The organism is Rahnella sp. AN3-3W3 (assembly GCF_003263545.1).
Taxonomy (GTDB): domain Bacteria; phylum Pseudomonadota; class Gammaproteobacteria; order Enterobacterales; family Enterobacteriaceae; genus Rahnella; species Rahnella variigena.
The window spans coordinates 1-80,834 of the sequence record NZ_JYDG01000006.1 but is presented as its reverse complement, the minus strand read 5'-3'; the positions used below and the strand labels follow the sequence as shown (position 1 = coordinate 80,834).

Genomic DNA, 80,834 nt, shown 5'->3' with positions numbered 1-80,834 from the left:
TTGCTATGTGGAATTTGGGGTTTTTTGTTCGATGTTTGTCCGAAAATCGTAATTGTTTACTCATTTAACGCCTGTTTCTTATCGCGACCTTCGCCTCATTTCCCGTTCTTTATAACCAGATCCTCTAAATTAATAACTGAAGCTGAAACATTTTCACTTACCACTTGCAAGCTCGACATCTTAAACAAAACCCGTTATCTTCGGCTATCTAGAAGTCTAAACGTATAAATGGATGCATTGAGGAAGTTGTTATGCCGATCCGGGTTCCAGATGAACTACCAGCCGTGAATTTCCTGCGCAGTGAGAACGTCTTTGTCATGACGTCATCACGTGCGAAAACCCAGGAGATCCGTCCTCTTAAGGTGCTGGTTCTCAACCTGATGCCGAAGAAAATTGAGACCGAAAATCAGTTTTTACGGCTGCTTTCAAACTCGCCTCTTCAGATTGATGTACAGCTGCTGCGCATCGATAGCCGTGAGTCTAAAAACACCCCCGCAGAGCATCTGAACAACTTCTATTGCGACTTTGAAGACATTCAACATGACAACTATGACGGTCTGATCGTCACCGGTGCGCCTCTGGGATTGGTCGACTTTTGCGATGTGGCCTACTGGCCGGAAATTGAGCGTGTCATTCACTGGGCGAAAGAGCATGTAACATCGACGCTGTTTGTCTGCTGGGCGGTTCAGGCTGCACTGAATGTACTTTACGGTCTGCCTAAAATGACGCGTAAAGCCAAGCTCTCAGGGGTGTACCCTCATCAGACGCTGCAACCTCTGGCGTTATTAACCCGCGGTTTTGATGAAAGCTTCCTCGCTCCGCATTCTCGTTATGCAGATTTCCCCGCTGATGTGCTTCGCCAGCATACGGATCTGGATATATTCGCGGAATCTGAAGAGGCGGGGGCGTATCTCTTTGCGACGAAAGATAAGCGTATGGCCTTCGTGACGGGACATCCTGAATATGATGCAGGAACGCTGGCCGGAGAGTATCTGCGCGACGTCTCAGCCGGCTTATCTCCGGAAATGCCTTACAACTACTTCCCGCAGGATAACGCCGAGTTGTCACCGAAGGCGACCTGGCGGAGTCACGGTCACCTGTTGTTCACTAACTGGTTGAATTATTACGTTTATCAGATCACGCCGTTTGATCTGCGCCAGATGAATCCAACCCTCGAGTAATCCCCTTTTCACGTTTTCAGCAGACGATCTTGCCGGTCGTCTGTTCATCCTCTTTTTATCCCTGTGACCCTTTTCTCAGATCTCCTTCTGTTCTTCGTACTCTTATCTCGTTCGAAATTCATTACCATTTTATGAAAAAATTATTTAAGCATATCTCATTGATTAAAAATAAGTCTTTTTATATTTGAAAATAAAATGGAAATCGTTTTTGATTTTATGAAATTCATGATTACGCTTAAATCTATCGGGCAATAAATGACCAGAGGAAAATTGCCTCAGAAATATGAGTGCATCTCCGGTGTATTTTCAACCGTAACAGTGTCTGTTCAGTGAAGCGGTCTGGCAGATTAAGCAGATAAATCAGGAGAAAAGCGATGTCAGAGCAAATTACACGCAGTCAGCTTGGCTTTACGCGTCGTTTTGGCGAGAACGAAGCGCAAATTCTGACCGAAGAGGCCGTGGAGTTTTTGTCCGAGCTGGTCGTGCATTTTACCCCACAGCGTAACCGCTTACTGGCTGACCGTATTGCCGTGCAGCAGAACATAGATCAAGGTACATTGCCTGATTTTATTTCGGAAACTACTTCCATTAAAAATTCAGACTGGAGAATACTCGGGATCCCGGCTGATTTGCTGGACCGCCGCGTAGAGATCACCGGTCCTGTTGAACGCAAGATGGTAATCAATGCGCTCAATGCCAATGTGAAAGTTTTTATGGCGGATTTTGAGGATTCTCTGGCTCCGGACTGGCAGAAAGTCATCGAAGGGCAAATCAACTTACGCGACGCGGTGAACGGGACGATCAGCTACACCAATGAATCCGGGAAAATTTATCAGCTCAAGCCCGATCCGGCCATTCTGATTTGCCGTGTCCGTGGGCTGCATTTACCCGAAAAGCATGTGACCTGGCAGGGCGAAGCTATTCCCGGTTCGCTGTTCGATTTTGCTTTGTATTTCTTCCACAACTACCGCGCTTTGCTGGCAAAAGGCAGTGGCCCTTATTTCTATCTGCCAAAAATGCAGTCTTATCATGAAGCTGAATGGTGGAGCGAGGTCTTCAGTTTTGCCGAAGACTATGCCGGATTATCTCGCGGTACGATTAAAGCGACGGTACTGATTGAAACCCTGCCTGCTGTTTTCCAGATGGATGAAATCCTTTATCACCTGCGGGATCATATCGTCGGCCTGAACTGTGGTCGCTGGGATTACATCTTCAGCTATATCAAAACACTGAAGAATCATGCTGACCGCGTATTACCCGATCGTCAGTCCGTGACCATGACTCAACCTTTCCTCAGTGCGTACTCGCGCCTGCTGATTAAAACTTGTCACCGCCGTGGCGCATTTGCGATGGGTGGCATGGCGGCCTTTATTCCCAGCAAAGACGTTAAGCGCAATGAATGGGTGCTGAACAAAGTCCGGACAGATAAAGAGCTGGAAGCGAATAACGGACATGATGGTACCTGGATCGCACACCCCGGGCTGGCTGACACCGTGCTTGAAGTATTTGACAAAGCGCTGGACAACCGTTCAAACCAGCTGGATGTCTTGCGGGAAGAAGATGATGAAATTAACGCCGGACAATTGCTCGAACCTTGTTACGGCGAACGCACCGAAGAAGGTATGCGCGCCAATATCCGCGTCGCAGTGCAATACATTGAGGCCTGGATTTCCGGTAATGGCTGCGTGCCGATTTACGGGTTGATGGAAGATGCAGCCACCGCTGAAATCTCCCGGACATCGATCTGGCAGTGGATCCACCATGGCAAGTCGTTAAATGACGGTCAACCCGTCACGAAACCGCTGTTCCGCCGCATGCTCAATGAGGAAATGCTGGTCATTCAGCAGGAGTTGGGCGAACAGCGTTTCAGCGCAGGTCGCTTCACACAAGCCGCGGCACTGATGGAAAAAATCACCACACAGGATGAGTTAATCGACTTCCTGACCCTGCCGGGCTATCAGCTGCTGGCCTGACTCTTCTTACCCTACACATAAAAAAGACCGGAGCATTTGCCATGAAAACGACTCGTACTCAGCAAATTCAGCAGCTTGAAGAAACCTGGAACCAGCCGCGCTGGAAAAATATCACGCGACCTTACACGGCGGCAGAGGTGATCAGCCTGCGTGGCTCAGTAAACCCTGAATGTACATTGGCTCAGCACGGTGCGGCACGTCTGTGGAATTTACTGCATGGCGCTTCGCGTAAAGGCTATGTGAATTGCCTCGGTGCTCTGACCGGCGGGCAGGCATTACAGCAGGCGAAAGCGGGGATTGAAGCCATTTATCTGTCCGGGTGGCAGGTGGCTGCCGATGCTAATACGGCTTCCAGTATGTATCCGGATCAGTCGTTGTATCCGGTGAATTCGGTGCCTGAAGTGGTGGCGCGGATTAACAATACTTTCCGCCGTGCGGATCAGATCCAGTGGGCGAATAACATTGAACCCGGTCAGCCCGGTTATACCGACTATTTTCTGCCGATTGTGGCCGATGCTGAAGCCGGTTTTGGTGGCGTACTCAATGCGTTTGAACTGATGAAATCCATGGTTGAATCCGGTGCTGCAGCCGTTCATTTTGAAGATCAGCTCGCTGCTGTTAAAAAGTGCGGGCATATGGGCGGAAAAGTTCTGGTGCCAACACAGGAAGCGGTACAGAAACTGGTTTCCGCGCGTCTTGCCGCCGATGTTCTCGGAGTGCCAACGTTGCTGGTGGCGCGCACCGATGCAGATGCCGCAGATTTACTGACATCCGATTGTGACCCGTATGACAGCCAGTTTATTACCGGTGAAAGAACGCATGAAGGTTTCTACAGAACGCATGCGGGTATTGAACAGGCTATCAGCCGGGGGCTGGCTTATGCGCCATACGCTGACGTGGTGTGGTGTGAAACATCTACGCCAGATTTGAAACTGGCTCAGCGTTTTGCCGAGGCCATTCATGCCAAATTCCCGGGCAAACTGCTGGCCTACAACTGTTCGCCATCGTTTAACTGGAAGAAGAATCTCGACGATAAAACCATCGCCAGTTTCCAGGATCAGCTGGCCGCGATGGGCTATCAGTACCAGTTCATCACGCTGGCGGGCATTCACAGCATGTGGTTCAACATGTTCGATCTGGCTCATGCCTACGCACAGGGCGAAGGGATGAAGCATTATGTCGACAAAGTGCAGGAACCTGAATTCGCTGCCATCAGCCGTGGCTATACTTTCGCTTCCCATCAGCAGGAAGTCGGAACGGGCTATTTCGACAAGGTCACCACCATCATTCAGGGCGGGCGCTCCTCGGTGACCGCGCTGACCGGTTCTACCGAAGAACAGCAATTTTCATCCACATCGCACTGACTCTCTTCCTGGCCCGGCGAAATCCGGGCCTTTTTCTCTTTTGGAGCTGCCACTATGCGTATAGAACTGTTGATTGCACAGACTATTTTGCAGGGATTCGACGCACAGTACGGCCGCTTTCTGGAGGTGACATCGGGGGCGCAGCAACGTTTTGAAAATGCCAACTGGCCAGCGGTACAGGCGGCGATGAAGCAACGTATTCATTTGTATGATCACCATGTCGGACTGGTGGTTGCCCAGCTTAAATGCATCACCGGTCAGCACTTTTATGATGCCGCATTCCTGATCCGCATAAAGGAATGTTACTCCGAATTACTGCCTGATTATCCCCGGGCTGAAATCGCCGAAAGCTTTTTTAATTCAGTTTATTGCCGGATCTTCAAACATCGTGATCTGACGGCAGATAAGCTTTTTATTTTCAGCGAGCAGCCTGTCAGAAAACCACAAAATTGTTCCCGTCCCTTGTCACGTGAGTATCCGGTGCAGGGCAATCTGATAGCCGCATTATCAAAGGTGCTTGATGACCTGCCGGTACGTTTACCGTGGGAAGAGGCGAACCGCGATGTTGATTATATTGCTACGGCATTGCAGCAACGCTTTTCCGCTGAGTGGCTGGCGGATGCTGATATTGAGATCGCCACAGAGCTTTTTTATCGCAATAAGGCCGCGTGGATTATCGGGAAAATCAGGGCAGGGTCGCAGATATTCCCGCTGCTGTTGCCGGTACATCTCAATCATCAGAATCAGTTGTTTGTGGATACCTGTCTTACTGAAGGTAATGATGCCAGCATCGTTTTCGGTTTTGCGCGCTCTTATTTCATGGTGTACGCCCCACAACCCGGCGCGCTGGTTGAATGGTTGCGTGAGATATTACCGGCGAAAACCACTGCTGAACTTTACAGCGCCATCGGCTGCCAGAAGCATGCAAAAACTGAGTGTTACCGCGAGCACTTACGCTTTATGGCGCAGACCGACGAGTCTTTTATTATTGCGCCGGGTGTCAAAGGTATGGTTATGCTGGTCTTTACTTTGCCCGGCAGTGACAGGGTATTCAAAGTCATTAAAGACAATTTTGCACCACAGAAAGAAGTGACCGAAGCACAGGTCATGGCCTGCTATCAGTTAGTGAAAGAGCATGACCGCGTAGGGCGGATGGCCGATACGCAGGAGTTCGAGCATTTTGTTCTGCCGAAGAAAAATATTAGTCCTGAGCTGATGACTGAATTACAGCGAGAAGTGCCGGCTAAAATTGAAGATCTGGGTGACAGCATTGCGCTTCATCATCTGTATATAGAACGGCGTATGACGCCGCTGAATTTATATCTGGAGCAGGCCAGTGATGCGCAGCTTCATGATGTAATAGAGGAATATGGCAATGCAATCAAGCAGCTGGCCGCGGCGAATATCTTTCCCGGTGATATGTTGTTTAAGAATTTTGGCGTGACCCGTCATGGTCGTGTGGTGTTTTATGACTACGACGAAATCTGCTACATGACTGAAGTGAATTTCCGCGACATTCCAGCAGCACGCTATCCTGAAGATGAACTGGCCAGCGAACCCTGGTACAGCATTGCGCCCGGTGATGTTTTCCCGGAAGAATTCCGGCATTTCCTGTGCAGTGACAAGCGTCTTGGCCAGATTTTTGAGTCGCTGCACGACGACCTGTTCAGCGCCGGTTACTGGCGCGGTTTACAGCAGCGTATCAGCGAAGGGCATGTGGAAGATGTGTTTGCTTATCGCTGTTCTCAGCGCTTTAGCCGCCGCTAAAGCGCGTAATCGTCCCGCCATATTTCGGCGGGATTTCAGTGCCCTTTCAGTGTTTCCCGCCGCCGTACGCCTGCGTAATTTCTTTCGCCGCATGGATCACCAGAGCACCCAGCTCCGTCACCCGGTCATCAGTGATGCGCGAAATCGGGCCAGAGATGGAAATCGCCGCATACGCATCATTATGTTCGTCGTAAATGCAGGTCGCCACACAGCGCAGGCCAAGTGCATGCTCTTCATCATCAAAGGCATAGCCGCGTTTACGTGTGTCCGCCAGCTCCTGCTTCAGGTTCGCCGGAGAGGTTTTTGTCAGCGGCGTATAGCTGTGCAGGCCAATCTTATGCAGCAGTTTTGCCAGGCGTTCTTCCGGTAATGTCGAAAGAAAGGCTTTACCGGCACCTGACGCATGCATTGGTAATTTTCCGCCAATCGGCGCGGACATTCTCATCAGCGCATTGCATTGCACCTGATCGATAATGATCGCCTGATAATCACTGTGATCCAGTACCGCCAGATTCACCGTTTCGCCGGATTCCTCCATCAGGCGACGCAACATCGGGTGGACCATCGCCAGTAAATTCCGGCTTTGCAGGAAACTGCTTCCCACAACAAAAGCGTGCGAGCCTATGGTCCACAAACCCAGATCGCCGACCTGACGGACAAAACCTTGTTGCTGCATCGTGGTCAGCAGGCGATGGGTGGTGGAATTCGGCAATCCTGCCTGCTGAGCAAGATCTGTCAGCGCTACGCTGCCTTGCGCTTCAGCGATATATTCCAGCAACTTAAGGCCACGTGTCAGGGACTGAACCTGCCCGGTCGCGGCGCTGCTTGTTGCAGTCGCGGCTTTGGTTTTCTTAGCACGTTTGGCCGGAGCCGATACGGACGTTGCCATGAGCCTGTTCCTTGTAAGATGCGCCAAATGCTGGCGAAGAAAAATCACTTTTGGAATTGGTTTTCGTTTTTACAGTATGGATCGCAACCAGCCTTTGCGCTCATCCGATGTGTTGCACTGCATTTGCGGGATGCCTTCCTGAATTGAAAAAGTCTCACGTCGGCGCGGGCTTTTGGTCGGGGAAGGTATGCTAGGATGTTGACCATAATTTCCGGCGCATGAATGCACAATTTGCCGGGTGTGAGTGACGGGTGATGAGGTGAAAGTGACTAATCGAGTTGAGGCGCTACATAAGCAACTGGCACAGCGCATTTTGGTTCTGGACGGCGGCATGGGCACCATGATCCAAAGCTACCGTCTGGAAGAAGAAGATTACCGTGGCGAACGTTTTGCTGACTGGGAAAGCGATCTTAAAGGCAATAACGATCTTCTGGTCTTGTCTAAACCTGAAGTGATCGTCGAGATCCATAACGGTTATCTGGCTGCTGGCGCCGATATTCTCGAAACCAACACTTTTAACTCCACCACGATTGCGATGGCTGACTACCATATGGAATCGCTGTCGGCTGAAATTAACTATGAAGCAGCCCGACTGGCGCGTCAGTGCGCCGATGAGTGGACCGCCCGCACACCGGATAAACCACGTTACGTCGCCGGTGTGTTAGGCCCGACTAACCGTACGGCGTCGATTTCCCCGGACGTCAACGATCCCGCTTTCCGTAATGTGTCTTTCGATCAACTGGTCCAGGCCTATCGCGAATCGACCCGTGCGCTGATTGAAGGCGGCGCAGATCTGATCATGATCGAAACCATTTTTGACACACTCAACGCCAAAGCCGCCACATTCGCGGTTGAAAGCGAGTTCGAAGCGATGGGCATTGTATTGCCTGTGATGGTTTCCGGCACTATCACTGACGCTTCCGGCCGTACGCTATCAGGCCAGACGACAGAAGCTTTTTACAACTCACTGCGCCACGTTAAACCACTCACATTCGGTCTGAACTGCGCTCTGGGGCCAGATGAGTTACGTCAGTATGTTGCTGAACTATCACGCATTGCAGAATGTTATGTCACGGCTCACCCGAACGCCGGTTTGCCGAACGCTTTCGGTGAATACGATCTGGAAGCCAAAGAGATGGCTGAGCACATTGCCGAATGGGCGCGCTCGGGCTTCCTGAACATCGTCGGTGGCTGCTGTGGTACCACGCCTGCACATATTGCGGCGATGGTGAAAGCTGTCGAGGGCGTACCGCCACGTGCGTTGCCGGTTATCCCGGTTGCCTGCCGTCTTGCAGGGCTGGAACCACTGACTATTGATCCGCAGACGCTGTTTGTGAACGTCGGTGAACGCACCAACGTCACCGGTTCCGCCAGATTTAAACGGCTGATAAAAGAAGAAAAGTATTCGGAAGCGCTGGCCGTGGCTCGTCAGCAGGTGGAAAGTGGCGCCCAAATTATCGACATTAACATGGATGAAGGGATGCTCGACGCCGAAGCGGCGATGGTGCGTTTCCTCAATCTGATTGCCGGTGAACCGGATATTGCACGCGTGCCGATCATGATCGACTCGTCCAAATGGGACGTCATTGAAAAAGGCCTGAAATGCATTCAGGGCAAAGGGATTGTTAACTCCATTTCCATGAAAGAGGGTGAAGAAGCCTTCCTGCATCACGCCCGCATGGTGCGCCGCTATGGTGCCGCCGTAGTTGTTATGGCCTTTGATGAAACCGGACAGGCGGATACCCGCGCCCGTAAAATTGAAATCTGCCGCCGCGCCTACAAATTACTGACTGAAAAAGTCGGTTTCCCGCCGGAAGACATCATTTTTGACCCGAACATTTTCGCGGTCGCCACCGGCATTGAAGAGCACAACAACTACGCTGTCGATTTCATCGAAGCCTGTGCCGATATCAAAACACAATTGCCGCACGCACTGATTTCCGGCGGTGTTTCCAACGTTTCTTTCTCGTTCCGGGGTAATGAACCGGTGCGCGAAGCTATTCACGCCGTTTTCCTGTATCACGCTATCCGCAACGGTATGGATATGGGCATCGTCAACGCCGGGCAGCTGGCGATTTATGATGATTTACCTGCTGAATTGCGCGACGCCGTTGAAGACGTGATCCTCAACCGCCGCGACGATGGTACTGAGCGACTGCTTGAACTTGCCGAAAAATACCGTGGCAGCAAGGACGATGGCGAAGCCAACAAACAGCAGGCGGAATGGCGCAGCTGGGAAGTCAAAAAACGCCTTGAATACTCGCTGGTGAAAGGCATTACCGAATTTATCGAACTGGATACCGAAGAGTGTCGCCAGCTCGCTGCGCGGCCTATTGAAGTGATCGAAGGTCCGCTGATGGACGGCATGAACGTTGTCGGTGACCTGTTTGGTGCCGGTAAAATGTTCCTGCCGCAGGTGGTGAAGTCTGCACGCGTAATGAAGCAGGCGGTGGCCTATCTGGAGCCGTACATCGAAGCGAGTAAGGAGAAGGGCCAAACTAACGGCAAAATCCTGCTTGCGACAGTAAAAGGCGACGTACATGACATCGGCAAAAACATCGTTGGCGTGGTACTGCAATGCAATAACTACGAGATTATCGATCTCGGTGTGATGGTGCCCACCGACAAAATCCTGAAAACGGCCATTGAAGAAAATGTCGATATCATCGGGCTTTCGGGGCTGATCACGCCGTCGCTGGATGAAATGGTTAACGTGGCGAAAGAGATGGAGCGCCGCGGTTTCACCATGCCGTTGCTGATTGGCGGCGCGACCACCTCAAAAGCGCACACCGCGGTTAAAATCGAACAAAACTACAGTGGCACGACCTGTTATGTGCAAAATGCCTCGCGTTCTGTCGGCGTGGTGTCGGCCTTGCTGTCAAAAGATCAGCGTGACGCGTTTATCGAACGCACGCGCAAAGAGTACGACACCGTGCGTATCCAGCATGCACGTAAAAAACCCCGTACGCCGCCAGTCAGCCTTGAGGTCGCCCGCGATAACGCGATGACCATCGACTGGGACAATTACACGCCGCCTGTCGCTCACCGGCTGGGCATTCAGAAAGTAGAAGCCAGCATTGAAACGCTGCGTAATTATATCGACTGGACGCCGTTCTTCATGACCTGGTCGCTGGCCGGTAAATACCCGCGCATTCTTGAAGATGAAGTGGTCGGCGAGGAAGCGAAGCGCCTGTTCAAAGATGCTAATGACCTGCTGGATAAACTCTCCACAGAGAAATTGCTTAATCCGCGTGGTGTCGTCGGCTTGTTCCCGGCAAACCGCAAGGGCGATGACATTGAAATCTATAGCGATGAACGTCGTGAAGACGTGCTGGTCGTCAGCCATCATTTACGTCAGCAAACGGAAAAAACCGACTTCGCCAACTACTGTCTGGCGGACTTTGTTGCGCCGAAATCCAGCGGCAAGAAAGATTACATGGGCGCGTTTGCCGTCACCGGCGGGCTGGAAGAAGACGCGCTGGCTGAGGCGTATGACAAGCAGCATGATGATTACAATAAAATCATGATTAAAGCGCTGGCAGACCGTCTGGCAGAAGCGTTCGCAGAATACCTGCATGAAAAAGTGCGCAAGGTTTACTGGGGCTTTGCGCCGACAGAAAATCTGAGCAATGAAGAACTGATCCGCGAGAATTATCAGGGCATCCGTCCGGCTCCGGGTTATCCGGCCTGTCCTGAACACACTGAAAAAGGTCAAATCTGGAAACTGCTGGATGTCGAAGCCAACACCGGTATGCAACTGACCGAATCCTTCGCCATGTGGCCGGGCGCGGCGGTATCTGGCTGGTATTTCAGTCACCCTGACAGCAAATATTTCGCCGTGGCGCAGATTCAGCGTGATCAGGTGGAAGATTATGCGGCGCGTAAAAAAATGCCGATCGCCGAAGTCGAACGCTGGCTGGCGCCTAACTTAGGTTACGACGCCGACTGATCCTGAATACTTCCGCGCTCTGGAGGTGAAAACAGGCAGAAGAGTAAAGCGTCTGCGCCATGGATGGCGCGGTTCGAGCCATCAGGGATGATTTTACGGCGTCTTTACGATCTGCCTCTTTTCACTGATTCTGACATTCATCTTCAGCCCTCGTCCGGTTCCACCTGCTATTTCTCTGTTTCTTTAAATCAGTTCACTTCCACATCAATGTGCAATGCGTCATAGCGCCAGTATTCCAGATCGCAGTCGATAACCCGGTCGTGCTGGTCGCGGTTAATACGCGTAATAAACAGCGCCGGACTGCCGGAAGCAACTTTCAGCGCATGTGACGCTTGTTCAGGCAGCAATGTCGGCACCATGTCGAAACGCACGCGTCCATAGTGGATGTCATAGCGGGATGCGTACAAATCAGTCAGCGATGTCGTGAGATCCGCGTCAAGAATGCCCTGAAAATACAGAGGATTAAGATAGTGCTCGACGTACAAAACCGGGCGTTTATCGATATAACGCAGCCGGCGGATACATATCACCTCACTCTCAGACGGTAACAGTAACTTCTGGCAGACAGTCTCACTGGCAACGCAGTGCTTCGCATCGATCACTTCGGTCTGCGCGCTACGTCCCTGATCTTTCGCCATCGCGTGAAAGTGACTTCTTTGCAACGGGTTGTAAACAATGCGGGGCGGTGACACAAACCAGCCACGGCGCACTTCCCGGTAGATCAGCCCCTGTGCCTCAAGCTGGCTTAATGCTTCCCGTATTGTGATACGGGTTGTGGAAAATTGTTCACTTAACGCCCGCTCAGAAGGCAGCCTTCCCTCGGCAGAAAATGCCCCGGCCGCAATACTTTCGCTCAATGCCTTGCAGATAACGGCAAGGGTGGTCTGCGATTCACTCATCGGTCAGCAAGCCTCATTTCAGTGCATTTTTGCACCAATCCGACTCTTTATCGCGTAAATAATGTGCGCGTGTTAACAGCGATAAGCTTAAGACTGCTGCTTTTTCACGCTGACATATAATTATCACAATTGAGCGTTAGATTGGCTTGGTTCTTGCTGGACTAGACCAGCACTTCACACACTACCATCCGGAGCATCCGTTATGAAACAGTTGTTCGCTTCTGTGTTAACCAGCGCGCTTGTCCTCTCCTCCTCATCGGTATTTGCCGCTGAGCCTCCTGCTGAACTCCTGAAAGCGGCGCAAGCCGAAGGAACCGTAAACAGCGTCGGTATGCCTGATGACTGGGCGAACTGGAAAGCCACCTGGAGTGATCTGAATACCAAATATGGCCTGAAACACAGCGATACCGACATGAGTTCCGCGCAGGAAATTGCGAAATTCCTGGCGGAAAAAGACAATGCCAGCGCTGATATCGGTGATGTGGGGGCGGCCTTTGGTCCGGTTGCTGTTTCAAAAGGCGTGACTCAACCTTATAAACCCACCACCTGGGATCAGGTGCCAGACTGGGCGAAAGATAAAGACGGTATGTGGGCACTTGCTTACACCGGCACCATTGCTTTTATCATTGATAAATCTCAGGTCAAAGATGAGCCTCACAGCTGGGCTGATCTGCTGAACAGCAAATACAAAGTGACCATCGGTGATGTGAGCACGGCAGCGCAGGCCGCGAACGGCGTGCTGGCGGCAACGTACGCGATGGGCGGCAATGAAAAGGATCTGAAACCAGGTCTGGAATATTTCGGCAAACTGGCGAAAGCAGGGCGTCTTAGCCTGACTAACCCGGTCATTGCTTCTCTGGAAAAAGGTGAAGTGCAGGTCGGCGTGGTCTGGGATTTCAATGGTCTGAGCTATCGCGACAAAATCGACAAAACCCGCTTCGACGTGGTGATCCCCTCTGATGGCAGCATCACTTCCGGCTATACCACCATTATCAACAAATTCGCCAGGCACCCGAATGCCGCCAAACTGGCGCGTGAATACATCTTCTCTGATGCAGGTCAGATCAACTTAGCGCAGGGTTATGCCCGTCCAATCCGTGCTGATCACATCACGCTGCCCGACGATGCCAAAGCCAAACTGCTGCCTTCCAGCGAATACAAAAATGCTCACCCGATTGCCGATCCGGCTGCCTGGGACAAGAGTGCCAAAACCTTGCCTCGTCTGTGGCAGGAAAACGTCATGATCAACATGCAGCAGTAATCCATTAAGCAAAAATAAGAAAAACCGGACAGCGAAAGCATTGGTTCAATGACAACACCTGTTTGAAACGAAAGGCATAAGTGTAATGAAGAGCATTCTGGTAGTACTCGACGGCCTGAATTATCAGGTCGGCAAAGACGCAATGGGTTATTTACAGGCTCAGTGTGCCGCAGGACGCGGCCGCTTGTATCAACTGGAATGCGAACTGCCATCGCTGTCCCGGCCGCTTTATGAATGCATCCTCACCGGCATTACGCCGGTGGTGAGTGGGATTGTGCATAACCACGTTGACCGGTTATCCACGCAACGCAGTATTTTCCATTATGCCCGCGACGCCGGTCTGACCACGGCGGCTGCGGCTTATCATTGGGTCAGCGAATTGTATAACCGCACGCCGTTTGACCCGCCGCGTGACCGCCATACCAGCGATGAGTCGCTGCCTATTCAGCATGGTCATTTTTATTACGATGACGGTTACCCCGATTCGCATTTGTTCGATGATGCAGAAAGCCTGCGCCGTCGGCATGACCCCGATTTTATGCTCATCCACCCGATGAATATTGATGATGCCGGCCATAAATTTGGCCTGTCGACGCCGCAATACCGCAATAAAGCACGGACGGCGGACGGCATACTTTCGCGCTATCTGGGCGACTGGCTGGATGCCGGTTATCAGGTGATGGTGACCGCCGATCACGGCATGAACGATGACCGCAGCCACGGTGGTATTTTGCCAGAAGAGCGCCAGGTTCCGCTGTTCGTGTTCGGCAGTGCGTTCAGCTTGAAAGACGCCGCGCCGTTGCAAACTGAGCTGTGCGGCACCGTTTGTCAGATCCTGAATATTGCCCACGACAAGCCACATTGCGCGGCATTACTGGCCTGAATCCTGTCACTTTTAGAGGATAACCGATGAAAGCTAAGTGGATTGCGGCGCTGTTTATGTTGCCATTTCTGGTGTTTTTCATCGCTTTTCAGCTGGCGCCGCTGGCCTGGATTGCGGTGAGCAGTTTTTACAGCGAAACCTATGAAGCCTGGGGGCTGGGCAATTACAGCGATATTCTGACGTCACCTTTTTATCTGCAGGCGATGCGCTTCTCTCTGGATATTTCCATCTGGTCGAGTTTGTACGGCTTACTTATCGCGTTAGTGGGTAGTTACTCACTTCGCCAGTTGGGTCCGACAAAACTTCACGATTTCGTGATGTCATTTACCAATATGACCAGCAACTTCGCGGGTGTACCGCTGGCGTTCGCCTTTGTGATTTTGCTCGGCCTGAACGGCTGCCTGACGCTGCTGCTGAGAAAATATGGCCTGATGGAACACTTCGACCTGTATTCGAAAGACGGGCTGATTGTTCTCTATACCTATTTCCAGATCCCGCTTGGTGTATTGCTGATGTATCCGGCATTCGATGCCCTGCGTGAAGACTGGCGCGAATCTGCAGCGTTGCTGGGTGCGGGGCGCTGGAGTTACTGGCGGTATATCGGCATTCCGGTGCTGTTCCCGGCGCTTCTCGGGACCTTTGTGATTTTGCTCGCCAATGCACTGGGCGCGTATGCCACGGTCTACGCGCTGACCACTGGCAACTTTAACGTGGTGCCTGTGCGTATTGCGGCGCTGGTGTCGGGAGATATTTCGCTCGATCCCAATATGGGCAGTGCGCTGGCGATGTTACTGGTGGTGCTGATGGCGTTTATCACGCTGATCCATCAGTGGTTATTGCGTAAAAGCTATCTCAGTCAGCGCAGCTGATTGCCTGAAAAAGGAACGTAAGATGTCGCGCTCTGAAGCGATTTACCACCGTGTGGTGATCTGGGTTTTACTGATTGTCCTGATGTTGCCGTTGCTGGCGACGCTGGTGTATGCGCTGGTACTGGAATGGGGCGCCACCATTTTGCCTAGCGGCTTTACGCTGAAATGGCTGGTGGAACTGTGGAGTGATCCGCGATTCCTGATTGCGCTCTGGCACTCGCTGCTGGTGTGTTTCGGCACGCTTTTACTGTCGCTGGTACTGATCCTGCCACTGATGTTTGTGATTGCTTACTATTTCCCGAAGCTCGACGCGCTGATGAATATCCTGATCCTGCTGCCGTTTGCCGTGCCGCCGGTGGTGTCTTCAGTGGGGCTGATGCAGCTTTATTCCGCTGAGCCACTGGCGCTGACCGGTACACCGTGGATCCTGATTGGCTGTTACTTCACCATCGCCTTGCCGTTTATCTATCGCGCCATCTCAAACAACATGCAGGCCATCAATCTTCGTGACCTGATGGATGCGGCGCACCTGCTCGGTGCCAGCACCTGGAAAGCCGCGCTGCTGGTGGTTTTACCGAACTTACGCAAGGGCGGAATGATTGCCGTGCTGCTGTCGTTCTCGTTCCTGATCGGGGAATTCGTATTCGCCAACCTGCTGGCGGGCAGCCGTTATGAAACAGTGCAGGTTTATCTCTATAACATGCGCAATGGCAGTGGCCATTTCACCAGCGCATTGGTTATCTCCTATTTCATGGTCGTCCTGATTTTCACCTGGGTGGCGAACATGCTGAACAAAGGAAAGAGCTGATTATGTCGTATTTGCAGGTCACTCAACTCAACAAGTCTTACGGCCCGACACAGATTTTCAACAACATTGATTTCTCGGCAGAAGAGGGCGAATTCGTCACGCTGCTGGGGCCGAGCGGCTGTGGGAAATCCACGCTGTTGCGCTGTCTGGCCGGGCTGACTTCGGTCGACAGCGGAAAGATTCTAATCCAGGGGCAGGATATCGTGCCGTTGCCGCCACAACAGCGCGGGATCGGGATGGTCTTCCAGAGCTACGCGCTTTTCCCAAATATGACGGTGGAAGCCAACGTCGCGTTTGGTCTGAAGATGCAGAAGATACCGGCTTCCGAACTGCATCGCCGCGTGGGAGAAGTGCTGGAACTGGTAGAAATGAACGATTACGCCAAACGTTATCCGCACCAGCTTTCCGGCGGTCAGTGTCAGCGTGTGGCGCTGGCGCGCTCGCTGGTGACTCAGCCGCGTCTGCTTCTGCTCGACGAACCCCTTTCCGCGCTCGATGCCCGTATCCGTAAGCATCTGCGTGAGCAAATCCGCCGCATTCAGCGCGAAATGAACCTGACGGCGATTTTCGTTACTCACGATCAGGAAGAAGCACTGACCATGTCAGACCGGATTGTGCTGATGAACAAAGGACAAATCGTCCAAAATGCCGATGCCGAAACCCTGTATACTGAGCCTGTCGATGCGTTTGCCGCGGGCTTTATCGGCAGCTACAACCTGCTGAGCCCTGAACAGGCGATGGCGCTGACCGGTATTACTTACACGGGCCGCGTTGCCATTCGTCCGGAGTCGGTGACGATATGCGAGCTGATTGAAGGCATTCCGGCTAAAGTTCTCAGCCACAGCCTGCTTGGTAATGTGGTGCGTTATCGTGTTATAGCGCACGGAGTCGAGCTTTCTGTGGATGTGTTAAACCGTTCTGTGGCCTCACTTCGCGCCGATGGCAGCGATATTGGTCTACAGTTAGATCTTGTTACGTTACGGGAAGTTGCATGAAACTGGCGCTGTTTGATCTCGATGAAACCCTGATTAGCGGCGACTGTTCCAGCCTCTGGTCTGCCTACATGGTGGAGAATGGCTGGGTGGCAGATGAGCAGGCTTTCCTGCAACAGGATGCCGCGCTGATGCAACAATATGCCGTGGGTAAGATGGACATGCAGGAGTACATGCGCTGTACTTTGGTGCCACTTACCGGACGCAGCGAAAGTGACGTCGCGGCAATGGTCGCGGGTTATATTCAGGCTGTGATTGCACCGCGCATTTATGCGCAGGCGCGTGAGTGTCTGGCCGCTCACCGCGCACAGGGCGACCGGACGGTGATTATTTCCGCGTCCGGAGAGCATCTGGTGCGTCCGATTGCCCGTTACCTCGGTGTTGAGGAAACGCTGGCGATTGGTGTTGAAATAAAAGACGGGCGCTTTACCGGCGCCACGCAGGGGATGATGACCTATCGCGAAGGTAAAGTGTCGCGTTTGCTTGAACTCATCAATCAGGACGATTCCCTGCTGCAACAAGCCAGTTTCTATTCGGATTCCCATAATGATCTGCCCTTACTGACCCGTGTGGGTCAGCCGGTGGCTGTGAATCCGGACGCCATCCTGCTCCAGCACGCCCGGCAGGCAGGATGGCCGGTCTATGCCTGGCGTTAATGGAGCTGTTCTTTCGTGTTAACCCTTTTGCATCTGTTGTCTGCTATTTCTTTACTCGTATGGGGTACGCACATCGTGCGTACCGGCATCATGCGTGTCTTTGGCGCCAATCTGCGCCGTGTTCTGAGTAACAGTGTCGAGAAAAAACCGCTGGCGTTTGTCGCCGGTATTGGCGTGACCGCACTGGTACAAAGCAGTAATGCGACGGCGCTGCTGGTGACGTCCTTTGTTTCGCAGGGGCTGGTTGCGCTGGCACCGGCGCTGGTGATTATTCTCGGCGCAGATGTCGGGACCGCCGTGATGGCGCGTATCCTGACGTTCGATCTGTCCTGGCTTTCCCCGCTGCTGATTTTCGTCGGTGTCGCTTTCTTCCTCAGCCGCAAGCAAACCCGCGCCGGACAAATGGGGCGTGTCTGTATCGGGCTGGGTCTGATTTTACTGGCGCTGGAACTGATTGTGGGTGCGGCAACGCCGATCATGCAGGCGTCCGGCGTAAAAGTACTGTTCTCATCCCTGACCGGTGATGTGCTGCTCGATGCCCTGACCGGCGCAGTCTTTGCCATCATCAGTTATTCCAGTCTGGCCGCGGTTCTGCTGACGGCAACGCTCGCCGCAACCGGCGTTATCTCACTGAAAGTGTCGTTGTGTCTGGTGATTGGTGCCAACCTCGGCAGCGGGCTGCTGGCGATGATCAATGCCAGCAAAATGAACGCCGCAGGCCGACGTGTCGCGCTGGGCAGTACGCTGTTTAAACTGATTGGTTTAGTGATTGTGCTGCCGTTTGTCGGGCCACTTTCGACGCAGCTGGCGCGACTGGGCATTCCGGACGAAGAGCTGGTGATCTATTTTCACATGTTCTACAACCTGATCCGCTGTCTGGCGATGGTGCCTCTGACCGCGCCGATGGCGAAGATTTGCCAGCTGATGATTGCCGATGTGCCGGAAGATGACCCGCGTTTGCGTCCGCGCCATCTGGACGTCAGCGCGATCGATACCCCGACGCTGGCGCTGGCTAATGCCGCACGTGAAACGTTGCGTATGGGCGACGTGGTCGAACATATGCTGATCCTCAACCGCGAAGTGATGCACGGCAAACTGGCGCAGGATCGCGAAGTCCGCCGTCTCGACGATGATGTGGATGTGCTCTACACCGCCATCAAGCTGTATCTGGCTCAAATCAACAAAGAAGGTCTGGGCGAAGATGATTCACGCCGCTGGGCTGAAATCATTGAAATGGCGCTGAACCTCGAACAGGCAGGTGACATTATCGAGCGCATGACCGGCGATATCACGGCCAAATCTCACGCCACGCGCCGGGCATTTTCGCCGGAAGGGCTGGTGGAGCTGGATGCTTTACATGAAAAATTGCAGGATAACCTGCGTCTGAGTCTGGGTGTTTTTCTGTCGAATGACCTGACCAGTGCGCGCCGTCTGCGCCGCTCTAAACACCGTTTCCGTATTCTTGACCGCCGTTATGCGCACGCTCACGTTGACCGTTTGCATCAGCATAACGTGCAAAGCATTGAAACCAGTTCGCTGCACCTCGGGTTGCTGGGTGATATGAAACGTCTGAATTCGCTGTTTTGTGCGGTGGCGTATAACGTGCTGGATCAGGACGAGCAGGAAGATGAACAGCGCGAACCGAATGACGATATGAAACGGGTTTAACATCATCGTTCATTAAGAAAACAAATGGTTCGTTAAGAAAACAACGGGCGCTGTAAAAAGCGCCCGTTGTTTTATAAGAGGAGAGTTAATCTTTTTTAACTGGTTTACCGGACCAGTAACCGGCGAGCAAAGAACCCGACAGATTGTGCCAGACCGAGAACAGCGCGCCCGGCAATGCGGCCAGCGGGGTGAAGTAGATTTTCCCCAGCGTCGCGGCTAAACCTGAGTTCTGCATCCCGACTTCCATCGCCAGCGTGCGGCAGGTGGTTTCATCGAAGCCAAACAGTTTCCCGCCCCAGTAACCGCTCAGCAAGCCTATGCCGTTGTGCAGGATCACCGCCACAATCACGATAAGGCCGACGGAGCCAATAAAGCCCTGACTGCCCGCGACCACGGCGCTGATAATTGCCACGATGCAAATCATGGAAAAAAGCGGCAACAGCGGTTCGATGCGTTTCACGGTTTTCGTGAACAGATGATGAATAATCAGACCGGCTAAAATCGGGATCACCACGATCTGCAAAATACTCAGCAGCATGCCTTCCACATCCACCTTGATGTGCGTATCAACATACAAACGAGTCAGCAGAGGTGTAGCGAAAACGCCCACCAGCGTGGAGACAGCCGAAATGGTCACGGAAAGCGCAACGTCACCTTTGGCAAGGTAAATCATCACGTTAGAAGCCGTTCCGCTGGCCACGCTGCCGACCAGGATCATGCCCGCCGATAAATCTGCAGGCATATGGAACAATTTCGCCAGCACCCAGGCCGCCAGCGGCATCACCAGATAATGCAGGAACGTTGCCGCGGCAACCGGGCCGGGACGGGAAAGCACGCGTTTGAAATCACCGAATTCGAGAGTAACGCCCATCGCGAACATAATCAGCATCAGCAGTGTGGAAACGTGCGGGCCGATTGGTGTGAATGTGCCGGGCGAATAATAGGCCGCGACGGATAACAGCACGGCCCACAGCGGAAACAGGCGGGTTATTTTGGCTAACATTGAGGATGATCCTTGTCTTTGTTGTTTTGCAAAAGTACAGACAAAAAAAAGACCGGGCACATGGCCCGGTCTTCTCAGATACCGCGCCCGTCGTTATTCGAACAGGTTACGGTGTAGAGTTTTAACGACCTGATCGGCATCATTGCCCGGCACCAGGAAGCACAGGTTGTAACTGCTTGCGCCGTAGCAAATCATGCGGATATTGAACGGATCTAGCACGCCGAATACTTCTTTGCCAACGCCACAGGCCTGCGACAGCTTGTTGCCGATGATGGCGACCAGCGCCAGATTTTCTTCCACTTCCACGCGGCACAGTGAGGATAATTCTGTCAGCAGCGAGGTGGTCAGCAGGCTGGCATCAGAAGAGGTCGAACCGGTGGTATCCAGCGTCAGCGCTACGCTGACTTCGGATGTGGTGATGAGATCCACGGAAATGCTGTGACGCGCCAGAATGCCAAACACTTCGGCGAGGAAACCGCGTGAATGCAACATGCTCAGGCTGTGCAGCGTGACCAGCGTTTGTCTGCGACGCAGGGCAATCGCGCGGAACAGCGGCGGGTTGTCAGTGGTATCACACACTAACGTGCCACCGCCCGACGGATCTTTGCTCGAACCGACAAACACCGGGATCCCGCGACGTACTGCCGGCAGTAATGTGGCAGGATGCAGAACTTTCGCGCCAAATGTCGCCATTTCAGCGGCTTCTTCAAAGGCGATATGATCAATGCGTTTTGCCGCGGGCACCAGACGTGGATCGGTGGTGTAAATCCCCGGTACGTCGGTCCAGATATCGACACGGACGGCGCTCAGCGCTTCGCCCAGCAATGCAGCGGTGTAGTCACTGCCGCCACGGCCAAGTGTCGTGGTGCGGCCTTTGCCTTCAGAACCGATAAAGCCTTGTGTGATAACCAGCGCGTCCTGCAGTCGCGGTTGCAGTTGCTGAACGGTAAGTTCGCTCAATATCTGCGTGTCCGGTTCAGCACGACCGAAACGATCGTTGGTGCGCATTATTTTACGCACGTCGAACCATTCCACCGGCACGTTGCGCTGGCGGATGATTTCTACAAATAACAGGGTGGACATCAGTTCGCCGTGGCTGACCAGTTCGTCGGTCAGTGCCGTTGATGTCGCGAGGCTGGCAGCTTCGGACAACATGGCGATGTTTTCCAGCATGCGGGTCAGCTCTTCGCGGATCACCGTCGGATTGTCCAGACGGTCAATAATGGCATTCTGGATACGGCGAATTTCATCAAGCAGGAATGCCCGGCGCTCGGCTTCTTTGCCTTCGGCCAGCTCGACTAATAAATTGGTGACGCCCGCAGAGGCGGAGAGAACAACCAGACGCACTTCAGGGCGCGACAGAACGATATCTGCACTGCGATTCATGGCGTCGAAATCCGCTACGCTGGTACCGCCGAATTTGGCGACGATAACGTTGCCCAGAGGCTGCGGGTTGGCGTTGCGGGTTGCTGCGTAATTCATGTAAAACCTCGTGTCAGGGTCGTCATACCAGACGGCCATCTATTCCATAAACTTTAAGAATTGGCACAAGGGGAGAGCGGGAAGGGGGCAGACGTAGAAATGCTACGATACACCCAGAAGCGCCCCACCTTGTCAACATCCTCTCGGATGCCCGGTGACAACCCAGGGGATTCAGCCCCTGTAGTCGATCATATGCCTGCCGCGGGCTTCAGACCTCGGCGTCGCTCCCCCTGATGTACCTTCGTAGGATTCGGCTCCTCCGATACACTTCCTGGGCGACGCGCCTCTTCTGGCTCACGCGACACGCGCGCGAGTTAGGTGCTTAGGAATAACGGGTTATGGCGCGTCTGTCAACGGTCTCGCGGCCCATGCGCCACATTTTGAACGATTCTCATCTAATATTGTTCTCTGTCATTGTGATTTAGCAGATCTGACCTATCGCAAGAAAAGGCATCTCTCCCGGAAGTTCAGGATACAATCGGGACAGTTACCTCATATTTATTCTCAGCCTAAGAGCATTGCTATGAAAAATATCAATCCAACTCAGACCGCTGCCTGGCAAGCCCTGCAGCAGCATTTCGACAAGATGAAAGATGTGCAGATTAGCCATCTGTTTGCTGAAGATGGTGATCGTTTCTCCAAATTCTCTGCCACGTTTGAAGACCAGATGCTGGTCGATTTCTCCAAAAACCGAATCACTGCAGAGACGCTGGACAAACTGCAGGCGCTGGCGAAAGAGACCGACCTTCAGGGCGCCATCAAATCGATGTTCTCTGGCGAGAAGATCAACCGCACAGAAGACCGTGCCGTGCTGCACGTTGCCCTGCGTAACCGCAGCAACACGCCAATCGTCGTGGACGGCAAAGATGTGATGCCGGAAGTGAATGCGGTTCTGGCGAAAATCAAAGGTTTCACCGAACGCGTAATCGGCGGCGAGTGGAAAGGTTATACCGGTAAGGCCATCACTGACGTGGTGAACATCGGTATCGGCGGTTCAGACCTCGGTCCATTCATGGTCACCGAAGCGCTGCGTCCGTACAAAAACCACCTGAATATGCATTTCGTCTCCAACGTGGATGGCACGCACATCGCCGAAACGCTGAAAGACTTGTCACCGGAAACCACGCTGTTCCTGGTCGCATCAAAAACCTTCACCACCCAAGAAACCATGACCAACGCCCACAGCGCGCGTGACTGGTTCCTGAAAACCGCGGGCGACAACAAACACGTGGCCAAACACTTCGCGGCGCTGTCCACCAACGGTAAAGCGGTGAGCGAGTTTGGTATCGACACCGACAACATGTTCGAATTCTGGGACTGGGTCGGCGGCCGTTACTCACTGTGGTCTGCAATCGGTCTGTCCATCGCCCTGTCTGTTGGTTTCGATAACTTCGAACAACTGCTGAGCGGTGCTCACGCGATGGATAATCACTTCGCCAATACCCCGGCGGAGAAAAACCTGCCGGTTCTGCTGGCGCTGATCGGTATCTGGTACAACGATTTCTACGGCACTGAAACCGAAGCGATTCTGCCATACGACCAGTACATGCACCGTTTTGCTGCTTACTTCCAGCAAGGCAACATGGAATCTAACGGTAAGTTCGTTGACCGTAACGGCAACCCTGTGGATTACCAGACGGGCCCGATCATCTGGGGCGAACCAGGCACTAACGGCCAGCACGCGTTCTATCAGCTGATCCACCAGGGAACCAAAATCATCCCTTGTGACTTCATCGCGCCGGCCATCAGCCATAACCCGCTGAGCGATCACCACGCGAAACTGCTGTCTAACTTCTTCGCACAGACAGAAGCGCTGGCGTTCGGTAAATCTCTGGATGTCGTCGAGAAAGAATTCGCCGATCAGGGTAAAAAACCGGAAGACGTTAAACACGTTGCACCGTTCAAAGTGTTCGAAGGTAACCGTCCGACCAACTCTATCCTGCTGCGTGAAATCACGCCTTACAGCCTGGGTGCGTTGATCGCGATGTACGAGCACAAAATCTTTACTCAGGGCGTTATCCTGAATATCTACACCTTTGACCAATGGGGCGTAGAGCTGGGCAAACAGCTGGCGAACCGTATCTTGCCAGAGCTGGAAGACGACAAAGATGTTACCGGTCACGACAGCTCGACTAACGGTTTGATTAACCGCTTTAAAAACTGGCGCTAATCCCTCGTTATCCTTCGCGCTGACCCGGCGTTGGCTGCCTTCACGAATCCCGGTCACATACTTGTGTATGCTCCCGGGAGTTCACTCAGTTGCCGCCTGGATGCAGCACGAATGATTTAGAGGGACGGGCCAAAATATTTCTAAATAAAAGGGTTAGCCTTCACCGGCTGACCCTTTTTTAATGCTCGTTTTATGGTGCGGACTCTGTGGTATTCTGCGGGTATTCATAACAAAAGTGGGATGTAGATCACATGGCAGGATCAAAACGCGCAATGATGATATCCGTCATTATGCAGCGAATCTTGAACGTTTTCTTATTGGGACTGGCCGCGATCCTGATGATTTTTATCGGGCGCGAAACGTATCATCTGGCGATGGTGTTGTTCGTGAATAACGATCAGTCTTCGTCGTATTTACTGATAGAGGGGATTGTCATTTACTTCCTCTATTTCGAGTTTATTGCACTGATTATCAAATACTTTTCATCGGGCTATCACTTCCCGTTGCGCTATTTTATTTACATCGGTATCACCGCGATTATCCGTCTGATTATCGTCGACCACAAAAGTCCTTATGACACGCTGGTTTACGCCTGTGCGATCCTCGTGCTGGTCGTGACGCTGTTCCTGGCTAACGGCGAACGTTTGCGCCGCGAATAAAACAGGCCATTACTGACCCGCATTCATGCGCTAGAATGCGGGGCAGATAATTCATTGGAGGTATGAATACCTTCATTACGGAGCCGTTGATGTCTGATTCCCATTCCCCCGAACAATCCCCGATCCACTGGTTTGACGATCCCTCGCAGGTGCCTGCGGATGTCGCCGACTGGCTGATGGAAATGGGATCCATGACCCGCCGGTTTGAAAAGCAGGGTGTTACCGTCACCGTGAAGCCGCAAAACGAATGTTTTGTCAGCCGCGAGGAACTGGGTGAAAGCGAAGCACATCAGTTGCCGGAAAGTGCCCGTTACTGGATCCGCGAAATCGTGCTGTTTGGCGATGCCGAACCCTGGCTTCTGGGCCGCACGGTCATTCCTGAAGAAACGCTGACCGGGCCTGATCTGGCGCTGGTTGATCTGGGCACAGTGCCCCTCGGGCGCTACCTGTTTAGCGGCAACAACCTCACCCGCGATTACATTCACCTGGGGCAATTGCAGAGTGAACAGGGCGATTTATGGGCGCGTCGTTCCCGTCTGCGTCTTTCAGACAAACCGCTGCTGCTGACTGAAATTTTCCTGCCGGACTCACCGGTGCATCGCCCCGAGGGTAAAGTGAGCAAGGCATGAGCCAGACTAATCAACAAGGAGAACAGAGAGTGTCAGGAAGTATGACTCAGGGCACATGGCGTGATTACTGCCGCCTGATGCGTATTGATAAACCTATCGGCTCGCTGTTGCTGCTGTGGCCAACATTATGGGCATTGTGGGTGGCCGGTGGTGGAATGCCATCTGCTAAGATTTTGCTGGTGTTCGTGCTGGGCGTTTTCTTTATGCGTGCAGCCGGTTGCGTGGTGAACGACTACGCAGACCGCAAATTTGACGGTCATGTAAAACGGACCGCGAACCGTCCGCTGCCAAGCGGTGCGATTACTGGCAAGCAGGCGAAAATGCTTTTTGTCGGGCTGGTGCTGGTGTCCTTCCTGCTGGTTCTCCTGCTCAACCGCATGACCATTTTGCTGTCTCTGGCCGGGCTGGCGCTGGCATGGATTTATCCGTTTATGAAGCGGGTCAGCCATCTGCCGCAGGTCGTTTTGGGCGCGGCGTTTGGCTGGGCAATTCCGATGGCGTACGCGGCGGTAAGCGAAAGCGTACCGCTCAGCTGCTGGCTGATGTTTGCCGCCAATATCTGCTGGACGGTGGCTTACGATACGCAATATGCCATGGTGGATCGCGATGATGATTTGAAAATCGGCGTGAAGTCGACAGCGATTTTGTTTGGTCGTTTTGACACGCTGATTATCGGCCTGCTGCAACTTGGCACACTGGTTCTGATGGGATTTGTGGGACATCTTTCACAACTTGGCGCACCGTTCTACTGGTCGCTGCTGCTGGCCGCTGCGCTGTTTATGCATCAGCAAAAGCTGATTGCTAAACGCGAACGCGATGCCTGTTTCCTGGCATTCCGTCAGAACAACTATGTCGGACTGGTGCTGTTCCTCGGCATTCTGATGAGCTTATCAGCGTTCAGTTTCTAAGATTTCCAGACCTTGGATGGCATCCATAAAAAACGCCCGGACTCTGTAAAAAGTCCGGGCGTTTTGTTTTACCGCCCGCTGGCGTGCGCTAATAGCGGTTAATGATCGGTATCGCGCACATCCATCTTCGGCTCAGCCGGTGGCTCTGTCGGTTGCGGCAGCTCAGAAGGCATTCCCGCACTCTCGATCGTCAGCTTGATATCCGGCGTCATCAGATCACTGAGCATGATGTAAATCTCACGCGTTTGTTCCTGAATCGCATCACCGGTGTCACTGATATAACCCTCAGCGCGCAGTGTGCCGACCAGCGTTGAGAACACCGCTTTGTCGAAGAATTCAGGTGCATTGATACCGTGTAATACGGACAAACGCTGCGCCATAATCCGGCTCTCTTTCTCCAGCGCACCGCGGTTGATGCTCGGATTATTGGTGAGCAGCGAGAAAGTAATGGCATAGCGTTGCAGCGTTTCACGCACACCCGCGGCCAGCAGTTGCAGGGTACGGATACGCGCCGGGTTCAGGGTCAGTTCATCGTCTTCCAGATGAATGATTTGCTGACGTGCCAGTTCCAGCGTCAGAACATCCAGCACCTGCGGCAGCTCTGACTTATCATAATGCATAAACAGTTCTGCTTTGAGCATCGGATAAATCAGTTCCACCTGACGCAGTAATTCTGCGCGGGTGACCTGACGGTGATGCATCACGATGCTTGAAATCAGCGACGGCAACACCAGCATATGGTGGATATTGTTGCGGTAATACGTCATCAGAACAGCCTGCTCGCGCGGCAGAACGATGATGTCACCGATGTTGTCTTTCTCGACCTGGAACTTGTTCATGTTCAGCGCGTGATCGAGCAGCTGATCGGCGGTCAGATCAGGCACCGTGGAATCCGCGTTATACGGCACGTTACGCAGCAATTGCAAATAGCAGTCGATTTGTTCGGTCAGCTGTTCACGGGTCAGCGAGCGCTGACGGGATGCCAGCAGCGCGGTACAACACAGGTTCATGGCGTTAGCCGCGGCTGAGTTGTTAATACGCACCATAATCTGCTCTGCCAGATCCTGCACCGTTGGCGTCAGCCAGCTCGGACGCTGCGCTTCGATTGGGTCGATCGCTTCACGCCAGGTAGGTACGTTCTGGTTCAGGTAAGTGGTCAGATGCAGTGGCTCGCCGAAATTCACATAACCCTGACCGAGGTTGCGCAGCTTGCGCAGCCCGTTCAGCATCTGCGTCAGGCTTTCTTTCTCTTTGGTCGCACCGCGTAATTCTTTGGCGTACGTGCCCACTTCCATCACGTGCTCATAACCGATGTAAATCGGCACTAACGTAATCGGACGTGAACCGCCGCGCAGCATGGCCTGAATGGTCATCGCCAGCGTACCGGTTTTCGGTTCCAGCAGACGTCCGGTTCGTGAACGGCCACCTTCCACAAAGTATTCGACCGAATAACCGCGGCTGAACAACTCGCCCAGATATTCGCGGAAAACGGTGGAATAAAGCTTGTTGCCCTTAAAGGTACGACGGATGAAGAACGCACCCAGACGACGGAAAATCGGGCCAGCCGGCCAGAAATTCAGGTTGATACCGGCAGCGATATGCGGCGGCACCAGCCCCTGGTGATAGAGCACGTAAGACAGCAGCAGGTAATCCATATGGCTGCGGTGGCAGGGCACATACACAATTTCCTGACCATCAAGCGCCAGCTGACGGACACGTTCAGCATTGTTGACGTTGATGCCTTTATACAAGCGGTTCCACGTCCAGCTCAGCACGCGGTCTGACAGACGCACGGCCTCATAAGAGAAGTTCGCCGCGATTTCTTCCATCAGCGCGATAGCATTCTGCTGGGCTTTTTCGTGGGAAATTTTCTTGCTGCGGGCTTCGTCTTCGATCGCTTTTTCGATGGCTTTGGAAGCCAGCAATTTATTGAATAAATCCTGACGAGCCGGAAGACGCGGGCCGACCGCTGCCAGACGCTGGCGGGAGAAATGCATACGCGCCACGCGTGCCAGTTTCTGAGCGATGGTTTTGTCGGTGCCGTGCTCTGTCGCCATATAGCGCAGGGAAACGGTATTGGAGAAACGGACAAAACTGTCACGTCCGAGCCACAAGACGGCAAAGAATTTCTGGATGCCATTCAGTACGCGCAGATGCGGCGTATCATCCTGACCTTCACGGCCCGGCGCACGGCCAAACATCACGGAAACCGGCAGCATTTGAATGTCTAAATCCGGATTGTTGCGGTGCAAATCCAGATAGTCGTGGAACAGCTTTACGGATTCCTGCTTCGGCGTGTAATACGAGAACACGCGCGGGCCTTCAGCAATGAAAACATGGCTTGGCAGCAGCGTTCCGTCGATTTCCAGCGGAATAAGGGGATCGGGCAGATTCTCTGCCAGACATTGCGCACGCAACGTCAGCAAGTCTGCTTTGGAGTTGTAAGGCAATACGTACAAAATCGGGCGCGTCGGGTCCAAATGCAACTCGGTAACCGGATCTGAAGGTATGACCTTGCTCTTTACCAGCAATGAGAGTGGTAAATTCAATAATGTGTAATAAAGTCTACGCCAACCTGACATAAAAACGTGAAGCCTCTTGTTAGCCATTTCGCCGCAAGGATACCAGAAAGATCCGTGGAGATCTGTGGTCATATAAAAGCTAAAATACGGCACACTTTTAAGGACAACCCTTCAAGGATCAGTACCCGAAATGGCGAACCAAGTCACTGGATTTACCCGAATTTATAAAGCGGCCGGATATTCCTGGAAAGGATTGAAAGCCGCATGGCAGAACGAAGCGGCTTTTCGCCAGGAAGCCAGCGTGGCTATCCCGTTAATTTTGTTATCTTTCTGGCTCGATGTCAGCACGGTTGAACGCATTTTGCTTGTAAGCTCCGTGATGCTGGTCTGCGTCACCGAGTTGCTCAACAGTGCGGTGGAATGCGCGATTGACCGTATCGGCCCTGAGTTTCACGTGCTCTCAGGGCGGGCAAAAGATATCGGTTCTGCTGCCGTACTTCTGACCATCATATTGGCGATTTTTGTCTGGGTCAGTATCTTTTGGCCGCGATGGTTCTGATCTGGAATCTGTATTCCAGGAATCACCGTTATGCCCTGTTTTTATTCAATCTTAGGTTTTCATTGACCGTTTAGCTGTATATACTCACAGCAAGACTGTATAAACAACCAGGGGGCGGAATGAAAGCTTTAACGACCAGACAACAAGAGGTCTACGACCTTATTCGCGATCATATCTCCACCACCGGTATGCCACCGACTCGCGCAGAGATTGCATCGCGTCTGGGTTTCCGTTCTCCCAATGCGGCGGAAGAACACCTGAAAGCGCTGGCACGTAAAGGCGTTATCGAGATTGTCTCCGGTGCATCTCGTGGTATCCGTCTGCTGATGGAAGAAGAAGAAGGTTTACCGCTGATCGGCCGCGTTGCCGCCGGTGAGCCGCTGCTGGCACAGCAACATATCGAAGGGCATTATCAGGTTGATCCGGCGATGTTCAAGCCGAGCGCCGATTTCCTGCTGCGCGTCAGCGGGATGTCGATGCGTGATATCGGTATCCTCGACGGCGATTTGCTGGCCGTGCATAAAACGCAGGACGTGCGTAACGGCCAGGTTGTCGTGGCGCGTATCGATGATGAAGTCACCGTGAAACGCCTGAAAAAGCAGGGCAGCGTGGTGCAGTTATTGCCTGAGAACAGCGAATTCCAGCCGATCGTGGTGGATTTACGCGAACAGAATTTCAGCATTGAAGGGCTAGCCGTAGGCGTCATCCGTAACGGCAACTGGATCTGACCTTCGTACTTCGAGCTGCAGACGCGTTGGCTGCGTGCGTTTACCCGAATCACTGACTCATGTCAGCTCATCGGGATTCTCTTACTTGCCGCCTTCCTGCAACTCGAATTACTCGCTCAGAAATTGCTGAGTCAGAAATTGCTGTGTCAGATAGAGAAGACTAAAAAACATTGAATATGGATGGCGGCCGCCTCTGGCATCCATGTGAATTCAAAGAGAAATGCGTTTCTCTCATCATCGCCCCTTTCGGGGCGATGTCATTTTAGGCATAACCTGAACCTCCGGCATGAGATTCTCTATGCAACATCATTCCCTGCGACAATCATTCAAAAATACCTTTCTAAGCCCCGCGGATAAAGCACTCTGGACCCTGGCGTTACCGATGATTTTTTCCAATATCACGGTGCCTCTTCTTGGTCTGGTCGATACCGCAGTGATCGGTCATCTCGACAGTGCCGATTATCTCGGTGGTGTGGCGGTTGGTTCGATGGTCACGACTTTCCTCTTCATGATGCTGCTGTTTCTGCGCATGAGCACCACCGGCATGACCGCACAGGCGCTGGGCGCAAAAGACAATCAGTTGCTGGCTCGTGCTTTTGTGCAGCCCTTTTTGCTGGCGGTGCTGGCCGGTGTCATCATCCTGTTATTTCGCCATCCGCTGATGGAGCTGGCGTTTCATGTCGTGGGTGGCAGTCAGTCGGTGCTGGAACAGGCGAGGCTGTTTATCGAAATCCGCTGGTACAGTGCGCCTGCTTCTCTGGCGAATCTGGTGATCCTCGGCTGGTTGCTGGGCATCCAGTATATTCGCGGGCCGGTGATTTTGCTGATCGCGGGAAATCTGCTGAATATTATCCTGGATATCTGGCTGGTAATGGGGCTGGGGCTGAACGTACGTGGTGCGGCGATGGCAACTGCCAGTGCAGAGTATTTCACGTTGTTCATCGGGCTGTATTTTGTCTGGCGTGTCATGAAACGACGCGGTATCACCGGTTCAGAAATCACCAGTGCGTGGCGCGGTAATTTGCGCCGTCTTCTCGGACTTAACCGCGACATCATGCTGCGCTCATTGCTGTTGCAGCTATGCTTTGCCTCACTGACCATACTGGGTGCGCGGCTGGGCAGCCATATTGTGGCGGTCAACGCTGTTCTGATGAACCTGCTGACCTTTACCGCATTTGCACTCGACGGCTTTGCGTATGCCATCGAAGCCCATTCCGGTGAGGCATTCGGTGCGCGCAATCGCGAAAAGCTGCTGAACGTGTGGCATGCCGCGTGCCGTCAGGCCGGACTGGTGGCGCTGGCTTTTGCGCTAATTTATGCCGTAGCCGGCGGGGCGATTATAAATGCGCTCACCTCACTCCCCGAATTGCGTGAGCTGGCGGATCATTACCTCGGCTGGCAAATTGTATTGCCGCTGGTGGCGGTCTGGTGTTATCTGCTCGATGGGATGTTTATCGGTGCCACACGCGGGCGGGATATGCGTAACAGCATGGTGGTTGCAGCGCTCGGATACGGGCTGACGCTTATGACTTTACCGGTAATGGGAAACCATGCGTTATGGCTGGCGCTGACCGTCTTCCTCGGCTTGCGCGGGATTTCACTGGGCTGGATATGGCGTCGTTACTGGCAGCGCGATACCTGGTTTTCTTCTCCCGGACACTGAATTGGCAGTGTTTTATCAAAGATATAAATGTTCTTTTGCCGTTATTTCCTGCTTTGGAATAATCCTAATAATGGTTTTTATCCCTGTTCGGGGAGGATTAATCCAGATTCTCTACTAACCTTAGAAGTGTTAAGGACGAGCTGCCGGAACAAAACGCAGCTCCATAAACCCAAGGTAACAGGAGATATTTTATGAATAAGGACCAAGCCGACGGTAACTGGAAACAGTTCAAAGGGAAAGTGAAAGAAAAATGGGGCAAACTGACCGATGACGACCTGACAGTGGTTGAAGGTAAACGTGATCAGTTGGTTGGTAAGATTCAGGAGCGTTACGGCTATCAGAAAGATCAGGCCGAGAAAGAGCTCAAGGAATGGGAAACCAGCAACAAATATCACTGGTAATACGCGACTCCCCCTCGCGTGTCAGTGACGTATCCTGAGATTTAGCTGCTCCTACCCGGAACGCTTCAGGATACGGGTACACGGATGTACCCAACTTTATATCTTCACTTCTTAGCTTTTGCACATACTCGCTTCAGTAAATGCCCGCACAAACACCAAAATCCCTTAGCGTTTTTTCACCACAATACTGTGGTCATGATCGCAGTGCTCATGGCTGTCACAGGTTTCCACGACCTTACATTCCCCGCACAAACCGTGGGCTTCCACGACAGAATGGCGAAGCTCAAAGCCGGATTCCGTTGCCAGTTTTGCCAGACGTTCTTCAATACCGTCAGTGGTTTTTTCCGTCACCAGCCCGCAGCGGTCGCAGATGAACAGCGCAGACGTGTGGCTCGGCTCTTCGAAATGGTGGCAAAGCACGTAGCTGTTAGCCGACTCAACCCGATGGATAAAGCCTTGTTCAAGCAGAAAATCCAGCGCGCGGTAAACGGTTGGCGGTTTTGCCTGTGGCTCGCTGACACGCAGCAGATCCAGCAAATCGTAGGCGCTGATGGCACCGGGTTGTTGCGCCATCAGGCGCAGTACTTCCAGCCGCTGCGGCGTAAGACGAACATTGCGCTGCTGGCAAAGTTCTTCAGCTTGCGAAAGTAATTTTTCCGGATTATTCAGGGTCATAGCAACGTTCTCTGAGCGCAGATTGGGATCGACAGGCCACATCATGCGACCATTGTTGATTTTATCATGCTTAGGCTAAAACGACGAATTATGCGCCATTCATTAAGATGTATTGCGGCGACGTTATTTCTCTGCACGATGGCGCAGGATGCCGAATCTTTGTTCTGTGGTATAATCACCGATTAACTTCTCTCTGGCGTTGCGTCAGAGAGAGCGCCACGAACCCCTTCAGCGAATGTCAGGCCGATGTCAGAAACTCAACACGCAATGCCCCAGACCACTCCGTTTTCCGCTCAGCGTTTTTCCGTTGCGCCGATGCTCGACTGGACCGATCGCCACTGTCGCCATTTTCACCGGCTGATGACCGGCCAGACGTTGCTGTACACCGAAATGGTGACTACCGGTGCCATTATTCATGGCAAAGGGGATTATCTCGGGTTTGGCGACGCTGAACATCCGGTATCATTGCAGCTTGGCGGCAGCAATCCTGCCGATCTGGCACATTGCGCTAAACTGGCAGAAGAACGCGGTTATGACGAAATTAACCTCAACGTCGGTTGCCCGTCGGATCGCGTGCAGAACGGCATGTTTGGTGCCTGTCTGATGGGGCAGGCGTCGCAGGTAGCGGACTGCATCAAAGCCATGCGCGATGTGGTTTCAATTCCGGTGACGGTCAAAACCCGTATCGGTATTGACGATCAGGACAGCTACGAATTTCTGTGCGATTTCATCCGTCAGGTGTCTGAAAACGGCGGCTGCGATACCTTTATTATCCATGCGCGTAAAGCCTGGCTTTCCGGTCTCAGCCCGAAAGAAAACCGTGAAATCCCGCCGCTCGATTACCCGCGTGTGTATCAGCTTAAGCGTGATTTCCCGCAGCTGACGATGGCGATTAACGGCGGCATTAAAACGCTCGAAGAAGCCAAAACGCATCTGCAATTTATGGATGGCGTGATGGTCGGTCGCGAGGCTTACCAGAATCCGGGCATGTTGCTGAACGTCGATCGCGAGCTGTTTGGCTCCGACGCGCCGCTGAAAACCGGGCCGGATATTATCCGCGCGCTGTATCCGTATATCGACGCGGAACTGAGTAAAGGCACCTATCTGGGCCACATTACCCGCCATATTCTTGGTCTGTTCCAGGGCGTGCCGGGCGCACGTCAGTTCCGTCGTCACCTGAGTGAGAACGCTCATAAAGCCGGCGCGGGCATTGATGTGGTTGAACAGGCATTGCAGATGGTCGCTCAGCAACAGGAAATGGCGGCACAGGCCTGAAAATCAGGTGAGTAAAATCACTATATGTTAGTCAAATTTACTATCTTTTCGCAGGCCATTCGTGCCTGCGAAATATTTTCTTCTTGTAATTCAATCCATTATTTATCCCGTCACACTGGCACGTTTCTTGTAATAGCTAACGTGTGTTCTGACATCACGTCTTATTGCACATGGCTTATTAAGGAGCACCCGATGCTGGAAATTCTCTTCGTGCTTGGTTTTTTCTTTATGCTGATGCTGACCGGCATTTCGCTGCTGGGCATGATCGCTGCGCTGATCGTCGCATTCGCAGTAATGATGTTGGGTGGCTTTCTGGCGATTGTTATAAAAATGTTGCCTTGGCTGATTTTGGCCGTGGTTGCCGTGTGGATTTACCGGGCATTTATCAAACCGGATCAGCCAAAATATCGCCGCCGCCGTTTACCGTAATTTCTACTGTCGATAAGTAGTTTCTGTAACTGCATGAAATACTGGTGATTAGTGGTGGTCTTTTGAGCACAAAAAAATGTAACCGTTGCAGCGATAACTTTTGCTTATGTGCTAGCGATCACAAGCTCGGTCAGAATGTGCGGTCGAAATGCATAAATCATATTTTTTAACATGGGTGACTGTTAGGATGGAATTCATTGGCAGCCGTCAGGCTGTAAACCGAATTCATCAAGTCCGCTGAGGCACACAATAGTCGCTTAAGTGACATCGCCCTGCGGATTTACCCGGCAGTACCCTACAGCAGTACCCGTCTGAAATCAGAGGTCGTCTGAGTCAGACAGTAAGAAAGGCTTCCATATTCTGGAAGCCTTTTTTGCATTGGCTTAGGGAACTGTTATGGGATCAGTAAACTTGAGCCTTGCGTTACGCGGCTTTCCAGCGTTTCGTGCGCGCGTCTGGCTTCGGAGAGCGGGAATTTCTGCGCGTCGCTGACGTCCACTTTTATCGCGCCGCTGGCAATCAGTGAAAACAGCTCGCTGCTCGCGTGTGCCAGTTCTTCGCGGTTGGTCACGTAGCCATTCAGGGAAGGGCGCGTCACGAACAGCGAACCTTTCTGATTGAGGATCGCCAGATCCACGCCTTTCACCGGGCCGGAAGCATTGCCGAAACTGACCAGCAAACCACGGCGTTTCAGGCTGTTCAGCGATTTCTCGAAGGTGTCTTTACCGACAGAATCGTACACCACACCGACTTTTTCGCCGCCAGTCAGCTCCGCCACGCGGGACGCGATATCTTCTTTCTGATAATTAATCGTCGCCCAGGCACCGGCCTGTTTCGCGCGTTCGGCTTTTTCGTCCGAACCCACAGTTCCGATCAGTTTAACGCCCAGCGCTTTCGCCCACTGGCAGGCAATCAGACCGACGCCACCGGCCGCAGCATGGAAAAGGATGGTTTCGCCGGCCTGCACTTCGTGGGTCTGGCGCAGTAAATAGTAAACCGTCAGCCCTTTAAGGAAGGACGCCGCCGCCTGTTCAAAACTGATGGCATCCGGCAGCAAGGCAATTTTATCCTGCGGCACGTTATGGAATTCACTGTAAGCCCCGAGCGCCGATTGCGCGTAGACCACGCGGTCGCCCGGCTTAATACCGGTCACGTCGCTGCCGACTTTACTAACAATCCCTGCCGCTTCAGTCCCTAAACCGGCCGGAAAACTGGCGGGCGCATACAGACCGCTGCGCACGTAAGTATCGATATAGTTGATACCGATGGCCTTATTCTCAACCTGAACTTCGCCAGCCTGCGGATCTTGTGGCTGATAATCAACGTATTGCAGAACGTCTGGAGTGCCTGTTTCAGAAAACTGGATGCGCTTTGCCATGTTTATCCCTCGTGATGGAGTCTGATTTCAACCCTAGGCTAAATGTTCGGGACAATCCAGATTTTCGGCACTAAGGGTTAATACCCTTTTGAAATGGTTTATACTGTCGCGCGAGTCTGGCTCTGATTTTTGGAAACCGGACGCTCATAAAACAGGCGCTTAGAGCAGGAACTATTCCACAGATGGCAGCAAAAAAACCGACCAATCAACAGAACGAAAACCGCGATCGCAGATGGAAGGATTGAAACTTCCGCCGCATTCGCTGGAAGCTGAACAATCCGTTCTGGGCGGGCTGATGCTGGATAACGAACGCTGGGATAACGTCGCCGAGCGTGTGGTCAGTAATGACTTCTTCAGCCGCCCGCATCGCCTGATTTTCACCGAAATGCAGCGTTTGCTGGAGATGAGCAAACCGATCGACCTGATTACGCTTTCTGAATCCCTGGAACAGAAAGGCGAACTGGATTCCGTCGGCGGTTTCGCCTATCTGGCAGAGCTCTCGAAAAATACCCCAAGTGCGGCGAATATCGGCGCTTATGCCGACATCGTGCGTGAACGCGCAGTCGTTCGCGAAATGATTTCCGTCGCCAATGAAATTGCCGATGCGGGTTATGATCCGCAGGGGCGCAGCAGCGAAGACCTGCTGGACTTAGCCGAATCCCGCGTATTCCAGATTGCCGAATCCCGCGCCAGTAAAGACGAAGGCCCGAAAAGCATCGACCGTATTCTGGAAAGCACCGTTTCGCGTATCGAAGAACTGTTCCAGCGCCCGCACGACGGCGTAACCGGTGTGTCCACCGGCTATGCGGATCTCGATAAGAAAACCGCCGGTTTGCAAAAATCGGATCTGATCATCGTGGCGGCACGTCCTTCGATGGGTAAAACCACGTTTGCGATGAACCTCGCCGAAAATGCGGCGATGATGCAGGATAAACCGGTCTTAATCTTCAGTCTTGAGATGCCCGGCGACCAGATCATGATGCGTATGCTGGCGTCGCTTTCCCGCGTCGATCAGACCAAAATCCGTACCGGTCAGCTTGATGACGAAGACTGGGCGCGAATTTCCAGCACCATGGGGATCCTGCTCGAAAAACGTAACATGTATATCGATGACTCGTCCGGCCTGACGCCAACTGAAGTCCGTTCGCGCGCGCGCCGTATCTTCCGTGAACACGGCGGTCTGAGTCTGATCATGATTGACTATCTCCAGCTGATGCGCGTTCCGTCGCTGTCCGATAACCGTACGCTGGAAATCGCCGAAATCTCCCGCTCGCTCAAAGCGCTGGCGAAAGAATTGCAGGTGCCGGTGGTGGCGCTGTCGCAGCTTAACCGAAGCCTGGAGCAACGCGCCGATAAACGCCCGGTCAACTCCGACTTACGTGAATCAGGTTCCATCGAGCAGGACGCCGACTTAATCATGTTCATCTATCGTGACGAGGTTTATCACGATAACAGTGAAGAAAAAGGCATCGCGCAAATCATCCTCGGTAAACAACGTAACGGCCCGATCGGTACCGTCCGCCTGACCTTTAACGGTCAGTGGTCACGATTTGATAATTACGGCGGCCCGCAATACGACGAAGATTAGTGTGGGGCTATTTTGCTTGCCATTTTGTGTCCAGGCAGTGCTCAAAATCCTCGTGTACTACGTGTACACTCCGGTTTTTCCGCGCTGGCCGAACGCAAACTGGCTGCGCCAATAACGCCCCTTTAGGCTGCTAAAACCTCAATAATTTCATGCAAAGGACTTAAAATGAAAGCGGCTACGGCTGTCATTGATCGCCGCGCTCTGCGACACAATCTGCAACGGGTGCGTCATCTGGCGCCACAAAGTCGTCTGGTTGCGGTAGTGAAAGCAAACGCTTATGGGCACGGTCTGTTAGAGACGGTGCATAGCTTGCAGGATGCCGATTATTACGGCGTTTCCCGTCTCAGCGAAGCACTGATGCTGCGCAAAGCCGGTGTCGTTAAACCTGTTCTTCTCCTCGAAGGCTTTTTCTCCGCCAGTGAATTACCGTTGCTGACTGAACATCAGCTGGATACCGCCGTTCACAGCATCGAGCAGCTCGACGCGCTGGAAAGCGCTGACCTCGCGCGTCCGCTGAATGTCTGGCTGAAAATCGATACGGGTATGCACCGTTTGGGCGTTCATCCTGCACAGGCCGACGCGTTTTATCAGCGCCTGAGTGCCTGCAAAAATGTCGTTCAGCCGGTCAATATCATGAGTCATTTCTGCCGTGCCGATGAGCCGGAAAGCGATGCCACAACGAAGCAGCTGAACAGCTTTAATGCGTTTGCTGAAGGCAAGCCGGGGCAGAAATCGATCGCGGCTTCCGGCGGGATTTTGCTGTGGCCGGAATCGCATATGAATCTGGTTCGTCCTGGCATTATTTTGTACGGCGTCTCGCCGATGGAAACCGGAACGGCCAGCGATTTCGGGCTGCAACCGGCTATGACGCTGACGTCCAGCCTGATCGCCGTGCGTGAGCACACTGCCGGTGAACCGGTCGGTTATGGCAGTACGTGGGTCAGCGATCGCGACACTCGTCTGGGCGTCGTGGCGATGGGGTATGGCGACGGGTATCCGCGCAGTGCGCCGAACGGTACGCCGGTGCTGGTCAATGGCCGGGAAGTACCGGTTGCCGGGCGCGTGTCGATGGACATGATCACTGTGGATTTAGGGCCGGAATCGACAGATAACGTTGGTGATGAAGTGATTTTCTGGGGCGAAAAATTACCGGTTGAGCGCATTGCACAGGCAACCGGTATCAGTGCTTATGAGCTGATTACCCAACTCAGCGAGCGCGTTGCCCGCATTTATACTGGCGACTAAACCTTACTTCTTCACGCCCAGCCACTGGCTGACAATCTTCTGATAGTCGCCGGTGGCTTTACTCAGGTGCAGCCACTGGTCGACATACATCTTCCAGCTCACGTCATCACGCGGCAACATGTAGGCTTTCTCGCCATATTGCAGCGGCTTTTTCGGATTCACCGCACACAGTTTCGGATAGTGTTTCTGCTGGAATAGCGCTTCCGACGCATCTGTAATCATCACATCGGCTTTCTTATCCATCAGTTTCTGGAAGATGGTGACGTTATCGCTCAGCGTCAGCGTGGCTTTTGGCAGGTGACTGTGGACAAAGGCTTCGTTGGTGCCGCCCTCCGGTTCAATCAGGCGCACGGATGGCCGGTTCAGCTGTTCAACCGTCTGGTACTGACGCACATTTTCGCAGCGCACCAGCGGGATTTTCCCGTCCTGATCCAACATGTTAGCGAACCAGGCTTTCTGCTGGCGTTTCAGCGTGACGGAAATTCCGCCCATGGCGATGTCACAATGACCGGCGCTCATTTCGTCCGGCAATGATTTCCAGGTGACCGGCACCCAGTTCACTTTTACGTCCAGACTCGCCGCCAGCGATTGCGCCATGGCGATATCAATGCCTTCATATTCCCCGTTTTCTTTCAAAAACGTATACGGCTTATAGTCGCCGGTGGTGCAAACATTCAGCGAACCTTTCTGTAATACGCGTTCAAGATGGGAAGACGTGGTATCCGCCTGTGCGAAAACGGGTAAAGCAGACAGTAAGGCGAGAGAAAAGAGTACTTTTTTCATTATTTTTTTCCTTGCGGTATGAATGTGCGCAAGTATAAGAAAAAACAGCCGATAAGTATTTATAACTCGTTATAGTGGGAATGCTTTTTGCAATAATATTACAACAGGAATGCGAACATAAAAAATTAATACGACAGGAAAGGTGCCATGTACAGCGTTGATGATTATGACCTGAAAATTCTGACCCTATTACAAGCTAACGGAAGACTGACCAACCAGGAATTAAGCGAACTGGTCGGGCTGTCAGCTTCACAATGTTCACGCCGCCGGATTGGTCTGGAACAGGCTCAGTTAATCCTCGGTTATCACGCGCGTCTGGCACCGGAAGCGCTCGGTTTAGGCATGATTGGTCTGATTGAGGTTAGACTTATCAACCATTTACCCGCACAGGTCGAGGCTTTCCACAGCATGCTGGGAGAAGTGGCTGCGATTATTGATGCCTATAAAACGACCGGAGATGCGGATTATTTGCTGAAGGTCGCGGTGAAAGATTTAGCCGGTTTAAGCACGCTGATCAGCCAAATCCTGTCAGTACATAAAAGTGTGGCGCATGTAAAAACATCGGTAGTCCTTAACCGGTTAAAAGAAAACGGCTTATTAACGCTGGGATAAGAATATTAGCCCTCTATTTTGCGCGCACTGTTATGGTGATTTATTTTGGTGCAGCCTCACTTTAATGGTGCATTATTTTGAATTGTTATGCGCACTCTGTGCATGTAAAGAATAATTAACGCGTCATAAAATCTTATTTTCGATTTTTAATGCAAATTCCGTGCGTAAATATTGCCTTAATTCCTCATCTCATTAATTATCTCAAAATCAGTCTTTAGTCTTATTATTTTGGGGTACAGGGAATTATGGCAAGTGTTGACGACATCAAACAGCCAGTTGAGCAGCCGCGCATCGGGCATACGCTGGTGGAAGATGCGCTGGCGATCATTATCGGTACGCTGATGGTTTCTTTTGGCGTGGTGATGTTACGGCAGGTTGGCGCACTGACCGGTGGCACCGCGGGAATGGCATTTCTGGCGCATTACGTGACACAAATTTCGTTCGGCACCGCTTTCTTTATCATCAACTTACCTTTCTATTACCTGTCTTTCCGCCGCATGGGCTTGCAGTTCACGCTGAAAACTTTCGCCGCCGTTGCGCTGGTTTCCGTCTTCTCCGACCTCCATCCGCTGTTTGTGCATTTCGATCATCTTCAGCCGTTCTACGCCACGTTATTTGCCAATGTAATTATGGGCATCGGCTTCATTGTGCTGTTCCGCCATAAAGCCAGCCTCGGCGGCGTGAACATTCTGGCGCTGTTTCTGCAGGACAAATACGGCATCCGCGCCGGCAAACTGCAAATGGGCGTGGACTGCTGCATCGTGCTGGCGTCGTTGTTTGTTGTCAGTTACGAAATGCTGATTGCCTCGGTGCTGGGCGCAGTGATCGTGAATCTGATCATCGCGATGAATCATCGTCCTGGGCGTTACAGCGTCTGAAGAAATTACCGCACAAAAAACGCCCGACAAATGACAACATAGTTGTCATCTTTTTTAACGAACTTTGATAGTCTGTGAAACAGTCGTGATCCGCCCGAAAACCGGGATGGATCGCCGCGCCACTCAACCAAACCAAGGAGATGTATACCGTGTTCCAACATGTCGATGCCTATGCCGGTGACCCCATTTTGTCGCTGATGGAAAGTTTCAAGACCGATCCGAGACAAGATAAGGTAAACCTGAGCATCGGTCTTTATTACGACGAGCAGGGTATTATTCCGCAACTGGCTGCGGTTGAAAATGCAGAGAACCAGCTGAACGCGGGGCCACAGGCTGCGTCAGTGTATCTGCCGATGGAAGGTCTGCCGGCATACCGCGCAGGCGTTCAGGAGTTGCTGTTTGGTGCCGATCATCCGGCGCTGAAACAACAGCGTATCGCAACCATTCAGACCGTCGGCGGTTCCGGCGCGCTGAAAGTGGGTGCGGATTTCCTCAAGTTTTATTTCCCGAATTCAGATGTTTACGTCAGTGATCCGACCTGGGAAAACCACGTGGCTATCTTTGGCGGCGCAGGCTTCAAAGTGCATACTTATCCGTACTTTGATGCAGAAACGCTGGGTGTGAATTTCACCGCGATGATCGAACGCCTGAAAACCTTACCGGCGCAAAGCATTGTATTGCTGCACCCTTGCTGTCATAACCCGACGGGTTCTGACCTGACGCCAGCCCAGTGGGATCAGGTGATTGAAGTCACCAAACAGCGCGAGCTGATCCCGTTCCTGGATATCGCTTATCAGGGCTTTGGCGCAGGCATTGATGACGACGCTTACGCCATCCGCGCGATGGCGGCGGCAGGCGTGAACTGCTTCGTCAGCAACTCTTTCTCGAAAATTTTCTCCCTGTACGGCGAACGCGTCGGCGGATTGTCCGTGGTCTGTGAAGACAGCGAAGCCGCAGGCCGCGTCTTGGGTCAGCTGAAAGCGACCGTGCGTCGTAACTACTCCAGCCCGCCGAATTTCGGTGCGAAAGTAGTGGCGAAAGTCCTGAGTGACAGCGCCCTGAACGCGCAATGGAAAGCCGAAGTCGAGAAAATGCGTACCCGTATTCTCGAAATGCGCCACACGCTGGTCGACAGCCTGAAAACCGCGTTGCCGGGTCGTAATTTTGACTACCTGCTGCAACAGCGCGGGATGTTCAGCTACACCGGATTCAGCGAAGCGCAGGTCGTGCGTCTGCGTGAAGAGTTCGGCGTGTACCTGATCCTCAGCGGTCGTGTCTGCATGGCGGGTTTGAATCACCACAATGTGAAGCAGGTGGCTGAAGCTTTCGCCGCCGTCCAGTAAATCCCCGTCATATTTCGGGCTACGGATGCGTTGGTTGCGTTCACTAAGGCTGACAGAAATGTCGGCCTTTTTCGTATTTGCGATCTGCTACCTTTCTTTTTTGCGATGTTGCTGCACACTAAATAGACGATTCCGGTTCGCGGGGTCGTCAACATCAGACAAGGAGAAAGGCCAAAATGACCAGTGCGGAATTGCTCGACTATTGCATGGGGAAACCCGGAGCAGAACAAAGTACCCAAAATCAGCACGGCGCGAATCAGATAAAAGTGGGCGGAGTCATGTTCGCCATGTTCTGCGATTGTCAGGGACATGAAGCGGTTTCGCTGAAAACCAGCACCGGCATGGCCGGCAAGTTACGCGCCGAACATACCTGTATTCTTCCGGGTAAGAATCTCAACAAAGCGCACTGGAATACCGTGGTTCTGGATGGCACTTTGCCGGATTCTCAATTTTATTCCCTGATCGACAGTTCTTACCAGACGGTCGTTTCCGGTTTAGAAGAGCATCTGCGTCAGGAAATAGGCCACTGATCGCCCGACCAGTGGCCGGTTTTCAGGGTCGCGGGGGAGAAATCGGCTGATGCTGCACGCCACGGTAACGCGGCACGAAAGCGCCATACGCGGGTGATGTCCAGACTCCAGTAGCGTTCCGCGCCTTGCGGGCCGGGAAATACTTCCGGCTGCCAGTGGATCTGCGTATGCCCCTGCAGATGCAAAATATCGCCGTTATCGAAATCCATAAACAGCAACGCTGCACGCGGCTCTGCCAGTAAATTTCCCAGCGTATTCATATAGCGGTTGCCGCGATAATCCGGCACCCACAAACGGTTTCCCACCAGATGTGCGAATCCCGGCTGACCACCGCGATGTGACACATCCGCGCCGCCGTGCGCGTGACTGGCGATGAAAAAAGTGTCCGAACGCGCAATCAGCGCACGCGCATCCGCATCCGGCTCCGTCATGTCCTCTCTCGCGGGCAATGGCAAACTGACCGGCACATCCGTCAGTTTGCGGATCTGGATATACTGCGGACAATTACCAAAACTTTGATCGACCACGATCTCGATCCGATTTTTATCGATGCGCCCGATCCTGCCATTCACGCGATTACGCCGCCGGTTGGAAAAATCGATCCCCAGTCCACCGATCTGTTTTCCGGGCTGTAAGGCCGCCAGCGCCGGATCGTCAGTCCGTCTTGGCGCGTTAATCCGTAAATGCGTGTCATCCGGTGTGCGGATAAAACCGGCTGGTCCGGTCAGCAATGTCGCCACCGGCCAGCCGTTTTCATCCAGCGTTGAGATAAACAAATAGGGCAGCGCGGCGAAAAACAGCCGGTGCTGTTCCGGCATCGCTTCACGGATGCCGTGTGCTTCGACGTCAAACCCTGCCATGTCCTGAGCCAGGATTTCGTCTGCATGGAAAGGGTTCTTCATCGTCTTTATCCCGCAATTTCTGGCAACGGTAACGCCGGAAGCGGCGTAAAGCCGGGCAGACTTTCAATCCGTGCCAGCCAGCGCTGAATGGCCGGATAAACCGTCAGTGAAACGCCGCCTTCCGGTGCAGTCGCCACATAGCTGTAACAGGCCAGATCGGCAATGGTGGCGCGTTCCGTCGCCAGAAACTCATGGTTTTCCAGATGTTGTTCCAGCTGCGGCAGAAATTTCGCCGAAATCTGCAGTGCGCTTTCGTACACTTCCGGCGCAGAAAATTGTTTCACCATACGCGCAGAGGCCGGACCGAAACGCACTTCACCGGCGGCGCGGGATAACCATTTCTGCACCTCAGCGGCCTTCAGCGGATCTTCCGGCAACCAGTGGCTGTCCGGCGCGTAGCGTTTGACCAGATACACCAGGATCGCATTGCTGTCGGTGAGCACGTGCTCGCCGTCGATCAGAACGGGGATCTGACGCAGCGGATTCAGCCGCGCAAAATCCTCCGTCTGGCGCACGCCGGCACCAGCTTCAGTGGCCTCAAACGGCAGGTTGAGCATGTTCAGCAACAGGGTCACGCGGTGGCAGTGGCCGGAAAGTGGCGTGCTGTAAAGTTTGATGGCGGGCATGGGCTGTCTCCTTAAAGTGTCTGAACACAACATTACTCTTGCGCTAAACGATTGGGATCCACGAAGATTGAAATTGAGTGTTTCACTTTGTGGAAGAATCTATGGATCGTTTGGATGAAATGGCGATTTTTGTCGCCGTACTTCAGTATGGCAGCCTGGCGGAAGCCGCCCGTAAACTTCACCGGTCGCCACCCGCGATCACCCGCGCCATTGCCTCACTGGAGCACCGTTTCGGCGCAAGGCTGGTCGAGCGCACCACGCGCAGTCTGGCACCGACAGAAGCGGGCGCACGGCTGGCGGAAAAGGCCCGCCTGCTGCTCAGCCAGTATCAGGACGCAGTGGAAGACACCGCAGAAACTCAGCTCAGCGGCCTGTTGCGTATCACCGCGCCGGTGCAGTTCGGGCGTAAACATGTCGCGCCGCTGGTGATGGAATTTCTGGCGCAACATCCTGATATGCAGATCGAAATGATGCTTAACGACCGCAATCTGGATCTGATCGACGAAGGATTGGATCTGGCGGTGCGTATCGGGCATCAGGAAGATTCAGGCAAAGTGGCGCGTAAGGTCGCCCAAGTGACCCGCGTACTGGTCGCCAGTCCGGCTTATCTGGCGCGGCATGGCGAACCGCAACATCCTTCGGAGCTGGCCGCGCACCAGACGGTGATGGGTACGCTGCGTACGCAAATCCGCGAATGGCGTTTCGGACCGCATGAGGATGATTTGCGTGTCCGGCTGTCACCGCGTCTGCTCTCAAACGACGTGGAATCACAGCTGCTGGCGGTGCGCAGCGGGCAGGGGATTGCGCGTTTGTTATCGTATCAGGTGAGCGACGATGTGCAGGCCGGCCGCATGGTGCGGCTTCTGGCGGAATTCGAACCACTGCCGTTGCCGGTACAACTGGTGGCGCAACAGGTGCAGCAGATGCCGCGCAAGGTCCGTACATTCTGGGATTTCGCCTGTCAGCGGCTGAGCGAACTTCCGCAACTTCATGCGCTGGACGCATCTTCTGAACAGTGACGCCGATCACGCTTGTATGCGGTAAAAATAACCTACTCTGAGAGTTGTGCAAAAACAGTGAGTTACTTCAGGACAGGTTGTCCGTTGCTCACGCCAACCCAGAAGGAAAGGATGATGACCCGTAACCGGCTGAATCTTGCCACGCTTTTGATACTGGCGCTCAGCGCGCCGATCTCCCTGACTGTCTCCGCGCAAAGTTTGCCACAGGATCCTGATGCTTCGGTGCCTGCGAAAAATTACATCACGGCAGTAAATCCTGATTTAACCATCACTTACCGCCTGTATGCACCGGCTGCTGAACACGTTGACGTGGTAACCGGCGCGACGCCGGTGACATACATTCCGCATCAGATGACCAAGGACGATAAAGGCGTCTGGAGCTGGACGTCGGATGCACAAAAACCTGATCTGTATGAATATTTCTTCAATGTCGATGGTTTGCGGATTGCCGACCCGGGCAGTGCGATGCCTAAGCCGCAGCGTCAGGTGAACACCAGCCTGATCCTGGTGCCGGGCAGTATTCTGGATGTGAAAAGCGTTCCGCACGGCGAAGTCCGCACGCTGACCTATCATTCCGCTGCGCTGAATTCTGAGCGTCAGGTTGCGGTATGGACGCCGCCGGGTTACAGCGATGCGTCAAAGCCGTTGCCGGTACTGTATTTCTACCACGGCTTTGGTGACACCGGCCGCTCGGCGCTGGATCAGGGACGCATTCCGCAAATCATGGATAACCTGCTGGCGGAGAAAAAAATCGCGCCGATGTTAGTGGTCATTCCGGATACTGAAACCGACGCCAAAGGCGTGGTGCCGGAAGATTACGTCACCAAAGATCGCCGCAAGGAATTCTATCCCCGAAATGCGGCGGCGGCCGATAAAGAACTGACCGGCGACATTATCCCGCTGATTTCCAAAACCTTCCGCGTACGCGATGATGCCGCCGGACGTGCACTCGCGGGGCTTTCACAAGGCGGTTATCAGACGCTGGTCAGCGGCATGACGCATCTCGACCAGTTCGGCTGGCTGGCGACCTTTAGCGGCGTCAGCACCACGACAGTCCCGAATGCTGACGTCGAAAAACGCTTCGCCGAACCGGAGAAAATCAACGCACAGCTGAAAAACTTCACGTTAGTGGTGGGGGAAAAAGATGTGGTAACAGGCAAGGACATCGCCGGACTGAAGTCTGAACTGGAAGAGAAAAAGATTAAGTTCGATTATCACGAATACCCGAGTCTGGGCCATGAAATGGATGTCTGGCGTCCGGCCTACGCGGAGTTTGTGCAGAAGATATTTAAGTAAAAGATAGACAACGTCACGGAAGTGGCGTTGTTTATACTTATCAAAACCAGATGAGTGAGGTATTCAGGCTGTAATCCATTGCCTTAAAATATTAACCATTACTGGTGAGAATGCCTCAAGATGACCGCCCACGGGTGTTGAGATATCTTCTATTACGGCTCGCAAAAGATCATCGTCCTCCAGCCCTTCCTCCACATCGAGACCATTTTTCAGCATCAAAATGTTGACTAACTGTTTTCGCTTTTCAATCAGGCCGCGATTATTCTGTTCGGTATCGCCTAAGTTAAGAACACGGATTGTTTCTTGAGCCCGGGCGCTTAAGCCTTCTATTCGTCCACTTATTTTGAAACGAAACTCAGTTTCACACTCGTTCATAAAAGGTGTCAGTGGCAGAGGTTGAGAGCCATGTGATTTGTCACATTGATTGAGCCCCGTACAACTGGCTACGATATTTGTGTAATCCAGACTGCGATGAGGAGCTAGCATTCGAGCCTCAACGTGCTCATTCATGCAATCTTCATTCTGGCCAGTGATTGCCTGGCAGCAATACGCACAAATATAAAACTGTTCACGCAAACAGAAAAAGCGAATATCGACTCTTTCTCTATTTGTCAGGCCGGTGTAATTGCCGGCAGGATTTGCGACTTTCCAGTCGCTGAGACTGGGTGGCTCAATTCCTTTATCAACTTTCCTCACGGCGTAACTCCTGTTTACGCAGCAACAATCTTGCCCTGATTAATTCTATATTTGACGCAGGGAGTATGGTCTCAAGTTCGTTGATAATAGATCGGGCCGCGTCGATTTTTTTGTCATTAATCGCATCTAACAGGTCGTTCAAACGGATGTTGATACGACTATTGCGGATATCAGTGTCCATGACATCTAAAAGAACGGAGTTGGCATCCTGTCCATATTGGGTTGAGACTTCTTTGCTTTGGCCATTCTCTAAGGAGTAAACCAATACATCTTTATAATCGCTGATTACCAAAGGGGAGTGCGTTGATAAGATGAACTGACAATTTGGAAACGTTGAAGTTAAGCGCTCAATTAAGCTGCGTTGCCATTGCGGATGAAGGTGCATATCCACTTCATCAATTAAAATAATTCCATCACCCGATAACGGATTGTTTGAATCAGGATTCATTATCGCAAGGCGTCGTGCAATATCGCCAACCAACGCCATCAGGGACTTCTCTCCCTGTGACAGTTGTGAAACGCTTAATGTCTCGCCCTGTTTATCAATGGTCATATGCAGCCGGGGCTTACGCCTTACCCGCATATTTGTAAAACCTGGCATGAAGTGATGGATTGCAATACGTACAGCCGATAATTGCTTGTCTTTGGCTGCATCACGAAGTTCGTTAATTTTCACGATAGATTCATGATCACCACCAAGAATTTTGACCATTGCTTCAACAGATTCTTCAGTAAACCCCTGCTCATTTTCAGAATCTTCGCGTTCGCGAAACCACTCAAAGAATCGTCTGAAATCTACACCCTGACTCAATGAATTGTCGTATCCATCAAGCTGAGTAAAAGAATGTTTTTCTCTGATTTTAAGCGGGATATCTAACACTGCCCGTTCGACAGGGTAGAAAGCAATCAGTGGTAGTGCAGTTTTGTGATTATCTGAAAGCCTGGTCCTGTAGATATCAGTTAATGCGGACAAAGAACTCAAATGTGTCTGAAATACAGCTTTTCGCCCTGCACGGGTTTTAGCTATCGCCCATGTAAAAGATTTTCCAACGTGAGCGTCGAGGACTTCGAGTTCAATGGATGCCGAATTTTGTCCATTAAGGATGACATCTTCCGGAACAGGGCTTCCATTACCCTTTTCCGAACGAATGCGTGATACAAACCAGCTCAACGATGTTGCTATCGATTTAAGTAATGAGGTTTTCCCTGCCCCATTGTTACCAACAAAAACGGTCGTATTGCCAGTGCAATTTTCAGTCGGTGATAGCGCTATTTCCAAATCTTCAAAACGACCAACGTTAATCAGACGAATGTTTTTAATTTCCATAACGCTACCCTTTAACTTTTAAAAATAAATTCGACGCATTATATCTGCTAATTCATGACTTTAAGCGCTTTTCTTCGCCTGCTGGCTGTGGCGTTCCAGCAACGGTTTCAGGAAGCGCGCGGTATGCGATTCTTTGCATTCCGCGACGGTTTCCGGCGTACCGGCGACCAGAATCTGTCCGCCGCCCGCACCGCCTTCCGGCCCGAGATCGACAATCCAGTCCGCCGTTTTAATCACGTCCAGATTGTGTTCAATCACCACGATGGTGTTGCCCTGATCGCGCAGCTGATGCAGTACTTCCAGCAGTTGCTGAATGTCGGCAAAGTGGAGGCCCGTGGTCGGTTCGTCGAGAATATACAACGTCTGACCGGTGCCGCGTTTGGACAGCTCACGCGCCAGTTTCACGCGCTGCGCTTCACCACCGGACAGCGTGGTTGCTGACTGGCCGAGGCTGATGTAGGTCAGACCGACGTCGATCAGCGTCTGCAATTTACGCGCAAGGGCAGGGACGGCATCGAAGAAATCACGCGCTTCTTCAATGGTCATCTCCAGCACTTCGTGGATGCTCTTGCCTTTGTATTTAATTTCCAGCGTTTCGCGGTTATAGCGTTTGCCTTTGCACTGATCGCACGGCACATAAATATCCGGCAGGAAGTGCATTTCGACTTTGATCACGCCGTCGCCCTGACAGGCTTCGCAGCGTCCGCCTTTGACGTTGAAACTGAAACGTCCCGGCGTATAACCGCGTGAACGTGATTCCGGTACACCGGCAAACAGTTCGCGAACCGGCGTGAAAATGCCGGTGTAGGTTGCCGGGTTAGAACGCGGCGTACGACCAATCGGGCTCTGATCGATGTCGATGACTTTATCGAAATGCCCCAGACCTTCGATTTCGCGATACGGTGCGGCTTCGGCAATTGTCGCGCCATTCAGTTCGCGCTGTGCCAGCGGGAACAGCGTGTCGTTAATCAGCGTCGATTTACCGGAACCGGATACGCCGGTGATGCAGGTAAACAGGCCTACCGGCAGCGTCAGCGTGACGTCTTTCAGGTTGTTGCCTTTGGCGCCGGAAAGTTTCAGCACTTTGGTGGCATCTGCCGGAACACGCTGCGCCGGGACGGAGATTTCACGTTTACCGCTGAGGAACTGGCCGGTCAGTGAATTCTCGGTCGCCATAATGTCTTCTGCGGTGCCTTCTGCCACCACTTCGCCACCGTGCACGCCCGCACCCGGACCGATATCAATAATATGGTCAGCGGCGCGGATCGCGTCTTCGTCGTGCTCGACCACAATCACGGTATTACCGAGGTCGCGCAGATGGATCAGGGTTTCCAGCAGACGCTCGTTGTCGCGCTGATGCAGGCCGATAGACGGCTCATCCAGCACGTACATCACGCCCACCAGACCGGCACCAATCTGGCTCGCCAGACGGATACGCTGGGCTTCTCCGCCGGACAGCGTTTCCGCAGAACGGGACAGCGAGAGATAGTTCAGACCAACGTTCACCAGGAATTTCAGGCGATCGCCGATCTCTTTCAGCACTTTTTCCGCAATTTTGGCGCGCTGACCGCTGAGTTTCATATTGCGGAAGAAATCCATCGCATGACCGATGCTGAAATCAGAGATTTCCGGCAACGTCGTTTCTTCCACGAACACGTTACGCGCTTCTTCACGCAGGCGTGTGCCACGGCAGGACGTACACGGACGGTTGCTGATGTATTTCGACAGTTCTTCACGTACCGCGCTGGATTCCGTTTCTTTATAACGGCGTTCCATATTGTGCAGCACACCTTCAAACGGATGGCGGCGGATAGAGGTATCACCGCGATCGTTGATGTATTTGAATTCAATAGTAGTTTTGCCGGAGCCGTGCAGGATGGCGTGCTGCACATCGCTGCTCAGTGCGTTAAACGGCGCTTCCACGTCGAAATCATAATGCTCACCGAGAGAGCGCAACATCTGGAAGTAATAGAAGTTACGGCGATCCCAGCCACGGATTGCACCGCCCGCCAGTGAAAGCTCAGGGTTCTGCACCACGCGATCAGGGTCGAAGAACTGCTGCACGCCCAGACCGTCACAGGTCGGACAGGCACCGGCCGGGTTGTTGAACGAGAACATCCGCGGTTCCAGCTCGCGCATGCTGTAGCCACACACCGGACAGGCGAAGTTGGCAGAGAACAGCATTTCTTCGGCTTTCGGATCATCCATATCGGCGACCACGGCGGTACCGCCGGAAAGCTCGAGCGCGGTTTCAAAGGATTCCGCCAGACGCTGCGCCAGATCATCACGCACTTTAAAGCGGTCAACGACCACTTCAATGGTGTGTTTCTTCTGCAATTCTAATTTTGGCGGATCGGACAGATCACACACTTCGCCATCAATACGTGCACGGATATAGCCCTGCGACGCCAGGTTTTCCAGCGTCTTGGTGTGCTCGCCTTTGCGGTCTTTAACAATGGTCGCCAGCAGCATCAGACGCTGGCCTTCCGGCTGCGCGAGGACATTATCCACCATCTGACTGACGGTTTGGGCTGACAGCGGAATATTATGATCCGGGCAGCGCGGCTCGCCCACGCGGGCAAACAGCAGACGCAGGTAGTCGTGGATTTCGGTGATCGTCCCGACGGTTGAACGCGGGTTGTGCGACGTTGATTTTTGCTCAATCGAAATCGCCGGAGACAGACCTTCAATATGGTCGACGTCCGGTTTTTCCATTAAGGATAAAAATTGGCGTGCATAGGCAGACAGCGACTCGACGTAGCGGCGCTGGCCTTCGGCGTACAGCGTATCGAACGCCAGAGAGGACTTGCCTGAACCGGATAAGCCGGTGACAACAATCAGTTTGTCGCGCGGAATAATCAGGTTGATATTCTTGAGATTATGGGTGCGTGCGCCCCGAACTTCGATCTTATCCATTCATCATTCCCGGATTAACTTGATAGCTCACCGTGCCGGTAACCGCCGTGAAAACCTGTTTCGCGCCAGCCATCGAATCGGGCACAGAGAAGAACGTAACGCGCAATTATGACACAAATCACAATCTGTGCCACCCCAAAACCTGAATGTATATCCAGTACTCGATGTAACGATGGAATGTTTGCTGAACAATCTGGAAAGAATGCCGCATCCTCAGACATCCATGGTACGAAGGTATCGTTTTATGGTTATAATGCTGCAAAGTGTGACCTTCCACACCTCGGATTGTGGTTTCAACCACGACATACATCATCAGGAGAATCCACATGGCCAGCAGAGGCGTAAACAAAGTTATTCTCGTCGGTAATCTGGGACAAGACCCGGAAGTCCGCTACATGCCTAACGGCGGCGCGGTTGCCAACATCACTCTGGCAACGTCTGAGAGCTGGCGTGACAAAGCCACCGGCGAGCAGAAAGAAAAAACGGAATGGCACCGTGTGGTGTTGTTCGGCAAATTAGCAGAAGTCGCAGGCGAATACCTGAAGAAAGGTTCTCAGGTCTACATCGAAGGCGCACTGCAAACCCGTAAATGGACCGATCAGGCTGGCGTTGAAAAATACACCACCGAAGTTGTCGTTAACGTGGGCGGCACCATGCAGATGCTCGGCGGCCGTGCTGGCGGCGGCGCACCAGCAGGTGGCGGTCAGCCATCCGCAGGCGGCCAGCAAGGCGGTTGGGGTCAGCCTCAGCAGCCACAAGGCGGCAACCAGTTCAGCGGCGGCCAGCAGGCTCGTCCGGCTGCGCAAAACAACGCGCCAGCACAGAACAACGAACCACCAATGGATTTCGACGACGATATCCCGTTCTGATTGTTTGCCTTCGGGCATCAACGTTCAGAACAACAAAAAGCCCCGAAAGGGGCTTTTTGCTATCCGGCATTCAGGGATCTCTGATACCTCACACTTTCCCAACAGCTCCAAACACTAATCTGCCCTGATGGAATGTCGCTTTCACCTCCGACACCCGCGCCACCGCTTCGGCGGAGCAGCTGGCGTCGACCAGGATCATTTCGGCGTTATCGTTCACCGCAGGCCACTGGCGTTTGCCGCTGTCGTCGAGCGGCAGGACGTTGCCGGTGGCGATAGCGAGGGAGCGCGTCAGGCCAAATTCGTCGGAGTTGCCGTAGAGCTGGGCGTAGAGGCTGGCTTTTTCCAGCATGCTGCCGGTACCGAACGGCGACCAGTGGTCGATTACACTGTCGGTGCCGGTCATAACAAATACGCCATTCTGGCTGAGCTGCGGCAGCGGCATGTTCAGTTTACCGAGCGGAATGGTGGAGGCGACGGTGAACTGTTGTTCGGCAAGCCCGTTGATTACCTCGTCGAGTTCCGCGCCCTGCATAATCGCCAGTGCGAAACCGTGGCTGAGCGTCACTTTGCCTTTCAGCTGCGGGTTTTTCTCCACGGTCTGAATCATGTATTTCACCGCTGCAATCCCGGCTGGCGTGGTTTCATGCAGATGAATATCCACGCCCTTGTTGGTATCGAGCGCAATCTGGAACATCGCGTCGAGGGATTTTTCCATCGCGCCGTCCACGTTGGTCGGATCCAGCCCGCCGACGTACTGCACGCCCATTTGCATCGCTTCGCGCATCAGGCCATCGACTTTCGAATGCAGTAAACCGTGCTGCGGGAACGCCACAATTTCACAACTGAAATCCTGCTGATGCTTTTCCAGCGCAATCTTCAGATGCTCAAGGCTTTTCAGGCCGCTGACCGGGTCGATATTGCAGTGGCTGCGCGCAACAGTCGTGCCTTTGGAATGCAGCAGGCCAATGATTGCTTCGGCGTGTTCCACCGATGTCGGTAACAGTTGGGGGATCAGCACCTGTTCGCGGGCAATCATGTCCATGATGGTTTTGCCTTTACGCGGGCGGGGTGCTTCCCATTTGCCGCCGTAAAAGGTCTTGTCGAGGTGAATATGCATGTCGCGTGTCGCGGGCAGCAGAAGTAATCCTCTGGCATCAAATGCAGGCAAGGTGCTGGCCGGGGCATCTTTTGCAGGCTGGATCGTCACGATTTTGCCGTTATTGATTTCCAGGTTGTACAGCCCGGTTTGGGTGGCGACAACGATATCGCCTTCGCGCTCAAAACCCTCTTCCAGCCGCACATTGCGCAGCTGGTAATGCGGTGCAGAAATCGCGTTGATCTGGCTGATATCGTCACATTTTTCGTCCATCGCGCCCGCTTTAAACGGCGCGGCTGATGCGATTCCGGAGGACATTCCTGCGGTGAGCAATGCGCCGGTGGCGGTGATTTTGGCGCTATGAGAGAGAAAGTTTCTGCGGCTTTGTTGCTGAGGATTTTGCACGTCGAATTCCTTAATCATGATGCGGGAGGATGCTGTTTCCCTTTCACCCTAAAAGATATCGCCGGTTCCGGCTGCGATTTTTCCCACTGCCTGTCAGTGGGAAACGTAATGGCTAACTGAGCTGACAAAAATCCTTTAGTTTTCCGGCCAGTGCGATTTGTGCCGGCGTCGCATCGGGGCGATAAAACAGCGCCAGTTCGACGTTATCCACCGGCGGCAAGCCGCTCCCGGTGCCTAAAATCCGGTGTTCCGGCAGGCGGCAGCTGGCAGGCAATAAGGTGACGCCCAGTCCGGCGGCACTGGCGGCGACCAGCGCCGCGAGGCTGGCGCTGCTGTAACTGATGCGCCAGCTGCGTCCGAGAGTATCCAGCGCCTGACACAGTTCTTCGCGGTATAACCCGTTGAGCGGAAACAGCACCAGCGGGATCGGATCCCGTTCAAACGCCGGAAACGCGGCGCTGTCGAGCCACAGCATCGGCTCGGGGCGCGAGGCATTGGCTTTCTCGCCGGTCAGCTGTTTCACCAGAATAATATCCAGCATCTCCTGCTGCCAGGCGCGGCGCAGTTCGTGGCTCAGGCCGCTGGTCACATCGAGGCGGATATGCGGATGGGCGCGGCTGAACTGGGCCAGCAACGATGTGGTGGCGGCGGCAAAATCTTCCGGCACGCCAAGACGCACCACGCCGTCCGGCCACTGGTCACTCAGCGCGTCGTGCGCTTCACCGTTCAGCGCGATAATCCGCCGCGCATAACCCAGCAACCGTTCGCCTTCTTCGGTGAGCTGAACCTGATGTGAGGTGCGTTCCAGCAGCGGTTTACCCAGCGCCTCTTCCAGCCGGCGGATTTGCTGGCTGACGGTGGATTGCGAGAGATAAACGCGGTCGGCAGCACGGGTAAAACTGCCGGTTTCGCAGACGGCGACAAAACTAAGCAACTGCTGCGGGCTGAACATCGGATAGCGATTCATTTTATAAATACTTATGTTTTACGTATTCAAAATATCAATACTACCCAGAGTACCAACCTTCGCCCGTGCGCACCAGACCAGGGGCTGAGAACACTTCAGAAGAAAAGGTTTTCTTTCTGTTTTCTTAATTATTCATGTCCGACATTGAAAGTCTTCTTTCTTTATCATTTGAAAAATTTTTATTAATGATGGAATGAAGTGATTTATGAGAATTGATTCAGTCAGACTGATACAAGATTCTAATGGGATATATAATAAATTCAGGCAGGGTGAATATATTAAGAAAAATAAGTGGGATCATTGCGATTCACTAAAACGTAAGGGGGCATGGACCGGGAATGGTTATGACCGTGCAGGACGGGTGGTGGAATATGGTTTTGAAAGCGGTGTGTGTCAGGGGTTGATTGGTGCATACCTGATCTCAGGTCAAAGCTGGTGCCAGTTCAGTTCGTATATCAGCAGTGAGCGGGGTAAGACACTGGTGCGTGGGATTATGAATTTTCAGGAGCACCTGAGCGCCAGCGGAAATATGAAAGAAATGAAAAACATTTTTCATGGCATCCTTAAACCGCATAGCGTTAATTTCATTCGTGAAGAGATCCGGCTGACAGAAAACACGCCAATAAAAATGTCTCAGGCAATATTGAATAATGTCCGTCAGGGCAATGGCTATCATATATCCATTAAAAAATCGTCCGGTGGGCATTCTTTAGGTATAAGGGCTGAGGCAAATCAAATTAAATTTTTCGACCCCAATTATGGGGAAACCGTTTTTCCCTATAACAAGGGCGTTAATGATGAAATGGAAAGATTTCTGACGCATGTTTTTTCACAATACTACAGCCAGTACTTTATGTTAACGGTGGAGCACTACGCCGTTCCCTGAGGGAAAGCGGTGAAAAAGGTCGACGCACCAGACTGGTTCATTTCGTGCTGGTTGCGGCACGTTTGCTCCAAAAGTGCGCCTCGTTTTAGCGCATTCCGTCCACGCTTTGGCAGTGGTTGATTTCACTTAAGATTGACTACAAGGCTTTGGCGGCAAATCGTCTTTCTGGTACAGAAATTGCTTTTCCCTAAAGAGACTCAGGGGAGAAAAATATGAAAGCGATCGTGATTGGTGGCGGTATTGGCGGGGCGTGTGCGGCGATTGCGCTGAAGCGTTTTGGCATCGAAACGGCGGTATACGAGGCAGTGAAAGAGATCAAACCGGTCGGCGCGGCGATCTCCATCTGGCCTAACGGCGTGAAGTGCCTGAATTATCTCGGTATGAAAGATGCGCTGCGCGAACTTGGCGGCAACATGCGTTTTATGGCCTACAAAGAATATCAGCAGGGTCAGACCATGACGCGTTTCAGTATGGATCCGCTGATCCAAAGCGTCGGCGAGCAGCCGTATCCGGTGGCGCGTGCGGAACTTCAGTCGATGCTGCTCGAGACGTATGGTCGCGATCAGGTGCAGTTTGGCAAGCGCGTGACGCATGTTGAAGAATCCGCCGACAGCGTGACCGCCTGGTTTGACGACGGCACGTCTGCGACCGGTGATTTACTGATTGCCGCCGACGGCACCCATTCTGTTATCCGCCAGCATGTTCTGGGCTATGCGACGGAGCGCCGCTACGCCGGTTACGTCAACTGGAACGGCCTGGTGGAAATCGACGAAAGCATCGCGCCTGCCGATCAATGGACGACGTTTGTCGGCGAAGGTAAACGCGTTTCGCTGATGCCGGTGAGCGGCAACCGTTTTTACTTCTTCTTTGATGTGCCGCTGCCGAAAGGTTTGCCGCAGGATCGCACCACCGTGCGCGAGGATTTGCAGGACTACTTTGCGGGCTGGGCGGAACCGGTGCAGAAGCTGATCAGCCAGATCAATCCTGAAACTACTAACCGCGTTGAAATCCACGATATCGAACCCTTTATGCAACTGGTCAAAGGCCGTATTGCGCTGCTCGGCGATTCCGGCCACAGCACCACGCCGGATATCGGGCAGGGCGGTTGTGCGGCGATGGAAGATGCGGTGGTGCTGGCGAACATGCTGCAAACCAATTCATTAGGCATTGAAGATGCACTGCTGCGTTATCAGGAAAAACGCGCATATCGCGTGAAGGATCTGGTACTGAAAGCGCGTAAACGCTGCGATGTCACCCACGGCAAAGAAATGGCCGTGACCGAACAATGGTATGAGGATTTGAAAACTGAAACCGGTGAACGCATTCTTTCCGGAATGTGTGAAACCATTCTGGGCGGCCCGCTGGAATAGCGCGGTGACTGGCAGGAAATAACTTTTTACACATCCTTAAAGTTTCCTGTGTTTTTGCCGAAAATAGCATCAGAAGGATCAAGGTATCCACTGGCGCTTTGACGCAAAAACATAGGGACTCATCAGGATGACAGTTATCTCTGCGACAGGTACTCAGGCGCTTAATACGCTGGTTACGTCAACAAAATCACTGACGGCAGTCACTACTACAGCCAGTCAGCAGCAGGCTTCAACGACACAATCCACCGCAGTGATGATCGGCCAGACGGAATCTGCGTCGCCGGTATACAGCATCACCAAACCGGCACTGGTCTGGGAACGTTCTTCCAGTGATCTGATGTCTTCAAAGCTCGCATCCAATTTCAGCAACGCCGGCAATGCGGCGCGTTTTATCGGACTCGGTGCGGCGCTGCTTGAACGATTTACTACCGACAGCAGCAGTTATTCCCAGTCGGTGATGAAGCAGACTTCCGCTCAGTCAGCCAGTTCTGCGGCCAACGTCGCCGCCCAAACCCAGCTTCATACCAAAGCCGATAACCAGATAAGCCTGAGCATTAAAACCGCCAGCGGCGCGCTGGTGGATATCACGCTGGGCAGCGATGATGACGGTCTCGGCGTGCAGGTGAATGTCAGCAAAGGCACGCTCAGCGATGCGGATCGCAAAGCGCTGGCCGGTCTTGCAGAAGGTTTTCAGAAAGCGATTGATGGCCTGACGGCGCAGCCGCCGAAGCTGGATCTGAGCGGCCTGACAAAATTCGATACCTCGGTGCTGTCGTCGGTGGATTTGCACGCCACGCTGGGCACCACTAATACCCAGACGCTGGATTTTCATGCTGATGCGAATACGCGCTCAGTCAAATCGACCGGTGTGGCTGGCACGGTAGATATCAGCGTGGACATGAGTCAACGCGCACTGCTGGGCACCGATAATCAGCAGAAACAGGCGCTGAACAGTTATCTGAAGCAAATCAACAGCGCAGGCAATCGCGGCAATGCCGATGAATCGCTGATGGCCATGTTCAAAGATGCCTTTACCGCCCTGAACAGCAATTACGGCGATACGGCGACGACATACAAAACCCGTGGCTCAGAGCCGGTGTATTTCTCGCTGACCAAAACCGATAAAAACATGATGACGGGGCTGGCGGATTTCACGGCGTCCATCTCACAGACGCCGGTCGATACCACCAATCCGATGCGCCCGGACGAAACCGATACGTTCTCTTATCAGGTTTCTCAAACCAGCAGCATCACCGGTACGGGTACGCAGGATCGCAATATCACCCAGAAGCAGCAGTCGCATCTGGTCGCCAGTTACCATCAGTCGCTGACGCCGGGTTTACAGCTGAACCTGACCAGCGACCGGAATTCGCAGAATTACCTGTACTATCAGATTGATGACTCGGCAGAAAGCACGACGTCCGTCCAGTATCACAAAGGGGCGTTGGTGAGTGCGTCAATGGCTCAGTCCGCCAGCAACTCAACACATATTCAGAAATATGTGAAAGGCGCACTGGAATCCGACACCACCACGCCGGAAATCACGTCGAAAACCACTGACCTGCTCGGCAAGCTGCAATCCGCCTGGGAAAATAATGCCCCGCGGATGTCGTTCCAGGATTACCTGAATCATCAGACCCTGCCTGATCTCAGCGGGATGGTACTGATGGAATCTGAACCTGCGGTATTGAAAAATAATTAATATTTTGCAGTAACGTTATTAAATAAACGGAAACTATAAGCCTCTCTGAATATTTCAGAGAGGCTTTTTATTTCTGGAAGTGTGATATTTCTTCAGTTAAAAATCATTTTTACCAATATCATATAAATGAAGTTATTTGATGGGTCATGTGAATGTATTTATTATGAATGATATATTTCAATAATAGCTGAGGTCTAAAATGATAGAATGTGGTGGAGGTTCCGTAACTTTCGGCCAGCAGAGTATCAATACCATTGAAGAAATACGTCGAAAGAGAAAATTGGGAACATTACTTCAGGCACTGAATGCAACTAGTGTTCTTTATTCTATTTTCGTTAAAAATAATTCATTAACCAGTAGTTTTTACGTTACACAACAAGATTTCTTTATGTTTTCTCAGGCAGCGAAAGGAACCGGTGACCTTGTCAGGAACTTGATATATAGAGATATCGAAATGCTAATATTAACAACTGGATTGCAAGGTGAGGAACGTGCTTTTTGGATGTGTATGAAGGACAGTCTTCGTTAAACATTTAAGGAATGAATGTGAAGCTTTTACCATTAACCGCACTCTTACTCTTTTTTCCTCTGAGCGTATTTGCCACTCAGAGTATCTCGCCGGAACAATTAAGACTAAAGCAGGCAATGCAATCTGCGATGGACAGCCTGGGCAGACAAACCACGCTGTGTGACAAAAAAGAGCAACAAAAGCCGAAAGTCACCGCAGAAGATCTGAAGCCTTTTGATCGGGAAACGATATCTACTGCGCTTATTTACTTTAAAAATGAATCGCTGAAATCCTGTATTCAACAGCAAGAATATGAATATATGCTGAGTATGATTGCCTATGCGGGCAGTTTTCCTGAAAGCGCACATAGCGGGCAAGATTATCAGACAGTGATCGAATCTTTGATTGTCCTTTCGCCGGGCGCAAATCCCTCAGTGGTAAAAACGGAAAGTCGGTTTTTAGCTTTACCGGCATCTTTACAGGAAGAACTTAAACAGACATTCCAGTCGAAAACTTTCGATCTCGAATTCGTGCTCAATTATTACGACACCCACGGGCAGTGAAAAAGTAAATCCTGAACCAGTGCTAACGTATTAACAGCCCCATCCGGAGCTGTTCTTTTCTCTTTAGTGCTTACCTGGGTATTTCAAACTTCGTCCCTTTCACCACGATTTCATCAAATTGCAGATGATGCATAAATTCGCGCAAAATAAGCAGCGTGGCGGCGAAATCATTACCGTCCGGGATGCCTTCGAAATGGGCAGGACGGCCATTAATCACCAGCGCCAGCCGGTCGAAAGTGCGTTCAACGGCGTCGAGGGATAAGGTCATGACTTCGTTTTCTGCTTCACCGGCAATGCGGGCCAGCGCACGGATATCGTTGTCTGCGCTGAACAGTTTGGCGCCCGGCGGAATGTCATGCCGGATACGAACCACTTCGTCCTCGACCACCATAATGGCGGTTTCCATTTCATCCGGTGTCGGCGGAGAATGGCGGAAATACCCGACGGATGTCAGTTGTGAGCCCAGTGTCAGGAGCAAACTTTTATCTTCGTTATCATCACTACGGACGATAACTTGCGTTTCTTCGCTGCCGATATGCAGCATTACAGCAGGTGTGGTCATCGGCATCTCCCAATCGTTAACGTTGTGACGTCATGCTTTCAGAGCAGAAAAACTATCATGTCAGATGCGGATCGCGCCGCGCAAATTCTTTCACCATCCAGTCGATAAACACCCGCACCCGTGGCGAAAGCTGGCGGTTACGCGGGTAAAGCAGGGAAACCGGTAACGTACCGGCCGGAAAATTAGTCAGAATTTGTACCAGATTCCCCTGCGCGAGATCTTCCAGCAGGCCGTAATGCGGCACCTGAATAATCCCCATTCCGCGCCGTGCCGCTTCTTTCATGCTTTCCGCGCCATTGACCGACAAACTGGTCGGCAGCAGGATTTCACGCGTTTTGCCTTGGTCCTGAAACACCAATGGCAACAGGCCTCCGGTGGCACTGGAACGAAAACCAATCATCCGGTGACCGGCGAGATCGTCCGGGGTTTCCGGTATGCCAAAACGTTGCAGATAGTCCGGGCTGGCGCAGGTAATTTCCGGCAGCGTACCGAGCGGGCGCGCCACCATATCGCTGTCTTTCAGCTCACCGGCGCGGATCACGCAATCAATCCCTTCGCGCACCAGATCCACCAGCCGGTCGCCTTCGCTCATGTAAAACTCAATGTCGGGATACATCGCCAGAAAATCCGGCAGTCCTGGCAGCAGAAAATGTCGCGCCATCGAACCGTGGACATCCACCCGCAATAACCCTTTCGGCTGCGCACCGGCAAAGGCCATTTCGGCATCTTCCACATCCGCCAGAATACGCAGACAGCGCTGGTAATAAGCTTCGCCATCCAGCGTCGGGCTGACGTGACGGGTAGTGCGTTGCAGAAGCCGGATGTTCAGCCGCGTTTCCAGCTGCTTAATCGCGTCGGTCACCGTCGAGCGTTTCAGGTTCAGCGCCTGTGCGGCCTGCGTAAAACTGCGCAGTTCCACCACGCGGGTGAATAACTGCATGCTGTCGAGTTTATCCATGATGATTGTTCGCCTTTTCCGGATAGTGATAACGAATATCGGGTAATTATCCGGCAGCGTCAATCGGCTACTCTTTCTTCATCGACGACGACTCCGAATCACTGAAAAAGGAAACACCTCATGACTTCATCTAAACAGAAAGTCGCGCTGGTCACCGGCGCATCCCGTGGTATTGGCGCGGCGATCGCAGAACGTCTGGCGCACGACGGGTTTACCGTGATCGTGAACTATTCACGCGGTGCGGCTGAAGCTGACGCGGTCGTCAGTAAAATCGAACAGGCAGGCGGCAAGGCCATCAGCGCGCAGGCGGATGTCAGCGATGCTGCGGCGGTCAGCCGGATGTTTGCCAGCGCGGAACAGGCGTTTGGTGGTGTTGATGTGCTGGTGAATAACGCGGGGATCATGACACTTTCCACCATTGCGGATACAGACGATGCAGCATTCGATCGCCTTATCGACATTAACCTGAAAGGCACTTTTAACACACTGCGTGAAGCGGCGAAACATCTGCACGACGGCGGGCGAATCATCAATTTCTCATCGACCGTGGTTGGGTTATATCAGCCGACGTATGGCGTGTATGCCGCGACCAAAGCGGCTGTCGAAGCACTGAGCCGCGTACTCACCAAAGAAATGCGCGGGCGCCAGATAACCGTCAATACCGTGGCGCCCGGCCCGACAGCAACGGATTTATTCCTCAACGGCAAATCGGATCAGCTGGTGGAAACGATCGCCAAAACCTCACCGCTTGAGCGCCTCGGCCAGCCGGAAGATATTGCCTCCGTTGTCGCCTTCCTCGCCGGTGCCGATGGCGCATGGGTTAACGGCCAGACGCTGAAGGCGAATGGCGGGATTATTTAACACTCCCGATTAACGCAGAAAGATAAAAAGCCGGAATGCAGCTCGCAAAAGCCCATATCAGGAATACTGCGACGGGCTTTTGGTTGTATACTCTTTGTAGATACAACGGTGGAGAAATGAACATGCGCACCCGGGCCACATTACAGAAATGGGGTAACAGCATCGCGTTAAGGCTGTCAGGAAATTTGAAGTCAATTCCACAATTTGAGGAAGGCGATGTCGTTGATATCGAGATTTCTGAAGAAGGGCTGCAAATTCGGAAAGCCGATAAGCAAAAGGTCACGGAGGCCAGCTTGTTATCAGGGCTGAGCGCGTATAATGCTCATGCTGATGAATTGGCAGAACCGACTGACAAGGAGCTTGATTACTAATGTATTTACCGAAGCGCGGGGATATTTGCTGGCTGGATTTTGAGCCAACTAAAGGAAAGGAAATAGGCAAATATCGACCGGCGCTGATCCTGTCTCATGAAACCTATAATCAGGTGACCGGTCTGGTGATTTGTATGCCGGTGAGCAGCAGCATCCGCGGTGCCCCGACAGAGGTGCCGGTCAACAATCTGAGTGCACCTTGCGTCGTTGCCACCACGTTGATCCATACGATGGACTGGCGGCACCGGCAGGCTAAGTTTATCGCTGTTGCTGAAGATGGGGTGTTTAACGATGTGCTTGCCCGGATTATTCCGCTGATTGGCGGTGAGAACTTACTGGCCTGAAGTTAATCTTCAGGCCAGGTATCATGCGTATTGCGCTTCGCCGTTGCCGAAGGACCAGTTTTCTTTCGGCACTTCGACCAGGCTGATGAACACATCTTCCAGACGTAATCCGACTTTTTCATGCAGCCCGTAAGCTACGGCGTGATAGAACGCCTTTTTCATTTCCAGTGTACGGCCGGCGTTGAGCGTTACCTGAATCACGATGCAGTTCGGACTGCGCTGGATATCCAGATAGTCCGGTGAAATCATCATTTCTGCCGGAGAGTGTTCGGAGATGACGATAAACTTGTCATTTTCCGGCACATTCAGCGTGGTGCGCATGGCGTCGTAGACCACATCGCCAACGGTTTTGCGGTAGGTTTCGGGTTTTCCTTCGACCATATCAATACGTACAAAAGGCATTTTATTCTCCTCATTATTTTCTGTAGGGCACGCATCTTCGGGGATGCGGCCTTTCAGGTATGCAACACGAAGAGCCAGTGTGTCGAGCGATTTTTTGTAGAAATAGATTACTGGAATAAATACATTACGGATTATTTTACTTTCTTATAAATATATCATCCCATAACATGCTTACCTTGCAAGCTCTTACCTGAGTAGTTTGGTGAGGAGTTTTCTAATTAAAAACTCTTATAAAGACATTTCACAATTCACAGTGAATGATATTTATCAAATCATTCATAGGTGGTTTTTGATAAGTTAGCTGACCATTTCTGAAATGGATTATTTTCAGAACTTACAAAAGTCAGTTAAGTAAGTCAGGGCATTTTGCTTTGGCTTATTTAGCGTTTTTAAGGGATTAAAATGCTGTCGCAACTATTTGAATCACTTCTCAGTTCATGGAGTTCCTCAACAATTACGGATATCTTCATTGGTTTTGTTGTAATAGTTTTTTTCACCGCAATTTTTGCCAGATACCGCAATAAATCCCCCCGATTTCTTCAATATGCCCCAACACTGATGACGGCGTTAGGGATCCTGGGAACCTTTGTCGGTGTCGTTATCGGGCTTCTTCATTTTGATACTACAAATATAGAAGAGAGCATTCCTGTCTTACTGGGTGGGCTAAAGACGGCTTTCATTACCAGTATTGTCGGTATGCTTGGAGCATTAGTTTATAACGTTGTTGATATGTTATTTTTCTCGGAAAAGACAAATCAAAATCAGCAGGCACAACCCGAGTCTGTCACACCAGACCACATCCATCAGGTACTTCTGGCTCAGCATAAGGTTTTGGAAAGAATCGCTTTTGGTTTAGATGGGAATGATGAGGTTTCTTTAGTCGGACAGCTTAAGTTATTGCGTACTGACATGAATGATATGTCAAAAGTGCAAAATAAACATCGTGAAGAGTTTAGCCAAAAGTTATGGTCTGAACTGACCCATTTTGGGGAATTGATGGCGAAAGGCGCCACTGAACAGATTATTGATGCATTGAGAAAAGTGATTGCTGATTTTAATAATAATCTGACAGAGCAGTTTGGTGAAAATTTCAAAGCACTCGATAGTTCCGTTAAAAAGTTGGTTGAATGGCAGCGTAGTTATAAAGAGCAAGTTGACGTAATGGGAGAGCAATATAAACAAAGCGTAGACTCTCTTATGGCAACTAAGCAATCAGTCGCGGGTATTTGGGAAGAATGTAAGGAGATCCCACTCGCAATGGCTGAACTTCGCGACGTTCTCAGCGTCAATCAGCATCAGATCAAAGAGCTTTCAAAGCATCTGGAGGCATTTGCGACCTTACGGGATAAGGCGCTTGAGGCTGTTCCGGGTATACAGATAGCAATGGATGAAGTGGGCGAGCAATTAAAAGCAGGTGCATTAAGCGTTAGCCTATCCCTTGAGCAAACGGGCGGACAGCTTGTGAGTAGCGCCAATTCTATGCGGGTTGCTCTCGAAGAAGGAACGGAAGGTTTCAGGAATTCAGTTATGCAAACTCAGCACTCTTTCGCTTCAATGGCGCATGATGTTGCAAATTCCTCTGAAAAACTGACATCAACGTTGGGCGAAACCGTTCAGGAAATGAAATCCAGTGCGCTTGAACTGCTCAACGCGATGCATCGTTCTGTTACCGAAATGGGTGGGAAGCTACAGGAACATTCTCTGGGGCTTTCAGGAATGATGAAAACGCAATCAGAAGATTTAGCCAATGTCCTGAAAACACATTCGGGCAGTATGTTGGATACGTTGCAGAGTGCGTTCGAAAAAGCCAATTCCGGACTTACCACTAATGTTGGGGAAGCAATCGGCCGATTTGGTGAGGCAATCAACAGCCAGCTTAAAGCATTTGGTGAAGCGACCGACCAGGAAATGAACCGGGAATTACAAATTCTGGGAAATTCTCTTATTTCCATCAGCAAGGGATTTGTTAATAACTACGAAACTCTGGCTAAGGAATATGCAGTCGTTATGGGACAACTGCAGTCAGTAATTAATCAGACTACAGGTAAGTAAGATGCAGCGGATTTTAGGGAAAGCGACAAAATATAATAAGCAAGATAATGAACATTGGATCTCCATGTCTGATCTCATGGCTGGATTGATGATGGTATTTCTCTTTATTTCTGTTGCCTATATGCACTATGTACAAGTCGAAAAGAATAAAATTAAAGAAGTTGCTGTTGCTTATCAAAATGCGCAGACAGAACTTTATAATGCACTTGAGGTAGAGTTTGCTAAGGATTTACCTGACTGGGATGCGGAAATAGATAAGCAGACCTTAGAATTTAGGTTTAAGTCTCCTGATGTTTTATTCAATACGGGAAGCACAGATTTACAGTTAGGTTTTAAATCTACACTGGATAGTTTTTTTCCACGCTACCTTACTGTTCTTGATAAATTTAAAGAACACATCACGGAGGTGAGAATTGAAGGCCATACCAGCAGCGACTGGACGGGGACGTCAAACCCCGATGTCGCTTATTTTAATAATATGGAGCTTTCTCAGGGCAGAACCCGGGTTGTTCTGGAATATATTTATGAAATGGATGAAATAGCGAGTCAGAGAGCATGGATTAAGTCGCATTTCTCTGCGGTAGGCTATTCATCGTCGCACCCGGTGCTCTCTGCCACCGGACAGGAAGATTCTCAGCGCTCAAGACGTGTAACATTCAAAGTGGTCACTAACGCTGAATTACAAATCAGACGGATTATTCAGGAGTAATGGAGTGAAACTTAATCTTGATTTCTCTGAGCTAGTCCGGCTAGCGAAGAGGATGCTACCAGAAGGTGGAGATTTCATCCTGTCAGAAAATATTTTTACTTTTGATGAAATTGATGTTGGGCTTAAAGATGGGATCGAAATTAATATCGGAGATCTTGATTCAGGTACAAGTTTAATATCCTATCAAGGTCGTCAGGTTCTTCTTTACATTCGTGACCATGGAACAATGTATGATATTGCCGTCGCAGACCCTTCAAAGGGGAAAAGATTTCATATTGCCTGGTGCCGTACATTAGAAGATATGCGAACTAAAAATCGTTTTGAGCGCTATCATGTGACTAATAGCCTTGATGGTCTTTTCGAAATCGATGATGCCAATGGGCGTCATCAGGAAGTGAAGTTACGGGTTTGTAAGAATTGTTTGGAACGACTCAATTATCGTAATAGTTCGGACAGAGTCATCAAGATGAAGGTATTTAATACCTTTGTTATGAAAGACTTCTTTGCTCATTACAGTACTTGTTTTCGTCATATGCCCCAAGGATTATTTAAGGCTAAAAATAGCGGGTATGTTGAAGGCTGGAAAGAAATTTCAAGCAAAGTAAGAGGCAGGGAAGGGTATATATGCAGTGATTGCGGAGTCGATATGAGTTTGCATAGAAACCTATGTGATGTTCACCATAAGGACGGCGTAAAATATCATAATACTACTGATAACTTAGAAGTGGTTTGCAGAGATTGCCATCGTAAAAAACCTCAGCATGGCGGCATGTATCTTTCAGCGGCTGAAATGAAAATAATTCAGACCTGCCGATTAAAACAGGGAATTAATATTGTTACTTGCTGGGATGATGTTTATTCTCTTACCGATACATCGCTCCATGGTGATATAAAAACACTTGAAACTAAAGGTTATCCTCTCCCGAAAATATGTTTCCAAATAGATAATAATTTGGCTTCATCTAATTTTATTCTGGATGCTGCGTGGCCTGCTGAAAAAATAGCGATCAACCTCGAAAGGACAACTATTGCCGGCTGGAGTATTTTAACTGTAGGCGAAGTCGTCGCATATTTTAACAAAATATAAGATTGCCTCGGACGGCAACCTTATATTTGAGAACGAAAAATCTAAACTACAATCGTCCTCCTGAACACCCCCAGCCAGGCCGGGCGGCAGAACATCACCAGATTGCCCAGCAGGATCAGCGCCAGTCCGATAACTGCATTGGCGTGCCACTGATAACCTTCATAAAACGTGGACACGGTCAGCGCGACCAGCGGGAACAGCAGGGTGCTGTAGGCCGCCTGACTGGCACCGATGCGCCCGACCAGCGTGAAGTAAATGCCGAAGGCCAGCACTGAGCCAAACACCGAAAGATAGACCAGCGAGCCGAGATAGTGCGGTGTCAGGTCGATGGCGAATGACGCGCCTTGTATCAGACTCAGTACGCCCATCACCGCGGTGCCGTAAAACATCGCGTAAGTATTGGTGGAAAGTACGTCCAGCCCGTGGCGCTGATGGCGGGAGCTGATCATGTTGCCGAGTGAAAATCCGTAGGTGCCGAGCAGGCTGAGGCCGATGCCTTTGAGCAGTTCCGGCGCGATGTGCGCGGCGCTGAGATCATGCCAGAACAGCGTGATAATGCCCGCCAGTCCGAGAATGCAGGCCGGAATCACTGCCGGTGCCAGCTTCTGGCGGAAAAACAGCATGCCGTTGAAGGCATTAAATAACACGGCCATTGAGAAGATCACCGACTCCAGCCCGCTGGTGATGTAAGCCGCTGCGTGATAGAAGCAGTAAAAATTGAAGCAAAAAACACAGCAGCCCTGAATCATGCAGAACAGATGATCTTTCAGCGCCAGACGTCGTAACCGGCGCGTTGCCAGCAAAGCCACCAGCATGATCACCGCGGCCAGCAGGAAACGGTAGAAAATCGACACCGTCACTGGCACGTCGCCTTGTTGCAGATAGATGGCAAACCAGGTGGTGCCCCAGATAATTATCACCAGAATATAAAGCAAAGCGTTCATGGGTTTCTCTCACTCAAAAAGGTAATGGCTGAGAGAAGTCTGCCGGAACGGGAGATTGCAGGCTTTCAGCGACCTGCGCTGAGTTGCATATTCTTGCGCATTTTTTGCGGCGGCGGCCTGCAAAATGTGGCTCTGTGACGGTGAAAAACCGTAAACTGAACCTCTTCTTCCCTCCACACGGACATGCCATGACGAAGGTTTATCAGGCTTTTGAAACGCTGCGTCAGCACAAAGCGGTTCTGCATGACAATGTGGAGCTGGGTTCCGGCATTCAGCTGGCGGCGTGGTCGAACAAAAATGACATCGTGAATCAGGAAAGCGCCGATCACCACACGCTGAGCCTGTACGTTGCCGACGGTTACGAGTGCTATCACAAAACCCGTGGTGGCTGGCGTAACGGCGGCGGGCCGGATCGCTTTTGTCTGATGCCAAAAGGCAGCATGTCGAGCTGGGACGTGCGCGACGACTTGTCGTTTGTACATCTGTACTGCTCCGACGACCATCTGCGGTATCTGGTCGAGCAAACATGGGATCGCAGCCCGGTGGCAATTGATCTCGAAGAGCGCACGTTCGAAGAAGATCCGCAGATTACGCTGTTGTATCGCCACTTTTTGCTCAGCAGTCAGTGGCAGGAAAACAGCAATCAGCTGATGCTGAGCAGCGCCGCCAATCTGCTGCTGGCGCATCTGGTCAAAAATTATACCCATCTGCAATGGGCGCTGCCGACGGTGCGCGGCGGGCTGGCACCGCATATTCTCAATCGCGTGAAAGATTACATTCACACCCATCTGGCTGAGCCTTTATTGCTGCCGGAACTGGCTGCGCTGGCACAACTCAGCGAATTCCATTTTGCACGTATGTTCAGGCAAAGCATGGGGCTGGCGCCTCATCAGTACGTAATGAACGCCCGGCTGATCCACGCGGAAAATCTGCTGAAAACCAGCCAGATGAACATCACGGCTATCGCGCTTGAGTGCGGATTCAGTTCCACCAGTCATTTTAGTAACCGCTTTAAATCTGTCCGCGGCATCACGCCGTCGGCGCTGCGCGGCGGCATTATCGTCTGATTTCATTCCGCGTTAAAACCCTTCTTCCGGTCTGTCTGATTCCAGTGCTAATTTAATGGAAATTTACTTTATTCAGGGAAAACCATGCTGACCCAGGCACCTGTTATCGAAACCGAACGTCTGATTTTACGCGCCCATCACGTTGATGATTTTGAACATATTGCCGCGCAATGGGCTGATCCTGCGGTGGTGAAATATATCGGCGGCACACCGTCGGGTCGCGAAACCAGCTGGAGCCGCCTGCTGCGTTATCCCGGCCACTGGCAGATGCTCGGTTTCGGCTACTGGATTGTGTTTGAAAAAACCGATGGTGCAGAAGGCGCGTTTATCGGCGAAATTGGTCTGGCAGATTATCAGCGTGACATTACTCCCTCGCTCAGCGGCATGGCGGAAATGGGCTGGGTAGTTTCTCCGGCGTTTCACGGCAAAGGTTACGCGTTTGAAGCGGCGCAGGCGGTGATCCGCTGGGCTGAAACAAATCTGGATCGTCAGCTATGCTGCATTATTGCGCCGGAGCATCAGGCTTCAATTCGGCTGGCGGAAAAATGTGGTTTCGTGGCGAAAACCGACACCACTTATCACGGCTCTGCCACGCGGATTTTTGTTCGTCCGTCGTGACCGGCCATTTGCGTTCCACCTGACAGGGGAAATCATGCTGAAGATTCTGGGTAAATCACCGTCGATCAATGTGCGTAAAGTGTTGTGGGCCTGCCATGAACTGGGGCTGGATTACGAGCAGGAGCAGTTTGGTTCAGGTTTTCAGTCCACGCAGACAGCGGAATTTAAAGCGCTGAATCCGAATGCGATGGTGCCGGTGGTGCTCGACGGCGAGTTCGTGCTGTGGGAATCCAACGTGATTTGCCGGTATCTGGCGGCGCGGGAAGGGCGTGAAGATTTGCTGTCCTCTGACCCGAAACGTCGTGCGCTGACGGAACAGTGGATGGACTGGCAGGCCGGTGAGCTGAATAACGCCTGGCGCTATGCGTTTCCGGCGCTGGCGCGCAACAGTGCGCAACATCAGGATCCGGCGCTGATTGATGCCGGTGTCAGCGAATGGAACCGTCACATGCAGATGCTGGAAGAACAACTTCAGCGCAGCGGCGATTACGTGCTGGGAGATAATTTTACGCTGGCGGATATTCCGCTCGGGCTGGCGGTGAACCGCTGGTCGATGACGCCGATGCCACGTCCGGCGTTACCGGCAGTGACGGCGTATTACGACAGGCTGAATCAGCGCGAAGGTTTCAGGCTGTATGGCCGAAACGGCCTGGTATAATCCCCGTCATCCTTCACGCTGCGTGGCTGCGTTACTCGGCCCATCCATGGACCTCGCTCCTGAAGGCGCCGCTGCAAGCAGCGTCCCAGTCTGCTCCCTGCAGATTGGTCATTCACCCCGGTCACTTACTTATGTAAGCTCCCGGGGATTCATTCCGTTGCCGCCTTGATGCAACGAGAATGATTGAGGGGAGTGTTTAATATTTAACAGACATCGTGTTTATTTAAAATCCACCCGCATCAGTTCGCTGATAGATTGCCCACGGGTAGAGGAAACACATTTATCAATATAACTTTTAAAGGCAGCAGGTTTAGGAATACCCATATTCAATAAGCGTGAGTTATCAAATTTCACGTTCAATTGGGCAAAGCCGCCGTAAAGTTTAATGGCGCGTAAAATGATTTTGTCATTACACGGGCCAAGCACATCTTTAAATTGCTTACGGATACCGGTGAACTCCTGATAACTGATTTGCTCATATTCGCTGATAATACGTGGCGCATTATTTGCTTCCGCCACAGAGGTATCAATTTCATGGAAGGGTGTACACATCTCTTCGCCGGAAGAAATATGATAAAAATTATGGCTGAGTTCGGTCGCCAGACATAATTTTGCCAGCACCATCGCACAATAATCTACCGGGATCACATCCACCTGGTCGTCGAGCGTACAGGTAAATTTCTTCAGTTTGATCGCCATCATAAAGACCCAGAAAATGCTGCTCGAAGGCTGGCAACCGTACTGGGTATGACCGACGATAATCGACGGACGTGCGACGACAAACGGCAGCGACGGACATTCTTCCCGCACCAGATTCTCGATGGCGCGCTTGGACGCGGTATATTGCACCAGGTCTTCGTTCTGCTCGTTGTCCGGCATCCCTTCATAGAATACGCTGTCTTTATCAGGCATTGAGGCCATCGCCGTGCCGACATGCACAAATCTTTGCAACCCTTTGACCTGCGCCATGCGTTTGGCAAACACCAGTGAGCCTTCAACATTCACCCGCCACATGGCCGGATTATTACCGAATGACGCAATGGCGGCACAGTTAATGACATGCGTGACATTATCTAAACGCGGGTCATGAATAAAACTTTCCGGCTCAGCTAAGTCACCGGTTAATATTGACTTTTCGCTCAGTGAAGAAAGCTGTTCATCACTGAGTTCAAATTTCTTTAAGTTATCGATAATTCTGGCGAGTCCCGTCGTATTATCGTCAGCCCTGACTAAAAGTAATAGTTTATTTCTGGTGGTTAATTGCTGACGCAGAAAATATTCAACAACAGCTCCGCCAACGAAACCAGTGGCACCGGTAATTAATAGCGTGTTCATAATAGACAACCTGCAACGGGAAATTACCGGCACAGTACCACCAAAATTCTAAACGGAGCGTATACCATTTCATGCCGTTATTAAACCTCAGCTAAACAGCACGAAAAGCTCAAGTCAGAGGAAAAGTTCCGGCGATATGAAAATATAATAACTGGCAGGACTTATTTACAGTAAGAAATAATTATCAGGCCTGAAGTCATCATTTAAGTCAAATTCCCGGCGATGATGATCAGAGGGAAAACACCCACAATGTCCGTGTGCTTTTTTACGCAGAATGACAATAACTTGTGCGCAGAAAGTATCCACTCCATCGCCACTACGTTAAACTGTACTCCTGAAGGCAGTAAGCGATAAGGATCAAGAAAGGATGACGCGAACGGCGTGTCTGGTGTGTAATGAAGGGAATATTGCGCAGGTCATTCCCTCATGCGCTGAAATAAGGTACAAGGCTGCATGAAAATCCCAAATAGAATCCAACCTCTGGTGGATGACGGCCTGATTGATGATGTGGTCCGTCGACTGAAAAGTGGCAAAGAGGCCGACGTGTACACCGTTTTATGCGGTGAAGAGATCCGTTGTGCCAAGGTTTATAAAGAAGCGACACAGCGTAGCTTCAAACAGGCCGTACAGTATCAGGAAGGCCGTAAAGTCCGTAACAGCCGCAACGCGCGTGCGATGCAAAAGGGCACTAAGTTCGGACGCAAACAGCAGGAAGAGTCCTGGCAGACGGCGGAAGTCGATGCGCTGTTCCGTCTGGCGAATGCCGGTGTGCGCGTGCCGCAGCCTTACATTTGTCTCGATGGCGTGTTGCTGATGGAGCTAATCACCGACGCTGACGGTGTGGTCGCGCCGCGCCTCAGTGATGTCATCCTCAGCGAAGAAGAAGCGGTGGCTGATTTCGAAACCATGATCCGTAATATCGTGCGCATGTTGTGTGCCGGTATCGTGCATGGCGATTTATCAGAGTTTAACGTGCTAATGGATGCCGACGGGCCGGTGATTATCGACCTGCCGCAGGCCGTGGATGCCGCCGCCAATAACCATGCCGAATCGATGTTTGAGCGCGATGTGAATAACATGACCGAGTATTACGGTCAGTTCGCGCCGAAGTTGCTGGAAACGCGCTATGCCAAAGAGATCTGGGCATTGTACGAAGACGGCAAACTGACGCCGGAATCGCCGCTGACCGGCCTGTTTGCCGAAGATACGCATAAAGCCGATGTGGATTCCCTGCTGGATGAAATCATTGCCGCCGAAGATGAGTATTACGATCGTCAGCGGGCAATGAAGGAACGCGATTTAGATCATTAGTCTTTATTCCGGCATCACTGAATGCTTTCCGCAAAAACCGGCGTTCTGCAAAATATGCTGGCCGGTTTCTGAAAGAATAAATTCCGCCAGCGGTTTGCCTTTTTCGGTGCAGGTAGCCAGCGCGTAGATGGCGCGGACATTGTAATCGGCTGGCACGTTGAACACCTCCAGCCCGTCATTTTCACGCAGCAGCGTGGCATAACTGGTATAGCCGATAAATACATCGGCTTGCCCGCTGCAAATCAGCCATTCCGCAGCCAGTTTTCCTTCCGGCACTTTTGCTGAATTTTCACCGCCCACCAGCCGTAAGGCTTTATTTCGCAGGGTTTCTCCCGCGCCCGGATGGCGACGCTCAATATTTTCAAACATCTGCCAGGTATAGTCGCCGGAAGGATCACTTTTTGGCGTGGAAGTCGCCAGCCGGAAACGCGAATCGAGCAGCACTTTCAGCCAGTTAAGTGTGTCCAGTTCTGGTACTTTACGCGCCGTCACGCACAGGCTGTTGCCGCAAAAACTGTCCACTGACAGCGCTTTACCATGCTGCTGTAAGGCCAGCGGGTGAGAAGTATTGGCGGAAGCAAACAGATCGACTTTCTCACCCTGTTCGATGCGTTCACGTAACAGCCCGGCAGGACCGAATTCCGCAATTACTTTGGTGCCTGTTTTTTCCGTAAACGCTTCACACAACGGCTGCCATGCCCGGCGCAGGCTACCTGCGGCCAGCACTTTGATTGAATTTGTCATCAGGTCTCCTTGTCACATTGCCTCAACAATAAACGCCGGGGACGAGGTTATTTCCCCGCGCGCGCCGCCTCTGCCGCGGATTTAAAATCCGTCCGGTAGAAGCGCTGGTAATAAGCGTCTGCCTGTTTTTGCATATCGATATCGGCGAATTTTTGTGGATACAGTTTTTTCGCCATCCACAGTTCACCAATCGCCAGCGCTTCGGGCATCGGGTAGCCCCAGGCTTTGGCGTATTCCGGCATCAGATACACCCGATGATGTTTAACGGCATCAATACTTTGCCATTTCGGATCACTGTTGATCTGCCCGACCACTTCCGGATATCTGTCCTGCACGAAGATCACCTGCGGATCCCAGGCAATCACCTGTTCCATCGCCACTTGTTTAAACCCTTTCACGGTCGCGGCGGCCACATTCATCGCGCCGGCATGGGACATCATCAGGCCGGTATATTTACCGGAACCGTAAGTGGTCAGGTCGGGATTTGCCATATACGTGCGGATCCGTTGTTCAGGCGGAATGCTTTTCAGACGTTCGGCGGTGAGCTTGCGCTCTGAAAAAGTATAGTCGATCAATGCCTGAGCCTGTTTCTGGTGATTAACAACTTCGCCAATCAGCGCGATGCCTTTCTTCAGCCCTTCTGTGTACGCCTTATCTTCATCAGGCAGCACCGGATTCATTTTATGTTCTTCGCCTTTCGGATCGTCACGCAGTGAAATCGCCACCACCGCGATGCCGGTCTGGCTGATCTGGTCGATCATTTCCTGCGGCGCATAGTTGGTGACGAAAACCACCTGCGGATGCAGCGCGACCACGCTTTCCAGATTCACACTGGTCAGGTCACCCACTTCCGGCGTTTTCAGAAGCTCTGGCGCAAGGCGCGCATAACCGCTGCCCAGTTGTTTCTGCCAGTTATTCAGCACGCCAACAATGTCTTTGGTGGCATCCAGCTGAACCAGCAGATTCAGGGTCTGATGTTGCAGAACAACCACGCGATCCACGTTATCGGGGATCGTGACCTGACGGCCTAACTGGTCAGTAATCTGGCGTGCAGCCAGAGCGGAAGGGGAAGCAAAACTCAGGGCCAGCCCGAGCAGGGCGAGTGAAGGTAAAAAGCGGGATGATAATGCGCGCACGGATAAATCCTCTGGTTACGTTATACAGAGGATTATATAGCGTTATGTCATAGCTGAATATGACCCGTGATAAAGGACCGGTTGTCATTTTTTATTCATCGATTCCGGTGCATTCTATGGAAATGATTTTCTCCTTCAGACTGAATATTCAGGATTTATGATGACCAACACGACGATGTCTCCCCGTCTGGCGATGGCCAGTCAGATCGCGGCGCAGGCGGCTGAACTGGCGCTGGGCTTTTTTAACCGCCGGGACACCATTGAAGTCAGCAGCAAACGCACGCAGGATTTCGTCTCTGAGGCGGATGTGGCGGTCGAGCAGTTTATCCGTCGTCAGCTTGCAGAGCATTTCCCGCAGGATGCCATCATCGGTGAGGAACTGGGCGGCGTGCTGACAGACGCGCCTTGCTGGGTGATCGACCCGATTGACGGTACCTCGAATTTCCTGCGCGGTTCGCCGCTATGGGGCGTGTCGCTCGGCCTGGTCGAGAACAAAAAGCCAGTGGTGGGCATTGTGGCGTTGCCGGTATTAAACGACCTGTTTGCCGCAGAATCCGGAAAGGGGATTTTCCTGAACGGAAAGCCATTCCGTCGCGATGACCGTTTTGGCGACGTGCAGATTGTATCGCTGGGCGACAGCTCGGACGACAAACTGGACGAAGCTTCAGCATTTTATCAGGGGCTTCGCGCCGCAGACTGGTCGGTGCATTGTTATCGCTGCACGACCATCGGCATGGTGTTTGCCGCAAAGGGCATTATCGACGGCCATCTGCAACGGCGCACGACGCTGTGGGACATTGCAGGAGGCGCCGTGCTGTGTCAGGAAGCCGGACTGCACACGGTGGTGAAATTCGCGAAAACGCCGGATGGTACCGACAACTACCGGCATATGGCAGTGGCAGCCGGAACCCCGAATCTGATGTCTGACATCGCGCCGTTATGGCCGGATTTTGAACCACGGTAAGCGGGAACAAAGCGTCGAACTGCGCAACGCTGTGCGATTTTTCCGCACAGCGACCGCGTGATGTACGACGCCCTGGGTTAGTCAGGTTTATGATTGATGGAGAGCTGCGGTTCCCAGTCGGTATCGGGATGCTGGGCAATCTGTTGCGGTGTCATCGGACGTCCCAGCAGATAGCCCTGCAACGTGTCGCAACCCAGCTGCGTCAGGAAATCCTGCTGCTGGGTGGTCTCCACGCCTTCGGCCACCACTTTCAGATTAAGGGTCTGGCCCAGAGCGATAATCGCCGCCACAATGCTGGCGTCTTCGCTGCCGGCGATCAGGTCATTGATAAAGGCCCCGTCGATTTTCAGTTCGCTGGCCGGCAGACGTTTCAGATACAGCAGGCTGGAATAGCCGGTGCCGAAATCGTCAATGGAGGCCTTCACACCGTACTGGGTCAGGCGTTCGAGAATTGCCACGCTGACGTCCGGATTGCGCATTGCAGTGGTTTCGGTGACTTCCAGCGTCAGCATTTCCGGTGGGATCTGATGACGTTCAATCGTCTCAATCACCATTTCGACCAGATTCGACTGCTCAAATTGCAGCGTGGACAGATTGACCGCCACCGTCCAGGTGGTGTGTCCTTGCAGATGCCATTCGCGCAGCTGGCGGCAGGCTTCATTCAGCACCCATTCGCCAATCGGAATGATCAGACCGGTTTTCTCTGCCAGTGGCAGGAACACATCCGGGCTCAGCGTTTTGCCGTCACGCTCCCAGCGCAGCAGCGCCTCGAACCCGCTGACCGGCCCGTAAGGCGCGATAAATTTCGGCTGATAGTGCAACCGCAGTTCATGGTGCTCGATAGCCAGACGCAAATCATTGAGCATCTGCAGCTGGTTTTGCGCATTGGCATTCATCGAAGGCTGAAAGAAACTGTGCCCGTTGCGGCCAGAATTTTTGGTGTGATACATCGCTGCGTCAGCATTGAGCATCAGCTCGCGTTCATTTTCACCGTCGCCCGGATACACCGCGATACCGACACTGGCGGACACCAGCAGTTCGTAGCGGGACACGTAAAACGGACGGGCAATCAGATGCACCAGTTTATCGGCTAACTGAGAAGCGTCTGTCGGTTCAGCGATTTCCACCAGCAGGACAAATTCATCACCGCCGAGACGTGCCAGCGTGTCTGTCGCGCGCAGCTGGGATTTCAGCCGTTCAGTGACAGAAATTAACAGCTGATCGCCGATGTGATGGCCAAAAGCATCGTTAACGGCTTTGAACCCGTCGAGATCTATAAACAGCACCGCAAACTGAGATTCTCCCCGCGAGGCTTTCTGAAAAGCCTGACTGAGGCGGTCTTCCAGTAACAGGCGGTTCGGTAAACGGGTGAGATTGTCGTGCAGCGCCAGCTGAGTCAGCTCGCGGTTAGCCTGCGCCAGCGACGACGCCAGAATCGACGTGCGTGCCTGCATCCGGCCATCAAGAATAGAAATAATCAGGGTGATCGCCAGAATAGCCAGCGTCACTACAATCACCAGCAGCGCCAGCCAGTTATTATCCACGCCGCTGAAGGCCGCCATGCTGTGGCTGTCCATGGGGAATTGCGCAGCGGCCATACCGATATAGTGCATACCGACAATCGCCGTGCCCATCACCACGGCGGCACTGATGCGCAACAGGCGCACATTCGGCGACTGCTGGCGCAGATGGAACGCCATCCACAGTGCTGCGCCGGAGGCAACAATGGCGACCACGACGGATAATGTGACCCAGCGGAAGTCATAAACAATCGGCGGCATCATCAGCATCGCTGACATTCCGGTGTAATGCATGGCCGCAATGCCGCCACCCATCAGTAACGCGCCGGCCAGCAATCGCCGCAGCGGCAACTCTTGCAGGCATACCAGCCAGAGCGCAAACGCCGAGGAAATAATCGCAATCAGCATGGAAAGCAATGTAATGACCGGGTCGTAACCCATTGGCATAGAGGAATTAAAAGCCAGCATGCCGATGAAATGCATGGACCAGATACCGATGCCCATTGCAATGGCGCCACCAATTAACCAAAGTCGGGAAGCCCTTCCCTCCGTGGTGGCAACCCGGCCAGCCATATCAAGCGCGGTATAAGAGGCAAGCATTGCAACAATGAACGAAAACATGACAAGCACATTGTTGTAATTACTGGAAAACATGTAAGGCTCCACAAACATAGAGTCGAAAGCGACGGGCTGATTTTTTTATCCGGCGATAATGGCATTAAGAATTATTAAAGGCGAATGAAGTTACGATAATTTTTTTCGTGTAATTAAGATTAATCCGTAAGTAATTTTAATCAAATAAAAAGATTTTTTGCGGTATTAATCCGGATGAAAGAAAGGGTTTTTAAACGAATGTGATACGGCCTGCGAAACCGTTGTCTATAGTTAACAGATAATTAAATACGACAGGGCAAAAGACGTTTATGTTAACAGTTCATCATTTGGATAATTCCCGATCACAGCGAATCTTATGGATGCTCGAAGAACTGAGCGTACCTTACGAAATCAAACAGTATCAACGTGATAAGAAATCCATGCTGGCACCGGAATCGCTGAAAAAAGTGCATCCTCTCGGCAAATCACCGGTACTCGAAGATAACGGCATGATCCTCGCGGAATCTGGCGCTATTATTGAGTATCTGCAGGAAGTGTACGATGAGGCAGGCACGCTGAAACCGACGGCGTTCGCGGAGCGCCAGCAGTATCGCTACTGGATGCATTATGCCGAAGGTTCGCTGATGCCGCTGCTGGTCATGAAGCTGATTTTCAGCCGTCTGGGCAAGCCGCCAATGCCGTGGCTGATCCGCCCGATTGCCGGTGCGATCGGACAGGGTGTGCAGAAAAACTATCTGGATAAACAGATTTATACCCACATGGATTATCTGGAACAACATCTGACCACGCATCCTTATTTCGCGGGTTATCAGTTCAGCGCAGCGGACATTCAGATGAGTTTCCCGGTAGAAGCCATAAACGTCCGCACCGGTCTGGGAAAATACCCACATTTAAATGCATGGCTTTCCAATGTGACAGCCCGACCGGCTTATCAGCGGGCTCTGGAAACCGGTGGCCCTTTGAATATCCTGCGTTAATGGTTTTTAAGTCCTCAAAAATTTAAAGGGGGGAGCGTTTTGGTTTTTTATCGCCGGAACGTATTCCCTTTTTATATTTCACAGCGGGCTCTTTGCGGGTGTGGAATTTGCCCAATGAACGCCATCAGAAAATAAACCTTAATAAACGTCCTGTTATTTTTATCTCCGGTCTTTTACCTCCCGGCATAGCCTATTCATCCTGATTTGCTGTCTCTCTTTCTCATCGCCACGAAGCGCGTGCGCAACCGTTACCGCACAGCAAATCGCCAGGCGGACAGATTTGCACCACAACCGCGTTTTTATTGACCAGACAACGGTAAATTGTCGTCATTCGCAGTTGATGTGTGGTAATTAAAAACGAGATAATCGTTTGCGTTAATTTTTGTCCCGCCATACGCGATGCGAGTTAAACGTTTGCCTTGCCGTTCTGACGCCCGTTTCGGCGATTTCAGGCGACAAATAGGGAAGTGAACGTGCAGAAACGGTTTCATAATGACCACGCCGGCTAATCAGCAGAGACATTCAGAGGAATTTTCATGTCGAGTCAACACACTCAGACGGGCAGCGCCGTTGCGCCAAAGGGCCCGTTTGATGCTTTTTTCAAAATCAGTGCGCGTGGCAGTAACGTTCGCCAGGAAGTGATCGCCGGCTTAACGACGTTTCTGGCGATGGTGTATTCGGTCATCGTTGTACCGTCAATGCTTGGCAAAGCGGGTTTCTCGCCAAGCGCCGTGTTTGTCGCGACCTGTCTGGTGGCCGGTTTCGGCTCCCTGCTGATGGGCCTGTGGGCTAATCTGCCGCTGGCGATTGGTTGCGCCATCTCTCTGACTGCCTTTACCGCCTTTAGTCTGGTGCTCGGCCAGCACATCAGCGTGCCGGTTGCCCTCGGCGCGGTATTCCTGATGGGCGTATTGTTCACCATTATCTCGATGACCGGCATCCGGTCGTGGATTTTGCGCAACCTGCCCACCGGCGTTGCGCACGGAACCGGCATCGGTATCGGCCTGTTCCTGTTGCTGATCGCGGCCAACGGCGTCGGTCTGGTGGTGAAAAACCCGCTGGACGGTTTACCTGTCGCGCTCGGCGCCTTTACTTCTTTCCCGGTGATCATGACATTGCTCGGACTGGCGGTGATTTTCGGCCTTGAGAAACTGCGTGTGCCCGGCGGCATTTTGCTGGTGATTATCGCGATTTCCATTATTGGTCTGATTTTCGATCCTGCCGTGAAATATCAGGGTTTGTTCGCGATGCCTTCTCTGGCAGGTGCTGACGGCAAATCGGTGATTTTCGATCTCGACATCATGGGCGCGCTGAAAGCGGCGGTATTGCCAAGCGTTCTGGCGCTGGTGATGACCGCGGTGTTTGATGCTACCGGCACTATCCGCGCAGTCGCCGGTCAGGCAAACCTGCTGGATGAAAACGGCCAGATCATCAGCGGCGGCAAAGCGCTGACCGCAGACTCCGTGAGCAGCATTTTTGCCTCGCTGGTTGGCGCATCACCGGCAGCGGTTTACATCGAATCGGCAGCCGGTACGGCAGCGGGCGGCAAAACCGGCCTGACCGCAACGGTCGTCGGCGTGCTGTTCCTGCTGATGTTATTCCTGTCTCCGTTGTCTTATCTGGTACCGGCATACGCTACCGCACCGGCACTGATGTACGTGGGTCTGCTGATGCTCAGCAACGTGACCAAACTGGATTTCACCGATTTCGTGGATGCGATGTCCGGATTGTTGTGCGCGGTGTTTATCGTGCTGACCTGTAACATCGTGACCGGCATTATGCTCGGTTTCAGCTCGCTGGTGATTGGCCGTATTTTCTCCGGCGAATGGCGG

Annotated in this window: 71 protein-coding genes, 1 pseudogene and 1 riboswitch; of the genes and pseudogenes, 49 read left to right on the top strand and 23 right to left on the bottom strand. The window is 52.2% G+C overall.

Features of this window, described 5'->3' with window-relative positions:
* Positions 1 to 251: 251 nt before the first annotated feature.
* The 4 genes from metA (at position 252) to aceK (ending at position 6,285) form a co-directional block, all read left to right on the top strand.
* Positions 252 to 1,181 (top strand): homoserine O-succinyltransferase, encoded by a 930-nt coding sequence (metA, locus tag UC15_RS03240; RefSeq protein WP_112287097.1) that lies wholly within the window; start codon positions 252 to 254, stop codon positions 1,179 to 1,181.
* Positions 1,182 to 1,555: 374 nt separating this feature from the next.
* The gene (gene aceB / locus UC15_RS03235; protein WP_112287096.1) at positions 1,556 to 3,154 is read left to right on the top strand and encodes a malate synthase A; all 1,599 of its coding nucleotides are present in this window, start codon (positions 1,556 to 1,558) and stop codon (positions 3,152 to 3,154) included.
* A 41-nt stretch (positions 3,155 to 3,195) separates the two neighbouring features.
* Positions 3,196 to 4,518 (top strand): isocitrate lyase, encoded by a 1,323-nt coding sequence (aceA, locus tag UC15_RS03230; protein ID WP_112287095.1) that lies wholly within the window; start codon positions 3,196 to 3,198, stop codon positions 4,516 to 4,518.
* A gap of 54 nt (positions 4,519 to 4,572) precedes the next feature.
* Complete coding sequence (aceK, locus tag UC15_RS03225; protein ID WP_112287094.1) at positions 4,573 to 6,285, top strand: bifunctional isocitrate dehydrogenase kinase/phosphatase; 1,713 nt, start codon at positions 4,573 to 4,575, stop codon at positions 6,283 to 6,285.
* Positions 6,286 to 6,331: 46 nt separating this feature from the next.
* On the opposite strand, the gene iclR is transcribed toward aceK, so the two are convergent.
* Positions 6,332 to 7,174: a glyoxylate bypass operon transcriptional repressor IclR gene (gene iclR / locus UC15_RS03220; protein WP_112287093.1), complete on the bottom strand. Its 843-nt coding sequence runs from the start codon at positions 7,172 to 7,174 to the stop codon at positions 6,332 to 6,334.
* A gap of 265 nt (positions 7,175 to 7,439) precedes the next feature.
* Here iclR and metH point away from each other — a divergent pair, with 265 nt between their 5' ends.
* Positions 7,440 to 11,123 carry a methionine synthase gene (gene metH, locus UC15_RS03215; protein ID WP_112287104.1) on the top strand — a complete coding sequence of 1,228 codons (3,684 nt, stop codon included), beginning with the start codon at positions 7,440 to 7,442 and terminating at the stop codon, positions 11,121 to 11,123.
* Between the two features lie 188 nt (positions 11,124 to 11,311).
* Here the strand turns inward: metH and UC15_RS03210 are convergent, their stop codons facing one another.
* Positions 11,312 to 12,022 (bottom strand): UTRA domain-containing protein, encoded by a 711-nt coding sequence (locus UC15_RS03210; protein WP_112287092.1) that lies wholly within the window; start codon positions 12,020 to 12,022, stop codon positions 11,312 to 11,314.
* 202 nt (positions 12,023 to 12,224) lie between these two features.
* On the opposite strand from UC15_RS03210, the gene UC15_RS03205 reads away from it, so the two are divergent.
* The 7 genes from UC15_RS03205 to UC15_RS03175 all read left to right on the top strand — a co-directional run bounded on the left by UC15_RS03205 (position 12,225) and on the right by UC15_RS03175 (position 19,159).
* On the top strand, positions 12,225 to 13,283 hold the full coding sequence (locus UC15_RS03205; protein WP_112287091.1) for an ABC transporter substrate-binding protein: 1,059 nt from the start codon (positions 12,225 to 12,227) through the stop codon (positions 13,281 to 13,283).
* An 85-nt stretch (positions 13,284 to 13,368) separates the two neighbouring features.
* Positions 13,369 to 14,166, top strand: coding sequence for an alkaline phosphatase family protein (locus UC15_RS03200; RefSeq protein ID WP_112287090.1), 798 nt, complete (start codon positions 13,369 to 13,371; stop codon positions 14,164 to 14,166).
* A gap of 26 nt (positions 14,167 to 14,192) precedes the next feature.
* On the top strand, positions 14,193 to 15,035 hold the full coding sequence (locus tag UC15_RS03195) for an ABC transporter permease subunit (RefSeq protein ID WP_112287089.1): 843 nt from the start codon (positions 14,193 to 14,195) through the stop codon (positions 15,033 to 15,035).
* Positions 15,036 to 15,057: 22 nt separating this feature from the next.
* Entirely contained in the window at positions 15,058 to 15,843 is a 786-nt protein-coding gene (locus UC15_RS03190) for an ABC transporter permease (RefSeq protein WP_112287088.1), read from the top strand.
* A 2-nt stretch (positions 15,844 to 15,845) separates the two neighbouring features.
* Positions 15,846 to 16,838, top strand: coding sequence for an ABC transporter ATP-binding protein (locus UC15_RS03185; RefSeq protein WP_112287087.1), 993 nt, complete (start codon positions 15,846 to 15,848; stop codon positions 16,836 to 16,838).
* On the top strand, positions 16,835 to 17,491 hold the full coding sequence (locus tag UC15_RS03180) for an HAD family phosphatase (protein WP_112287086.1): 657 nt from the start codon (positions 16,835 to 16,837) through the stop codon (positions 17,489 to 17,491). Before UC15_RS03185 ends, UC15_RS03180 begins: the two co-directional genes overlap by 4 nt.
* Before the next feature lie 15 nt (positions 17,492 to 17,506).
* Positions 17,507 to 19,159 (top strand): Na/Pi cotransporter family protein, encoded by a 1,653-nt coding sequence (locus UC15_RS03175; RefSeq protein ID WP_112287085.1) that lies wholly within the window; start codon positions 17,507 to 17,509, stop codon positions 19,157 to 19,159.
* An 85-nt stretch (positions 19,160 to 19,244) separates the two neighbouring features.
* On the opposite strand, the gene panS is transcribed toward UC15_RS03175, so the two are convergent.
* The gene (gene panS, locus UC15_RS03170; RefSeq protein WP_112287084.1) at positions 19,245 to 20,162 is read right to left on the bottom strand and encodes a ketopantoate/pantoate/pantothenate transporter PanS; all 918 of its coding nucleotides are present in this window, start codon (positions 20,160 to 20,162) and stop codon (positions 19,245 to 19,247) included.
* A 93-nt stretch (positions 20,163 to 20,255) separates the two neighbouring features.
* Entirely contained in the window at positions 20,256 to 21,644 is a 1,389-nt protein-coding gene (gene lysC, locus UC15_RS03165; RefSeq protein WP_112287103.1) for a lysine-sensitive aspartokinase 3, read from the bottom strand.
* A gap of 109 nt (positions 21,645 to 21,753) precedes the next feature.
* A riboswitch (Lysine riboswitch) is annotated at positions 21,754 to 21,941 on the bottom strand.
* Positions 21,942 to 22,167: 226 nt separating this feature from the next.
* Here lysC and pgi point away from each other — a divergent pair.
* From pgi to ubiA, 4 genes are all read left to right on the top strand, one after another.
* Positions 22,168 to 23,814 (top strand): glucose-6-phosphate isomerase, encoded by a 1,647-nt coding sequence (gene pgi / locus UC15_RS03160; protein WP_112287083.1) that lies wholly within the window; start codon positions 22,168 to 22,170, stop codon positions 23,812 to 23,814.
* 251 nt (positions 23,815 to 24,065) lie between these two features.
* Positions 24,066 to 24,473: a phosphate-starvation-inducible protein PsiE gene (psiE, locus tag UC15_RS03155; RefSeq protein ID WP_095924316.1), complete on the top strand. Its 408-nt coding sequence runs from the start codon at positions 24,066 to 24,068 to the stop codon at positions 24,471 to 24,473.
* 89 nt (positions 24,474 to 24,562) lie between these two features.
* Positions 24,563 to 25,102, top strand: a complete 540-nt coding sequence (gene ubiC, locus UC15_RS03150) for a chorismate lyase (RefSeq protein WP_112287082.1) — start codon at positions 24,563 to 24,565, stop codon at positions 25,100 to 25,102.
* A 41-nt stretch (positions 25,103 to 25,143) separates the two neighbouring features.
* The gene (ubiA, locus tag UC15_RS03145; protein ID WP_198659651.1) at positions 25,144 to 26,010 is read left to right on the top strand and encodes a 4-hydroxybenzoate octaprenyltransferase; all 867 of its coding nucleotides are present in this window, start codon (positions 25,144 to 25,146) and stop codon (positions 26,008 to 26,010) included.
* A 98-nt stretch (positions 26,011 to 26,108) separates the two neighbouring features.
* On the opposite strand, the gene plsB is transcribed toward ubiA, so the two are convergent.
* Complete coding sequence (gene plsB / locus UC15_RS03140; protein ID WP_112287080.1) at positions 26,109 to 28,592, bottom strand: glycerol-3-phosphate 1-O-acyltransferase PlsB; 2,484 nt, start codon at positions 28,590 to 28,592, stop codon at positions 26,109 to 26,111.
* A 130-nt stretch (positions 28,593 to 28,722) separates the two neighbouring features.
* On the opposite strand from plsB, the gene UC15_RS03135 reads away from it, so the two are divergent.
* From UC15_RS03135 to UC15_RS03120, 4 genes are all read left to right on the top strand, one after another.
* Complete coding sequence (locus UC15_RS03135) at positions 28,723 to 29,091, top strand: diacylglycerol kinase (RefSeq protein ID WP_112287079.1); 369 nt, start codon at positions 28,723 to 28,725, stop codon at positions 29,089 to 29,091.
* A gap of 119 nt (positions 29,092 to 29,210) precedes the next feature.
* Entirely contained in the window at positions 29,211 to 29,819 is a 609-nt protein-coding gene (gene lexA / locus UC15_RS03130; protein ID WP_095924321.1) for a transcriptional repressor LexA, read from the top strand.
* Between the two features lie 298 nt (positions 29,820 to 30,117).
* Positions 30,118 to 31,482 carry an MATE family efflux transporter DinF gene (gene dinF / locus UC15_RS03125; protein WP_112287078.1) on the top strand — a complete coding sequence of 455 codons (1,365 nt, stop codon included), beginning with the start codon at positions 30,118 to 30,120 and terminating at the stop codon, positions 31,480 to 31,482.
* A gap of 191 nt (positions 31,483 to 31,673) precedes the next feature.
* Positions 31,674 to 31,883, top strand: a complete 210-nt coding sequence (locus UC15_RS03120) for a CsbD family protein (protein ID WP_112287077.1) — start codon at positions 31,674 to 31,676, stop codon at positions 31,881 to 31,883.
* 165 nt (positions 31,884 to 32,048) lie between these two features.
* On the opposite strand, the gene zur is transcribed toward UC15_RS03120, so the two are convergent.
* Positions 32,049 to 32,558: a zinc uptake transcriptional repressor Zur gene (zur, locus tag UC15_RS03115; protein WP_112287076.1), complete on the bottom strand. Its 510-nt coding sequence runs from the start codon at positions 32,556 to 32,558 to the stop codon at positions 32,049 to 32,051.
* A gap of 267 nt (positions 32,559 to 32,825) precedes the next feature.
* On the opposite strand from zur, the gene dusA reads away from it, so the two are divergent.
* Positions 32,826 to 33,833, top strand: coding sequence for a tRNA dihydrouridine(20/20a) synthase DusA (gene dusA / locus UC15_RS03110; protein ID WP_112287075.1), 1,008 nt, complete (start codon positions 32,826 to 32,828; stop codon positions 33,831 to 33,833).
* A 192-nt stretch (positions 33,834 to 34,025) separates the two neighbouring features.
* Complete coding sequence (gene pspG / locus UC15_RS03105) at positions 34,026 to 34,262, top strand: envelope stress response protein PspG (protein ID WP_112287074.1); 237 nt, start codon at positions 34,026 to 34,028, stop codon at positions 34,260 to 34,262.
* Between the two features lie 394 nt (positions 34,263 to 34,656).
* Here the strand turns inward: pspG and UC15_RS03100 are convergent, their stop codons facing one another.
* The gene (locus UC15_RS03100; protein ID WP_112287073.1) at positions 34,657 to 35,640 is read right to left on the bottom strand and encodes a quinone oxidoreductase; all 984 of its coding nucleotides are present in this window, start codon (positions 35,638 to 35,640) and stop codon (positions 34,657 to 34,659) included.
* A 182-nt stretch (positions 35,641 to 35,822) separates the two neighbouring features.
* Here UC15_RS03100 and dnaB point away from each other — a divergent pair.
* Positions 35,823 to 37,228: pseudogene (gene dnaB / locus UC15_RS03095) on the top strand (replicative DNA helicase).
* Positions 37,229 to 37,393: 165 nt separating this feature from the next.
* Complete coding sequence (alr, locus tag UC15_RS03085) at positions 37,394 to 38,473, top strand: alanine racemase (RefSeq protein ID WP_112287071.1); 1,080 nt, start codon at positions 37,394 to 37,396, stop codon at positions 38,471 to 38,473.
* Positions 38,474 to 38,476: 3 nt separating this feature from the next.
* On the opposite strand, the gene UC15_RS03080 is transcribed toward alr, so the two are convergent.
* On the bottom strand, positions 38,477 to 39,256 hold the full coding sequence (locus UC15_RS03080; protein WP_112287070.1) for a transporter substrate-binding domain-containing protein: 780 nt from the start codon (positions 39,254 to 39,256) through the stop codon (positions 38,477 to 38,479).
* Positions 39,257 to 39,403: 147 nt separating this feature from the next.
* On the opposite strand from UC15_RS03080, the gene UC15_RS03075 reads away from it, so the two are divergent.
* The 4 genes from UC15_RS03075 to UC15_RS03060 all read left to right on the top strand — a co-directional run bounded on the left by UC15_RS03075 (position 39,404) and on the right by UC15_RS03060 (position 42,619).
* On the top strand, positions 39,404 to 39,868 hold the full coding sequence (locus UC15_RS03075; RefSeq protein WP_112287069.1) for an Lrp/AsnC family transcriptional regulator: 465 nt from the start codon (positions 39,404 to 39,406) through the stop codon (positions 39,866 to 39,868).
* A 245-nt stretch (positions 39,869 to 40,113) separates the two neighbouring features.
* Positions 40,114 to 40,746: a YitT family protein gene (locus tag UC15_RS03070; protein ID WP_112287068.1), complete on the top strand. Its 633-nt coding sequence runs from the start codon at positions 40,114 to 40,116 to the stop codon at positions 40,744 to 40,746.
* Between the two features lie 149 nt (positions 40,747 to 40,895).
* On the top strand, positions 40,896 to 42,089 hold the full coding sequence (locus UC15_RS03065) for an amino acid aminotransferase (protein ID WP_112287101.1): 1,194 nt from the start codon (positions 40,896 to 40,898) through the stop codon (positions 42,087 to 42,089).
* A gap of 176 nt (positions 42,090 to 42,265) precedes the next feature.
* Positions 42,266 to 42,619 carry an MmcQ/YjbR family DNA-binding protein gene (locus UC15_RS03060; RefSeq protein ID WP_112287067.1) on the top strand — a complete coding sequence of 118 codons (354 nt, stop codon included), beginning with the start codon at positions 42,266 to 42,268 and terminating at the stop codon, positions 42,617 to 42,619.
* On the opposite strand, the gene UC15_RS03055 is transcribed toward UC15_RS03060, so the two are convergent.
* Positions 42,601 to 43,521, bottom strand: a complete 921-nt coding sequence (locus UC15_RS03055; RefSeq protein ID WP_112287066.1) for a pyridoxamine 5'-phosphate oxidase family protein — start codon at positions 43,519 to 43,521, stop codon at positions 42,601 to 42,603. The two genes, UC15_RS03060 and UC15_RS03055, sit on opposite strands and share 19 nt — an antisense overlap.
* 5 nt (positions 43,522 to 43,526) lie before the next feature.
* A complete protein-coding gene (locus UC15_RS03050; RefSeq protein ID WP_112287065.1) occupies positions 43,527 to 44,147 on the bottom strand; it encodes a glutathione S-transferase family protein in 621 nt (206 codons plus the stop codon).
* Positions 44,148 to 44,248: 101 nt separating this feature from the next.
* Between UC15_RS03050 and UC15_RS03045 the strand changes: the two genes are divergently transcribed.
* Both UC15_RS03045 and UC15_RS03040 read left to right on the top strand, forming a co-directional pair.
* Positions 44,249 to 45,166: a LysR family transcriptional regulator gene (locus UC15_RS03045; RefSeq protein WP_112287064.1), complete on the top strand. Its 918-nt coding sequence runs from the start codon at positions 44,249 to 44,251 to the stop codon at positions 45,164 to 45,166.
* Positions 45,167 to 45,280: 114 nt separating this feature from the next.
* A complete protein-coding gene (locus UC15_RS03040) occupies positions 45,281 to 46,462 on the top strand; it encodes an esterase (protein WP_112287063.1) in 1,182 nt (393 codons plus the stop codon).
* A 63-nt stretch (positions 46,463 to 46,525) separates the two neighbouring features.
* On the opposite strand, the gene UC15_RS03035 is transcribed toward UC15_RS03040, so the two are convergent.
* From UC15_RS03035 to uvrA, 3 genes are read right to left on the bottom strand one after another with little or no spacing between them, the layout of a single operon-like run.
* Positions 46,526 to 47,158: a TIGR02646 family protein gene (locus UC15_RS03035; protein WP_112287062.1), complete on the bottom strand. Its 633-nt coding sequence runs from the start codon at positions 47,156 to 47,158 to the stop codon at positions 46,526 to 46,528.
* Positions 47,145 to 48,485: an AAA family ATPase gene (locus UC15_RS03030; RefSeq protein WP_112287061.1), complete on the bottom strand. Its 1,341-nt coding sequence runs from the start codon at positions 48,483 to 48,485 to the stop codon at positions 47,145 to 47,147. The genes UC15_RS03035 and UC15_RS03030 overlap by 14 nt, the downstream gene beginning before the upstream one ends.
* Before the next feature lie 60 nt (positions 48,486 to 48,545).
* The gene (gene uvrA, locus UC15_RS03025) at positions 48,546 to 51,401 is read right to left on the bottom strand and encodes an excinuclease ABC subunit UvrA (protein ID WP_112287060.1); all 2,856 of its coding nucleotides are present in this window, start codon (positions 51,399 to 51,401) and stop codon (positions 48,546 to 48,548) included.
* Between the two features lie 326 nt (positions 51,402 to 51,727).
* Between uvrA and UC15_RS03020 the strand changes: the two genes are divergently transcribed.
* Complete coding sequence (locus UC15_RS03020; protein WP_095924349.1) at positions 51,728 to 52,270, top strand: single-stranded DNA-binding protein; 543 nt, start codon at positions 51,728 to 51,730, stop codon at positions 52,268 to 52,270.
* Between the two features lie 88 nt (positions 52,271 to 52,358).
* Here the strand turns inward: UC15_RS03020 and UC15_RS03015 are convergent, their stop codons facing one another.
* Both UC15_RS03015 and UC15_RS03010 read right to left on the bottom strand, forming a co-directional pair.
* A complete protein-coding gene (locus UC15_RS03015; RefSeq protein WP_112287059.1) occupies positions 52,359 to 53,789 on the bottom strand; it encodes an amidohydrolase family protein in 1,431 nt (476 codons plus the stop codon).
* Between the two features lie 94 nt (positions 53,790 to 53,883).
* Positions 53,884 to 54,738 carry a LysR family transcriptional regulator gene (locus UC15_RS03010; RefSeq protein WP_112287058.1) on the bottom strand — a complete coding sequence of 285 codons (855 nt, stop codon included), beginning with the start codon at positions 54,736 to 54,738 and terminating at the stop codon, positions 53,884 to 53,886.
* A 205-nt stretch (positions 54,739 to 54,943) separates the two neighbouring features.
* Between UC15_RS03010 and UC15_RS03005 the strand changes: the two genes are divergently transcribed.
* The 5 genes from UC15_RS03005 to UC15_RS02985 all read left to right on the top strand — a co-directional run bounded on the left by UC15_RS03005 (position 54,944) and on the right by UC15_RS02985 (position 59,767).
* Positions 54,944 to 55,624 (top strand): YopT-type cysteine protease domain-containing protein, encoded by a 681-nt coding sequence (locus tag UC15_RS03005; RefSeq protein WP_112287057.1) that lies wholly within the window; start codon positions 54,944 to 54,946, stop codon positions 55,622 to 55,624.
* 212 nt (positions 55,625 to 55,836) lie between these two features.
* Positions 55,837 to 56,994: an FAD-dependent urate hydroxylase HpxO gene (hpxO, locus tag UC15_RS03000; RefSeq protein WP_112287056.1), complete on the top strand. Its 1,158-nt coding sequence runs from the start codon at positions 55,837 to 55,839 to the stop codon at positions 56,992 to 56,994.
* A 127-nt stretch (positions 56,995 to 57,121) separates the two neighbouring features.
* Complete coding sequence (locus tag UC15_RS02995) at positions 57,122 to 58,696, top strand: hypothetical protein (RefSeq protein ID WP_112287055.1); 1,575 nt, start codon at positions 57,122 to 57,124, stop codon at positions 58,694 to 58,696.
* A gap of 199 nt (positions 58,697 to 58,895) precedes the next feature.
* Positions 58,896 to 59,225: a hypothetical protein gene (locus tag UC15_RS02990; protein ID WP_095924354.1), complete on the top strand. Its 330-nt coding sequence runs from the start codon at positions 58,896 to 58,898 to the stop codon at positions 59,223 to 59,225.
* 17 nt (positions 59,226 to 59,242) lie between these two features.
* A complete protein-coding gene (locus UC15_RS02985) occupies positions 59,243 to 59,767 on the top strand; it encodes a hypothetical protein (RefSeq protein WP_157960955.1) in 525 nt (174 codons plus the stop codon).
* A 70-nt stretch (positions 59,768 to 59,837) separates the two neighbouring features.
* Here the strand turns inward: UC15_RS02985 and UC15_RS02980 are convergent, their stop codons facing one another.
* Together UC15_RS02980 and UC15_RS02975 are read right to left on the bottom strand one after the other, a co-directional pair.
* The gene (locus UC15_RS02980; protein ID WP_112287100.1) at positions 59,838 to 60,329 is read right to left on the bottom strand and encodes a hypothetical protein; all 492 of its coding nucleotides are present in this window, start codon (positions 60,327 to 60,329) and stop codon (positions 59,838 to 59,840) included.
* 55 nt (positions 60,330 to 60,384) lie between these two features.
* A complete protein-coding gene (locus UC15_RS02975; RefSeq protein WP_112287053.1) occupies positions 60,385 to 61,287 on the bottom strand; it encodes a LysR family transcriptional regulator in 903 nt (300 codons plus the stop codon).
* Between the two features lie 120 nt (positions 61,288 to 61,407).
* Between UC15_RS02975 and UC15_RS02970 the strand changes: the two genes are divergently transcribed.
* From UC15_RS02970 to UC15_RS02960, 3 genes are all read left to right on the top strand, one after another.
* Entirely contained in the window at positions 61,408 to 62,148 is a 741-nt protein-coding gene (locus UC15_RS02970; RefSeq protein WP_112287052.1) for an SDR family oxidoreductase, read from the top strand.
* 116 nt (positions 62,149 to 62,264) lie between these two features.
* Positions 62,265 to 62,519, top strand: coding sequence for a transcriptional regulator (locus UC15_RS02965; protein ID WP_232829799.1), 255 nt, complete (start codon positions 62,265 to 62,267; stop codon positions 62,517 to 62,519).
* A complete protein-coding gene (locus tag UC15_RS02960) occupies positions 62,519 to 62,863 on the top strand; it encodes a type II toxin-antitoxin system PemK/MazF family toxin (RefSeq protein ID WP_112287051.1) in 345 nt (114 codons plus the stop codon). Before UC15_RS02965 ends, UC15_RS02960 begins: the two co-directional genes overlap by 1 nt.
* Before the next feature lie 21 nt (positions 62,864 to 62,884).
* Here UC15_RS02960 and UC15_RS02955 read toward each other — a convergent pair whose 3' ends face one another.
* Positions 62,885 to 63,265 (bottom strand): tautomerase family protein, encoded by a 381-nt coding sequence (locus UC15_RS02955; protein ID WP_112287050.1) that lies wholly within the window; start codon positions 63,263 to 63,265, stop codon positions 62,885 to 62,887.
* Positions 63,266 to 63,667: 402 nt separating this feature from the next.
* Between UC15_RS02955 and zorA2 the strand changes: the two genes are divergently transcribed.
* The 3 genes from zorA2 (at position 63,668) to zorE (ending at position 67,113) form a co-directional block, all read left to right on the top strand.
* Positions 63,668 to 65,317 (top strand): type II Zorya anti-phage system protein ZorA2, encoded by a 1,650-nt coding sequence (gene zorA2, locus UC15_RS02950; protein ID WP_112287049.1) that lies wholly within the window; start codon positions 63,668 to 63,670, stop codon positions 65,315 to 65,317.
* Positions 65,318 to 65,393: 76 nt separating this feature from the next.
* Entirely contained in the window at positions 65,394 to 66,026 is a 633-nt protein-coding gene (gene zorB2, locus UC15_RS02945; RefSeq protein WP_112287098.1) for a type II Zorya anti-phage system protein ZorB2, read from the top strand.
* 4 nt (positions 66,027 to 66,030) lie between these two features.
* Positions 66,031 to 67,113 (top strand): type II Zorya anti-phage system protein ZorE, encoded by a 1,083-nt coding sequence (gene zorE / locus UC15_RS02940; RefSeq protein WP_112287048.1) that lies wholly within the window; start codon positions 66,031 to 66,033, stop codon positions 67,111 to 67,113.
* Positions 67,114 to 67,154: 41 nt separating this feature from the next.
* On the opposite strand, the gene UC15_RS02935 is transcribed toward zorE, so the two are convergent.
* On the bottom strand, positions 67,155 to 68,057 hold the full coding sequence (locus UC15_RS02935; protein WP_112287047.1) for a DMT family transporter: 903 nt from the start codon (positions 68,055 to 68,057) through the stop codon (positions 67,155 to 67,157).
* A gap of 188 nt (positions 68,058 to 68,245) precedes the next feature.
* Here UC15_RS02935 and UC15_RS02930 point away from each other — a divergent pair, with 188 nt between their 5' ends.
* The 3 genes from UC15_RS02930 to UC15_RS02920 all read left to right on the top strand — a co-directional run bounded on the left by UC15_RS02930 (position 68,246) and on the right by UC15_RS02920 (position 70,400).
* Complete coding sequence (locus tag UC15_RS02930; protein WP_112287046.1) at positions 68,246 to 69,124, top strand: AraC family transcriptional regulator; 879 nt, start codon at positions 68,246 to 68,248, stop codon at positions 69,122 to 69,124.
* Between the two features lie 84 nt (positions 69,125 to 69,208).
* Positions 69,209 to 69,742, top strand: coding sequence for a GNAT family N-acetyltransferase (locus UC15_RS02925; protein WP_112287045.1), 534 nt, complete (start codon positions 69,209 to 69,211; stop codon positions 69,740 to 69,742).
* A gap of 34 nt (positions 69,743 to 69,776) precedes the next feature.
* The gene (locus UC15_RS02920) at positions 69,777 to 70,400 is read left to right on the top strand and encodes a glutathione S-transferase family protein (RefSeq protein WP_112287044.1); all 624 of its coding nucleotides are present in this window, start codon (positions 69,777 to 69,779) and stop codon (positions 70,398 to 70,400) included.
* Between the two features lie 219 nt (positions 70,401 to 70,619).
* Here the strand turns inward: UC15_RS02920 and UC15_RS02915 are convergent, their stop codons facing one another.
* Positions 70,620 to 71,735 carry an SDR family oxidoreductase gene (locus UC15_RS02915; protein WP_112287043.1) on the bottom strand — a complete coding sequence of 372 codons (1,116 nt, stop codon included), beginning with the start codon at positions 71,733 to 71,735 and terminating at the stop codon, positions 70,620 to 70,622.
* A gap of 453 nt (positions 71,736 to 72,188) precedes the next feature.
* Between UC15_RS02915 and UC15_RS02910 the strand changes: the two genes are divergently transcribed.
* Positions 72,189 to 73,046 carry a PA4780 family RIO1-like protein kinase gene (locus UC15_RS02910; protein WP_112287042.1) on the top strand — a complete coding sequence of 286 codons (858 nt, stop codon included), beginning with the start codon at positions 72,189 to 72,191 and terminating at the stop codon, positions 73,044 to 73,046.
* Positions 73,047 to 73,049: 3 nt separating this feature from the next.
* Here the strand turns inward: UC15_RS02910 and modA are convergent, their stop codons facing one another.
* Both modA and UC15_RS02900 read right to left on the bottom strand, forming a co-directional pair.
* Positions 73,050 to 73,790, bottom strand: a complete 741-nt coding sequence (gene modA / locus UC15_RS02905) for a molybdate ABC transporter substrate-binding protein (RefSeq protein ID WP_112287041.1) — start codon at positions 73,788 to 73,790, stop codon at positions 73,050 to 73,052.
* A 47-nt stretch (positions 73,791 to 73,837) separates the two neighbouring features.
* Positions 73,838 to 74,926 (bottom strand): ABC transporter substrate-binding protein, encoded by a 1,089-nt coding sequence (locus tag UC15_RS02900; RefSeq protein ID WP_112287040.1) that lies wholly within the window; start codon positions 74,924 to 74,926, stop codon positions 73,838 to 73,840.
* 160 nt (positions 74,927 to 75,086) lie between these two features.
* Between UC15_RS02900 and UC15_RS02895 the strand changes: the two genes are divergently transcribed.
* The gene (locus UC15_RS02895) at positions 75,087 to 75,890 is read left to right on the top strand and encodes an inositol monophosphatase family protein (RefSeq protein WP_112287039.1); all 804 of its coding nucleotides are present in this window, start codon (positions 75,087 to 75,089) and stop codon (positions 75,888 to 75,890) included.
* Positions 75,891 to 75,967: 77 nt separating this feature from the next.
* On the opposite strand, the gene UC15_RS02890 is transcribed toward UC15_RS02895, so the two are convergent.
* Positions 75,968 to 78,064 (bottom strand): bifunctional diguanylate cyclase/phosphodiesterase, encoded by a 2,097-nt coding sequence (locus UC15_RS02890; protein ID WP_112287038.1) that lies wholly within the window; start codon positions 78,062 to 78,064, stop codon positions 75,968 to 75,970.
* A 269-nt stretch (positions 78,065 to 78,333) separates the two neighbouring features.
* On the opposite strand from UC15_RS02890, the gene UC15_RS02885 reads away from it, so the two are divergent.
* The gene (locus UC15_RS02885) at positions 78,334 to 79,002 is read left to right on the top strand and encodes a glutathione S-transferase family protein (protein WP_112287037.1); all 669 of its coding nucleotides are present in this window, start codon (positions 78,334 to 78,336) and stop codon (positions 79,000 to 79,002) included.
* 536 nt (positions 79,003 to 79,538) lie between these two features.
* Positions 79,539 to 80,834 (top strand): NCS2 family permease (locus UC15_RS02880; RefSeq protein WP_112287036.1); only part of this gene is annotated, 1,296 nt, incomplete at its 3' end.

Bases quoted from the DNA above. Each gene is read 5' to 3' on its own strand.
- UC15_RS02970 (WP_112287052.1), top strand. From the start codon at position 61,408: ATGACTTCATCTAAACAGAAAGTCGCGCTGGTCACCGGCGCATCCCGT.
- UC15_RS03015 (WP_112287059.1), bottom strand. From the start codon at position 53,789: ATGATTAAGGAATTCGACGTGCAAAATCCTCAGCAACAAAGCCGCAGA.
- UC15_RS02920 (WP_112287044.1), top strand. From the start codon at position 69,777: ATGCTGAAGATTCTGGGTAAATCACCGTCGATCAATGTGCGTAAAGTG.
- lexA (WP_095924321.1), top strand. From the start codon at position 29,211: ATGAAAGCTTTAACGACCAGACAACAAGAGGTCTACGACCTTATTCGC.
- aceA (WP_112287095.1), top strand. From the start codon at position 3,196: ATGAAAACGACTCGTACTCAGCAAATTCAGCAGCTTGAAGAAACCTGG.
- UC15_RS03030 (WP_112287061.1), bottom strand. From the start codon at position 48,485: ATGGAAATTAAAAACATTCGTCTGATTAACGTTGGTCGTTTTGAAGAT.
- UC15_RS02925 (WP_112287045.1), top strand. From the start codon at position 69,209: ATGCTGACCCAGGCACCTGTTATCGAAACCGAACGTCTGATTTTACGC.
- lysC (WP_112287103.1), bottom strand. From the start codon at position 21,644: ATGAATTACGCAGCAACCCGCAACGCCAACCCGCAGCCTCTGGGCAAC.
- UC15_RS02895 (WP_112287039.1), top strand. From the start codon at position 75,087: ATGACCAACACGACGATGTCTCCCCGTCTGGCGATGGCCAGTCAGATC.
- panS (WP_112287084.1), bottom strand. From the start codon at position 20,162: ATGTTAGCCAAAATAACCCGCCTGTTTCCGCTGTGGGCCGTGCTGTTA.
- UC15_RS02990 (WP_095924354.1), top strand. From the start codon at position 58,896: ATGATAGAATGTGGTGGAGGTTCCGTAACTTTCGGCCAGCAGAGTATC.
- UC15_RS03040 (WP_112287063.1), top strand. From the start codon at position 45,281: ATGACCCGTAACCGGCTGAATCTTGCCACGCTTTTGATACTGGCGCTC.
- alr (WP_112287071.1), top strand. From the start codon at position 37,394: ATGAAAGCGGCTACGGCTGTCATTGATCGCCGCGCTCTGCGACACAAT.
- dusA (WP_112287075.1), top strand. From the start codon at position 32,826: ATGCCCCAGACCACTCCGTTTTCCGCTCAGCGTTTTTCCGTTGCGCCG.
- iclR (WP_112287093.1), bottom strand. From the start codon at position 7,174: ATGGCAACGTCCGTATCGGCTCCGGCCAAACGTGCTAAGAAAACCAAA.
- uvrA (WP_112287060.1), bottom strand. From the start codon at position 51,401: ATGGATAAGATCGAAGTTCGGGGCGCACGCACCCATAATCTCAAGAAT.
- UC15_RS03205 (WP_112287091.1), top strand. From the start codon at position 12,225: ATGAAACAGTTGTTCGCTTCTGTGTTAACCAGCGCGCTTGTCCTCTCC.
- aceB (WP_112287096.1), top strand. From the start codon at position 1,556: ATGTCAGAGCAAATTACACGCAGTCAGCTTGGCTTTACGCGTCGTTTT.
- psiE (WP_095924316.1), top strand. From the start codon at position 24,066: ATGGCAGGATCAAAACGCGCAATGATGATATCCGTCATTATGCAGCGA.
- UC15_RS03210 (WP_112287092.1), bottom strand. From the start codon at position 12,022: ATGAGTGAATCGCAGACCACCCTTGCCGTTATCTGCAAGGCATTGAGC.
- UC15_RS02965 (WP_232829799.1), top strand. From the start codon at position 62,265: ATGAACATGCGCACCCGGGCCACATTACAGAAATGGGGTAACAGCATC.
- UC15_RS02915 (WP_112287043.1), bottom strand. From the start codon at position 71,735: ATGAACACGCTATTAATTACCGGTGCCACTGGTTTCGTTGGCGGAGCT.
- ubiA (WP_198659651.1), top strand. From the start codon at position 25,144: ATGACTCAGGGCACATGGCGTGATTACTGCCGCCTGATGCGTATTGAT.
- UC15_RS03100 (WP_112287073.1), bottom strand. From the start codon at position 35,640: ATGGCAAAGCGCATCCAGTTTTCTGAAACAGGCACTCCAGACGTTCTG.
- UC15_RS03075 (WP_112287069.1), top strand. From the start codon at position 39,404: ATGTACAGCGTTGATGATTATGACCTGAAAATTCTGACCCTATTACAA.
- UC15_RS02975 (WP_112287053.1), bottom strand. From the start codon at position 61,287: ATGGATAAACTCGACAGCATGCAGTTATTCACCCGCGTGGTGGAACTG.
- zorA2 (WP_112287049.1), top strand. From the start codon at position 63,668: ATGCTGTCGCAACTATTTGAATCACTTCTCAGTTCATGGAGTTCCTCA.
- UC15_RS02885 (WP_112287037.1), top strand. From the start codon at position 78,334: ATGTTAACAGTTCATCATTTGGATAATTCCCGATCACAGCGAATCTTA.
- UC15_RS03190 (WP_112287088.1), top strand. From the start codon at position 15,058: ATGTCGCGCTCTGAAGCGATTTACCACCGTGTGGTGATCTGGGTTTTA.
- metA (WP_112287097.1), top strand. From the start codon at position 252: ATGCCGATCCGGGTTCCAGATGAACTACCAGCCGTGAATTTCCTGCGC.
- UC15_RS02955 (WP_112287050.1), bottom strand. From the start codon at position 63,265: ATGCCTTTTGTACGTATTGATATGGTCGAAGGAAAACCCGAAACCTAC.
- pgi (WP_112287083.1), top strand. From the start codon at position 22,168: ATGAAAAATATCAATCCAACTCAGACCGCTGCCTGGCAAGCCCTGCAG.
- ubiC (WP_112287082.1), top strand. From the start codon at position 24,563: ATGTCTGATTCCCATTCCCCCGAACAATCCCCGATCCACTGGTTTGAC.
- UC15_RS03005 (WP_112287057.1), top strand. From the start codon at position 54,944: ATGAGAATTGATTCAGTCAGACTGATACAAGATTCTAATGGGATATAT.
- UC15_RS03045 (WP_112287064.1), top strand. From the start codon at position 44,249: ATGGATCGTTTGGATGAAATGGCGATTTTTGTCGCCGTACTTCAGTAT.
- UC15_RS03200 (WP_112287090.1), top strand. From the start codon at position 13,369: ATGAAGAGCATTCTGGTAGTACTCGACGGCCTGAATTATCAGGTCGGC.
- UC15_RS03180 (WP_112287086.1), top strand. From the start codon at position 16,835: ATGAAACTGGCGCTGTTTGATCTCGATGAAACCCTGATTAGCGGCGAC.
- UC15_RS03050 (WP_112287065.1), bottom strand. From the start codon at position 44,147: ATGCCCGCCATCAAACTTTACAGCACGCCACTTTCCGGCCACTGCCAC.
- zorB2 (WP_112287098.1), top strand. From the start codon at position 65,394: ATGGCTGGATTGATGATGGTATTTCTCTTTATTTCTGTTGCCTATATG.
- UC15_RS02930 (WP_112287046.1), top strand. From the start codon at position 68,246: ATGACGAAGGTTTATCAGGCTTTTGAAACGCTGCGTCAGCACAAAGCG.
- UC15_RS03060 (WP_112287067.1), top strand. From the start codon at position 42,266: ATGACCAGTGCGGAATTGCTCGACTATTGCATGGGGAAACCCGGAGCA.
- UC15_RS03120 (WP_112287077.1), top strand. From the start codon at position 31,674: ATGAATAAGGACCAAGCCGACGGTAACTGGAAACAGTTCAAAGGGAAA.
- UC15_RS02995 (WP_112287055.1), top strand. From the start codon at position 57,122: ATGACAGTTATCTCTGCGACAGGTACTCAGGCGCTTAATACGCTGGTT.
- UC15_RS03070 (WP_112287068.1), top strand. From the start codon at position 40,114: ATGGCAAGTGTTGACGACATCAAACAGCCAGTTGAGCAGCCGCGCATC.
- UC15_RS03010 (WP_112287058.1), bottom strand. From the start codon at position 54,738: ATGAATCGCTATCCGATGTTCAGCCCGCAGCAGTTGCTTAGTTTTGTC.
- UC15_RS02910 (WP_112287042.1), top strand. From the start codon at position 72,189: ATGAAAATCCCAAATAGAATCCAACCTCTGGTGGATGACGGCCTGATT.
- UC15_RS02980 (WP_112287100.1), bottom strand. From the start codon at position 60,329: ATGACCACACCTGCTGTAATGCTGCATATCGGCAGCGAAGAAACGCAA.
- UC15_RS03185 (WP_112287087.1), top strand. From the start codon at position 15,846: ATGTCGTATTTGCAGGTCACTCAACTCAACAAGTCTTACGGCCCGACA.
- pspG (WP_112287074.1), top strand. From the start codon at position 34,026: ATGCTGGAAATTCTCTTCGTGCTTGGTTTTTTCTTTATGCTGATGCTG.
- plsB (WP_112287080.1), bottom strand. From the start codon at position 28,592: ATGTCAGGTTGGCGTAGACTTTATTACACATTATTGAATTTACCACTC.
- UC15_RS03020 (WP_095924349.1), top strand. From the start codon at position 51,728: ATGGCCAGCAGAGGCGTAAACAAAGTTATTCTCGTCGGTAATCTGGGA.
- UC15_RS03135 (WP_112287079.1), top strand. From the start codon at position 28,723: ATGGCGAACCAAGTCACTGGATTTACCCGAATTTATAAAGCGGCCGGA.
- modA (WP_112287041.1), bottom strand. From the start codon at position 73,790: ATGACAAATTCAATCAAAGTGCTGGCCGCAGGTAGCCTGCGCCGGGCA.
- aceK (WP_112287094.1), top strand. From the start codon at position 4,573: ATGCGTATAGAACTGTTGATTGCACAGACTATTTTGCAGGGATTCGAC.
- zur (WP_112287076.1), bottom strand. From the start codon at position 32,558: ATGACCCTGAATAATCCGGAAAAATTACTTTCGCAAGCTGAAGAACTT.
- UC15_RS03080 (WP_112287070.1), bottom strand. From the start codon at position 39,256: ATGAAAAAAGTACTCTTTTCTCTCGCCTTACTGTCTGCTTTACCCGTT.
- UC15_RS03055 (WP_112287066.1), bottom strand. From the start codon at position 43,521: ATGAAGAACCCTTTCCATGCAGACGAAATCCTGGCTCAGGACATGGCA.
- hpxO (WP_112287056.1), top strand. From the start codon at position 55,837: ATGAAAGCGATCGTGATTGGTGGCGGTATTGGCGGGGCGTGTGCGGCG.
- UC15_RS02960 (WP_112287051.1), top strand. From the start codon at position 62,519: ATGTATTTACCGAAGCGCGGGGATATTTGCTGGCTGGATTTTGAGCCA.
- UC15_RS02935 (WP_112287047.1), bottom strand. From the start codon at position 68,057: ATGAACGCTTTGCTTTATATTCTGGTGATAATTATCTGGGGCACCACC.
- UC15_RS02890 (WP_112287038.1), bottom strand. From the start codon at position 78,064: ATGTTTTCCAGTAATTACAACAATGTGCTTGTCATGTTTTCGTTCATT.
- UC15_RS03195 (WP_112287089.1), top strand. From the start codon at position 14,193: ATGAAAGCTAAGTGGATTGCGGCGCTGTTTATGTTGCCATTTCTGGTG.
- dinF (WP_112287078.1), top strand. From the start codon at position 30,118: ATGCAACATCATTCCCTGCGACAATCATTCAAAAATACCTTTCTAAGC.